The organism is Xanthomonas sp. WHRI 8932A (assembly GCF_035012785.1).
Classification (GTDB): domain Bacteria; phylum Pseudomonadota; class Gammaproteobacteria; order Xanthomonadales; family Xanthomonadaceae; genus Xanthomonas.
This window is the reverse complement of record NZ_JAYGQQ010000013.1, coordinates 1-115,343: the sequence shown is the minus strand read 5'-3', so window position 1 is coordinate 115,343 and position 115,343 is coordinate 1. Positions and strand designations below refer to the sequence as shown.

The 115,343-nt window shown below is 65.0% G+C and carries 85 protein-coding genes, 3 other RNA genes and 2 pseudogenes (1 of these 90 running past the window's edge); 51 read left to right on the top strand and 39 right to left on the bottom strand.

The window, feature by feature from the left end:
• From yidC to mnmE, 3 genes are all read left to right on the top strand, one after another.
• Positions 1-1,583, top strand: the 3' portion of a protein-coding gene (gene yidC / locus VC212_RS20230) for a membrane protein insertase YidC (protein ID WP_323526753.1). The gene continues 142 nt to the left of window position 1, outside the view; the window shows 1,583 of its 1,725 coding nt (coding positions 143-1,725); its start codon lies beyond the left edge, outside the window; its stop codon occupies positions 1,581-1,583.
• 91 nt (positions 1,584-1,674) lie between these two features.
• The gene (locus VC212_RS20225) at positions 1,675-4,380 is read left to right on the top strand and encodes a polysaccharide deacetylase family protein (protein WP_323526752.1); all 2,706 of its coding nucleotides are present in this window, start codon (positions 1,675-1,677) and stop codon (positions 4,378-4,380) included.
• 149 nt (positions 4,381-4,529) lie between these two features.
• On the top strand, positions 4,530-5,873 hold the full coding sequence (gene mnmE / locus VC212_RS20220; RefSeq protein WP_323526751.1) for a tRNA uridine-5-carboxymethylaminomethyl(34) synthesis GTPase MnmE: 1,344 nt from the start codon (positions 4,530-4,532) through the stop codon (positions 5,871-5,873).
• A gap of 100 nt (positions 5,874-5,973) precedes the next feature.
• Here the strand turns inward: mnmE and VC212_RS20215 are convergent, their stop codons facing one another.
• Positions 5,974-9,018, bottom strand: a complete 3,045-nt coding sequence (locus tag VC212_RS20215) for a TonB-dependent receptor (protein WP_323526750.1) — start codon at positions 9,016-9,018, stop codon at positions 5,974-5,976.
• A gap of 795 nt (positions 9,019-9,813) precedes the next feature.
• On the bottom strand, positions 9,814-10,653 hold the full coding sequence (locus VC212_RS20210; protein ID WP_323526748.1) for a phosphatase PAP2 family protein: 840 nt from the start codon (positions 10,651-10,653) through the stop codon (positions 9,814-9,816).
• Between the two features lie 198 nt (positions 10,654-10,851).
• Here VC212_RS20210 and VC212_RS20205 point away from each other — a divergent pair, with 198 nt between their 5' ends.
• A complete protein-coding gene (locus VC212_RS20205) occupies positions 10,852-13,158 on the top strand; it encodes a TonB-dependent receptor (RefSeq protein WP_115559378.1) in 2,307 nt (768 codons plus the stop codon).
• 97 nt (positions 13,159-13,255) lie between these two features.
• Here VC212_RS20205 and VC212_RS20200 read toward each other — a convergent pair.
• Positions 13,256-13,330, bottom strand: a non-coding RNA gene (locus VC212_RS20200) — sX9 sRNA.
• Between the two features lie 77 nt (positions 13,331-13,407).
• Here VC212_RS20200 and VC212_RS20195 point away from each other — a divergent pair.
• Entirely contained in the window at positions 13,408-14,508 is a 1,101-nt protein-coding gene (locus VC212_RS20195; RefSeq protein WP_323526747.1) for a glycerophosphodiester phosphodiesterase, read from the top strand.
• Between the two features lie 505 nt (positions 14,509-15,013).
• Here the strand turns inward: VC212_RS20195 and VC212_RS20190 are convergent.
• Complete coding sequence (locus tag VC212_RS20190) at positions 15,014-15,799, bottom strand: rhomboid family intramembrane serine protease (protein WP_323526746.1); 786 nt, start codon at positions 15,797-15,799, stop codon at positions 15,014-15,016.
• Positions 15,800-16,151: 352 nt separating this feature from the next.
• Positions 16,152-17,108, bottom strand: coding sequence for a TerC family protein (locus VC212_RS20185; protein ID WP_055852529.1), 957 nt, complete (start codon positions 17,106-17,108; stop codon positions 16,152-16,154).
• A 265-nt stretch (positions 17,109-17,373) separates the two neighbouring features.
• On the opposite strand from VC212_RS20185, the gene VC212_RS20180 reads away from it, so the two are divergent.
• Entirely contained in the window at positions 17,374-18,540 is a 1,167-nt protein-coding gene (locus tag VC212_RS20180; RefSeq protein WP_055852526.1) for a class I SAM-dependent rRNA methyltransferase, read from the top strand.
• A gap of 315 nt (positions 18,541-18,855) precedes the next feature.
• Entirely contained in the window at positions 18,856-19,176 is a 321-nt protein-coding gene (locus VC212_RS20175; RefSeq protein WP_115514768.1) for a hypothetical protein, read from the top strand.
• A gap of 338 nt (positions 19,177-19,514) precedes the next feature.
• On the opposite strand, the gene VC212_RS20170 is transcribed toward VC212_RS20175, so the two are convergent.
• Entirely contained in the window at positions 19,515-21,365 is a 1,851-nt protein-coding gene (locus VC212_RS20170) for an Svx/AvrXca family virulence/avirulence protein (RefSeq protein WP_115559377.1), read from the bottom strand.
• Positions 21,366-21,674: 309 nt separating this feature from the next.
• Here VC212_RS20170 and VC212_RS20165 point away from each other — a divergent pair, with 309 nt between their 5' ends.
• The 7 genes from VC212_RS20165 to VC212_RS20135 all read left to right on the top strand — a co-directional run bounded on the left by VC212_RS20165 (position 21,675) and on the right by VC212_RS20135 (position 32,089).
• Positions 21,675-22,913 (top strand): dipeptidase, encoded by a 1,239-nt coding sequence (locus tag VC212_RS20165; RefSeq protein ID WP_323526743.1) that lies wholly within the window; start codon positions 21,675-21,677, stop codon positions 22,911-22,913.
• A 96-nt stretch (positions 22,914-23,009) separates the two neighbouring features.
• The gene (locus tag VC212_RS20160; protein ID WP_323526742.1) at positions 23,010-24,179 is read left to right on the top strand and encodes a glycerate kinase; all 1,170 of its coding nucleotides are present in this window, start codon (positions 23,010-23,012) and stop codon (positions 24,177-24,179) included.
• Positions 24,180-24,327: 148 nt separating this feature from the next.
• Entirely contained in the window at positions 24,328-26,076 is a 1,749-nt protein-coding gene (locus VC212_RS20155) for a diguanylate cyclase (RefSeq protein ID WP_323526790.1), read from the top strand.
• Between the two features lie 152 nt (positions 26,077-26,228).
• Complete coding sequence (locus VC212_RS20150; protein ID WP_115526525.1) at positions 26,229-26,621, top strand: DUF2628 domain-containing protein; 393 nt, start codon at positions 26,229-26,231, stop codon at positions 26,619-26,621.
• Between the two features lie 409 nt (positions 26,622-27,030).
• Positions 27,031-27,723: a hypothetical protein gene (locus VC212_RS20145; RefSeq protein WP_323526741.1), complete on the top strand. Its 693-nt coding sequence runs from the start codon at positions 27,031-27,033 to the stop codon at positions 27,721-27,723.
• Positions 27,716-29,137 carry an XVIPCD domain-containing protein gene (locus tag VC212_RS20140; RefSeq protein WP_323526740.1) on the top strand — a complete coding sequence of 474 codons (1,422 nt, stop codon included), beginning with the start codon at positions 27,716-27,718 and terminating at the stop codon, positions 29,135-29,137. The genes VC212_RS20145 and VC212_RS20140 overlap by 8 nt, the downstream gene beginning before the upstream one ends.
• 477 nt (positions 29,138-29,614) lie before the next feature.
• Complete coding sequence (locus VC212_RS20135; protein WP_323526739.1) at positions 29,615-32,089, top strand: GH92 family glycosyl hydrolase; 2,475 nt, start codon at positions 29,615-29,617, stop codon at positions 32,087-32,089.
• Positions 32,090-32,547: 458 nt separating this feature from the next.
• Here the strand turns inward: VC212_RS20135 and VC212_RS20130 are convergent, their stop codons facing one another.
• Both VC212_RS20130 and VC212_RS20125 read right to left on the bottom strand, forming a co-directional pair.
• On the bottom strand, positions 32,548-33,963 hold the full coding sequence (locus VC212_RS20130) for an amino acid permease (RefSeq protein WP_115552372.1): 1,416 nt from the start codon (positions 33,961-33,963) through the stop codon (positions 32,548-32,550).
• Between the two features lie 152 nt (positions 33,964-34,115).
• The gene (locus tag VC212_RS20125; protein ID WP_323526738.1) at positions 34,116-34,739 is read right to left on the bottom strand and encodes a glutathione S-transferase; all 624 of its coding nucleotides are present in this window, start codon (positions 34,737-34,739) and stop codon (positions 34,116-34,118) included.
• Between the two features lie 277 nt (positions 34,740-35,016).
• Here VC212_RS20125 and rmuC point away from each other — a divergent pair, with 277 nt between their 5' ends.
• The 5 genes from rmuC to VC212_RS20100 all read left to right on the top strand — a co-directional run bounded on the left by rmuC (position 35,017) and on the right by VC212_RS20100 (position 39,254).
• Positions 35,017-36,549 (top strand): DNA recombination protein RmuC, encoded by a 1,533-nt coding sequence (rmuC, locus tag VC212_RS20120; protein ID WP_323526789.1) that lies wholly within the window; start codon positions 35,017-35,019, stop codon positions 36,547-36,549.
• 556 nt (positions 36,550-37,105) lie between these two features.
• Positions 37,106-37,486, top strand: a complete 381-nt coding sequence (locus VC212_RS20115) for a hypothetical protein (RefSeq protein ID WP_055852496.1) — start codon at positions 37,106-37,108, stop codon at positions 37,484-37,486.
• A gap of 84 nt (positions 37,487-37,570) precedes the next feature.
• A complete protein-coding gene (locus VC212_RS20110) occupies positions 37,571-38,122 on the top strand; it encodes a glutathione peroxidase (RefSeq protein WP_323526737.1) in 552 nt (183 codons plus the stop codon).
• A gap of 55 nt (positions 38,123-38,177) precedes the next feature.
• A complete protein-coding gene (locus VC212_RS20105; protein ID WP_104615525.1) occupies positions 38,178-38,420 on the top strand; it encodes a hypothetical protein in 243 nt (80 codons plus the stop codon).
• Between the two features lie 264 nt (positions 38,421-38,684).
• The gene (locus VC212_RS20100; protein WP_115560752.1) at positions 38,685-39,254 is read left to right on the top strand and encodes a hypothetical protein; all 570 of its coding nucleotides are present in this window, start codon (positions 38,685-38,687) and stop codon (positions 39,252-39,254) included.
• Between the two features lie 317 nt (positions 39,255-39,571).
• Here the strand turns inward: VC212_RS20100 and VC212_RS20095 are convergent, their stop codons facing one another.
• Genes VC212_RS20095 through VC212_RS20070 form a run of 6 tightly spaced genes read right to left on the bottom strand, consistent with a single transcriptional unit; the run spans position 39,572 to position 43,686 of the window.
• A complete protein-coding gene (locus tag VC212_RS20095) occupies positions 39,572-40,630 on the bottom strand; it encodes a VacJ family lipoprotein (RefSeq protein ID WP_323526736.1) in 1,059 nt (352 codons plus the stop codon).
• 10 nt (positions 40,631-40,640) lie between these two features.
• Positions 40,641-40,934 carry an STAS domain-containing protein gene (locus VC212_RS20090; RefSeq protein WP_055852476.1) on the bottom strand — a complete coding sequence of 98 codons (294 nt, stop codon included), beginning with the start codon at positions 40,932-40,934 and terminating at the stop codon, positions 40,641-40,643.
• A complete protein-coding gene (locus VC212_RS20085) occupies positions 40,924-41,586 on the bottom strand; it encodes an ABC transporter substrate-binding protein (RefSeq protein WP_323526735.1) in 663 nt (220 codons plus the stop codon). The genes VC212_RS20090 and VC212_RS20085 overlap by 11 nt, the downstream gene beginning before the upstream one ends.
• Complete coding sequence (gene mlaD, locus VC212_RS20080) at positions 41,583-42,134, bottom strand: outer membrane lipid asymmetry maintenance protein MlaD (protein WP_055852472.1); 552 nt, start codon at positions 42,132-42,134, stop codon at positions 41,583-41,585. The genes VC212_RS20085 and mlaD overlap by 4 nt, the downstream gene beginning before the upstream one ends.
• An 8-nt stretch (positions 42,135-42,142) precedes the next feature.
• Positions 42,143-42,892, bottom strand: a complete 750-nt coding sequence (locus VC212_RS20075) for an MlaE family lipid ABC transporter permease subunit (RefSeq protein WP_055852470.1) — start codon at positions 42,890-42,892, stop codon at positions 42,143-42,145.
• A complete protein-coding gene (locus tag VC212_RS20070; protein ID WP_055852468.1) occupies positions 42,892-43,686 on the bottom strand; it encodes an ATP-binding cassette domain-containing protein in 795 nt (264 codons plus the stop codon). Before VC212_RS20070 ends, VC212_RS20075 begins: the two co-directional genes overlap by 1 nt.
• 395 nt (positions 43,687-44,081) lie before the next feature.
• On the opposite strand from VC212_RS20070, the gene VC212_RS20065 reads away from it, so the two are divergent.
• On the top strand, positions 44,082-44,369 hold the full coding sequence (locus tag VC212_RS20065; protein WP_055852465.1) for a hypothetical protein: 288 nt from the start codon (positions 44,082-44,084) through the stop codon (positions 44,367-44,369).
• Positions 44,370-44,375: 6 nt separating this feature from the next.
• Here the strand turns inward: VC212_RS20065 and VC212_RS20060 are convergent, their stop codons facing one another.
• The 4 genes from VC212_RS20060 to VC212_RS20045 form a co-directional block, all read right to left on the bottom strand.
• Positions 44,376-44,933 carry a GNAT family N-acetyltransferase gene (locus VC212_RS20060; protein WP_323526734.1) on the bottom strand — a complete coding sequence of 186 codons (558 nt, stop codon included), beginning with the start codon at positions 44,931-44,933 and terminating at the stop codon, positions 44,376-44,378.
• 4 nt (positions 44,934-44,937) lie between these two features.
• On the bottom strand, positions 44,938-45,474 hold the full coding sequence (locus VC212_RS20055; RefSeq protein WP_323526733.1) for a tail fiber protein: 537 nt from the start codon (positions 45,472-45,474) through the stop codon (positions 44,938-44,940).
• A 62-nt stretch (positions 45,475-45,536) separates the two neighbouring features.
• Complete coding sequence (locus VC212_RS20050; RefSeq protein ID WP_323526732.1) at positions 45,537-46,064, bottom strand: tail fiber protein; 528 nt, start codon at positions 46,062-46,064, stop codon at positions 45,537-45,539.
• A gap of 67 nt (positions 46,065-46,131) precedes the next feature.
• Positions 46,132-46,677, bottom strand: coding sequence for a tail fiber protein (locus VC212_RS20045; protein WP_323526731.1), 546 nt, complete (start codon positions 46,675-46,677; stop codon positions 46,132-46,134).
• A gap of 260 nt (positions 46,678-46,937) precedes the next feature.
• Between VC212_RS20045 and VC212_RS20040 the strand changes: the two genes are divergently transcribed.
• The 5 genes from VC212_RS20040 (at position 46,938) to VC212_RS20020 (ending at position 63,749) form a co-directional block, all read left to right on the top strand.
• Complete coding sequence (locus VC212_RS20040) at positions 46,938-51,716, top strand: putative Ig domain-containing protein (RefSeq protein WP_323526730.1); 4,779 nt, start codon at positions 46,938-46,940, stop codon at positions 51,714-51,716.
• A gap of 583 nt (positions 51,717-52,299) precedes the next feature.
• Positions 52,300-55,704 carry an exodeoxyribonuclease V subunit gamma gene (recC, locus tag VC212_RS20035; RefSeq protein WP_323526729.1) on the top strand — a complete coding sequence of 1,135 codons (3,405 nt, stop codon included), beginning with the start codon at positions 52,300-52,302 and terminating at the stop codon, positions 55,702-55,704.
• Complete coding sequence (recB, locus tag VC212_RS20030; protein ID WP_323526728.1) at positions 55,701-59,582, top strand: exodeoxyribonuclease V subunit beta; 3,882 nt, start codon at positions 55,701-55,703, stop codon at positions 59,580-59,582. Before recC ends, recB begins: the two co-directional genes overlap by 4 nt.
• A gap of 222 nt (positions 59,583-59,804) precedes the next feature.
• A complete protein-coding gene (locus VC212_RS20025) occupies positions 59,805-62,489 on the top strand; it encodes an AAA family ATPase (RefSeq protein ID WP_323526727.1) in 2,685 nt (894 codons plus the stop codon).
• 198 nt (positions 62,490-62,687) lie between these two features.
• Positions 62,688-63,749, top strand: a complete 1,062-nt coding sequence (locus tag VC212_RS20020; protein ID WP_323526726.1) for a virulence RhuM family protein — start codon at positions 62,688-62,690, stop codon at positions 63,747-63,749.
• A 234-nt stretch (positions 63,750-63,983) separates the two neighbouring features.
• On the opposite strand, the gene VC212_RS20015 is transcribed toward VC212_RS20020, so the two are convergent.
• On the bottom strand, positions 63,984-64,238 hold the full coding sequence (locus tag VC212_RS20015) for an antitoxin (protein WP_323526725.1): 255 nt from the start codon (positions 64,236-64,238) through the stop codon (positions 63,984-63,986).
• A gap of 149 nt (positions 64,239-64,387) precedes the next feature.
• Between VC212_RS20015 and VC212_RS20010 the strand changes: the two genes are divergently transcribed.
• Both VC212_RS20010 and VC212_RS20005 read left to right on the top strand, forming a co-directional pair.
• Positions 64,388-64,864 (top strand): hypothetical protein, encoded by a 477-nt coding sequence (locus tag VC212_RS20010; RefSeq protein ID WP_323526724.1) that lies wholly within the window; start codon positions 64,388-64,390, stop codon positions 64,862-64,864.
• A gap of 194 nt (positions 64,865-65,058) precedes the next feature.
• Entirely contained in the window at positions 65,059-65,253 is a 195-nt protein-coding gene (locus VC212_RS20005; RefSeq protein ID WP_323526723.1) for a hypothetical protein, read from the top strand.
• 426 nt (positions 65,254-65,679) lie between these two features.
• Here VC212_RS20005 and VC212_RS20000 read toward each other — a convergent pair whose 3' ends face one another.
• Positions 65,680-66,012, bottom strand: a complete 333-nt coding sequence (locus VC212_RS20000; protein ID WP_115552356.1) for a hypothetical protein — start codon at positions 66,010-66,012, stop codon at positions 65,680-65,682.
• A gap of 279 nt (positions 66,013-66,291) precedes the next feature.
• On the opposite strand from VC212_RS20000, the gene VC212_RS19995 reads away from it, so the two are divergent.
• From VC212_RS19995 to VC212_RS19985, 3 genes are all read left to right on the top strand, one after another.
• Positions 66,292-67,446, top strand: a complete 1,155-nt coding sequence (locus VC212_RS19995) for an Imm63 family immunity protein (protein WP_323526722.1) — start codon at positions 66,292-66,294, stop codon at positions 67,444-67,446.
• Between the two features lie 424 nt (positions 67,447-67,870).
• Positions 67,871-67,947: non-coding RNA, sX9 sRNA (locus tag VC212_RS19990), on the top strand.
• Between the two features lie 111 nt (positions 67,948-68,058).
• The gene (locus VC212_RS19985) at positions 68,059-68,607 is read left to right on the top strand and encodes a hypothetical protein (RefSeq protein ID WP_323526721.1); all 549 of its coding nucleotides are present in this window, start codon (positions 68,059-68,061) and stop codon (positions 68,605-68,607) included.
• Between the two features lie 135 nt (positions 68,608-68,742).
• On the opposite strand, the pseudogene VC212_RS19980 reads toward VC212_RS19985, so the two are convergent.
• From VC212_RS19980 to VC212_RS19970, 3 genes and pseudogenes are all read right to left on the bottom strand, one after another.
• A pseudogene (locus VC212_RS19980) lies at positions 68,743-68,892 on the bottom strand (leucine zipper domain-containing protein); the annotation flags it as partial.
• An 82-nt stretch (positions 68,893-68,974) separates the two neighbouring features.
• Positions 68,975-69,553: an SMI1/KNR4 family protein gene (locus VC212_RS19975; protein ID WP_323526720.1), complete on the bottom strand. Its 579-nt coding sequence runs from the start codon at positions 69,551-69,553 to the stop codon at positions 68,975-68,977.
• Between the two features lie 145 nt (positions 69,554-69,698).
• Entirely contained in the window at positions 69,699-70,535 is an 837-nt protein-coding gene (locus VC212_RS19970) for a restriction endonuclease (RefSeq protein WP_323526719.1), read from the bottom strand.
• A gap of 836 nt (positions 70,536-71,371) precedes the next feature.
• On the opposite strand from VC212_RS19970, the gene VC212_RS19965 reads away from it, so the two are divergent.
• Positions 71,372-72,442, top strand: coding sequence for a pectate lyase (locus VC212_RS19965; protein ID WP_323526718.1), 1,071 nt, complete (start codon positions 71,372-71,374; stop codon positions 72,440-72,442).
• Positions 72,443-72,685: 243 nt separating this feature from the next.
• On the top strand, positions 72,686-73,582 hold the full coding sequence (locus tag VC212_RS19960) for a pseudouridine synthase (protein ID WP_323526716.1): 897 nt from the start codon (positions 72,686-72,688) through the stop codon (positions 73,580-73,582).
• A gap of 24 nt (positions 73,583-73,606) precedes the next feature.
• Here VC212_RS19960 and VC212_RS19955 read toward each other — a convergent pair whose 3' ends face one another.
• A complete protein-coding gene (locus VC212_RS19955; RefSeq protein ID WP_115552350.1) occupies positions 73,607-73,852 on the bottom strand; it encodes a helix-turn-helix transcriptional regulator in 246 nt (81 codons plus the stop codon).
• A gap of 111 nt (positions 73,853-73,963) precedes the next feature.
• Between VC212_RS19955 and VC212_RS19950 the strand changes: the two genes are divergently transcribed.
• Positions 73,964-74,245: a hypothetical protein gene (locus VC212_RS19950; RefSeq protein ID WP_323526715.1), complete on the top strand. Its 282-nt coding sequence runs from the start codon at positions 73,964-73,966 to the stop codon at positions 74,243-74,245.
• 53 nt (positions 74,246-74,298) lie between these two features.
• On the opposite strand, the gene VC212_RS19945 is transcribed toward VC212_RS19950, so the two are convergent.
• The 3 genes from VC212_RS19945 to VC212_RS19935 all read right to left on the bottom strand — a co-directional run bounded on the left by VC212_RS19945 (position 74,299) and on the right by VC212_RS19935 (position 77,039).
• Positions 74,299-75,615 (bottom strand): XVIPCD domain-containing protein, encoded by a 1,317-nt coding sequence (locus VC212_RS19945; RefSeq protein WP_323526714.1) that lies wholly within the window; start codon positions 75,613-75,615, stop codon positions 74,299-74,301.
• 28 nt (positions 75,616-75,643) lie between these two features.
• The gene (locus VC212_RS19940) at positions 75,644-76,402 is read right to left on the bottom strand and encodes a hypothetical protein (RefSeq protein ID WP_161964576.1); all 759 of its coding nucleotides are present in this window, start codon (positions 76,400-76,402) and stop codon (positions 75,644-75,646) included.
• A gap of 205 nt (positions 76,403-76,607) precedes the next feature.
• A complete protein-coding gene (locus VC212_RS19935; RefSeq protein WP_193552864.1) occupies positions 76,608-77,039 on the bottom strand; it encodes a hypothetical protein in 432 nt (143 codons plus the stop codon).
• A gap of 231 nt (positions 77,040-77,270) precedes the next feature.
• Between VC212_RS19935 and VC212_RS19930 the strand changes: the two genes are divergently transcribed.
• The gene (locus VC212_RS19930) at positions 77,271-77,672 is read left to right on the top strand and encodes an antitoxin Xre/MbcA/ParS toxin-binding domain-containing protein (RefSeq protein WP_055852415.1); all 402 of its coding nucleotides are present in this window, start codon (positions 77,271-77,273) and stop codon (positions 77,670-77,672) included.
• Between the two features lie 371 nt (positions 77,673-78,043).
• Here VC212_RS19930 and VC212_RS19925 read toward each other — a convergent pair whose 3' ends face one another.
• Complete coding sequence (locus VC212_RS19925; RefSeq protein ID WP_323526712.1) at positions 78,044-79,651, bottom strand: alpha/beta hydrolase-fold protein; 1,608 nt, start codon at positions 79,649-79,651, stop codon at positions 78,044-78,046.
• A 663-nt stretch (positions 79,652-80,314) separates the two neighbouring features.
• Here VC212_RS19925 and VC212_RS19920 point away from each other — a divergent pair.
• Complete coding sequence (locus tag VC212_RS19920; protein ID WP_323526788.1) at positions 80,315-80,821, top strand: hypothetical protein; 507 nt, start codon at positions 80,315-80,317, stop codon at positions 80,819-80,821.
• A gap of 101 nt (positions 80,822-80,922) precedes the next feature.
• Positions 80,923-80,999: non-coding RNA, sX9 sRNA (locus tag VC212_RS19915), on the top strand.
• 129 nt (positions 81,000-81,128) lie between these two features.
• On the opposite strand, the gene VC212_RS19910 is transcribed toward VC212_RS19915, so the two are convergent.
• Both VC212_RS19910 and VC212_RS19905 read right to left on the bottom strand, forming a co-directional pair.
• Positions 81,129-82,241, bottom strand: coding sequence for a type II toxin-antitoxin system RelE/ParE family toxin (locus VC212_RS19910; protein ID WP_323526711.1), 1,113 nt, complete (start codon positions 82,239-82,241; stop codon positions 81,129-81,131).
• Positions 82,228-82,434, bottom strand: a complete 207-nt coding sequence (locus tag VC212_RS19905) for a hypothetical protein (protein WP_055852407.1) — start codon at positions 82,432-82,434, stop codon at positions 82,228-82,230. Before VC212_RS19905 ends, VC212_RS19910 begins: the two co-directional genes overlap by 14 nt.
• 249 nt (positions 82,435-82,683) lie before the next feature.
• Between VC212_RS19905 and VC212_RS19900 the strand changes: the two genes are divergently transcribed.
• Entirely contained in the window at positions 82,684-83,208 is a 525-nt protein-coding gene (locus VC212_RS19900; protein ID WP_323526710.1) for a hypothetical protein, read from the top strand.
• A gap of 31 nt (positions 83,209-83,239) precedes the next feature.
• On the opposite strand, the gene VC212_RS19895 is transcribed toward VC212_RS19900, so the two are convergent.
• Both VC212_RS19895 and VC212_RS19890 read right to left on the bottom strand, forming a co-directional pair.
• The gene (locus VC212_RS19895) at positions 83,240-84,505 is read right to left on the bottom strand and encodes a phospholipase D-like domain-containing protein (RefSeq protein ID WP_161964561.1); all 1,266 of its coding nucleotides are present in this window, start codon (positions 84,503-84,505) and stop codon (positions 83,240-83,242) included.
• A gap of 168 nt (positions 84,506-84,673) precedes the next feature.
• Positions 84,674-85,222, bottom strand: a complete 549-nt coding sequence (locus VC212_RS19890) for an RNA 2'-phosphotransferase (RefSeq protein ID WP_323526709.1) — start codon at positions 85,220-85,222, stop codon at positions 84,674-84,676.
• Between the two features lie 141 nt (positions 85,223-85,363).
• Here VC212_RS19890 and VC212_RS19885 point away from each other — a divergent pair.
• Positions 85,364-85,571, top strand: a pseudogene (locus VC212_RS19885) (YdeI/OmpD-associated family protein); the annotation flags it as partial.
• Between the two features lie 194 nt (positions 85,572-85,765).
• Entirely contained in the window at positions 85,766-87,127 is a 1,362-nt protein-coding gene (locus VC212_RS19880; RefSeq protein ID WP_055852391.1) for an MFS transporter, read from the top strand.
• A 265-nt stretch (positions 87,128-87,392) separates the two neighbouring features.
• Here the strand turns inward: VC212_RS19880 and VC212_RS19875 are convergent, their stop codons facing one another.
• From VC212_RS19875 to VC212_RS19855, 5 genes are all read right to left on the bottom strand, one after another.
• Positions 87,393-89,582, bottom strand: a complete 2,190-nt coding sequence (locus VC212_RS19875) for an FUSC family protein (RefSeq protein ID WP_323526707.1) — start codon at positions 89,580-89,582, stop codon at positions 87,393-87,395.
• The gene (locus tag VC212_RS19870; protein WP_323526706.1) at positions 89,579-91,045 is read right to left on the bottom strand and encodes an efflux transporter outer membrane subunit; all 1,467 of its coding nucleotides are present in this window, start codon (positions 91,043-91,045) and stop codon (positions 89,579-89,581) included. Before VC212_RS19870 ends, VC212_RS19875 begins: the two co-directional genes overlap by 4 nt.
• The gene (locus tag VC212_RS19865) at positions 91,042-91,965 is read right to left on the bottom strand and encodes an efflux RND transporter periplasmic adaptor subunit (RefSeq protein ID WP_323526705.1); all 924 of its coding nucleotides are present in this window, start codon (positions 91,963-91,965) and stop codon (positions 91,042-91,044) included. Before VC212_RS19865 ends, VC212_RS19870 begins: the two co-directional genes overlap by 4 nt.
• Positions 91,962-92,180, bottom strand: a complete 219-nt coding sequence (locus VC212_RS19860) for a DUF1656 domain-containing protein (RefSeq protein WP_074052590.1) — start codon at positions 92,178-92,180, stop codon at positions 91,962-91,964. Before VC212_RS19860 ends, VC212_RS19865 begins: the two co-directional genes overlap by 4 nt.
• A gap of 101 nt (positions 92,181-92,281) precedes the next feature.
• Complete coding sequence (locus VC212_RS19855; protein WP_323526704.1) at positions 92,282-92,737, bottom strand: MarR family winged helix-turn-helix transcriptional regulator; 456 nt, start codon at positions 92,735-92,737, stop codon at positions 92,282-92,284.
• Between the two features lie 130 nt (positions 92,738-92,867).
• Here VC212_RS19855 and folE point away from each other — a divergent pair, with 130 nt between their 5' ends.
• The 6 genes from folE to VC212_RS19825 all read left to right on the top strand — a co-directional run bounded on the left by folE (position 92,868) and on the right by VC212_RS19825 (position 103,277).
• A complete protein-coding gene (folE, locus tag VC212_RS19850; RefSeq protein ID WP_055852376.1) occupies positions 92,868-93,470 on the top strand; it encodes a GTP cyclohydrolase I FolE in 603 nt (200 codons plus the stop codon).
• A gap of 19 nt (positions 93,471-93,489) precedes the next feature.
• Entirely contained in the window at positions 93,490-94,959 is a 1,470-nt protein-coding gene (locus VC212_RS19845) for a DUF3375 domain-containing protein (protein WP_115526479.1), read from the top strand.
• On the top strand, positions 94,946-95,650 hold the full coding sequence (locus VC212_RS19840; protein ID WP_115559364.1) for a DUF4194 domain-containing protein: 705 nt from the start codon (positions 94,946-94,948) through the stop codon (positions 95,648-95,650). The genes VC212_RS19845 and VC212_RS19840 overlap by 14 nt, the downstream gene beginning before the upstream one ends.
• A 480-nt stretch (positions 95,651-96,130) precedes the next feature.
• Positions 96,131-96,343: a hypothetical protein gene (locus VC212_RS19835; protein ID WP_323526787.1), complete on the top strand. Its 213-nt coding sequence runs from the start codon at positions 96,131-96,133 to the stop codon at positions 96,341-96,343.
• Between the two features lie 267 nt (positions 96,344-96,610).
• Positions 96,611-100,615, top strand: a complete 4,005-nt coding sequence (locus VC212_RS19830; RefSeq protein ID WP_323526703.1) for an SbcC/MukB-like Walker B domain-containing protein — start codon at positions 96,611-96,613, stop codon at positions 100,613-100,615.
• A 601-nt stretch (positions 100,616-101,216) separates the two neighbouring features.
• Complete coding sequence (locus tag VC212_RS19825) at positions 101,217-103,277, top strand: TonB-dependent siderophore receptor (RefSeq protein WP_323526702.1); 2,061 nt, start codon at positions 101,217-101,219, stop codon at positions 103,275-103,277.
• A gap of 25 nt (positions 103,278-103,302) precedes the next feature.
• On the opposite strand, the gene VC212_RS19820 is transcribed toward VC212_RS19825, so the two are convergent.
• Positions 103,303-104,076 carry a TSUP family transporter gene (locus VC212_RS19820; protein ID WP_193552549.1) on the bottom strand — a complete coding sequence of 258 codons (774 nt, stop codon included), beginning with the start codon at positions 104,074-104,076 and terminating at the stop codon, positions 103,303-103,305.
• A gap of 596 nt (positions 104,077-104,672) precedes the next feature.
• Between VC212_RS19820 and VC212_RS19815 the strand changes: the two genes are divergently transcribed.
• The 6 genes from VC212_RS19815 to bphP all read left to right on the top strand — a co-directional run bounded on the left by VC212_RS19815 (position 104,673) and on the right by bphP (position 113,470).
• The gene (locus tag VC212_RS19815; protein ID WP_323526701.1) at positions 104,673-105,062 is read left to right on the top strand and encodes a YchJ family protein; all 390 of its coding nucleotides are present in this window, start codon (positions 104,673-104,675) and stop codon (positions 105,060-105,062) included.
• 815 nt (positions 105,063-105,877) lie between these two features.
• Positions 105,878-106,084: a hypothetical protein gene (locus VC212_RS19810; RefSeq protein WP_115552330.1), complete on the top strand. Its 207-nt coding sequence runs from the start codon at positions 105,878-105,880 to the stop codon at positions 106,082-106,084.
• A gap of 333 nt (positions 106,085-106,417) precedes the next feature.
• Positions 106,418-108,580 (top strand): lytic murein transglycosylase, encoded by a 2,163-nt coding sequence (locus VC212_RS19805; RefSeq protein ID WP_323526700.1) that lies wholly within the window; start codon positions 106,418-106,420, stop codon positions 108,578-108,580.
• A 1,030-nt stretch (positions 108,581-109,610) separates the two neighbouring features.
• Complete coding sequence (locus VC212_RS19800; protein ID WP_055852348.1) at positions 109,611-110,876, top strand: TCR/Tet family MFS transporter; 1,266 nt, start codon at positions 109,611-109,613, stop codon at positions 110,874-110,876.
• Positions 110,877-110,975: 99 nt separating this feature from the next.
• Positions 110,976-111,569 carry a biliverdin-producing heme oxygenase gene (locus VC212_RS19795; RefSeq protein ID WP_323526699.1) on the top strand — a complete coding sequence of 198 codons (594 nt, stop codon included), beginning with the start codon at positions 110,976-110,978 and terminating at the stop codon, positions 111,567-111,569.
• Positions 111,566-113,470: a bacteriophytochrome BphP gene (gene bphP, locus VC212_RS19790; protein WP_055852340.1), complete on the top strand. Its 1,905-nt coding sequence runs from the start codon at positions 111,566-111,568 to the stop codon at positions 113,468-113,470. Before VC212_RS19795 ends, bphP begins: the two co-directional genes overlap by 4 nt.
• 237 nt (positions 113,471-113,707) lie before the next feature.
• On the opposite strand, the gene VC212_RS19785 is transcribed toward bphP, so the two are convergent.
• On the bottom strand, positions 113,708-114,883 hold the full coding sequence (locus VC212_RS19785; RefSeq protein WP_323526698.1) for a benzoate/H(+) symporter BenE family transporter: 1,176 nt from the start codon (positions 114,881-114,883) through the stop codon (positions 113,708-113,710).
• Positions 114,884-115,343: the final 460 nt, after the last annotated feature.

Below are 115,343 nucleotides of genomic sequence, written 5' to 3'. Positions count from 1 at the left end.
ATGCCAGCGCGCCGGCGGCCAATGTGCCCGCCGCCCAGGCTATCCCGCAGGCAGGCGTCCCGGGCGCCGCACCGGCGGCAACCAGCACCACCACGGCCACGCCGGAAGCTGCCGGCGCTGCGCCGGTCGTCACGCTGACCTCGGACGTGCTGCGCCTGAAGCTGGATGGCCGCAGCGTGCTGGATGCCGAACTGCTGCAGTTTCCGCAGACCAAGGACGGCACCGCGCCGGTCGATCTGCTGACCGAAGATGCTGTGCACCCTTACAACGCCACCAGCGGTTGGGCCAGCGAGCATTCGCCGGTGCCCGGCGTAGGCGGCTTCCGCGCCGAGCAGCCGGGTACTGCATTCGAGCTGGCCAAGGGTCAGAACACCCTGGTGGTGCCGTTCGTCTGGAACGGTCCCAATGGCGTGTCGATCCGCCGCACCTTCACCCTGGAGCGCGGCCGCTACGCGATCTCGATCAAGGATGAAGTGATCAACAAGAGCGGTGCGGCGTGGAACGGTTATGTGTTCCGCAAGCTGAGCCGGGTGCCGACCATCCTCAGCCGCGGCATGACCAACCCGGATTCCTTCAGCTTCAACGGGGCGACCTGGTACAGCCCGCAAGAGGGCTATGAGCGTCGTGCGTTCAAGGATTACATGGACGATGGCGGCCTGAATCGCCAGATCACCGGTGGCTGGGTCGCGCTGCTGCAGCACCACTTCTTCACCGCATGGATCCCGCAGAAGGATCAGGCCTCGCTGTATGTGCTGAATCAGGATGGCCCGCGCGACGTGGCCGAACTGCGTGGCCCGGCCTTCACCGTGGCGCCCGGTCAGACCGCCAGCACCGAGGCGCGCCTGTGGGTGGGCCCGAAACTGGTCAGCCTGATTGCCAAGGAAGACGTGAAGGGTCTGGACCGCGTGGTCGATTACAGCCGCTTCTCGATCATGGCCATCATCGGCCAGGGCCTGTTCTGGGTGCTGAGCCACCTGCACAGCTTCCTGCACAACTGGGGCTGGGCCATCATCGGCCTGGTGGTGCTGCTGCGTCTGGCGCTGTATCCGCTGTCGGCCGCGCAGTACAAGTCCGGTGCCAAGATGCGCCGCTTCCAGCCGCGCCTGGCGCAGTTGAAGGAGCGCTATGGCGACGATCGCGCCAAGTATCAGCAGGCGACGATGGAGTTGTTCAAGAAGGAAAAGATCAATCCGATGGGCGGTTGCCTGCCGCTACTGATCCAGATGCCGATCTTCTTCGCGCTGTACTGGGTGTTGGTGGAATCGGTGGAGTTGCGCCAGGCACCGTGGCTGGGCTGGATCCAGGATCTGACCGCGCGCGACCCGTACTTCATCCTGCCGGTGCTCAACATTTCCATCATGTGGGCCACGCAGAAGCTGACGCCGACCCCGGGCATGGACCCGATGCAGGCCAAGATGATGCAGTTCATGCCGTTGGTGTTCGGCGTCATGATGGCCTTCATGCCGGCCGGCCTGGTGTTGTACTGGGTGGTCAACGGCGGCCTGGGGTTGCTGATCCAGTGGTGGATGATCCGCCAGCACGGCGAGAAGCCGAGCAAGATCATCCAGGCCAACGCCAAGTAAGTCTTAAGAAAGGTTCAAGAAGGCCCGCCGCAAGGCGGGCTTTCTGCATGCAAGCCCCTCTCCGTTTGTCGCCATTGCCAAGGACGCCGTCGTGAAGCCATCGCCGTTGCATCGCCTGTTGCTATGCGCAAGTTGCGCGGGACTGCTGGCGCTGGCCGGCTGCGGCAAGCGCGATGCCGGTACCCAGGCATCTGCTTCGGCGCCGCCGGCCAGCGGCACTGCCACTGCCGCCGCACAAACGGGCGACGCCGCCAAGGCGCGTGCGCTGATTGCACAGCTGCGCGAACAGCTGGATCGGCACCGCCGCATCATCGTGTTGCTGGCCGATGAGGACAAACAAAGCCCGCGCGATCGCGCCACCTCCAGCAGCGTGGGGCAGCAGCTGTTCCATGAAAATCTGGAACAACGCGAACGCATTGCCGCCGCGTTTGAAACCGTGTTGAGCTCGCGCGACTCAAGCCGCTTCGCCGCGATCGCCACGGTACTGGACGAAGTGGAATCGGCGCCGGATCTGTTCGATGCCGACCGCCTGGCATTTCGCGAGGTGCTGCGCGAGCTGCATGCGCGTATCGGCAAGGATTCGGCGCTGCCGGCAGTCAAACTGCATCAACGCATCGGCGAGGATCTGGAAGCGCTGGACGAGATCGAGCGCAGTTACAACACCGAACTGACGCAGATTTTCAGTCGCTTCGATCGCACCCGGGCCATCGTGCCCAAGCGCGAAAAGTGGGACGACTACGTGGCGCATTTGCGCACCTTGTACACACGCGAAAAGATCCTGCGCGACCATGGTGTGGTGGAGCCGTATCCGTTCTCCGCGCGCGATAGCGACAGCGAAGTGTTCGGCCGCGATCTGCCGCCCAAGACGGTGGTGCTGACCTTCGACGACGGCCCGCACAAGGCCTACACCGAAGAAATTGTGGCGATCCTCAAGCGCTACGACGTGCCCGGCGTGTTCTTCGAAGTAGGGCGGAATCTCGGCAGCCTGGATGCCGATGGCAAGCCCAAGCTGGCGCCATTGTCCAAGATCAGCCATACGCTGATGGAGGAAGGCTATGCGGTGGGCAATCACAGCCTGACCCATGCGCAGTTGTCCAAGACCACTGGCGATGCATTGCGCAGCCAGGTGCTGGATACCGACACGCTGTTGCGTGCGGTGGATGACAAGCGTGCTCCGCTGTTTCGGTTTCCGTATGGCGCGCGCAATGCCGAAGGGCTGCAGCTGCTGGGCGAAGCCGGCTTGAAGTCGATCATGTGGAACATCGATTCACTGGACTGGGCCGACCCGGTGCCAGAGTCGATCGTGCAACGCGTGCTCGACCAGGTGAACAAGGAACAGCGCGGCATCGTGCTGTTCCATGACATCCACGACCGCGCAGTGAAAGCCTTGCCGCAGATTCTGGACCGGTTGATCGCCGACGGGTATCAGTTCGCCGGCTGGAACGGCCGCGAGTTTTCGGTGGCGCGTGCACCCAGCGCCGTGGCCGACGCAACGGTGACCACCGGCTATGCCAAGTCGTGGGCGATCGTGATCGGCATCGACGACTACGCGCACTGGCCCAAGCTCGAATATGCGGCCAACGATGCGCAAGCGATCGCCAGCACCTTGACCGGCCCGCTGGGATTTCCGTCGTCGCAAGTGATCGTGCTGAAAAACAGCGAAGCCACGCGCAACAATATCCTCGCCGCCTTCCATGACCGGCTTGGGGAAGGGCGGGCGCAGACCAACGACCGCGTGTTCGTGTTCTTCGCCGGCCACGGCGCTACGCGCCGGCTCGCCTCCGGGCGCGACCTGGGCTACATCATTCCGGTCGACTCGGACCCGGAGCATCTGGCCAGCGATGCGATTGCGATGAGCGACCTGCAGAACATCGCCGAAAGCCTGCAGGCCAAGCACGTGCTGTTCGTGATGGACGCCTGCTACAGCGGGTTGGGTCTGACGCGCGGCGGGCCGACCTCCAGCGCGTACTTGCGCGAGAACGCGCGCCGCATTGCGCGCCAGATGCTCACCGCCGGCGGCGCCGATCAACAAGTGGCCGATAGCGGGCCGAACGGGCATTCGGTGTTTACCTGGGTGCTGCTGCAGGCGCTGGCCGGCAAGGGCGATCTCAATGGCGATGGCTTGATCACCGGGACTGAGTTGGCTGCGTATGTCGCACCGGCAGTGTCGGCGGTATCGGCGCAGACGCCGGCATTCGGCAGCCTGCCGGGATCGCAAGGCGGCGAGTTCGTATTTCAGGTGCCCAGCGGCGAAGAATTCCTGACCGCCGATACTGCGCAGTTGTCGGCCGATGCGATCGCACTTAACGGACGCGTGGACGCCGCGCGTCCTGCTGCTGCGACTACCGGCGCTGCGGTGGCGGCTGCGCCGGTCACGGTCAAGACCTTGCAAGGTGGCGAAGCCAAGCTGGTTTTGCCGACCGCAGTGAAAAGCAGCGATCGCCAACGCGCGCAGTTGGCCAACGAGCGCGGTTTGCAGTTGTACAAGGAAAAACGTTACGCCGAAGCCGCCGAACAATTTGCCGAAGCCTTGAAGCTGCGCCCGGATTTTGCGCTGGCTGCGAACAATCTTGGGTTTGTGTACTACCGCCAGGAGCGCTTTGCCGAATCGGCGCGCTGGCTTGAAAACACGCTCAAGATCGATCCATCGCGCGCGGTGGCGTATCTCAATCTTGGCGATGCCTACGCCAAAGCCGGCGATCGCGACAAAGCGCGCAAGGCGTATTCCACCTATCTGGAACTGCAGCCGCAAGGCAGCGGTGCGGCGCAGGCGCGCGCGCAGTTGCAGACGCTTTGATGCACAGTGGCGGGCACACCATCCAGGACAGGCCTGCGCCCAGATGGACGCGTGCCAGCTAACGCCCGAGCATCGGCCACACGGCTGACGGCTGTGCAGGCGTTTTGATCGTCACCCATTCGGTTCCAATCCACGCAAGAGCAGTGCCCATGTCCTCTTCCACGTCCACCATCGTTGCCATCGCCAGTGCTGCCGGAACCGGCGGCGTGGGCATCGTGCGGCTGTCCGGGCCGCAAGCGGTGCAGATCGCAACGCAGCTGGGCATTGCGGGGTTGCAACCGCGGCATGCGCACTACGCGCGCTTTCGCGATGCGCAGGGCGAGGTCATCGACGACGGCATTGCGCTGTGGTTCAACGCGCCACGCAGCTTTACCGGCGAAGACGTGGTGGAGCTGCAGGGGCATGGCAGCCCGGTAGTGTTGCGCCAACTGGTTGCACGTTGCATTGCACTGGGCGCACGCCAGGCACGCGCCGGCGAGTTCAGCGAACGCGCGTTTCTCAACGGCAAACTCGATCTGACCCAGGCCGAAGCGATTGCCGATCTGATCGCTGCCGGCGATGTGCGTGCGGCGCGTGCCGCGCGGCGCTCGCTGGACGGTGTGTTCTCGCGCCGCATCGATGCAGTGAGCGACAGCCTGACGCGCTTGCGCGTGCATGTGGAAGCGGCGATCGACTTTGCCGACGAACCGCTCGATACATTGGGCGGTACGCAGGTGCGCGAAGGATTGCAGCAGGCGCGCACATTGCTGGCGCAGCTGCTGCGCGATGCAGAACGTGGGCGCAAGCTACGCGACGGTCTGCATGCGGTGTTGATCGGCCCACCCAACGCGGGCAAGAGTTCGTTGCTCAACGCGCTGGCCGGCAGCGATCGTGCCATCGTCACCGATGTGGCCGGCACCACGCGCGACACCTTGCATGAAGCGATCCAGCTCGATGGCTTCGAGTTGACGCTGGTCGATACCGCCGGCCTGCGCGATGGCGGCGATGCAATCGAACGCGAAGGCATGCGTCGCGCGCGCGCCGAATTGCAGCGTGCCGATCTGGCGCTGGTGGTGCTCGACGCACGCGACCCGCAAGCCGCACGCGAGGCGATTGGCGATGCCATCGACGCCGTTCCGCGCCAGCTGTGGATTCATAACAAATGCGATCTGCTGGACAACAGCGCACCGCTGCTCGATACCAATGCAGTGGCGGTTTCGGCAACCACCGGCCAGGGATTGGAACAGCTGCACACCCGCCTGCGCGAGCTCGCGTTAGGCGATGGCGTTGAAAGCGTGGACGGCGAATTCTCTGCACGCACCCGGCACGTGGATGCATTACGACGCGCCGAGCAACATGCGGATGCGGCCGATCTGGAACTGGGATTCGAACAACTCGAACTGGCCGCCGAAGAGTTGCGCCTGGCGCACGCAGCGCTGGGCGAGATCACCGGCAAGCTGAGCGCCGATGAGTTGCTGGGCAAGATATTTTCGAGTTTTTGTATCGGTAAGTGAAGCGCCTCTGCGCGATGCGCCGCCAAGAGCCTCGTGAGCCGACTAATAAAAATCCGGCCTTTTCAGGCCGGATTCGTAACGCACACAGTGATGCGACACTTTAAAAGTCGTAGCGGGCAGTCAACCGGAACGAGCGCGGCGTCTGATAGTTCTGATCGTTCAGATAGTTCGGGCTGATCACATCACGCGAGGCTTCACTGAACTCGTCGTACTCGGTGACTCGGTCGTTGTTGAACAGATTGAACACGTCGAGCTTGATGCGCAGCTTGTTATCGGCCCAGTTGGGCACATAAGCGGCGGCCAGATCGAAGGTCCAGGTCCACGGCGTGCGGCCTTCGTCGCCACGTTGGCGTAACACGCGGGTACCGTCTGCGTTCAAGCAATAGAAGCTCGAGCCGCTGTAGCCGCTCAGGGTGCCCTGGTCAGGCTGCGGGATGTCGTCCAGCGGGATATAGCCCTGGCAATTGATCGGGCGCCCGGACTGCAGGACCAGATTTCCGCCAAGCTGCCATTCCGGCGTGATCGTATAAGCACCGAACAGCTTGAGCGTGTGCTGACGATCGTTCGGGGTCGGCCCATAGGTGCCATCGGTGAACAGGCGGTGGTCGAAGTCCTGGGTGAGGCCGGCGTCCTCCTGTTCCAGCGTGGAATTGACGTAGCCTTCCACGTTGCCGCGTGTCCTGGCGAACGTATAGGAGCCCTGGAAGTTGAACTTCTCGCCAGTGCGCTCCCAGAAGAACTCCAGAGCGGTATGCAGGCGGCGATATTCCGGCAGGCCAAGATACGAGGCCGGCAAGGTCGCCAGTTCCAGTTCGCCATCGCCATTGAGATCGACGTTGATGGTCACATCGCTGCCCGGATTCAAGAAGTAGCAGCTGGGCACCGAGCCCGGATCGAAATCCGGAAAGCCATTATCCGCCGCCCAATCGATCCACGGATTGGTGGTGCAGGTGTCGTCCATCCCGGACTTCACTTCGCGGCGGATCATGCGTACACCGGCCATCCAGTTTTCCGTCAACTGCAGTTGGCCACCGAGGATGATCTCGTCCTGGTACATCGGCGACAGGTTGGTGGACGCGACAGAGGCCGGATTGGGCGCAGTGAGCGAGCCATTGGTCTGGGTCTGGCCGATTTGCGCGCCTTGGCCCACCGGCGTGCCATCGGCTTCGCTCCAGCCATTGACGAAGTACCAGTTGGACACAGTCGATTCGGCGCCGGTGGCACGGATACTGGAGTTGGTCGCCACCGGGATGTAATAGCGGCCTGCGGTACCGAACAGCTTCAAGCTGGAATCGCCCAGCACATCCCAGGAGAAGCCAAGGCGCGGGGCCATTTTGTAATCGGATTCGATCCAGGCAATACCATCGCCGTTCTTGTTTTCGAACTTCTCACCGCGCAAGCCGAGCACGGCGAGGAAGTTTTCGGTGACCTGCCAGTTGTCTTCCAGATAAAACGCGCTGTTGGTGTTTTCGTAGGTGGAGCTGCTGGTCTGATAGACACGCGAGCGTGCGTACAGCGCATTGCGCGGAACCAGCTGGCCGTTGACCGTGCGCCCAGGTCGGCCCGCAAACGCACCGGTGGCCACCGAAGTACCGGGCACCGTGTAATACGCCCAGTTGATGCCACCGGCGTAGGTCCGGCCACGGTGACTGGATTCGTACTTTTCCTGATCCACGCCGAAGCGCAGCCGGTGATCGCCCAGTACCCATTCGCCATCGACACGGAACGCCTTGCGGATGTCCTCGTCCGGCTCTGCGTCGGCGTCGGCGATGGTGGAGATCGTGCCCGGGTTGCAGCCGATGTAACGGTCGATCACGCTGGTGGTCAGGCCGAAGCTATAGGCCCACGGGCATTCGCTTCCGGCCGGGTCGGCCGGCAGGCGGGAGTCGATCAGATTGCTCAAGTAGCCGTATTGCGCCGACAGTGTGAAGTTGTCGGTGAAGTAGCCGGTGTACTTGAGGATGCCGATCTTGCCGCCGTTTTCCATCTCGTACTGCTCGATCGGCACCTCGTGCCGGCCAACGTTGTAACGGTTATCGCCGTTGGCGTCGGTGGCGTATTCGTACGTGCGGTATTTGGTCTTGGCCTGGTTGTAGATGCCGGTGAATTCGACCAGGTTACTGTCGTTGATATACCAATCGAGTTTGACCATGCCCTGCGGGGTCGTGTCACTGACGCGCCGGCTGGTCAGCGCGTAGAAGTTGTCTTGACTCTCCTGGCGGCCTTCCACCATTGCAAAGAAGAACAAGCGGTCCTTGATGATCGGGCCGCTCGCATAGGCAGAGTAAATGGTGCTGTCGAACTGATCGTCGCTGCGGTACTGGTACAACGGGTCTGCCGCATCAGGATCGCGCTCGCGGACGTTTTTACCTGCCGCAGCACCCCAGTCCGGCGCCCATTCCACGCTACCGCCGTAGTGCCATTCGTTGGAGCCTGCCTTGGTGACGATGCTGACGATGCCGCCCAGCGAGCGGCCGTACTCGGCGCCGTACCCACCTGTTTTGACCTGAAGCTGGCCGATGCTCTGGAACGGCAGATTGGCGAACGACAGGAACGTGCGCATGTTGGTGACGTCGAAGCCATTGATGTAGTAGCCGTTTTCGGCCACCGACGATCCGCCGAACGAGGCAAGGTTGCCCGCACCCAGCCCGCTATCGCCGCGGACCGCGCCCGGCGCGAGCAGCGCGACCGAAGAGACGTCGCTGGCCACCGGCAGCGAGACCATCTGCTCGGCAGTGAACACGGTGGTCGATTCCACCGAAGAAACGTCGATGGGGTTGAACGCCTGCGCGCCCACCACTTCGATCCGGTCAAGCGTTTTGGCCTGACTGCCGAGCATCACTTGCGAGCCGCTGCCAACCTTGACCTCGACCTCGCGGGTCACTCCATCGGAGGTGATGATGTACTTGCCCGGAGGCAGCTGGCTGAAGGTGAATCTGCCATCTGCGGCGGCGGTCGCCGAGCGGCTCACGCCCGTCTGCGGGCTCTGGATGGCGATGGTGCTGCCGGGCTGCCCACTACCGAAAATGGAGCCAACCGCGCTCTGCGCCTGCACCCCACCGATGACGCACATGCCCAGCGCCAGGCTCAACGCGCTGCGCTTGATGTTGCGCGATAACGAACTACGAACCCCTGGACGCGTCATTCCTCTCTCTCCTGATGAATTCGGTCACGGATACTGCAGACGTGGGACTCGACTGCGAGCGCAGTCGAGGGGGAGCTGGGTTTCAGGGCACGATGTCGACAACCTGAACGGATGTCACATTCCTGAAGCCTGTCTGAAGATTAATCGAAGATGTACGGAAATGTCATCATCCGGCAACGATTGCCAAATTCAGTGCTTTTGGGCCGAGATTCGGACGCGCAGATGCTGTATGGGAATGAAGTATTCAGCCGTGAGGTACCAGCGCTAGACAGGCGCAGCGCTGCAGGGGGCCGGGTCGTCGAAGCGGAGCGATGCCAGGACCCGTGGCATGCAGCGTCAGACGCCGTAAGACAGGCGTCGCGCTTGCCAAGGCGGTGTGTGGATCCCCGATCGCCACGGTTACTGCATGATCAAGAAGGCGTAGCGCGCCGATAAGGGCTGCAAGACCGCTTCAAGACTGCGTTGAGAACGCGCAGGTGCTGCTGCACCCCGGGTTATTGGGGCGCCTGCCGCAAGGTCCACGATGCTGCCCGGCCTGGCGCCGGTTCTGCGTGCTCGGGGTGGTAGGGGCCTGCTTGGGTCCGCGTACCAGTGGCGCATAGGCCCACGCTAAGGCGCAGTTTTCCGCGTTCCGCGTGCATGACGCGGCTCTTCGCTTCGTTGGTGTCGCACGTGCATCGGCCGCAGGTCGGTGGGCTGTCGCCGGCCGACGTTCGGTAAGACCGCTGCGCACAGGCCAGCGCACTTCAGGCCGGCATGGCCGTTCCAGTCAAACAGGGCAATGTGCGCTGTTGCCTACATCGCGCCCGGCAACACTGTCTGCAAAGCCGCCGTTTCCGCTGCGCATGTGGCCGAATCCGCAGGCTTGGCCTTTGCGATTTCGCGGCGTGCAGCGATCAGATCCTTTTCAAACCCCGGGTTGCCGTGCAGTGCGGCGACGGTGGCCGCGCCCATCATTCGGCCTTGCAGGACATCGCTTTGCCAGTGCACGTTGCAGACCAGGCGGCTGTCGCCGAAGGCGCGGCCGCGTGCCAGGAGCGCGTTGCGTTGGGCGGGAGCGATCTCGGACAGGATCAGGCCCCAGGTCCAGCCGATGGCGGTGTGGCCGGACGGGTAGGAGCCATTCTTGCGCAGGGCCGCATCGTCAGCCGGGGTGCACATCGGCTGCGCATTGCGCATGAACGGGCGCGGGCGCTGATAGCGCGCCTTGGCGGCGCTGGTACTGCTGCTGGCGTCGCGCATGCTGCGCTCGAGCAGGCGCAGCAGATGCGGCGTGCTGGCTTGGTCGATCTGCACGCCGAGCGCGCAGCTGAAATGGCTGGCGGCGTCGGGAAAGCTCAGGACCGCGTCGCGCGCAGCCAGGTCCCAGCGCGGTGTGCCGCGCAGCGCGAGCATGGACTTGGCGATGGCCTCGTCGTTGGCAAGCGCGGCGCTGCCGTCCTGCGGCGGGGGCGGAACCAGCTGCAGGCTATCGGGCAGCTGCTGTTTTTCCAGGTATCCACGCGCGTCGGTGGCGAGCACCGAATCCGCCGGCTTTGCCGGTTGCCGGGCACTGGCCACGCCGCTGCCGATCACCAAGGCAGCAATGGCGACGCTTGCCAGCGTGCGTTGCGAGTGGGTGATGCGGTGGGCCATGGACGATTCCTCGAAAGCAGTACGACGGGAAGAGTCGCGCAGATTACGACGTACAGATGACACGCGCATGCCAGCACAACCCAGCGACAGCGCGGCATGCGCAGCAGCTGTCTCGGCACTGTCATCTGAGCGTCGCATCGACGCAAGACAGCTGTCGCACGCTTGCCGTCATCTTTTGACTCGTCCCCCACGCCACTCATGCCCAAGACCCATCTCTTAAGTGCTGCCGTTCTCACCGCGCTTGTGTTGTCGCCGGCCGCGCATGCGGCCGATACGCCGGCCGACGTGTCCGCCGACACCGGCTCCACCGTGCAGCAGCTCGATGCGGTGTCGGTGATTGGCCAGGGCGAAACGCGTCAGGTGCAACGCATCACCCAGCAGGACATTCCGGTGCTGCCGCCGGGCACCAGCATCCAGAAGCTGCTCAACCGCATGCCGGGCGTCAACGTGCAATCCAACGATGCTTTCGGTGCCAATGAAGAATCGCAGACGATCAGCCTGCGTGGCTTCAACGGCACGCGTCTGGGCTATACGCTCGACGGTCTGCCGCTGGGCGATAACGCCTATGGCAACTACAACGGCCTCAACATCAGCCGCGCGTTGATCGCAGAAAACTTTGGTGGCGTGGAGCTGGCCTCGGGCATCGGTGCGTTGGGCACGGCGTCCACCAGCAACCTCGGCGGCACCATCCAGTACTACTCGGCCGACCCGTCCAGCGTGTTCGGCGGGCAGGTCTCGCAGACGCTGGGGTCCGATGCCAACCGTCGCACCTTCCTGCGCGTGGATACCGGCGATTACAACGGGTTTTCTGCGTATCTGTCGGGCATCGAAGCCACCGCGGACATGTGGGCGCGTCCGGAATCGCCGACCACCACGCGCCAGTTCAACGCCAAGGGCGTGTACCAGTTCGACGGCGGCAAGCTGACTGCGTTCGCCGATACCTCGCGCACCTCGCAGGCCGATTATTCCTATCTGTCCAAGAGCGGCATGGCACGTGGTCTGGGCTGGGACTGGAATCTGTACGCACCAGATTGGAACCGTGCACTGGCGGCCGCGTACTGCGCGCCGGCCACGCGCAATGCCGCACGCTGCGGCTTCAGCGGTGGCGTGGATAACGTCGACGATGCGTACTACCAGAGCCGTGCGCTGCGCGACGACGATCTGTTCTATGTCGCCGGCGACTTCCAGCCCAACGATGCGATCAGCCTGCACACGCAGGTGTATCACCATGAAAACAAGGGGCAGGGCCATTGGTGGTCGCCGGGCCAGGCCTCCAATCCGGGCACACCGCAGGCACTGCCGATCTCGATCCGCAGTACCAACTACTGGATCAACCGTACCGGCGGCATCGCCTCGCTGGGTTGGGATCTGGGCCCGCATCATCTGGAAGCCGGGCTGTGGTACGAGCGCAATCACCACGATGTGGAGCGCAATTTCTACTGGATCACCGGGCCGGTGGACGACGACAAGTTTCTGCAAAATCCCAACCGTCGGCTGTTCTCGCAGAACTACGTGATCACCACCCGGCAGTTCTACGTGCAGGGCAACTTCAAGTTTCTCGACGAACGCCTGAGTCTGGATCTGGGCATCAAGAGCCCGAGCACTGAAATGACCGCACGCGAGACGCCGGGCATCGCGGTGGAAGCGCCGGTGGCGACCGGCTCGATCAAGGCCAGCGAGTCGGTGCTGCCGCAGATCGGGCTGGGTTATCGCCTTGCCGAAGGCCAGGAAGTGTTTGCTTCTTACGCAGAAAACATCGCTGCGTTTCAGGGCGGCGGCGCCGGTGGTCCGTTGCTTGTGACCCAAGCTTCGTTCGATGCCAGCGTCGGTGCACTGGAGCCGGAAAAGTCGCGCACCATGGAAGCCGGTTACCGCTTCGTGCGCGATCGCTTCGAGGCCTCGCTGGTGGGCTATGACGTCACCTTCGACAACCGTCTGCTCTCGCTCAATCCCTGCGCCAGCATCCAGCAGGGCACCACGCCGGCCTGCACCACGCGCTTCTTCAATGTGGGCTCGGTGAGCAGCCGCGGTGGCGAACTGACGGTGATCTGGAAGCCCACCAGCTACCTGCAGTGGTACAACTCGGCCTCGATCAACCGCTCCACCTACGACGACAACTACGTGCAGAACGGGGTGACCATTGCCACCGCCGGCAAGACCACGGTGGATACGCCCAAGCGCATGTTCGCGAGCGAAATCGCCTTCAATTACGCCGGTTGGAACGTCAACCTGCGCGGCAAGTACACCGGTGAACGCTTCTACACCTACACCAACGATCAGGGCTTTGGCGGTTACACGTCATTCGATGCCGGTGCCGGCTATGAGTTCGGCCAGGTCAGCGTGTTGCAGTCGCTCAAGCTCTCGCTCAACGTCACCAACCTCACCGACAAGCGCTACGCCTCCAACCTCACTGCGTTCGCCAACAGCGATCCGAATGGGCGGCAGTTGGCGTTTCACGCCAGTGCGCCGCGGCAGGTGTTTCTGACGCTGGATGCCAAGTTCTGAGGAAGGGATTTGGGAGTCGGGAATCGGGAATCGTAACAGCGGGTCTGGTTGCTGCTGATTGATTTCTGATGTTGATCGATGTGGATAGACTTAGAGTGGCTGACATCACCTAGCGAGTGATTGTCGGGCGGGCGCGGACGATGCGGAGGCAGCGGGATGCACGGGCGTGCATCTCTGCTTGATCGTCGGCCGAGCTGTCCCGGCGATGACGCGTTGGTGTTGATGGCTGCTTTTTCGTAGGAGAGAGGCATGATGCAGTTCCACCGTGCGTTGGTGTTGGGAGCGATGATGGTCGGCATGAGCGGGCCCGTTTTGGCCGAGGCACCGTTGGCCAAGACGGTGCAGATCTTTGCGCACCGTGGCGCCAGTGCGTTGCGCCCGGAACACACCTTGGCCTCCTACGCCAAGGCGATCGTCGATGGCGCCGATTTTGTCGAACCAGATCTGGTGTCCACCAAAGATGGTGTGCTGGTGGCGCGCCACGAGAACGAGATCGGTGGCACCACCGATGTGGCCAGTCACCCGGAGTTTGCCGCGCGCAAGACGCGCAAGACCATCGATGGGCAATCGATGGAAGGCTGGTTCACCGAAGACTTCAGCTTGAACGAGTTGAAGACGCTGCGCGCGCGCGAGCGGTTGCCGCAACTGCGTGGCACGCGCTGGGACGGGCAGTTTCAGATCGTGACCTTCGACGAGATCATCGATTTCGTCGCGGCCGAATCTGCCGCAACCGGGCGCACGATCGGGCTGATTCCGGAGATCAAGCATCCGAGTTATTTCAGTGCGCTCGGTTTGCCGATGGAAGACAAGGTGCTGGCTACCTTGCACGCGCATGCGTATACGCGCACGGCGCCGGTGGTGATCCAGTCGTTCGAGACCGGCAATCTGCGTTACCTGCGCGGCAAGATCGGGCGGCAAAGCAACATCCGCCTGCTGCAGTTGCTGGGTGGGGCGCAGATGCCGTTGCCCGATGCGGGCACGGGCGACGCGCTCGGCACCTATGCGCAATTGATGACCCCGGCGGGGCTCAAGCAGGTGGCCAGCTACGCCGATGCGATCGGGCCGGACATCCGCGCCATCATTCCGCTGGACGCGCAGCAACGGCTGGGTACGCCGACCAGCCTGGTGCGCGATGCGCATGCGGCCGGATTGCAGGTGCAGCCGTATACGTTCCGTCCGGAAAATTACTTTCTGGCTGCCGATAACCGCAGTAGCGGCGCGGTGACCGAGCGTAACGACGCAGGTGCTTTGGCCGAGCTCAAGACCTATCTGGACACGGGCATCGATGCGTTCTTTGCCGATGATCCGGGTCTGGCACGGCGTGCGTTGCGCGGGCAAGCACCGCGATAGGTAGCGCGTTCATAGGAGCGCGCCTGCGCGCGACGGGCATCACCGGGATAGCTGCATCGCGTGCGGGCACACTCGCGCGGGATGAGATGACGACGCACTTCGCGTTGCAGCAACGCTCACGTTGCGTGATCCTCGGACACCTACCGTGCCGGGCATCGTCGGTAACGCCCCGTCGCGCGCAGGCACGCTCCTACGTAACGCGGTGTAGCGGCCCGATTGGTTGGATGCTGACCTTACGAGAGGCGCTACTTGCCTTCACGAGACGTGCAGCACCACGTTTGTAGGAGCGTGCCTGCGCGCGACGGGCATGACCGGGAAAGCAGCAGCGCGCTATAACCCGTTTGTACGCAATGCGATGACGATGCATTTCGTAATGCAATGCCGCTCTTGCGTTGCATGGCCTTCGAGTACGCACCTTACCGGGCATCGTCGGTAACGCCCGGTCGCGCGCAAGCACGCTCCTACGGGAGCTCAGGATTGTTTCGATCATCGTTTCATGCAGGTACTAAGTACCCGGCGGGCGCTCGCGCGTCGGGAAATGCAGCACCACGTTTTCCGAGCCGTCGTCCTGGCGTTGCCACAGCACCGGTACCTGACGCGGCGGCGGGGGTTCCAGCATCGCGTGCTCGGCGTTGCGCACTTCCCAGGCGGCGTCTTCGTCCTCGTCTTCCCAGCTGTAGCGCGGCTTGGCCTGCTGCGGGTCGCGCAGGCGTAGCAGCAGCGCGGCGATCAAGCCGGCCACCGCACCGCCCAGATGCGATTGCCAGGACACGCCGGCTTCGTGCGGCAGGATGGTCACCAACATGCCGCCATAGAACAGGAAGGCGATCATGCTGGTGGCGATCGCCGGGCGGTCGCGCCGTAGCAGGCCCAGCACGAACACCAGAAACATCAGGCCGTGGGTGACGCCGCTGGCGCCCAGGTGGCGGCTGCCAGGCTCGCCCAACAGCCACGCGCCCAGCCCCGAGCCCAGCCACAGCAGCGGTAGTGCCATGGCGGTGGCGCGCGGGTACACGCTGCCGGCCAAGGTGCCCAGGATCAGCAGCGCTGCCGCATTGGCGCCCAAATGCGCGAGCGAGCCGTGCAACAGCGGCGCAGTGAGAATGCCGATCAGGCCGTCCGCCTGCAGTGGCGCGACCGCCCAGGCGCGCCAGTCGAACATGCCTTGCGCGGTGAACACCGCCACCAGCAGCAACACGGCGGCCAGGCTGATGTTGAAGGCGCGCAGGACCCGCGAGCGGTCCAGGCGGCTCTGGGTGGTGGTATCGGAGGCAACAGAATGCGGTGTCATACATTCACGGATGGCGGCGTGGTTTTGCCTTTGCAAGCCCCGTGAGCGCGGGATAACCGGATCCGGCGACGGGACAATCCCGCCGCCTGCCGGGCTGATGCAACGCCCGGCAGGCAGGCAATTCACCGCAGATGATCGGGTGGCAACCAGGGCGCGGCGCCGATGTTCCGGTATCGCCTGTGGTGCGCTGCGGCCCAGCCGAGCAGTGGGCGGCGTAGCTACCGATCAAGGCCGAAGACCACGACCGGGCTCAGTGGCAAGAGACGAAGCGAAACCGCGGCGTCCCTTGCACCACCAACTGCAGCGAAGCACACCTCCGATTCCCGATTCCCGATTCCCGATTCCCGGCCGGTCAGTGCCCGGCCGGCTTGGCCGGGCGCAGCAGGCTCAGCATGATGGTGGCCACCAGGATCGTGACCACGACCGCCAGCGAGACCAGCACCGGGATCTTGTACAGATCGATGATCATCATCTTGGTGCCGATGAACACCAGGATCACCGCCAGGCCGTACGGCAGCAGGTGGAAGCGGTCGGCCATGCCGGCCAGCAGGAAGAACATCGCGCGCAAGCCCAACACCGCAAACACGTTGGAGGTCAGCACGATGAACGGGTCGGTGGTGATCGCAAAGATGGCCGGGATGCTGTCCACCGCAAAGATCACATCGATCACTGCAATCAGGATCAACACCACAAACAGCGGGGTGAACCAGCGCTTGCCATCCTTGATCACGCTGAGCAGGTTGCCGTGGTACTGCGGGCTCAGGCGCAGATGGCTGCGCATCCAGCGCAATACCGGGTTGGTTTCCAGATCCGGCTCCTTGCCGGCGGAGAACCACATCTTGATGCCGGTCAGCAGCAGAAACGCACCGAACACGTACAGCAGCCAATGGAACTTGGCCAGCAGCATCGAGCCGGCGAAGATCATGATCGCGCGCAGCACGATGGCGCCCAGTACCCCGATGATCAGCACGCGCTGGCGCTGTTCCTCGGGCACGCCGAAGTAGGTCATGACCATCAGGAACACGAAGATGTTGTCGACCGCCAGCGATTTTTCGACCAGGTAGCCGGTCAGAAACTGCAGCCCGATCTGATCGGCCCGCGCATCGCCCATGGTGCCCTGCAGGTACCACCACAGCCCGGCATTGAAGGCCAGTGCCAGCAGCACCCAGCCGATGCTCCACCAGGTGGCTTCCTTGAAGGTGACCTTGTGGGCGCCGCCATGGCGCATCAGCACCAGATCGATCAGCAGCGCGGCGATCACCACCGCCCCGAAACCGCCCCATAACCAGACATTGCCAATGGTTTGCATAAAAGAATCCCGAAAAGTGAAACGACCTGGACAGCCGGTTGGGCTGAGGCCTTGTGACACGGAAATCGTGGATTCCGGGTGACGGACCTTCGCCTGCGCGGCGAAGGTCTCGCTCGCAACCGGCCAGACCGGTTGCCGTTGCACCGGAGCGTCTGCCGGAGCAGGACTCGTAATGACGGCGACAACGTTGGGAGCTACTCCCCTTCTGGGGCCGATTCTGCGTGCCGGGGACGGGCACGTCAATCCAGCCGGATACAATAGGTGAATGAATACTCCTGTCCCCGTCGTCCGACTCAAGAATGCGTGGCGTTCCAGCCACCCGTGGATCTTCCAGAAGCTGGTCGAAAAGCCCATCGCCAAGCCCAAACCCGGCACCATCGTCGATGTGGTCGGCGTGGATGGGGAATGGATCGGCCGCGGCTTCTACAACGGCCACTCGCGCATCGCCGTGCGCATCCTGGAAACCGACCAGTCGGTGCCGGTGGATGCGGGCTGGTTTTCGCGCAAGATCGCCGCGGCGGTAAGCCTGCGCCGCGACTGGCTCAAGCTCGACGGTGTCTCCGATGCCTGGCGGGTGGTGCATAGCGAAGGCGACGGCCTGTCCGGCCTGGTGGTGGACCGCTACAGCGACCTGGTGGTGGTGGAGTTCTTCGCCGCCGGCATGTTCCGCCATCGTGAATGGATCTACGAGGCGCTGCGCGAGCAGTTCCCGGGTTGCCGCTTCCACAGCTTTGCCGACGAACACGTGCAAAAGCAGGAAAGCTTCGACTTCCACAGCAACACCACCACCGAAGCGTCCGTGATCACCGAGCACGGCATCAAGTTCCGTGCCGACCCGGCCGGCGCGCACAAGACCGGGTTCTTTGCCGATCAGCGCGACAACCGCCAGTGGCTGAGCGAGCAGGTGGAAGGCAAGACCGTGCTGGACCTGTGCTGCAACACCGGTGGCTTTGCGGTGTATGCGGCCGCGCGCGGTGCGGCCGAGGTGCTGGGCGTGGATATCGACGAAGACGTCATCGCCATTGCCAAGGGCAACGCCAAGCTCAACAACGTGCGCCCCAAGTTCGTGCAGGCCGATATCTTTCCGTGGCTGCGCGATGCGGCCAATCGCGGCGATCAGTTCGATGTGGTGATCCTGGACCCGGCCAAGATGACCCGCGACCGCGAGCAGGTGATCCCGGCGCTGAAGAAGTACCTGGACATGAATAAATTGGCGCTGGGCGTGGTCAAGCCCGGTGGCCTGTTCGCCACCTTCTCGTGCACCGGCCTGGTGGCCGAGCAGGAGTTTCTGGACATGCTGCGCCGCGCCTCGTATTTCTCCGGCCGCACCATCCAGATTCTGAAAGTAGCCGGCGCCGGCCCGGACCATCCGTTCATGGCGCACGTGCAGGAATCGCGCTATCTCAAGGCCGTGTTCTGCCGCGTGATGTGACAGCGGTAGTGATGAGGCAGCGGGCGATGCGTAGCGCCCGCTGCGTGGTTGGGCACCGGCGGTGGCATTGCAGTCGTGGTGGCCCGATGACGGCGCCGCTGTGTGGCTGCGTTGCACTGCAGGTAAGCGGTGCACAGTGGGTGCTCGCATCTGCCGCCGCAGCGCGTGGCGTGTGCTGTTCCATGTGGTGCAGGTGAGGCGGTACGGTCATCGTCATCGCGCAGCGGATGCAGGTCTGCGCGCGATGGCAATGGGTGATGGCAGCGCACTGCAGCCGGGACTTCAACGCAGACATTCACTAGGGAGCGGCAGCCGATGACGTCCAGCGACGAAGACGAACGCAAGGCCTTGCGCCGGTTGCTGCGCGAGATCGAGCGGCCCAATGCCAGCCTGCTGGCCAGCAACTGGCCGGTGTTTGGCGTGTGGTTGCTGTTTTCCGGGGCGTTCATGTATCTGTTCCAGACCGGCACCGGCTCGCCGCTGCACCCGTTGCTGCTGGCGCTGGGCTCCACCTGTCTGGGTGTGTTCGGCGCGTGGATCGTGTTCCGCTCGGTGTGGGCGCGTCAATGGCCGCATGTGCGCGAGCACATCGATGTGGAAAGCCTGCGCGCACGGCTGGCCGAACTCGACGATTGAGCCTGCGTTGGACGTGCAGCGTGCACGGCAGCGTCGATGTGCAGTGCTGGTGTGCATGCGGCCTTAGCACCGCATGCAAGCGCACGCCTGCATGCGATCGCTCTCAAACCCACTCGCCACACAGGACCACGCGCTGCTTTCAACACGTTGCAACTGTGGTGCGGTGACCTGGTCATAACAGCCAAATCAGACGCGAGGCGCAATGCCAAACAAACGGCACGTGCCACTGACGCGCGCAAGCGGCGTGAGCGTTGCGTGCGGCCACCGATGGCCGTCCCTGGCCTGTCTGTAGAGTCTTCTTGCGCTGATGCGCAGCTACTTGCTGCAGCTGCGCAAGATCACCAGCCGGCTGGCCGCGCGGTGATTTCCGGCACCGCCTGGCGCAGGTCTGCACCGAACTCCGGGTTGGTCATCGTGGCCGGATCGACAAACCCGTAGAACACGCCCTGGGTGGGCGAGGCGCCTTGTTCTTCGACATCGCCACGCAGCTGTGCGGTGCCGCCGACGTTGATGGCGCCGAATGCACCCGGGCCCATGAACACGGTATGCGCCTGCGCAGTGGCACCGATGGTGGCGCCCGGATGCCACACGGTGAGCCCGCCGAGCACCGCATTGCCCTGCACCGTGCCGCCCATTACCGTGGCGCGGCCATCGATGCGCGCATTGCCCAGCACATTGCCGGCCAGCACGCGTGCGCGTGGCCCCACGTAGGCGGTGGAGGCGACATTGGCGGTGTTGGCGACCCAGCCGCCACCGTTGGCGTGACGACGCCCCACCGGGGTGGGTGTGGGCGCATTGGGCTGGCTGCCGGCTGGCGCGGCATTGGTCAGCGTCACGCTCCACGGGTAGCGGTAGATCGCGTAGTACGACTGGTCCCACTTGATCTGCTGCATGGTGCTGGGCGCACCCATCACCATCAGATACACCGCGCGATCGCCGCTCTTCAGCGACATGCTGACGCTGGCCTTGGCGCCGCGCTGCAGCGTGCTGTAACGCGCCTTGCCGGCACTGTCGATGGCCACCACGCCCCAGCGCCAGTCCGAGTCCGGGGTGGGAATGCTGGACGGATCGTTGAGCAGGCCGGGCAGGCTGGTGACCGCTGCTGCGCTCTGCACCTGGCCCTCGAAGGCGACCTGGATCGTGGTGGCGCCGCTGGCGGGGATGAGCTGCACCAGGTTGTAGCCCCAGCGCTGCGGTGCCCATTCGAACGGCACGCGATAGCGGTTGGCCTGGCCGGCCACCGGGTCGAGCACGGTCATGCGCAAGGCGCGGTCGCGGTTGTCCCAGTCCTGGGTGCGCTGCGGGTCGAACGACAGATTGCTGCCGTAGCGCGCGCGATACAGCACGCCCTGGTCGCTGCCGTCGGGATTGGTGTAATCCCAGTTAACGTTGCGCATGGCCCAGTCGCCGAACACATCGTTCAGTTGTGCCTGCGTCCAGCCCATGTTGGTCTTGATGACTGAAAACGGATCGGCGGTGCGACGCGCCGGGTTATCGATGCGCGGTGCCTTGCTCCACATGTCGTTGATGATGGCGTAGCCGTAGCGGTTCTTCAGATACTCCATGAACTGCCAGTTGCAATAACGGTCGCGCGTGGAGCCCAGATACACGTGCGGGTAGTTCACCAGCATGCTGGAGCAATGCACGTCGCTGCCGTGGAATTCCGGCAGCTGATGGGTCATCCAGTTGGCGTGCGATTCCCAGATCCAGCCGGTGTATTCGGACTCCTGCAAACCGCCAGCCTGGTACTGCAGCGCATGCGTGAGTTCGTGCGCCAGACCCCAATGGTCGCGCAGGCCGCCCGGCGCCATCCACATGCCCATGCCGCCACTACTGGTGGCACCGCCGCTCAGGCCAAAACTCGGGTCCAGATGCAGGTTGGCCTTGTACTTGGTGGCGACATTGCAGAACGGCTCGGGAAACTGCAGGCGATTGATGAAGGTGTCCCAGACCATTTCCAGATGCGCGCCGGCCGCACGCACATCCGCATCGGAGACGCCGTTACCATTCCAGCGGAAGGCGAAATGCGCCGTTTCGTAGCGCACCGGCGGCATGCCGATTTCATTGACGCGCGCCGTCCAGGTGCCGGCGGTGCAGGCCGCACTCGCGGTGGAGGCCGCGCCAAGGCCGGTGGCGATCAAACCAAGGGTGAGCAAGCGCCGGGGCAGCGCACGCGATGCGATGGACATAGAGGGATCTCGCCAAGAAGGGAAGGTGTTGCGCACACCCGCACGTCGCGCGCTGAAAGCACGGCGATCTGCGGGTATCGGGAGTGGGGGATGCCGCCAGCGACGGCCGCGCAAGTGTGCGCAGCGCCGACCGCCGCGCAATTGCTTTGGCAGTGTATTTTTTAGAACTGCAACGCGTTCGGCGCTCGCGGTGTGGCGCTGGTTGAACTTGTGCGCGCCATGACCGGGCCATTTGCGTGCACAACGCGAAGCCAGCGCGCGGCCGCGCTGCGGCTATGATCGGATGACCCCACCTGCCTGCGAGCGCGCATGAATCTGCAACTGCGATGTGTGGCCGTGTTGCTGAGCCTGGCTGGCTCGGCGCATGCGCTGGAGTTTTCCAAGGCCGAGTTGGCGCGCGCCACTGCGCTGCAAAAGCGCCTGGTCACCCTGGATTCGCATCTGGATACGCCGGCCAATCTGGAGCGGCCCGACTTCGATATGTTGCAGGCGCATGCCGGCAATCGCCTGTCGCAAGTGGATTACCCGCGCATGGTCGACGGCGCGCTCGATGGCGGGTTCTGGGCGGTTTACACCGGCCAGGGCAATCGCAGCGCCGCCGCGCATCTCGATGACCGCGATGCCGGGCTGCAGCGGCTGATGAAGATCCATCAACTGCTGGCCGCACAGCCGCAGCGGTTTGCGTTTGCGAGCACGCCCGCCGATGCAGCGCGCATCAAGGCCGACGGCAAGCGGGTGGTGTACATCAGCATGGAAAATGCCAGCCCGCTGGTCGCCGACCCCACGCTGCTGCGCTTCTATTACGCGCAGGGGCTGCGCCTGATGAGCACGGTGCACTTTCTCAACAACGAGTTCGCCGACTCGGCTACCGACCCCAAGGGTCCGGAGTGGAAGGGCTTGAGTCCGGCCGGCAAGCAACTGGTGCAACAGGCGCAAGCGCTGGGCATCGTGATCGATCAATCGCACGCCTCCGACGCGGTGTTCGATCAGTTGATTGCGCTATCGCCGGTGCCGATCGTGCTCTCGCACAGCGGCGCGCGTGCGGTGTACGACCATCCGCGCAACATCGACGATGCACGCTTGAAGGTGCTGGCCGAACACGGCGGCGTGATTCAGGTGAACTCCTACGGTGGCTATCTGGTCGACAGCGGTGCCAGTGCCGAGCGCAAGGCCGCCGAAAAGGCGCTGACCGATCAGTACGGCGGCTGGGAACACGTCAAGATCGCCGACGGCACCGCCCTGAGCGCCGCACTCAAAGCGCTGGATGCGCGTTACCCAATCAAGCGCGCCACCGAAGAGGATTTCTTCGCCCATCTGGAACACGTGCTGGCCGTGGTCGGGCCCGACCACGTGGGTATCGGCATGGATTGGGATGGCGGCGGTGGTGTGGTCGGGCTGGAAGATGTTTCCAAGCTCCCGCGCATCACCGCATGGCTGCAGCGCAAGGGCTATACCGAAGCGCAGATCGCCGGCATCTGGGGCGGCAACCTGCTGCGGGTGATGCAACAGGCGCAGGACTACGCGGCCAAGCAGGCCAAGGCGACGTAGGGCGATGTACCGCACCTTGCAGGTGGCATTGCCGCAGCGCATCGCCGCGGCAGCGCCTTGTCCCTTATCGCAGGCGCGTCCGCAGGCGCGTCGCTGGTGAGAGTCGTCATCGCCCCGGATGCGTACAAGGAGAGCCTGTCTGCGCGCGCGGTGGCCGCGCAGATCGAAGCGGGGTTTGCCGAGGTATTCCCGCAGTGGCACTACACCGCCGTGCCCATGGCCGATGGTGGCGAAGGCACCGTGGATGCGCTGGTCGCTGCCACTGGCGGGCGGGTGATCGCATGCACGGTCAGCGGCCCGCTCGGCACGCCGGTGCAGGCCTTCTTCGGCCTGACCGGCGATGGCGCCACCGCGGTGATCGAAATGGCCGCCGCCAGCGGGCTGGCCCTGATACCGCCAGCACAGCGCGCGCCGTTGCATGCCAGCACCGCCGGAGTGGGTGCGTTGATCCTGGCCGCGCTGGATGCCGGCGCGCGGCGTTTCATCATCGGCATCGGCGGCAGCGCCAGCACCGATGGCGGCGCCGGCATGGCACAGGCGCTGGGCGCGCGGCTGCTGGACGCGCACGGTGCGCCGATCGGCTCCGGCGGTGGGGCACTGGCGGCGTTGGCGCGCATCGACACCGCTGGCCTGGACGCGCGGCTGCAGCAGTGCCACATCGAGGTGGCCTGCGATGTCGACAACCCGCTGATCGGGCCGACCGGTGCCTCGGCAGTGTTCGGCCCGCAAAAGGGCGCCACCTCGGCGATGGTGCGCCAACTCGACGCCAACCTGCGGCACTACGCCGATGTGGTGCAGCGCGAGCTGGGCGTGCGCCTGCACGCGCTGCCTGGCGGCGGCGCGGCCGGCGGGCTGGGCGCCGGGTTGGTGGCGTTCCTGGGCGCGCAGTTGCGTCCAGGCGTGGAGGTTGTCGCCCAGGCGCTGAGGCTGGAAGCGCTGATCGCACAGGCCGATCTGGTGATCACCGGCGAAGGCCGTGTCGACAGCCAGAGCCTGCGCGGCAAGACGCCCGTGGGCGTGGCACGCCTGGCGCAGCGGCACGGTATCCCGGTCATCGCCATTGCCGGATCGCTGGGCAACGGCGCTGAACAGCTGCACGCGGAGGGCATCGCTGCGATGTTTTCGGTGGTGCCTGGCGCCTGCACGATGGAGCAGGCATTGGCCGACGCTGCCCGCAATGTCCGCGTCACCGCACGCAACCTGGCGGCAGCGCTGCAGGTGGGCGGCGCGCTGATGCAGCGGTCTGCCGCCGATGACCGCGAATGAGGAAACACGTGGACCAGGCCAAGCGGGCGCCCACCCCCTGCACAGCGGCCGCAGCGCATCCCGTGTTCCGGTGCACGAAAGCGCTGATTGGCACTCATGCCCAGTCCGCTAGACTGGGCGGATTGCACGGGCACGAGCGAGCTTGCCGTTGAATCAGCGCGATACCGTTGTGTCATCCACCACCAGCGAAGCGCAGCGTCTGGCGCGGCTGGCGTTGTTGCAGGTGATCGATACCGAATCCGAACCGTTCTTCGATGCCCTGGCAGCCGCCGCACAGGCTATCGCCGGCACGCCCATCGCGCTGGTGTCGCTGGTGGACGAGCATCGGCAATGGTGGAAGGCCAACATCGGCTTGCCGGGCGTGTCCGAGACCCCGCGCGAGCTGGCGTTCTGCGCCCACGCCATCCAGGGCGATGCGGTGATGGAGGTGCCCAACGCCCCGGCCGACCCGCGCTTCTCCAGCAACGCCCTGGTCACCGATACACCCGGCATCCGCTATTACGCCGGCGCCCCCATCGTGCTGCCCGATGGCCTGCGCATGGGCACGGTGTGCGTGATCGACCAGCGCCCGCGTCAGCTGCAGCCGGCCCAGCTGGCAGCTCTGCAACAGCTGGCCAAGGTGGCCGCCGAAGGCCTGGAGCAGCGCCGGGTGATGCTCGAACGCGCCGACATCAACGCCCAACTGCAGCAGCGTCTGCGCGAGAGCGAAGCGTTTCTGGAGCGTACCGGGCGGGTGGCCGGCGTCGGCGGCTGGGAAGTGGACGTGAGCGCCAATACGCTGACCTGGTCGGATGAAACCTGCCGGCTGCACGACTTGCCGCCGGGCTATCAACCCACGCTGGCCGAAGCCATCACCTTCTACCCGCTGGAAGCGCGCGCGGTGATCACCGAGGCGGTGGAACTGTGCGTGCGCGACGGCACGCCCTGGGATCTGGAGCTGCCATTGATCAGCAGTACCGGCCGCCGCCTGTGGGTGCACAGCACCGGCGCGGTGGAACATGTCGACGGCCGCATGCGCCTGATCGGCGCAATCCAGGACGTCACTGACCGCCATCGCGCGGTGGACGCGCTGGCCGCCAGCGAGCGCAAGTTCCGCAAGATGTTCCAGTACAGCCTGGGGCTGATCTGCACCCACGACATGGATGGCCACCTGGTCAGCGTGAACCCGGCGGCAGCGCGCTCGCTGGGCCGCAGCGTGGAGGAGATGGAGGGCCGCTCGCTGTTCGAGCTGATCCGCCCGGAGCGGCATGACGGCGTGCGCGGCTACCTGTCGCGCATGGTGCTCGACGGCCAGGATTCCGGCGTGATCGAGCTGGTGGCCGGCGATGGCAGCCTGCGTCACTGGAAATACCACAACGTGCTCGACGTGGAGTCTGACGCCACCATCGTCCTGGCCCACGCCCAGGACGTCACCAACCAGCATCAGCAGGAAAAACAGCTGCTGGAATGGTCGTTCACCGACCCGTTGACCAACTGCTTCAATCGCCGCTTCCTGGACGACCTGGACAGGCGCGATGCCAGCGTGCGCTGGGGCTGCGTGGTAGTGGACCTGGACAAGTTCAAACTGGTCAACGACACCTACGGCCACCAGCGCGGCGATGAAGTGCTGGTGCAGATGGCCTGGTTTCTCAATGCCCCGTTGCGCCGGCAGGACCACCTGGTCCGGCTGGGCGGCGATGAATTTCTGGTGCTGATGCACCAGGCCAGCGAGCAGCAGCTGCAAGAGCTGGTGCGCACCTACACGGCGGCCAGCGACGATGCGCCGATCCTGTTCACGCTGGGCACGGCCTTGCGCCAGGAAGGCGAAGCGCTGACCGCGGTGGTCGACCGGGCCGACCATTCGCTTTACGCCATCCGGCGCGCGCGGCGCGGGTCCGGGATCGGCCAGCAGCGTTAGCGGCTGGCCGCGCGGGACGTTCCGGTGGCCGGGTGGCCCGGCAAGGCCGGTTGCGCGTGGCGCCCTGCAACGCTGCAGAATCTGCGCCGAAACACGTGCTCCTGAATACGCGATCGCCTATCATGTAACCGTTTTCAACTACATGGATTGGAATGGATACCTTCGATCGCACCCAACTCAGCCCCAAGTGGCAGTTTCGCTTCGACTTCTTCGACCGTCACGGCAGCCCCAAGGAGCCGACCTACAAGGAGGCGCTGAAGACGCTGAGCTTCGGTGACAAGGTCAAGATCGGCATGAATTTCTATGCCTTCTTCTTCGGCTGCATCTATTTCTTCATCATCGGCCTGTGGCGCAAGGCGTTGAGCCTGATTGGCATCAGCCTCGTGCTGGGCATCGTGGCCTCGTTCCTACCGGCCGCGTTCCAGAATGTGCTGTGGCTGCCGATGTCGTTGTTGACCGGCATGATCGCCAACTACGCCTATTACCTGGACAAGGCCAAAGGCAGCACCAGCTGGAACCCGTTCGAAGGCATGCGCTGGATCTGACGTTACCGCAACACCGCAGCGCCGGCCCCTCCCGCCGTCGCCAACGTGTCGCCAAGCCCGGTCCGATGACCGGGCTTTTTTGTGGACGCCGAAAAAGCAGGCGAGGCGTCGCTTGTCTGCGCGCCCCGCACTGATTCAAATCTACCGATTAGCCCTGACCTTCAGTTGTGGCACCTCCGCGCTTATCGCTAAATCCGCCCAATGCAAGGCCGCGATGAGGTCCTGGCTGAAACAACTTCGGACCGGCTCCTCGCGTCAGCGACGCCGAGAGCGGACATCAAGGAAAACACCAGGAAAACGAAGCTATTTGCAGGACTGCAACAAACATCCTGCTGAGGGTCAGGGCTAATCAGGCAAATCTATGGCTTGGCAGTAAGCTATCCAGACTTCAAGCACCGGAGTGTTGGCCATGGATTCTCTTCGCCAAGGGCACCGCATTGCCAAAGTTGTTTCGACCAGCGCTTTGCTGCTGGTATTGGCCGCCTGCGCGGAGCCGTCGAATGCCCATCAGGAGAAAGCCATGCAGGATGTCACCTCCGCCGACCTTAAGCGCGAGCAGGACCGCGTCGCCGCACTTGTCGATGCCGCCGCTCCTGAGCGTTCGGCGCCAATGATGACCTGGGACGGCTATCCCGCATTGCAACCAGGAGCTGAGCACATCCCAGAGCAGCTTTTGAAGCAGATCGAGGCACTCGCCAAGGCTCTCCATGCCCAAGCAGACTCCGACCCCGCCAATGTGGAGCGCGTGTTGGGAATCGCGCTTCCTCCCGACACCAAACATGAGCGCAGAGGGGTGACTGGCAGTGTGGGGCAGGGCACTTACGAATGGGCGGTGTGGAAGCCATCACCCAAGCACCCTGGGCACCGGGTGGAACTGACACTCACCCCCAACGCCTGCCTTGGCTACGAGGGGCTGAAGAAGCAGATGGAGGCTGATGGGTTCCAGGTGTATGTGCCCACGTTTGGCGATGATCAGCGAATCACGTTCCACAAGGTCGTCGGCCCGTCGCTTGGGCTCTACATTGCGGCTACCCCCGACAGAAGGGACGCACCGACCTGCGTGACGATCGTCCGCTTCGAGATGGAGCGCAGCGATGCCTGATACCCGCATCGAGCGCATGCTCCAAGAGACCGAACAGCAATCGTCTCTGTCCCCAAGTGCAGCCAAGGACCTCCGCGAGGCGGTGGAGTCATCGCCTTATCTGGTTGAGGTGATGACCAAAGCCATCGACAACGGCGACCTTGAGCACATCAAGTTCGCTCGCACGCCCAACGAAGGTGGGCACTACAACCACGGCGAAAAGACGATCAGCGTCAACGCCGATGTATTGCAGCGACCGACCCGGTCAGAGCGGATAGACCAGCTCACCGGAGTCCTAGGACACGAAACGGGGCACGCTTTGATGGCCCGTTCCAATGAGATCAGCACCTACAAGCTGTCCTATCGAATCGATGAGGCGCTCAAAGAGGGTGCGCGCTACGGCGAGGCAACGGTGGAAATCACTCCTTTGGCAAAGGAATACATCAACGCTTCCCGGGAAAATGAAGCGCTCGCCGAACTGGTATCGATGAATTCGGTGGCCAGTCGGGTCAAGCACCAAGACCCAGACGTCAGCCAAGCCGAACTGCTTCAGCGCCTCGACCCGACTACGCCCTGCGTCACGAACGGGCGGTTGGCTCCAGGCATTCAGATGGATGCCCAGGGCATCCAGCACACCGACAACCGCATCGACAGCCTTGCGGTAAAAGCCGTGGCGAGTTGTCAGTTCGATCAGTCCGGTAAAGGGCTGGGCGCGTTAGGGCAGTCTGACTACAACGCCCTTTACTTGTCTTACGTCGTGTCCGCCGGGGCTGCCGTATCCCGTGACTTGGACAGGGCTTCCAGCCAGTCGATTCCGAGCCTTGGCCTCAACCTGAAAGAGCTTGGCAGTTCGGTGGAAGAAGTCCAGGCGGCGGGGACTTCCTTGGGTGGACAGGGGAAAGCTTTTGGATTCACCGACACTTCCGACGGGCAGCTACGTCCCACCGAGGTGCGACAGATCGGAAAAGGCGGCGTCGGTCAGCCGGACACGGTGCCCCAGTCCGTCTCCCGCGACCAGGCCGTGCTGGCCGACAGCCCCGCTCATGCCGACCATCAGACCTATGCCCGCATTCACGACTGGGTCAAAGGCACGGGGAACTGGAGCGACGAGGAAAGCAAAAATGTTTCGGCTGCACTTTACAAGCAGCAGACCGAAGACCCGTTGCTGAAGCAAGTGGACCAGGTCACCGGGGGCCTAGGCCGGGATGGGGCCCACAACGTCTTTGCGGTCTACACCCCACATGGAATTGGGGTCGCGCCAATGTTCCACACACATGTCGATGGCCGCCAAGCCGTGCAAGAACCGGCACAACAGAACCTTCAGCAGGCCGAAACCATCAGGCAGGATCAGGTCCGCCAGCAGGCGTTGGAACAGACGCAGCAGCAAAATCAGCAGCAGGAGCAGGGGCCAAGGATCACCATGGGCGGTCCTTGAAAGTGCTCACCGACGTGGCTGCCTCTAATTGAGAGATCACCGCCAGTCACGCCCACCTGCAATCGCTTAACGCGCCAGGCGCCTGATCTGCCGCCCGAGCGTCGGCCTGCAATGGCTGTTGGTCGACAACCTGTTGTTGCGCGGTAGTTACGCCATCAGTTTCCGTGCCCCGGACATGCATTCCCGGCTCAGCCAACCCAGCTCGGCGCAGGTGTGCACCCTGGATCACTCCCGTTGCATCGCCAGACGGGCACAGCCGCTTTTCGGAATCGCGGTGTTCGGAATCGGCATGCACCACTTGTAGACTCGGACTCCGGTACGCCGTCAGCACGCAACTGGCGAGGATTCACCTTAGTTTTACCGGCTGTTCCTAGTCGTCGTTCGAGCACCGTCGTCATGCTGATCGCCGCGTCTTGCAGCGGTCGGTGCGCGTCATTCCACCTGCGGCCTCGGCCGCTCTCCCCCGAGGTGTCTTGCATGCTCTCTGCCGTTGCATCCGATCGCTCTTTGTTGCCTCTTCCATCAACCTCGCTGTGGCGCCGCGCCGCTGCCCTTTGCCTGCTCGGCATGGCGGTTGCACCGCCGCTGGCCGCGCAGGACCCGGCGCAGGTCAACACCTTCATCGGCAGCAAGGACGACGGCAATACGTATCCCGGCGCGTCCGCTCCGTTCGGCCTGATCCAGGTCAGCCCGATCGGCGCGCACTACGCCGGCTGGCGCTACGACGACCCCACTATTCGCGGCTTCGGGCATTCGTTTTTGTCCGGTGCGGGTTGCTGGGAGCAGGGCGGGCAGGTGTCGATCCTGCCGGTGACCGGCAGCATCGGCCCGGGTGGCGATTTCGACACCGCCGACGCCAAGACCTTCGACCAGAAGCGCTATGCAGCGCGCTACACGCATGCCGGCGAAGTGGGCCAGGCCGGTTATTACAAGGTGCGGCTCACCGACTACGGCGGCATCGACGCCGAAGCCACTGCACTCACCCGCGCCGCTGCCGAGCGCTACACCTTCGCGCCTGGCGCCGACACCGGCCACCTGCTGATCAACGTGGCCCAGGCCAACGACCGCCACGTGGTGATCGGCAGCCAGGTGCAGCTGGTCGGCGACCGTGTGGTGGAAGGCAAACTGGTCACGCAGAGTTTCTGTGGCGGCCACGAATACACCACCTGGTTCCGGCTGGAATTCGATCGCCCGTTCACCGCGCACGGGGTGTGGGGCGAAGACGGCGGCGTGCCTGGCGCGCGTCACGGCATGGGCGGCGAACTCAAACCCAATGGCGCCTGGCTCAGCTTTCCGCTGGGCAAGGGCAAGGACGCGCGCGCGGTGACCGTGATCAGCGCCATCTCGCATGTCGATGCCGACGGCGCACGCAGCAACCTGCGCGCCGATGGCATGCAGGGCGGCACGCTGCTGAGCCTGGAGCGGATGCGCCAGCGCGCGCAGCAGGTCTGGCGCACCGAACTGGCCAGCCTGCAGCTGGACGGCGCCAGCAAGGACGACCGCAGCGTGGCCTACACCGCGCTCTACCACGCCTTGTTGCAGCCGCTCACCGGCAGCGATGCCGATGGCCGCTACCGCGGCTATGACGATGCGATCCATCGTGCCGAGGGCTGGACCTACTACGAGTACTTTTCGCTGTGGGACACCTATCGCTCGCAGAACCAGTTGCTCGCCTTGCTGCGCCCGCAGCGCGCGCGCGACATCGGCCGCTCGCTGCTGGCGATCCATCAGCAAGGCGGCTGGCTGCCGCGTTGGGGCTACGCCAACTACGACACCAACATCATGACCGGCGATCCGGTGACGCCGTTCCTGGTCGACCTGTGGCGCTTCGGCGCACTACAGGGCAACGAGGCCGAGGCCTACGCCGCGCTACGGCAGAACGCCTTCGGCCAACCGCCGATCAACTCGCGGCATTCCGGGCGTTCGGGCAACGCGAGTTATCTCGCCAATGGCTTCGTGCAATACGACCGCGCGTTTCCGTCCAAGGGCATGGACGTGGACCCGCACCACGGCGGCTCGGCCACGCTGGAATACGCCCTGGCCGATTGCGCGCTGGCACAGATGGCCCAAGCCCTGGGCCATGCCGACGACAGCACCCAGCTGCGTGCGCGCGGCGGCAACTGGCATCACGTCTGGGACGCCACGGTGCGCGATGCGGACACTAGCTTTGCCGGCTTCCCGCGTCCACGCCTGGAAGATGGCAGCTGGTACGCGCCATCCAACGACCAGTACAGCCCACGCTCGCAACATGGCTTCCACGAAGGCACTGCCTGGCAATACCAATGGCTGGTGCAGCAGGACATCCCAGGCATGCTGCAGGCCATGCATGGCAGCGACCAGGCAGGCAAACGCCTGGACACCTTCTTCGCCTACGACGACCTGCTGAAAGACCCGCTCAACGGTGCGCGCACGCATTGGGTGGTCGGCCCGTACAGCTATTACAACCAGTACCGCTACAACCCCAACAACGAGCCCGACCTGCACGCGCCGTGGATGTACACGCTGATCGGCCAGCCGTGGAAGACCGCCACCGTGGTGCGCGCCGCGCAGCAGTTGTTCACCAATGCGCCCAATGGCGTCACCGGCAACGACGACCTCGGCACGATGTCGGCCTGGTATTTGTTCAGTGCCTTGGGGCTGTATCCGGCGGTGCCGGGTAGCGGCGAGTTCCTGTTGCACACGCCGCGTTTCAAGCGCGCCACGCTGGACCTGGGTAACGGCAAACGCCTGCGTATCGATGCCCCCGGCGCCGATGGCCGCGCGCTGCAATATGTGCAGGGCGTGCGCTTGAACGGCACGCCGCAGACCAAGGTCTTCCTGGATTGGGCGCAGTTGCAGCAAGGCGGCACGTTGTCGTTTGCGCTCACCAAGCAGGCGCCCACGCAAGGCTGGGGCACCCAAGCGGATGCACTCCCAACCTCGTTCTGCGCCACGCCTGCAGCAGCGCCTTGAGCCAAAGCTTCTCCCCTGGTTGCGGGGAGTGCGAGGGAAAGCCCTGACGTTGTCGGAGCATGTACTAAAGCCCCTCTCCTGCGGGGCGATAAGGCACAGCTTGCGCGCCACTGGCGCGCGTGCCTGGGAGCGCCCGCGTCGCTAGCGCGGGTTGGGGCGCGGAGCGGGGGTTGGGGTGAGGGTACGGAGCGAAGCCCCTGACCAAGTTGGATAACACCAGGCTTCGCCCGTCCCCTCATCCGGCCCTTCGGGCCACCTTCTCCCGATGGGAGAAGGGAGTGGTCAGCGCGCATCCGCAAGCAGTCGTGCAGCACAGGACTGCTACCGTCAAGACTTTCCCATCGACGATTCAACCTGGAAGGCGCGTGGCGACGCGTTCGTCATGCATGGCACTGAAAGATATCTGGGGCGCCCCTCATCCGGCCCTTCGGGCCACCTTCTCCCGATGGGAGATGGAACTACCCAACCTTCGCCAAGCGGCTATTCCGCCGCCCATACGCCAGGTAGACCACCACGCCCAACACATTCCACAGCAAGAACCACAGCTGCGTCTTGCTCGGCAGGCTCCAGAACAGATACAGGCAGCCCAGGATCGCTACCGGTCCCACCACCCAGGCCAGCGGCGTGCGGAACGCCCGCGCACGGGTGGGTTCGCGCACGCGCAACACCAGCAAACACGCCGCCACGGCAGTAAACGCGGCCAACGTGCCGGCATTGGCCAACGCGGCGATTTCGTCCAGCCGCGCTACACCCGCCAACGCCGCCACCAGCACCGCGGTGAACAAGGTGATCGCCACCGGCGTGCCGGTGCGGGCGTTGACCTTGGACAAGCCGCGCGGCAACAGTCCGTCGCGCGACATCACAAAGAAGATCCGGCTCTGCCCGTACAGGAACGCCAGCAGCACCGTCGGCAGCGCGATGATCGCCACCGCACCGATCACCAACGCTGCCTTGCCGTGGCCCAGCTCGCGCATGATCAACGCCAACGGCTCCGGGCTCTTACTGAACACGGTGAAGCTCAACGCGCCCACTGCCGACAGCGCCACCAGCACGTAAATCAACGTGCAGCCGATCATCGAACCGACGATACCGATCGACAGATCGCGCCCCGGGTTCTTGGTCTCTTCGGCGGCGGTGGAAATCGCATCGAACCCATAGAACGCAAAGAAGATGATCGCTGCTGCCGCCATCACCCCGCGCTCCACACCGTCCGGCCCCATCGCCTTGGAGAAGCCATACGGCATGAACGGCTGCAGGTTGGCGCTGTTGAAGGCCGGCAAGGCGATCGCCACGAACACAGCCAGCGCAATGATCTTTAGTACCACCAGCACCGCATTGAGCGTGGCGCTCTCCTTGGTGCCGGCCATCAACATGCCGGCCACCAAAAAGGTGATCACCACCGCCGGCAGGTTCACGATGCCGCCGGCGTGCGGCCCGGCAATCAATGCATGCGGCAGGTCGACGCCCACCCACTGCAGGAACCCGACGAAATAGCCCGACCAGCCCACCGCCACGGTGCTGACCACCAGCGAATATTCCAGCACCAGGCTCCAGCCCACCACCCAGGCGATGCTCTCGCCCAAGGCGGTGTAGCTGTAGGTGTATGCACTGCCGGCAGCCGGCATCATCGTGGCCATTTCCGCATACGCCAGTGCCGCGCAGGCGCACACGATGCCGGCGGCAACGAAGGACAGCAGCACGGCCGGGCCGGCCTTGTCCGCGCCCACGCCGATCAGCGTGTAGATGCCGGTGCCGACGATCGCCCCGATCCCCAGCGCGATCAGATGCGGCCAACTCAGGCTGCGCACCAGTTGCCGGCCGGCCTCGTGCACGGTGACCTGATCGATGGATTTGCGCCGGAGCCAAGACGACATGCGGACCTCGAAGGAACCAAAAGAATCGCCGAGTGTCGCCCAACGCGCTGCAGCAAAGCTATCGGTGGTGATGCGATTCGGGTTGAGGCGATGCGGCTGCGTGTCCGGAAGCTACGCAGACAGATGACCCATAGGCCGCCACAACGGCACCGCTAAGCCACCCCATTACACCCATGCCGCTGAAACCCGACACGCAGTCCGAGCTGCGCGTAATACGCCTCCACCGCAGGCAACTCCGGCCGATCGATCGGGCTGGCAAACCAGCGCTGCGTCGATAAGCCCAGCACGATATCGGCCAGGGTGAAGTTTGCCCCGAGTACGAACGGACCGCCGCGCTGCAACTGTGCGTCGAGGATGGTCATATGCCGATTCCACTCGCGCACGCTGGCTGCAATCGCCTGCACACCGGTATGCGCCGCACTGCCACGCACCGTGGCCATGAACGCGTAACGCCAGGCGTTGTTGAGCTCGGTGGCCTGCCAATCCATCCATTGCTCGACCAGTGCACGTGCAGCGGGCGCACTCGGCAGCAGATCGTCGCGGTGGCTGCGCGCGGCCAGATACCGGCAGATGGTGTTCGATTCCCACAGCACCACCGTGCCATCGCGCATCACCGGCACCAACGCATTGGGATTGAGCGCGCGAAACGCCGACGTGTCCACCGAGGCAAATCCGCTGCCATACGCATGCAGCGTGTAGTCCAGCGCCAACTCCTCGCACAGCCACAGCACCTTGCGCACATTGATGGAGGTCGGCTTTCCGTAGAGTTCGAGCATGGTCTGTCGCAGATTTGGCAGGCTGCTCACCTTAGCGTGTCATCACTTTTTCGCGCAGTGACCCAGGCAAACCCCTGCACGAGCTCGACGCCCGCGTCGCAGCTACCGCCGCGCGCCGAGTGCGAACCTGCGCCAACCCACCGGGCACCGCGCCATGCCCCCGCACCGATGCATCCAGTCGCCAAGCCGCTGGCGCAGCTGTTGCGACCGGCCCCGTTACACTGCGCGCATGTCATCCGAATCCCTGATCCTTCTCGGACTGCTCGTCGTAGTCCTCGTGTTGCAGCTGCTCGCCCTGCTGCGGCGTCCTTCCACCAGCGGTCTGGAGCTGGCGCTGCGCGCCGAACAACGCGACGGCCGCGGCGAACTGCGCGAGCAACTCGAAGGCCTGGCGCGGCAGCAGGATGCGCGTCTGGAAACCTTCGCGCGCAATCTCACCGAGTTGTCCACCCGCACCGATCAACGTCTGGACTTGCTGCGCGATGCCCTTGGCGAAGATGCCCGCAAGGCGCGCGAAGAAAGCGGCCTGGCCCAGCAACGCACCGGCGAATTGCTGACCCTGCGGCTCACCGAACTGCGCACCCAGCTCGAAGGCTTCGGCCAGCAGCAGGAAACCCGCATCCAGGTGTTCGGCCAGCAACTGACCGACCTGATCGCACGCACCGACACGCATATGGCCGCGTTGCGCGAAGCGCTGGCCGAGGATGCGCGCAAGGGCCGCGCCGAAGCCGGCGAGTCGCAGCAACGCTTCACCGAAGCGCTGAGCCAGCGCCTGAACGAACTCACCCAGCGCAACGAGCTGCGCATCGGCGAGATGCGCGCCACGCTGGAACAGCAACTGGCCAGCCTGCAAAGCGACAACGCCAGCAAGCTGGAACTGATGCGCGCCACCGTCGACGAAAAACTGCAGACCACGCTCAACACACGCCTGGATGCGTCCTTCAAACTCGTCTCCGAGCGCCTGGAACAGGTGCAACGCGGCCTGGGCGAAATGCAGCAACTGGCCACCGGCGTGGGCGATCTCAAGCGCGTGCTCAGCAACGTCAAGGACCGCGGCGGTTGGGGTGAAGTGCAGCTGGAGAACATCCTCGAGCAGACGCTGACGATGGAACAGTACGCGCGCGGCGTGCGGGTCAAACCCGAGAGCGCCGAAGCGGTGGATTTTGCGATCCGCCTGCCCGGGCGCGGCGACGACACGGTGGTGTGGCTGCCGGTCGACGCCAAGTTCCCGCGCGAGGACTACGAACGCCTGATCGACGCGCAGGAGAAGGGCGACCTGGACGCGATCAAGCAGTCGACCGCGCAGCTGGAGCGCGCCATCCGCGTGCAGGCCAAATCCATCAGCGACAAGTACGTCAGCCCGCCCCACACGACGGATTTCGCAGTGATGTTTCTGCCCACCGAGGGCCTGTACGCCGAAGTCATCCGCCGCGCCGGCCTGGTCGACCTGCTGCAGCGCGAACATCGCGTGGTACTGGCCGGCCCGACCACGTTCACCGCCCTGCTCAATAGCCTGCAAATGGGCTTCCGCACGCTGGCCATCGAAAAACGCTCCAGCGAGGTCTGGCAGGTGCTGGGCGCAGTGAAGAGTGAGTTCGGCAAGTTCGCCGGCATTCTGGAGAAGGCCGAGCGGCAGATCAGCACCGTCGGCAAGAGCCTCGGCGAAGCCAGCCGCAAGACCCGCACCATCGAACGCCGCCTGCGCGGTGTGGAAACCTTGTCCGGCGACCAATCCCAAGCGCTACTGGACGCTGCCGACAACGGCAACGACGACGGCAACGACGACGAAATCGGCGACGAGCAAGAGTGATCCACCCGCAGACGCCAGCCAACAGAAAGCAAACGTAGGAGCGCACCCGGGCGCGACAAGGCATTCCCGGTAACGCCTCATCGCGGCCAGGTCCGCTCCTACACCACCAGCCGCAGGACGCGCACGATCGAATGCGGCCCGCGCAGCGCAGAAGTAGTTCGATCGCAAACGGCGATGCAGCAGCGCCCCTGCCCAAGAGACAGCACACCATAGGTAGGAGCGCACCCGGGCGCGACAGGGCATTACCGGTAACGCCTCATCGCGGCCAGGTCCGCTCCTACACCGCCAGCCGCGCACCCTCAAATGCGGCCTGCGCAGCGCAGAAGTAGTTCGACCGCAAACGGCGATGCAGCAGCGCCCCTGCCCAAGAGACAGCACACCGTAGGTAGGAGCGCACCCGGGCGCGACAAGGCATTACCGGTAACGCCTCATCGCGTCCGGGTGCGCTCCTACAACAGCAGGGTCGAGGCATCATCTTTCTGCGTCCTGTGCCAAGCACACCACGCAGACATCGGCATCGCGATCCTGCGTACCTGACCTTTCAAAGAGAATTGGCATGTCGACCCGTTGGATCTACGCGGCACTGTCCGCGCTGCTGCTGGCTGCCTGCAGCAACTCACCTGCGTCTCGCGCAGAGGCCGCATCCGCGAGCACGCCCGCATCGCAAACCGCAAACGCCGACGCAGCCGCCTGCACCGCAAAAGGCGGGCAACTGCGCCCGGTGGGCCGCATGCAGATTCCGCGTTGCATCGTGCCGTATGCGGATGCCGGCAAGACCTGCACCGACAAGGCCGATTGCAGCGGCGATTGCCTGGCCACCAGCATCGTGCCGGCCGGTACCGCCACTACCGGCACCTGCCAGCGCGACAGCGATCGCTTCGGCTGCCGTCAGGCTGTAGTGGGTGGCAAAGGCCAGGCGGCGCTGTGTATCGATTGACCGGCTGATGCGCGCGCGGGCGACATCGCTCGCGCGCATCCGGCGGTTTATGCTCTGGTGCTTCCCGCCAATCAGGACGCACCCATGACTTCGAGCATCCACGCCATTGCGGTGACACGCATCGATGGCGCACCGGCCACCTTGGCCGACTACCGCGGCAAGGTACTGCTGGTGGTCAATGTTGCCTCCAAGTGCGGACTCACCCCGCAATACGAAGGCCTGGAAGCGCTGTACCGAGACAAGCATGCGGCGGGCCTGGAAGTGCTGGCGTTCCCGGCCAACGACTTCAACGGCCAGGAACCCGGCAGCGAGGCGGAGATCGCCCAGTTCTGCCAGCTCAGCTACGACGTCACCTTCCCGATGTTCTCCAAGATCGCCGTCACCGGTGCAGACACCCATCCGTTGTATCAGGCCCTGACCAGCGCGCGCCCGAGCGCCACCGGCGATGGCCCAATGCGCGAGAAACTCGCCGGCTATGGCATTGCCGCAAACCCCGCACCGGGCGTGCTGTGGAACTTCGAAAAATTCCTTATCGGCCGCGACGGCGCCGTTATCGAGCGTTTCGCTCCCGATGTGCCGGCAGACGATGCGCGCCTGCGCGCAGCCGTGGATGCCGCATTGGCTGAGGCTGCATAAAGCAGGCAGCCGTCCTTCAATGCCAGGCAAGACATGCGTTCGAGCCGGTGTTCTGATGCTGATCTTGATCAGCGTGCTTGCCTGCGTCACCGGTCTGGCGCTGTGGTACCACAGCCGCCTGGCCAATCCATGTCCTGATGGCGCGCTCATCAATGGCGAGCCGGCAACGTGCTTTTACCGTATCGAATGGATGGAAAAGTGGCCAATGATTGCGGTTGTGCTTGTGGTCGGCTTTGCGTTTTGCCTGTTGGCTTCCTGGCTATCGTTCAAAATCCCAAGCCTCCGCAAACGGATGTGACCACGTGCAGATGATGCGTCGATTTTCTTGCGATCAAAGATGACAGTAACCGCCTGCATCGAGCACGTCCTGCCAAACCAGGCACGCGAATCAAGCGCGGCTGCGGCGAGGCAGGCGAAATGATGGAGATCCGCGCGACGCCAACCAATCACCTACGCCTCGCAACGACAGCGCACCAGCAGTAGACGCGGCGTTGGGGGCGAGCACTTGCCGCGCCGGCTGATAACGAGCGACTGGCCTGGCGTCTTTTCGAAGGAACCCTGGATGACAGACGACCTCACCCAGCTTTTTGATCGTGCGACCATCACGCGCACGGCATCGGCCGACGAGATTTCAGACCTCCAAGCGCAGATCGGCCCGCTGCCGCCTTCCTACGCGCTGTTTGCGCGCACATTCGGCTACGGCACGACCAACGGCCTTTTCGTCATCGAGATGCCCTTCAGCATGTTCGGCAATGACGGTCTGCTCGTCCGAGGTGTCGAACTCCACGATCAGGTTCATTCGCTGGTCGACCAATACCTGGAAGACGGCATCGCGATCGGCGATCTCGATTGCCTTGAACCCTATGACGACGAAAGCCGTGACATCGCCCACTTCTTCGACGCGCTTCGTTTCTACGGCAGCAGCATCAACGGTGAGTATCTGTGCTGGCGCCGCGACCAGGACGATTTCAAGTTCTATGTCATCGACCGCGCCTGCTTCTCGATCCGTTGTGCCGGAACGAGCCTCATCCAGTTCATCCGCAAAGCGCAGACCAGCGAGATTAGAACAGTGCTTGGTTCCGGTTATCAGGCACTGCCGCGCACCTTCGAAGGCGCCACTGCCGAGGGCTGAGTACAACGTCATCCGGGTCTGCTGCGGACGCGCAATCTCAATGGGTTTCAGATCTAACGGCGGCCAGTCATCTTTTGCGCTCACCGCCGGTGCGCAGCCGCTGCCCGGCACCGGCATACACCACCTGTGCGCTCCGGTGCCGAGCGCACGACTGACGGCTACTTGCCGGGTGGTGTTGGCCGCGCTAAACACACGCAGCAATCAAGGTGGACGTGCTGGACACTGGCACACGTCATCATCTGCATGATCTTCACAAAGCAAAAAGCCCGGGATCGCTCCCGGGCTTTCGCGTGCAGGTCACACCACAGCGCAACCGATCAACGAATCCACTGCGGAATCGGCATCGCGTCCACCGGCACGGTACTGTCCTTGTCTTCGCGCAGATAGTCCGGCAGTTCGCCGTCTTCGGTACGTCGGCTGCGCAGGTCGCGCACGATCTGATAGTTGCGGCGCTGCATCCAGGCATCGCGGGTCAGCGCGTATTCGTCGGGAGCCTGGTCGCGCAGCGAATCCAGCGACATCAGCTGCGAACGCGTATCCACCAGCTGCAAGCCCTGCAGGGCAAAGCGCGCACCGCCGTCGTCGACCTGGCGCACCCACGACAGCGGAATATCGCCACCCAGGCCAACGGTGTCGCGCACGGTGCGTGGGCCAAACAGCGGCAGCTCGAAGTAACGCGAGTTACGCCAGCCCCAGGCACCCAGGGTCTGCCCGAAGTCTTCGCTGCGGCGCGGAATGCCGGCGGCGGAGGCCGGGTCGAACAGACCGGCCACGCCCAACGTGGAGTTCATCACAAAGCGCCCCAGCGACTGCACCGCAAAGACCGGGTGGCCCTGCAGCAACTGGTTGACCATGGTCAGCGGCGTGCCGAGGTTGTCGAAGAAGTTGGTCACGCCCAGCCGCGCCGGTTGTGGCACCACCTTGGTGTATGCCGTCGCCAGCGGACGCGCCACGCCACGGTCCACCGCCAGATTGAAGCGATGCATGCCGCGGTTGTAGCGCTCCCACGGGTCGTAGGCGGGGGCGCCTGGCTGCGCAGGCGCGCCATTGGCACCGGCCTGCGGGGTCGTCGCACCGTACAAGGCATCGAAGTCGTCTTCGGCCGAGGTGGGCGCACCTGCAGTTGCAGCACCGGCATCGCTGCCGGCAGCGGACTGCTCGGCAGGCGCGGTGGCCACGCCGGCAGGCAGTGCATCGGGTGCGGCGAAACCCGCAGCGGCCGGTTGCGCGGTCACCCCGGCATCGTCACGCACCGGTGTTGCTGTGCTGGGTGCGGTATCGGCACTGGCCGACGGCGGTGCCGACTTCGGCGCGTGGCTGGCGCAGGCGCCCAGCAACAGGCAGGCCAGCAAGGGGAGGGTGCGTAACTGGGTCATGGCGTGGCGCTCAGGCCTGAAAATCGAGAGTGGGGGACAAGCGATAGGCGGCGCGCAATTCGTCCAGACCGGACGTCTCACCCACCACCGCCGCAGTGCCGTTACCGCGCAACCGCGCGGCCAGTTCGGCCAGCATCGCAACGCCGGCACTGTCCAGGCGTTGTACACCTGTCAGGTCCAGCGTGCGCACGCCATCCAACTGGGCGATCGCCTGCGGCCAGGCCGCAGTGACCGCCGCACGGTCGAGCACGCCGGTCAACGCCAGCGTGTCGCCGTTGCGTTGCACGGTGCTGTTACTTGCCATTGGCCGGTGCCGCGCCAACCTGCAGGTTGCCGCTACGCAGTTCCGCGGCGACCTTGGCGATGCCCTTTTCGCGCAACGGGCCGTCGAACTGAGTCTTGAAGGTCTGCACGTAGGAAATGCCTTCGATCATCACGTCGAAGATCTTCCACTGGCCACCGCTGTTGCGCATCAGGTAGTCGACCGGGGTCGGGTCATTGCCGGCGCGCAGCAGGTCGGTGGAGACCTTGACGCCGCGGTTGCCCGGCAGCGCGCTCTCGGACTTGGCGCGGAAGGTCGGCTTGCCTTCGAAGTTCAGCAGCGCGGTGCCGTAACGCTGCATCAGGTTCTCGGCCAGCGCGTCGGCAAACAGCTTGATGTCCGCGTCCGACGCGCCACGGCCGTGCACGCCCAGCACCAGACGGGCCGAGTAGTCGCGGTCGAAGGCCTTGTTCAATTCGCCATTGATGTACTGGCGCAGGGCGGCCGGATTGCCGCGAAACTCGGCTCGGCGCTGGTCCAGCGTGGTCAGGATGCGGGTGCTGCTGTCGATGACGGTCTTGGTGGCCGCGCCTTGCGCAGGCGCGCTGGCGGCGGCGGGCTGGGCCAGCACGGTGGCCGGTGCGCACACCAGCAGGGTCGAGGCCAGGACGGCGGAGAGCAGGGTGGTTTTCATTGGTGGTGAGGTTCCGTAGAGGGAGAAGCGGGCTGGGCAGGCGCGGGCGTCTGACCATCGGTGGCGGCCGGGGCATTGCTGCCACCACTACCGCCACCACTGAACATGTACTTGCCGACCAGCTGCAGCAGATCCACTGCCGGCTGGGTGAAGCCGATCTCTTCGCCCGGCTTGAGCGTTTCCGGGTCGCCGCCCGGCTGCAGACCGATATAGCTCTCGCCCAGCAAGCCGCTGGTGAAGATGCCGGCCGAGGTGTCGGCGGGCAGATCCTTGTATTTGGTGTCCAGCGACAGCGTCACCACCGAATCGAACTTGGTCGGATCCAGGTTGATCTCGGACACCTTGCCGATGGTCACGCCGCCGATCTTCACCGGCGCCTGCGCGCGCAGCTGGCCGATCTGGCTGAAGCGCGCGATCAAGGTGTACTGGCTGGAACCGAAGCCCCAGCGCTGATTGGTCGAGGCCACCGCCAACACCAGCAGCGAGGCCAGGGTCAGCAGCAAAAAGGCGCCAACGGCGAATTCGAGTCGTGGTCCACGCATGGCCATGGGCTATCTCACCTAAACAACATTGCAGAAAGGACGAAGTTGAACATCAGCACCAACAGCGAGGCGTTGACCACCGCGCGGGTGGTGGCGATCGAGGTGCCTTCGATGGTCGGCTCGGCATGGAAGCCCACATAGGCGGCCACCAGCGCAGCAGTGCCGCCGAAGATCGCCGACTTGAGCATCGCCACGCCGAAGTCGTCCCAGAAATCGACGCTGTTGCTCAGCCCCGACCAGAATGTGCCGTTGTCGATGCCCAACACGTGTACGGCTTCGAAGTAGCCGCCGGTGATGGCCAGCGAGCAGAACACGCCGGTCAGCAGCGGCACCGTCAGCACGGCCGCCCAGAACCGCGGCGCCACTGCCTTGGCCACCGGGTCGATGGCCATCAGTTCGAGCGCCTTGATCTGGTCGGTGGCGCGCATCAGGCCGAGTTCGGCGGCGATCGAGCTGCCGGCGCGGCCGATGAACAGCAACGCGGTCAGCACCGGTGCCAGCTCGCGGTAGAGCGACAGCCCCAACAGCGTGGACAGCGCGTCCGACGCACCGTAGGTGGTCAGCGTGCGGTAGCCCTGCAGCGTCAGCACCAGGCCGACGAAGGCGCCGCCCACGGCGATGATCGGCAATGAGCGCGCGCCGACCTTGTAGATTTCGCGCACCAGCTCGGCGATGAAATCGCGCGTCGGCAGCGAGCCGCGCAGCACGGTCAGCGAAAACAAGCCGGCGCGGCCAAAGGCGCGGATCGATTCAACCATGGCCATCAGGCAGCACTCCGGTCGCGGCGCGGTGCGGCATCGAAGGCGATCGGGCCATCCGGCTGGCCGTGCAGGAACTGCTGCACCAACGGATCGGTACTGTCCTGCAATTGCGCCGGCGTGCCGGCGAACACGATGCCGCCATTGGCGATGACCACCGCCTGGTCGCAGATCGGCAGCGTCTCGTGCACGTGGTGGCTGACGATGATGCTGGTCAGACCCAGGCTGTCGTTGAGGCGCTGGATCAGGCTCATGATCACGCCCGAGGCGATCGGGTCCAGCCCGGTCAGCGGCTCGTCGTAGATCATCAATGGCGGGTCCAGCGCCAGCGCGCGCGCCAGCGCCACACGTCGCGCCATGCCGCCGGACAACTCACGTGGCCAGGCATCGGCGGCAGCAAGCAGGCCCACGGCGTGGAGCTTCATCTGTACCAGCCGCTGCAGCACCGGCGCCGGCAGGCGCGTATGCGTGCGCAGCGGCAGTGCGACGTTATCGGCCACGCTCAGGTCGGTGAGCAAGCCGTTGCCTTGCAGCAATACGCCGACATTGCGGCGCATCTCCAACAACGCTCGGCTGCCATGCGGGATCGGGCTACCGAACAAGGTCACCGTACCGGCGACCGGGCGCAGTTCGCCGGTCAACGCCGCCAGCATCGTGGACTTGCCGCTACCGGAAGGACCAAGCACGGCAGTGATGCTGCCGCGCGGCACATCGAGCGAAACGTCGCGCAAAATCGTCCGCCCGCCGCGATCGATGCGGACACCGGACAACTGCACGACAGGAGAGGCGGACGCCGTCATCGAAGCCTTTAACAGAATTCCAACGCAATAGAGTAGCCGTCACACGGCTGAACATAACCGAACCGCTGCGTGCAGTATTGTCGCATTCATGCGGCAAGCGATGTGGCTGAGCATGTCGCCATCTGCGTAACAGCGTGTCCCGTAACGCAGAGACTGAAGCACTGCGTGTCATTGCTGTTCAACGTACGCAGCAGTAGGGTAATTAGCGTGCGATCGCTCGGCACACTTGGCGATACCTGCACCGTCGTGACGTTTCTCGCGGTCAGGTGTTTCGTCTGAGGGTTCCTGCCGGTCCTTCTGATCTGTCGAGTGCGTCGCGTTGTTGGCATCGCCGTCTTGTGGTGCCAGCGCAAAAGACGCGAGGATCCATCTCCATCGTCGCCAAGGAATCATCCATGGAGTTGCTGACGCTTGAACACTTCGCCGGGAGTGTCAATGAAACCTTCGCTGCGTCATTGAACGAGGGCGAGGTGCCGTTTGTGTTGGTGGAAGCGCGGCCGCTGCAGGACGCACGCAACGCGCAACGCGCCCCGTTCTCGCTGTTGTTCCGCAATGGCTCGGCGTTTCTGTTTCCGCAGCAGACCTATCAGATGCGCCATGCGCGGCTAGGCGAGATCGGCATCTTTCTGGTGCCGGTGGCACGCGAGCGCGATGGGTTTCTGTATCAGGCCGTCTTTAATTGAGCGCCTTCAACTGACCAGGTGATCGTGCGGATGCCACTGCATCTGCAGATGTGTCTGGTTGCTGCTGCCTGCAACGAACCCATGGCGGACGTACAGGCGCTGCGCGGCGGGATTGGCGTGCAGCACGTGCAATGACAGCGCACATCCCGCCTCGCGGGCGCGTGCCTGCGCATGCGCAAGCAGGTGCGAGCCGATGCCGCGGCCACGCCAGTCCGGCAGCAGGCTGATGTCGATCAAGGTGTGCTGGGGCGCAGTGCAATGCAGATAGAGCCTGCCGACACGCGCGTCGTTGGCCTCAACGATCAGAAAGTCGGCATCGGCAAAATGCTGCCGGTAATGCGCGCGCTGCAGGTCGAATTGCTGGTCCAGAAACGCACGCTTGGTCGCTTGCGGCCATGACACGCGCGCAAGCTCGTCGCTGCGCGTGCTGGCGTACAGCTCCTGCAACCATGGCAGGTCGGTATCGCGTTCCGAACGCAAGACGACGGCCTGCGTACCAGACCCGACCGCGTGGTCGTGGCCGAACGCTGCCGTCGCCGCCGTGCTGGAGAGCCGCTGCGCCATGGCCTCAATCGAATACCGGGTAATCGCCCTGCAGTGCGATGCAGAAGTTCACTGCCAGATAGGGCTGCCGGTTCTCGTGGGCCAGGCCGTTGCCGGTGGGCAACAGCATGCTAGGGAAGAATTGCTTGTCCGGCGCGACTGCAAAGAACGGGCGCTCGGTGTTGACGCTCAGCGACGACAGGGCAACACCACTGGCCGGCGTGCCCGTCTTCTTGGTCAAGTCCGGCTGCGAAAACGCGTTGGCGCCGTGCTGGTGCATGGGGATCTGCGTGCTTAGCAGGCTTTCCGAGGCGGAGCCGAAGTTGCTGCCCAGCGTTCGCTGGGTCAGCCCCGGCCCAGCGCCCTGCTGGCAGCCAGCGCGTGAGGAAAAGTTCGGCAACTGGAAGGTGCTGCTGCCGTTGCCGCCATAGGCCACGCCGAGCAGCGAGTACAGCGTGGTGTTCTGCGTGATCGGCAGGGTGGCGCCATTGCAGAACGCCCAGCCAACAGGATTGAAATCGAAGCCGAACAGCTGGATTTCACCGATATAGGGTTCGGTCATGAACAGATTCCTCCGATGAAGCGGATGCGGGCTGCGGCCTGATCGGCGCGGCGCGAGGGATATCAAGCCTGCTGCGGAAAGATGCCGGTGGTGGCGATGCAGTACTGCACCGTCAGCGTCGGCATGAGGTTGTCGTGCGGCTGGCTGCCGCCAGAGAACGAGGTGCTCTGCGCGGACATCGCCAGCGTGGTCGCGCCGTTGACGTCGCTGACATAGAACGTGCTGCCGCTGACCGCCGCCGGCAACAGCCCCGCGGGTGCGGTAGCGGTCGCCGCGCTGGTGGTGGCCTGGGCGGTATGCGTGTGCGCCGGCATCTGCAGGTCGATCAACGTCACCGTCTCGGTGCCGGAGCGCTGGGCGAGCACATAGTTGCTCAGCCCGGGGCCTTGGCCCTGGTGGATCGGCACGCGGCCGCGCAGATCCGGCACCGCGAATGTGGTCGTGCCATTGCCGCCGTAGGCGGTACCGAGCAGCATGTACAACGTTTCGTAGTCGGAGATCTGCAGCAGCGAGCCGTCGCAGGCCTGCCAATTCTGGGGAGTGCGGCCAAAGCCGAACATGCGGATTTCGCCGATGAATGGAGTGCTCATGAGGTCCTTCCTGGTCGATGAGACGCCACGCGCGCACTGCGCGCCAAGCGCCCGGATATGCGTGCGCCTAGCTGCGCGAGGGGAAGATGCCGGACAGCGCGATGCAGAAATTGATCGCGGTGTACGGCTGCATATTCGGATGCGCCTGGTTGCCGCCGCTGTTGGCGACCGTGCCTTGGGACAGCGGCACCATCGCGCCAGGCGCGGCATACAACGCGTGTGCGGTTCCGGTGGTGATGTTGTTGTTGGCGAACAGGCGCCCCGTCGGCACGCGGTTGTCGCCGTTGGCGCTGCTGCAATCCATCAGGTGGCTGTGCGCGGGAAGGTTGTCCGCCACCAGCGTCACCGTCTCCGCACCGGCAGCCTGCGCCATCGGCATTGCAGGGGGCTGCCAACTCGGATCGGCCGACGGCCCGTAACCCATCGGCGTACGTCCGCGCATATCCGGCAACGCGAACGTGCTGCTGCCATTGCCGCCGAAGCGACTGCCAAGCAGGCTGAACAGCGCCTGGTTCTGATTGACCGGTAATAGCTGGCCGTTGCATTGCGCAAAATATTTGGGTGCGAAAACGAACCCGGTCATCATGATCTGACCGACAAAAAACTCGCTCATGCAGATCTCCCCGCGTAGGTACGCCGCCGAACGGATGTCGGGACTGCGGTACAGATACCTGTCGAGGTTGCGCACCACAAGCCATCAGCCTTCAAAACTGGAATGAAGTATTAATTTTTCATTCTTTAACTGGCAGTCAGTTCCTGTTTAAATAGCGCCGCAGTCCAACTGTATGCCCTGAAAGGCATCGCGTTGCGCTGATCTGAGGCACCAGGACCGATGCCGACGCCGGGGTGGCGTGCTTTTTTTGGGGAAAACTTATGTCCACGACTTTCGCCGCCTTGGGTGGCGTGCGCCCGCTATTGCGTTGGATGTTGGCGCTGTTGTTGTTGGCGACGTCTCACGTTGCCATGGCTGCCTACTGCCCGAGTCCGAAAAGCGCCACCATCAACTCCGGCGGCTCGGTGTCCTTTGAAGTTGGCGACTGCGACGGCCCTTCCAACATCGGCATGTTAGATCCCGGTATATCTCCTGCGCATGGCAGTTACAGCGCTCCCGGTCAGAATCCCGACAGCACCGAACAGGTGACCTATTTCAACAACGGGGACGGCGCCACGTCGGACTCGTTTTACCTGCTTGACGAAGACAACAACCAGGTCGTCTTCAACATCACCATCAATCCGTCGCGCACCGCCAGCATCGCGGTGAGCCCGGCCAGTCGCAACGAAGACAGCGGTTTATCGTTCACCTATACGGTGACGCTGAGCCAGACCAGCGGTACGGCCACCACGGTGAACCTCAACCGTAGCGGCACCGCCACCAACGGCGTCGATTACACCGGCTCGGTGAGCAGCGTCGTGGTGCCCGCCAACACCGCCTCGGCCAGCTTCGCCGTCACTCCGGTCTCCGATACCTCGGTGGAGGCAGACGAGACGGTCGTGGTCAGCGTAGTCAGCGGCACCGGCTATGGCGTCGGCAGCCCGTCCAGCGCCACCGCAACCATCCTCAACGACGATCTGCCCACCGCGTCGATCACCTTGTCGCCGGTCAGTGTGGCCGAGGACGGTGCCACCAATCTGGTCTACACCGTCACGCTCGACCAAGTGCCGGCGAGCGCAGTGTCAGTCGCTTACAGCGTTGGCGGCAGCGCGACCTCGGGCACCGACTACGCGGCCGTGAGTTCGCCGCTGGTGATCGCTGCCGGCCAGACCACGGGCACCATCACCATCAACCCGACCGCCGACAGCACCGTCGAACCCGACGAGACCGTCGACATCAGCCTGAGCGCAGGCAGCGGCTACAGCGTGGGCTCGCCCAACAGCGTCTCCGGCACCATCCTCAATGACGACCAGCCGTTGCTGTCGATCAACGACGTCTCCGTGAACGAGGGCAATGCCGGCACCACCAATGCCACCTTCACCGTGTCGCTGAGCCAGCCGGCCGGCGCCGGCGGGGTCAGCTTCGACATCGCCACCGCCGACGGCACCGCTACCGCAGGCGTGGACTACTCCGCTTCCAGCCTGACCGGGCAGACGATTCCCGCCGGCAGCAGCAGCTATACCTTCACCGTGCTGGTCAACGGCGACACGCTCAGCGAGCCCAACGAAACCTTCTTCGTCAACGTCAGCAACGTCGCTGGCGCCGCCGTCAGCGACGCGCAGGGTCAGGGCAGCATCGTCAACGACGATACGCTGCCTGCGCTGTCGATCAACGATGTCAGCGTGAACGAAGGCAATAGCGGGTCCACCCTGCTCACCTTTACCGTGAGCCTGAGCGCGGCAAGCGGCCAGACCGTGTCGGTCAACTACTCCACCGCCGACGGCACCGCCATTGCCGGCAACGACTATGTCTCCCGCTCGGGCACGCTGACCTTCGCGCCGGGCGTCACGGCGCAGAGCGTGATCGTCACCGTCAGCGGCGACAACACTGTCGAACCCAATGAAACCTTCACCATGGGCCTGTCCAGCGCCAGCAACGCGTCCATCGCGCGCGCCACCGGCACCGGCACCATCGTCAACGACGATGCGGTGGTCACCGTCGCACCGGCGTCGCTGCCGGCAGCGACGGCAGGCAGCGCCTACAGCCAGACGGTGTCGGCCAGCGGCGGTACCGCGCCTTATACCTTCGTGATCACTGCCGGTGCGTTGCCACCCGGGCTGACCCTGAGCGCTGCGGGCGTTCTGTCCGGCACTCCCACCGCCTCCGGCAGCTTCAACTTCACGGTAAGGGCGACCGACAGCGGTGCCCCGACGACCGGAAGCCGCGCTTACACCCTGGTTGTTGCGGGCGCCACCGTCACGCTTCCGGCGACCTCGCTGGCCGCCGGCACCGCCGGTCAGGCCTACACGGCGGCCATCACGCCGGCGAGCGGCGGCATCGCGCCGTATACCTACACGCTCAGTGCCGGTGCGCTGCCGGCGGGTATCACGCTCAACAGCGGCACCGCTGCGCTCAGCGGCACGCCCACGGCACCTGGTACCTACAACTTCTCCCTGACCGCCACCGACAGCACGACCGGTACGCCGTCCACTGCCACTCAGAGCTACACGCTGACCATCGCCGCGCCCACCATCGTGCTGGCGCCCACCACGCTGCCCGCTGCAACCCGCGGTACGGCATACAGCCAGGCGTTGAGCGCCAGCGGCGGCACTGCGCCTTACAGCTACACGATCGCCGCTGGCGTGTTGCCGGGTGGCCTGACCCTGGCCGGCAATGGCACGCTGTCGGGCACGCCGACCGTGGAAGGCACGTTCAACTTCACGGTTGAGGCGAGCGATGCCAACAGCTTCACCGGGACGCGGGCGTATGCGTTGACAGTGGCCGGCCCGACCCTGGTGCTGCCCGCATCCACCTTGCCGGCAGGCACGGCTGGGCAGGCGTATACGGCAGCGATCAGCCCGGCCACCGGCGGCACTGCGCCGTACAGCTATGCGCTGAGCGCTGGCACGTTGCCGGCGGGCATCGTGCTGGATACCGCGACCGGCGGGCTGAGCGGCACGCCGACGGTGTCGGGCAACTTCAACTTCACGCTCACCGCCTCCGACAGCACGCCCAGTCCTGCGGCGCAGGCCTCGCGCAGTTATGTGTTGACCATCGGCGCAGCCACGCTGGTGATCGGGCAGAACACGCTGCCACCGGCAGTCACCGGCACCGCGTATAGCCAGACCTTGACCGTGTCCGGTGGCGTGGCGCCTTACAGCTTCGCGGTGACCAGCGGCACTTTGCCAGCTGGTTTGACCCTGGCCGCCAATGGCACGCTGTCGGGCACGCCCAGCGGCGAAGGCGTCAGCAACTTCACCATCACCGTGACCGATGCCAGTGCCGCCAGCGCTGCGCAGGCCTATAGCTTCAGCGTGGGTAGCGCCGCGCCGGTGGCGGTTGCAGACACCGCCGCGACCATGGATGGCACGGCAGTGACGGTGGCGGTGACCGGCAACGACACCGGCACCATCACCGCGATCGCCATCACCACCGCACCCACCAACGGCACTGCCGTGGTCGATGGCTTGCAGCTGGTCTATACCCCGACCGCCGGCTTCATCGGCACCGACGTGGTGAGCTACACCGCCACCGGCAGTGGCGGTACCTCGGCGGCGACCACGCTGACCATCACGGTCAACGCGCGGCCGGTTGCGGTGTCGGTGACCGCAGAGGCGGTGCCCGGCGAAGCGCAGCAGGTGGATATCACCCGCAACGCCACCGGCGGGCCGTTCGTGGCCGCCGCGGTGGTTTCGGTGCTGCCGGCCTCGGCCGGTACCGCCACCATCACCCGTGTCGGTGGTGCCGCCACCGCATCGGCGGCACGCGCTTCCGGTCTGTCGCCGGCCGCGACCGCGATGGCCGAAGTGCCTACCTTTACGCTGACCTTTACGCCCAACCCGGCATTTGTCGGCCAGGCGACGGTGCAGTTCACCTTGTCCAACGCGTTCGCCACCTCGGCGCCGGCCAGCGTGGTGTTCAACATCGCACCGCGCCGCGACCCGAGCCAGGATGCGGAAGTGCGTGGGTTGATCGATGCGCAGTCCGAGTCCACACGGCGGTTTGCGCGCGCGCAGATCGACAACTTCCAGCGCCGTCTGGAGGCCACCCATCGCGGCGGCGGCAGCTTCAGCAATGCGGTGAGCTTCCAGCCCACCTCGCATTGCCGCCAGGCCGAGCGCGGTGTCAGTGCGCAGCCATGCAGCCCGGACACGCAGGATGCCGATAACGACTTCCGCGATGCGCCGGCAGTGGCGTCCAGCGGCACCGCGCAGGCGCAGGGACAGGGCGATCTGGGTCTGTGGATCGGTGGTGCGATCCGCTCGGGCAGCTTGAACCGGCAGGCCAGCAGCAACGGTGTGGACTTCCAGACCGACGGCTTGAGCGTGGGTGCGGATTACCGGGTGGCGCAGTCGCTGGCGATCGGTGCAGGCCTGGGTTGGGGCCGCGATGACAGCGACGTGGGCAACAACGGCAGCCATAGCAAGGGCAACGCGTACACCATGGCCGTGTATGCAAGCTTCCATCCGGGCAAGGCGTTCTTCTTCGACACCCTGGTCGGTTACCAGTTGTTGTCGTACGACCTGCGCCGCTATGTGACCGACGATGGCTCGCTGGCCGAAGGCAACCGCGACGGCAAGCAGTGGATCGCCTCGCTGTCGACCGGTGCGGACCTGCAGCGCGACAGCCTGCAGATCACCCCGTATGCGCGGCTGGATGTCTCGCGCGCCACCCTGGACGGCTATAGCGAAGACGGCGTGGCACCGTTCGCGTTGCGCTATGCCGACATGGATGTGGCCACCACCACCGGTAACCTGGGCCTGCGTCTGGAATGGCGTCGCGAAGTGAGCTGGGGCCGCCTGACCCCGCAGCTGCGGGTGGAATATCAGCGCGACTTCCAGGGCCGTGGCGATGCCACTCTGAGCTATGCCGATCTGTCTGGCGGGCCGTTCTATCGCACCGGCCAGAGCGCGTTCGATCGCAACCGCTTGATGGTGGGCATCGGCGCGGCATTGCTGACCGAACAAGGCCTGTCCACGCGGCTGGAATACCGCGGCATCACCGATGGCGACAGCGGCAACGACCAGACCTGGATGATCAATCTGGAAAAGAAATACTGATCGCGCCGCACGCGCCGCAGTAAAGGCAATGCGATGGGCCGGGCACTGCTCGGCCCATCGCGTTTGTGGCGCGTGCAGGAGTGGCAGGTAGGGCGCACCGAGGTGCGTGTCGCTTGCTGTTGGCTAAGTACACAGGGCAGGCGACAGGTCGCGCGCAGCATTGCTCGCATGCCGCTGCGTAGGCTGCGCGGCAGCAAGCGATGGCGACACCGATCCCTGCCACTGGCCGTGCTCGCCTGAGCGCAGTTGCCATGTTGCGGATGCCGCGTGTCGGCGCAGCACGTGCAGGCGCATCGGCCTGCGCCGGCACAGGCATCGAGCGAGGTACTTGTCGCTTGCGGTTGGCTTACACATGCAGAGGGCAGTCGACACGTTGCGCGCAGCATGGCTCGCATGACGCTGCGTAGGCTGCGCGGCCGCAACCGATGGCGACACCGATCCCTGTCACTGGCCGTGCTCGCCTGAGCGCAGTTGCCATGTTGCGGACACCACGCCTCTGCGCAGCATGTGCAAGCACATCGACTGGCGCGCATCGGGCAGGTCGACAGCGCATTCCCTCGCCATCCGGCACAATGCCGCACGCATGCACGCCACCTCCGCGCCCGATTTTCGTCTCTATCCTTCCAATGCGCTGGATACCCTGGCTGCCTTACTCGCGCAGGAGCTGCGTCGGTCAGTGCCCGGGCAGCCGGTGTTGCAGCCGGAGGTGGTGCTGATCCCGCAGGTGGCGATGCGGCGTTGGCTGCAGTCCACGCTGGCCGCCGAGCATGGCGTGGCGGCCAATCTGGAATTTCTCACCCCGGGCGAATTCGTGGCGCGCGCGCTGGAGCGCAACCTCGGCCCGGCCGACGATGACCTGGACATGGCGACCACGCAGTGGCGCCTGTACGCGACGTTGCAATCGGATCTGGGCAGCGACGCCGCGCTGGCACCGCTGGCCGGCTATCTGGCCGATGGCGATGCGCTCAAGCCATGGGCGTTGGCCGGCGAGTTGGGCAACGTATTCGAAAAGTATCAGGCATGGCGACGCGACTGGCTGCTGCGTTGGGAAGGTGGCGCCGATCCGGACGACCCGCAGGCACGGCTGTGGCGCAGCATCGCCAGCGGGCGGCAATACCGTGCGCGCCGCATCGGCCAGTATCTGGACCGTTACGCGCGCGCCGATGGGCCGTTGCCGCAGGGCTTGCCAACGCGCCTGTTCGCCTTCGCCATCCTCAATATCTCGCCCGACGTGCTGCGCGTGCTGGCCACGCAAGCGCGCGTGGGCACGCTGCATTTCTATCTGCCCACGCCCACGCAAGGCTATTGGGGCGATCTGCAGACGCTGTGGCAGCGCCGCCGCGAAGACGGCGCAGTGCAGCTATTCGTCGATCAAGTGCAGGAAAACCCGTTGCTGCAGGCCTGGGGCGCGGCCGGGCGCGATTTCATGGCGCTGGTGGGCGATTACGAGGTGGTGCATCCACTGGCCGAGATCGCCGCCTACGCCGACCCGCTCGACACCGGCCGTCGCGCACTTGCCGATGGCGGCGTGGGCGACAGCCTGCTGCGGCGTATGCAGAGCGATCTGTTTCATCGTCGCGCACCCGCCGTGCCTGCGGCATTGCCGGCGGTGAATCTGCATGACCCCAGCCTGCAGGTGCATGCCTGCCACACGCGCTTGCGCGAGCTGCAGGTGTTGCACGACCAGTTACGCGCCTTACTCGACGACCCGCGCTTCGACCCGCCCTTGCAGCCGCGCGAGATTGCGGTGCTGTCGCCCAACATCGACCCGTATGTGCCGTATCTGGAGGCGGTGTTCGGCAGCCATGGCAGCGACGATGCATTGCCGTACGCCTTGGCCGACGCCAGTCCGTTGGCGAGCGAGCCGTTGGCCGAGGTGTTTTTGACCTTGCTCAAGTTGCCGATCGCACGCTTTGGGCTGCATGAAATCCTCGATTTGCTGGCCAGCGCGCCGATCGCCGAGGCCGCCGGGCTGGACGACGCCGGGCTGGAACGCTTGCGCACCTGGCTGCACGCGGCCGGCGCGCGCTGGGGGCTGGATGCGTTGCATCGGCGTCAGCATCAGGCGCCGGGCGATGACGCTTACACCTGGCGTTTTGCGCTGGACCGGCTGCTACTCGGCCATGCCAGCGGCGCCGACGACGACATCGATGGCGTGGCGCCATGGCCGCAGCTGGAAGGCAGCGCACTGACCGCACTCGACACGCTGATGCGGTTGCTGCGCGTGCTCGAACGCCATCAGTCCGTGCTGGCCGAGCCGATGCCGCCTGTCGACTGGCGCGAGCGTTTGCTCGAGCTGCTGGATGCGTTGATTCCCACCGCGCCATCGGCCCCGCGCGCGCAGCGCGCGCTGGATCGGTTGCGCAGCCTGATCGATCAATTCGCCCGCGATGCGCAGCGCGCGCACTACGCCGGCAAGGTGCCGGCCGAGGTGGTGCGTGCGCATTTTGAAGCGATACTGGGCGAGTCGGACACGCGTGCGCCGCTGCTGACCGGCGGCATCAGTTTCGGCCGCATGGTGCCGATGCGCTTGCTGCCGTTCCGCGCGATCTGTTTGCTCGGCATGAACGATGGCGATTTCCCGCGCCGCGACCCGGCCGCCGGGCTCAATCGGCTCACCGCAGAATTGGGCACCGAGCGTCGCCGGCATGGCGACCGTTCCACCCGCGAGGACGACCGCTTTTTATTTTTGCAATTGTTCGCTTCTGCGCAGGACGTGTTCTATCTCAGTTATCTCGGCGCCGATGCGCGCGATGGCAGCGTGCGCGAGCCGTCTGTGCTGGTCAGCGAACTGCTGGCGAGCGCGGCGCAGTACCACGCCAACCCAACGGCGATCGACACGCTGGTGGTGCATCACCCGTTGCAGCCGTTTGCCGCCGCCGCATTCGGTGCGCTGGGCGATGACGGCGCAGACCCACGGCGGTTCAGTTATCGCCGGCAATGGCGCCCGGCCGTGGATAGCCTCACCGGCCAGCGCCAGCCGCTGGCGCCGTGGGTGGCCGGTGCGCTGCCGGCCGATCACATCGCCTTGCCCGCCAGCGTGTCCATCGACGATCTACGCCGCTTGTTCGGCGACCCGGCCGGGCAGTTTTTGCGCCATCGCTTGGGCATCCGCTTGCCCGACCCGGCCAGCGAAGACAGCGATCTGGAACCGCTGCTCGCGCCCACGCGCGGGCTGGATCAATACGGGTTGCAGCAGCAGGTGTTCGAGGCGGCGTTGGCGGGTGAAGTGGATGGGTTGTACGAGCGGCTGCGCGCACGCGCCTTGCTGCCATCGGGCCCGCTCGGCCGCCGTCAACTCGACGAGCGTGTGGCGCAGCTGCGCCCGTATGCCGACGCCTTTCGGCAATGGCGTGGCGATGCGCCGGCGCAGTCGCGCCGCTTGCAGGTGCAGATCGGCGATATCGACGTCCACGGCCGCGTGCCCGGCTGGTATGCCGATGGCGTGGGGCGCGTGCAGGTTGGCGCGCTCAGTGGCCGCAGTGCGATCCGTCATGGCCTGGAATGGTTGCTGCTGCGCGCCGCCGGCGAGCGCGTGCCGTATGTGCGTTTCTTCGAGCAGGACGACGGCCTGGGCCCGTATCCCATCGATGCCGAACCGCTCTCGCAGACGCAAGCGCAACATGCCTTGGGCGAGCTATTGCAGCTGTATCGCCACGGCCTGCAAATGCCGCTGGCGTTTGCGCCGTACAGCAGCTGGAAATATCACCAGGCCGCACGCAGCGATGATCTGGACAAAGCCATCAAGGACGCCGCCGGGCAATGGCAGGCCAGCTTCGGTTGGAGCGAGTCGCACAGCCCGGAATTACGCTTGGTCAATCGCGGCCGCGACCCGTTTGCCGATGCGCAGCGCTTTACCGACTTCGCCACCACCAGCCATCGCGTGTACGACCTGCTCGAACGCGGCAACACCGACACCACGCTCGACCCGGAGCGTCTGATCGACAGTTGGCGGCACTGGCACGGCGCCCAGGACGACGCCGAATGAGCGCGCCTGTGAGCGACCCGTATCTGCAGTTGCCGCTGCACGGCGTGCGCCTGATCGAAGCCAGCGCCGGTACCGGCAAGACCTTCACCCTGGCCACGTTGTTCACCCGCTTGGTAGTCGAGCGTGGCTTGCGCATCGGCCAGATCCTGGCGGTGACCTTTACCGAAGCGGCCACGCAGGAATTGCGCCGCCGCATCCGCGAACGCCTGGTGCTGGCCGCCTCCCTGGTACCCGACACCGTCGTAGGAGCGGACCTGGCCGCGACCAAACCACCTGCAACGCAGGCATCCAACGCTCCATCAGCTTCTGTAGGAGCGGCATCGGCCGCGACCGACCTCGCCGACGTCCTGTCGCGGCCAAGGCCGCTCCTACAGGAAGCGCCCGACGTCCTGCTCACCCGCGCCATCCTCACCGCGCATCTGGCCACCGGCGATGAAACCCCGGCCGCGTTGCGTCGCCGCTTGCAGCAGGCGGTGGAAGAAATCGATCTGGCCGCCGTGTTCACCATCCACGGCTTCTGCGCGCGCGTGCTGCGCGAACATGCGCTGGAAAGCGGCCAGGCCTTCGCCGCGCCGCAACTGCTCGCCAACGACCGCGAACTGCTGAGCGAAGTGGCCGCCGATCTGTGGCGCCAACGTGCGGCCGATGCGGTGATGGCCGAAGACCTGATCGCGCTGTGGTCGGGTGGCCCGCCTGCGCTGGCCACCGATCTGCGCGCATTGGTGCGGCACGCGGCGATCCTGCCGGCAGCGTCCGATGCCAGCAGCGACGATGCCGCCGCTTTGCTGCAGGCGGTGCACGATGCCCGCCACGCGCTGGCAAGCGCATTCCACGCGCATGGCACGGCCTTTTTCGAATCCATCATGTCCGCCATCGATGGCGGCATCTTGAGCAAGGTCAGTTACAAACCGGAGTGGCTCACCGCGCTGTGGCACTGGTTCGACAGCTTCGCCGCCGCGCCAACGCACGAGCACGCGCCGCATCCCAAGCTGCTCAAGTTGACCGCTGCCGAATTGGCATCGGGCACCAACAAGAAGTTTGTCGATCGCACGCCGGCCTCGCCGATGAGCCACGAAATCGACGGCTATCTCACGGCGCTGGCACGTGTCGAAGAATGGCGCACACGCCGCCGCATCCGTCTGCTGCATGCCCTGCGCGACGATGCCATCGCACGGCTCGCGCTACTCAAGCGCCAGCGCCGTGTGCAGACCTACGACGACCTGGTCGATGGCGTGGCGCACGCACTGCAAGGTCCGCAAGCCGATGCCCTGGTGCAACGCCTGCGCGCGCAATACGCCATCGCGCTGGTGGACGAATTCCAGGACACCGACGACCGTCAGTGGTCGATCTTTTCCACCGTGTTCGGCGAAGGCCCGCTTGCACGTGCGGCCGGTCTGGAGCCGGCGCTGTTTTTGATCGGCGACCCCAAGCAGGCCATCTACGGCTTTCGCGGCGGCGATGTGCGCACCTATCTGGCCGCCGCAATCACCGCCGAACTGGCGCCACCGCTGAGCCATAATTTCCGCTCGCGCCCCGGCGTGCTGGCGGCGATCGATGCGCTGTACGCGCAGGCCGGCTACACCGACGCCTTTCTCACCGACGGCATCGCCTTCCATCCGGTGCAGGCCGGCACCAAGCGCAGCGATGCCGACCTGCAACGCGATGGCGCCACCGCCCCGGCGCTGACGCTGTGGCGCGCGCCCGAACCGCCGCCTAGCAAGGGAAAGCCCAAACCCTGGAGCGCCGGCCGCGCGCGCGAGCTGGCCACCGTCGCCTGCGTGGCCGCCATCCGCAGCTGGCTGGCTGGTGGTCGCGACGGCACCGCCACCATCAATGGCAACCCGGTGCAGGCCGGCGATATCGCCGTGCTGGTGCGTAGCCACGGCGAGGCCACACGCATCCAGCAAGCGCTGGGCGCGATGGGCATTCCGGCGGTTGCCGCCGGCAAGCAGAGCCTGTTCGCCACTGACGAAGCATTGGAACTGCTGGCCCTGCTGCAGGCCTTGCTCGACCCCGGCGACGACAGCCGCCTGCGCGCCGCGCTGGCCACGGTGTTGATCGGCGAAGACGCCATCGCCATTGCCGCGCTGGAACGCGATGGCGAACGCCATCGCCGCTGGCAGCAGCACGCACTGGACTGGCGCGAGCGCTGGCAGCGCGGCGGCCCGCTGGCCTTGATCGGCGAGTTGGGCGCCACGCACGGGCAACGCCTGCTCGCGCTGGTCGATGGCGAGCGTCGCCTCACCAATTACCTGCAACTGGCCGAACTGCTGCAGGAAGCCGACGTGCGCGCACTCGGCCCGCATGGTTTGGTCGACTGGCTGGCACGCCGCATGGCCAATGCCGACGACAATGACGAAGCCCAGCAACTGCGGCTGGAATCGGACGCGCGCCGCGTGCAGATCGTCACCCTGCACAAGAGCAAAGGCCTGGAATATCCGCTGGTGTTTTTGCCGTACATCGGCATCGGCCGCAGCGACAAGGGCGCTGGCCGCCATTGCGTGGTGCATGCGCCGGATAGCGGCCGTCAGCTGCATTGGAACGTGTCCAAATGGAGCCGTGAGAAAGACGACCCGACCTGGAGCGCCGCCGAAGCCGCCTGGAAGCAGGAACAACGTGCCGAAGACGCACGCCTGCTCTACGTCGGCCTGACCCGCGCCGAGCATGCGCTGTGGATCGCCAGCGGCAGCTTCCATCAGCACGAACGCACCGCTTTGTCGGGCATGCTGCGCGCGCTCGATGCGTTGCAAGACGCGGCAGGCGAGGGTGGGGTGGTGGTGGACACCAGCACCCCGCCAGCCAACCTGCCGCGCCTGCCGCCGCCACTCGAAGCGCAGGTGCCGCCGGCGCGCAGTCCGCAGCGGCACATCGCGCCGGAATGGTGGGTCTACAGCTTCACCCAGCTGGCCAACGCCGACGCCGACGCCGGCGCCGCCATCGACCCGATGGCCAGCGCCACCGTGGTCGGCAGTGGCGGCAGCGACGAACCGTCCGGCAGCGAGGCGGTGGCAGTTGCCGCAGCCACCGAGGCCGAACCGTTCGATGCGCGTTTTGCAGGCAACCGCTTCGGCGTGGTGATGCACGACGTGTTCGAGCGCTGCGACTTTGCCGCCTGGCACGCGTGGCAGCCCGGCCAACCCGCGCCCGAGGGTCAGGCCGCGCCGATCCTCGAGGCCCTGCAGCGCGGCGGCTATGCCCAGGACGACCTCGACGACGGCCTGCGCGTGCTCACCGCCCTGATCGGCCACACCCTCACCGTGGTATTGCCCGAAGGCACCGCCCTGGCCGGCGTGCCCGAGCCGCAGCGCCGCAACGAAATGGAATTCCACTTCGCCATGCGGCCCACCCGCGTCGATGCGCTGCTGGCGTTGCTGCATCGGTTTGGTGTGGTCGGCGACCGCCAGGCGTTCGGCGCGCGCCACCGCCTGGAAGGCCTGATGACCGGCCTGATCGATCTCACCTACACCGTCGACGGCCGCTGGTACGTGCTCGACTACAAATCCAACCGCTTGCCCAGCTATGACGCCGACGCCCTGGCCCGCGCCATGGCGCACAGCGAGTACGAGCTGCAGGCGCTGATCTACACCGTGGCCTTGCACCGCTGGCTGCGCTTCCGCCTGGGCGACGCCGCCGATGGTGGCGGCTACGACTACACCCGCGACTTCGGCGGCGTGCGGTACCTGTTCTGTCGCGGCCTGGATGCCACCCGCAACGCAGCCGACGCAGGCTCCGCCAGCGCTGCCGTGCCCGGCCCGCCCGCCCCCGGCATCCACGCCTGGCGCTTCGACCCGGCCCTGGTCGACGCCCTGGACGCGCTGTTCGCCGGCAGCGCCCTGGAGCCGACCTCCAGCAACCCAGGCACGCCCAATGCCCACTAGCGCGCAGCCTCTCGCTGCCGACACACCAAAGCCCCTGTCCCTCCGGGAGAGCGCGCAGCCCGTCAGCGTCGACGTACCAAACCCCCTCTCCCCCCGGGGCGATAAGGCACTGGTTGCGCGCCACTGGCGCGCGTGCCCTGGAGCGACCGCGCCGCTGGCGTGGGATGGGGCGCGGAGCGGGGGTTGGAGTGACGCTACGTCCGCGAGTCAGGTATCGACCTTATGAGCCACCCAACCCTGCTGACCGCCCTCCACCAGAGCGGCGCCCTGCGCACGCTGGACCTCGCCTTCGCCCAAAGCCTGCAACGCCTGGCCCCAGACACCGACCCACAGGTCCTGGCCGGCGCCGCGCTCGCATCGCTGGCAGTCACCAGCGGCCATGCCGGGCTGGACCCGGCGCGCGCCGCCATGCTGCTGGACCAACGCGACGGCCCATCTCCCGCATTCCCGGACCCCACCGACTGGCAACGCACCCTGGCCGCCTCGCGCTGGGTCGACCAACCGAACCCCGACGACCCGGCCGCCGCCGACTGTCCGCTGGTCCTCGAACACGGCCTGCTCTACCTGCGCCGCTACCGCGAGTACGAACGCCGGCTGGCCCTGGGCCTGCAGCGCATCGCCGCCCAGCCCATGCCGGCGTTCGACGCCAACGCGCTGGCGCCGTTGTTCGCACAGCTGTTCCCAAACGCGACCCCAACCGCTCAGCCCGAGGACCCAACCCCTCTCCCCCCGGGAGAGGGTGCCCGAAGCGCGGGTGAGGGGTCGGGCCTGCCCGCGCCATCCCACCACCAAAACGGCACGAAGCCACCGGCCCCGTCCCACTCCCCCGACCGCCAGGCCCAAGCCGCCGCGCTGGCGCTGCGTCGCGCGCTGTTGCTGATCACCGGCGGCCCCGGCACCGGCAAGACCACTACCATCGCCCGCTTGCTGCTGTTGCGCATCGCCCAGGCCCATGCCGCCGGCCACGCGCCGCCACGCATCGCCCTGGCCGCGCCCACCGGCCGCGCCGCCGAGCGCATGGCCGAAAGCCTGCGCGCCGCCGTCGCCCGCGCCATCGCCGCCGGCATCCAGCTGCCGCCCCATCCCAACGCAGCCCCGCCCAGGCCAACGACACAATCGCCGAACCCCGCCACGTCTCCTCTGCGTCCAGCGACAGAGGCAACAAACCTCGGTGCTTCCCCTCTCGCGCAAGCGACAGAGACAGCAGGCCCGCACGTTTCCCCTCGCCCGCAAGCGGAAGCAGCAAGCCCTGATGTTTCCCCTCACCTGCAAGCGAAAGCAGCAAGCCCTTATGTTTACCCTCTCCCGCAAGCGGAGGCAGCAAGCCCTGATGTTTCCCCTCACCCGCAAGCGGAAGCAGCAAGCCCTGATGTTTCCCCTCACCCGCAAGCGGAAGCAGCAAGCCCTGATGTTTCCCCTCTCCCGCTTGCGGGAGAGGGTGCCCGAAGGGCGGGTGAGGGCCCGCCACTGCCCTGGGAATCCCTCCTCCCCACCGGCGCCAGCACCCTGCATCGCCTGCTCGGCGTCATCCCGGATTCGCCAAACTTCCGCCATAACGCAGACAACCCGCTGCCGTTCGACCTGATCGTCATCGACGAAGCTTCCATGGTCGACCTACCGCTGATGTGCAAGCTGGTCGAAGCCGTGGCCGATGGCACCCAGCTGATCCTGCTCGGCGACGCCGACCAGCTGCCTTCGGTGGAAGCCGGCGACGTGCTCGCCGCCATCCTGCAGGCCGCCGGCCCCGGCGATGCCCTGCAACCGCACGACGCCGACGCGCTGCAACCGCTGCTCGGCAGCGCGCCCACTGGCAGCACGCCTGCCAGCATCCAGACCGTTAGCCACACCATCAGCCACACCCACAGCAGCGGCCTGTCCGGCCACCGCGTGCACCTGCTACGCGGCTATCGGCAAGCGGAAAACTTCGCACTCGCCCCACTGGCCGACGCCATCCGCGCCGGCGACGCCGACACCGCGCTGGCCCTGCTGCGCAGCGGTGAGCTGGCCGGCGTGCACTTCCACGAAGACGGCGACGACCCGCTCACCCTCGGCCGCGACGCACTGCTTGCCCACTGGCGCGCCCTGGCCGATGCGCAAGACCCCGCCGCCGCCCTGCGCGCGGCCAGCTGCCTGCGCCTGCTCACCGCCGTGCGCGCCGGCCCGCAAGGCGCGCGCGGCCTCAACGCCCGCATCGAACAACTGCTCACCGACACCGGCTCCGGCGCCCGCAGACTCGGCGGCGCCTCGCCCTGGTTCCAGGGCCGCCTGCTGCTGATCACCGAAAACAGCTACCGCCACGGCCTGTTCAACGGCGACGTCGGCATCTGTTTGCAAGGCGAAGCGAGTCCCTCTTCGGGGCAAAGCGTCGCGAATCCCTTCTCGGGGCGCGACGACACAAGCGCCAGCTCAGAGCGCAGCGATGCAAGCACCGTGACAACGCGCGCCGACGCAGCCCCGTCTTCCGGCCCAAGCCACACCAGCGGCACCGCAACCCGCGACGACCCCGCCGCCGACCGCCGCGCCCAAGGCCCCTTGGTTGCCTGGTTCGAAGGCGACGGCGATGGCCAGGTGCGCGGCTTCCACCCCGCCGCCTTGCCCGCCCACGAAAGCGCCTTCGCCATGACCGTGCACAAGGCCCAGGGCAGCGAATTCGACGACGTCTGGCTGCAACTCCCCACCCGCGACGCCCGCGTGCTCAGCCGCGAACTGCTCTACACCGGCATCACCCGCGCTCGCCGCGCCCTGCACCTGGCCGGCAGCGAAGCAGTCATCCGCGCCGCGCTCGCCCGGCACGCCGCGCGCATCTCGGGATTGGCGTGGCGGTTGGGTGCGCAGCAGCAGGCGGCACCCGCCAAGCCAGCAACAGAACCATCCACTGCGTCGCCCGTGCAGGGGTCGTTGTTCTGATGGACGCAAGCCGGCGCGATGACAGGATGACCTACGGCAAAGCGGCACGTTCGCCTATCACTATCACCGGGCATGCCCGGATAGCATCGTGGACGAAGAAAACCTGGTTGTGCGGTATCGCCAGCATGGGAGGCATCAATGGCGAAAAAGCATGAAATCTCGCTCGTCCGCTCGTCGGCGGCCGAATACCTGACCTTCGTGGCCGCCGCCGGCGAGGACGGCGTGCAGGCGGCGTACGCCGACGAAAACGTCTGGCTGACGCAGAAGATGCTGGCGCAGCTCTACGATGTCGAAACCCACACAATCAACTACCACCTAAAAAAGGTGTTCGCTGACAACGAGTTGCAGCCAGATGCAGTTATTCGAAATTTTCGAATAACTGCGACCGACGGCAAGAATTACGACACCAAGCACTACAACCTCGCGGCCATCATTGCCGTGGGCTACAAGGTCAATTCCGAGCGCGCGGTGCAGTTCCGCAAGTGGGCCACCACCATCATCGAGTCCTTTACGATCAAGGGCTTCGCGATGGACGACGAGCGCCTGAAGAATGACGGCACGGTGCTCGGCAAGCGCTACTTCGAAGAGCAGCTGCAGCGCATCCGCGAGATCCGTCTCTCCGAGCGCAAGTTCTACCAGAAGATCACCGACATCTACGCCACCGCCCTCGACTACGACGCGGCGGCGCAGGCAACCCAACGGTTCTTCGCCACAGTGCAGAACAAGCTGCACTGGGCCATCCATGGGCAAACCGCGGCGGAAGTCGTCTACCACCGTGCCGATGCCGGCAAGCAACACATGGGTCTGACCACCTGGACCGACGCACCGCGAGGGAAGATCCAGAAGTTCGATGTGGCTGTCGCCAAGAACTACCTGACCACCGGCGAGATGGTGCAGTTGCAACGCCTCGTATCGGCCTATCTGGACCTGGCCGAGGACATGGCATTGCGGCAGATTCCGATGACTATGCAGGATTGGGAAACACGCCTGAATCGTTTCATCGAAGCGACCGACCGGCAGGTGTTGCAGGACGCAGGACGCGTCACCGCCGAGATCGCCAAAGCGCATGCGGAAAGCGAGTTCGAAAAGTACCGCATCGTGCAGGACCAGCTATTCGTAAGCGATTTCGATCGCGTGTTGCAGCAGCTTGATGCAGGAGACCGGGTGGACGGTACCAACGAGGACTTGCACGAAACGGAGGCGGTGCAGGAAGTGCGGAAGCGTCAGGTCCCCAATAGAAAACGCGAGCCAAAGCCATAAATCGGTTGCGGTCCATCCGTTTGTGCCTTGTCGGGAGCAATCGGAATCAAAAAGCAAAAGCATCCCAGCCGATATGACGTCTCTGAAGACTGCTACACCCAACATCATCGAGATCACACCTCGATAGGTCTGCGATGTACCGGCGAACCTGCGCCTGGCCCCAGCGTGTCGAGGTGTAGTGGATGATCCCGCGCAGATCGGCTTCGGCTGCGTCGGTGAGGACGTAGCCGTGCATCAACCGCGATCGCCCTCGGTCAATTCTTCGTCCAGGATCGTGCTGATGCTCTTGCTGGATACCTTGCCCGCAAGGCCTTCCTCGACACGTCCCCCAAGAAGGGTTTTCAATCCTTGCCATGCTTGGTTGGTGTCTATGTCACCAGGAAAGAGACGTTCAAGCGCGTATTGCTTGATGGTCTTGCCCTGCAAAGCGGCCAACGCCTTGAGACTTTGGTGCTGCTGGGCGCTCAGATCGATGCTCAAACGGCTCATGACGAACTCTCAAATCCCATACACCCACATTAGGGTATCTGCTGCAGCCAGTTGCCTGGTTGGCCGGTTGCAGAGCTTGGAGATGCCAGCGCGGGTTACACCGTACGTTGTTTTGACGGAAACTGCGCTCCCGAAACAGGACCACACCGATGGACCGACGTCGTCGCAAACGGATGGAGCGCTACTGGGCGCGGGCAGAAGCCAAAGCACGTGCTGCGGTCGACCGCTTGGATCCGGAAAGCTGGTTCGATCTGTGGCATACGCATGTGGACTGGAATGGCCGCGGCCACTCATCTACTGAGCATCGGCAGATGGTCAACGCGGTTGCAGTGCGTGTGCTGTGCTACCTGGAGACACGTCTGGCGCATCGTGGTGCAGCGGTGCAACTGTGGGCGGACCTCAGTCCGGACACGATGGATACCGGCATCTACGCGCACTCTGCCAACCCGAACGGCACGACCTTCCCCGCCACCTTTCCCAACCTGGATTGGCAGCAGGCTCTGCCTAGGGAGGTCGCAGCGATACTGCCCGCCACACATCGGGCCGGCACCGCGTCATGCGACGGCAGTACCTGGTACGTCGTGCAGCGTCAGCCCGATGCGGCCGGCACGGGGGGCCGCCAATGAATTCCACCGACAAAGCCCATCGCACCGCAACGCTTTATGCAGTCGGTGCCCGTCAGCCGCGGAGAGCGAAGCCGCCTGTCACCGGCGCCACCTAACGCCTGGCGCACGCCTGCTTCGGGTGCCGCAGAAGTCTCAAGATTGCGCCGCGCGACCAGGTGGCCCCGTGCCCTGGCTGCGGCAAAGCGCTGTGCGTGATGGGGCGCTCTTTCAAAGCGCCGCCGGCCCGCAACCATGCGCAGTGGATCAAGGTCGAGCGGCTGTACCGCGCGGGCTTTCGGTTCTTCAGTTACGGCAGCCACCTGTGTGCTCCGCTGCCTGCCAAGCTGTCGGAGGTGGATCGCTTCATCCGTGAGCATGCTACGCACCCGTTACGCCTGGGCGGTGCTTGAAGCCCCTTGTACAGCGCTTCTCTCAAAACGCGAGGTCAGGCGATCCACCTGACCCCGTTTTGCCGTCTGGCAGGACGGGCGGCTTACTTGCCCTTCTTTTCCTGCTTGGCCGCGCGCTTTTCTTTCAGCGTCTTGGCCGGCTCTTTCTTCTGGCTCTTCTTCTGGTCCATCCCCTTGCTCATGACACCCTCGTAGTTGCTGGATTGATCGGTCGGGCAGCGCCAGGACCCTGGCGTGCCTGCGCACTTTACGGCTTGTGCGCCCTGGAATGGGAGGGGGGAGCGAGGCCGGGGGACAAGCCGCGTGTCAGGCGCAGCATTTTCAAGGAGCCGCGCCGGCAACTCCCGCAGCGGCCGGCAGCCCCAGAACGCAAAACGCCCGCGTGCGACGGTCACCGTCTGCACGCGGGCGCTGGCGGCAACGGCCTTACTTGGCCGGCACGCGCTGGTACTGCTCGCCGCCGGTGTTGAGGTGGCCATTGGTCTCATCGATGGCGAAGTTCACCGTCTCACCATCGTTGGTGACCTGCAGCGCCCCGTCCTTGTAAACGGCCGGGTAGCTCTCGGTCTTGGGCTTGCGGCTGAAGAACTTCGGCGTGGTGCTGCGGACCATGAAGGTCTCGCCATTGCGCTCGATGTCCATCGTCTCTTCCTGCGTCTGCACGTTGACCCAGTGCCCGACGAACTTCTCGCCCTCCACCTTGGCGCACCCGGTCACCAGCAACGCCGCGGCCAGCGCGGTACCCATCCACTTCATCATCGTGCGTTCTCCAGTTGAGGCTGGGCCGAGGATGGCCGGTGGGGGATGTACGGGAGGTCAAGAGTCAGGTGTGCTCTCTAGGCCATAGGCCTGGCCGTACTCAGCGCACAACTGAACTATGCTTTCGCCGAATCTGAGCGCGTCTCAAAGCGGTTCTAACCTCACAACCCTGAAAGGTCGACCGGTAAATTTTTTTGTCCTGCCACCAGCCCTAGTGAACTACGCTGAATCGTCGAAAACGTAGGCCGTTCCGATCAAAGACCATACGAAAAGCACCAAGTGACCCCTCAGTTGCCGCCACATGAGTCGGAGCCATTAGCAGCACTGCGTGCGCGATTCAAAGCGATTTGCCTTGTCCTCGGTAGTAACAGGAACCTCTTCACCATTGCACAGCCTGATGGCGCAGCCCATGTGGAATTTCATGATGGCGTCTATCACTACGTTATTGTCGAACGTGGCACGAAATTTCAGCATCGAACCACCTCAGACCCGGACGAAGTACTTTATTGGTTGACATCCAACGTGGTCGGCGAAGTAGCAAGCACTTATGAAGTTCAAAACCGCAACCCGCTGCAAGACAGCCGTCGCATCATGTTTGCAAAACATGAGGAGCTGATGTCGGCGTTACATGCGCACTGGGGCGAACGAAGCAGGTACGAGCACGAAAAGATCCTAGAGCAATATCCCTTCGATGACCGTGGATCAGGAAGCAGAGTTTCACAAGACGGTAGTCAGCCAAGGCGAGTGAATTGGGAGCGCATCGCACGCATAAGCCTGCTGCTGTCGCTACTAGTTGTACTCACATTAGCCGAAAAACCAGTGGTTTCCTGTCTCATGGGATTGGCCGGACAGCCTGCGCTACAGCAGCAAGCTGCAAGTCTGTCGCCGCAGGACCTGATCCGTATCTGGACAGCGATCGCTGATCAGCCGTATCCCGGTGGTCCGTCTTTGCCAAAGTACGGAGGAGCTGATGCGGTTACAAAACGTAAACCCGTGATGCTGCTTGATCGATCTACCCAGACTTGCCCCGGCGGTAGAGAGGAGCAGATGTGCGCTTCGAATCTGGATCAAGCATTGCTTTCATCTCCTGCTGTACGTGCATTCGTATCAGCACAGGCGCGACAGGCGCTATTGCTGGCAAATGCAGCTCAGGTGCAGGTACGGTTGCCAGAAAGTACCTACATCCACGAGGCATCCACCGATCACGTCAACGCGGTGCTGACGGATATCAACTGGCCCGCGTTCTATAAGGCCTATCCGAGAACGGCCGGATATCTACAACTCAGTGTGCCAGTCCTTGTCGATGGATCCCATTCGCTCGTATATGCCGAACAGCGTTGTCATGGACGGTGTGGCACGGGAATGCTCTATCTCCTTGCACGCACAGAGAAAGGATGGAAGATCGCCAAACAGCTTGAGCTATGGGTAAGCTGAGACGATATTGAAGCTGCCGCCAAGATGGGTCTCTCAGGTGCCACCGCCATGATTAAAGGAATAATGATGCCGATGGTCGAAACACGCGTCCCCACTTTGGGGTCGATTCCGGCCAGGAGCGTCGTCGTTCTGCAGTGAATGGTGAGACGGATCTTCACGTGTCGAGTTCGCGGGCAGATGATGACGAACGGATCCATCGCAGTCGTCGAGCCGACCAGGGTGCTCATCTCACCCATTGCCCAACAGCTCGGAAGAGGCCGGCTTGGTGTTCTGGATGAGGTTGGTTAGGTTTGACTGGGAACAGTGTGCTTGAAGGCCATCAACCGTACTCGCGTGGACGTCACTCCGGCATTCGTCTCGGTGGACGCAGCCATGCGCAGGATGTCCAGCGCCGCAACGTCCGGCTGGAGCGAGACTGACACTCATGTACCACGCGTACACTACAGGTCTGAGTAAGCCCTCCACATCCACCTGACGAATGCTCGCGACGTTTTCTTAGCCGCTCTAAAGACGCGGGCTTCATGGATCAGCCAGGTTGCGCAACAGCGTTGAGGAAGTGACATGAACATATATCGGCTTGCGTGCGCTGTTTCTCTCTCTGTGCTCTTGCTCATGGCCACCAGCGGCTGTGCAAAGCAGCCGAAGTTGTCATCCCGGTTGATTGTGACGGTCGACGCGCCGATGCTGGAAAAAGGAGGCGCCGTTATCGTTTTGGCGCGTCCGATGGCAGAGCAAGAGTGGCGCCTGCTTGAGGGGGTGAAGTCAAATAACGCTGGGTATGAAAAAGAATTTCAAATCAACGTGACGTCACCGGCATCCATCGTCGAGTTGCGTTACCCGGAAACCGGGACCTATAGTTTCAAACTGCAGTCTGCAGAAGAGAAGAAAACCGGCCCTCTGCAATCACGGCCTGTTTTGATTGGCCAGGCCGACGTGATAGATCCTGAGACCAAAAAACAAGTGCATTGGCCTTCGATCAATGTTGTCCATATCAGTGGCACGACGTACCCGGAAGGATGGGCGCGCATTTTGGCGTCGACCTTTGATGAGGCGTTCAAAAGCGATGCTCCAAACACTTATGTCGTTACCAGATTTCCTGCGGGGCGCTTGATTTCTCTCACTCCCAATGCAATCGGTACTTATGTCAGGGATACCCACTAAGCAAGGTCTGAACACTCTGCCAGACGTCTCCAACGCCGGAAGAACGTGGTCAGGTGCAATTTTCAAGTCAACCTGAATCCGTTCCTGGTGCTGAGAGCGAGAGGAGCGGCCATGCATGCCGGTCTCTCACAGGAGGCGGTAGCGCGCCAGCCACTGACAGGCTGTGCGCACGCTCACGCCGCTTGCCCGGGCCGCATCTTCGGGACGCAGACCCTCCACGAGAATACGCTTGGCCAACAGGGCTCGATCTCGCGGCGTCAAGCGGGCATGTTTATGTAGGTTCATCCGGATTCTTGAGACTGAGTTGGTAGGGTAACTCCCATCTTCCTGATCGGCCCCGGATGAACTACCTACTGAGAGATGACAGCTAGCGCACCGTAACCTTTGGATATCTCGCTTTCAGTTCCTCTAGTGTTCCAACGCCAGCCATAAATTCTGTAAAATTTTCGCCGACTAGGGCGACATTATTCCAGTCATAATCCGCGCTCCCAAATGTCTTTTTCTTCAGATCCGAAATATAATAAATCCTGCCGAAGCTTTCTGGTCTCAAATCTATTAGAAATGTACAATAATTATCGTAATTTGTCGCAATCATATGTGCGGGGATGCGCGGCCCGACATTGTTAAGTGTTTGATGCGGTTTCGATAAAACTTTCGTTGCCCCTATAGTGTGTCTTGCGCTAGAAATCATGCCAAAATCGGCATCAATGATCTCCTTTCCGGGATACTGGCAGTGAAAGTATCGGACGCCAGTCTTGACCGATCCAGAGACATCTCCATATTCTAAAAGAAAGCTTTTATAATCTAGAGGTAGAGTTCCGCCAGCCAGAGCTTCGAGCTCTTGAACCGCAGCAGGGTCCGGTGATAGATGAAACTCAGGGTTTGCATCTTTGATGAGCAACCAATTCTGATATAGCCCGGGATTAACAGTCTTCAAATCAAACATGGTATCTCAAAAAATATGTCTTCGATGGATCGAAACCCGTATTGGGCGACGTTATTGTGTATTGATCTGTCTAAAGTAAAACGGAATCAGATTCTGAGGTATCCCTAGGTTTAGACCACCAGCGGTAAAACGGTGTCAGGGTCACTCAAGCAGTTCCTCTGCACGTCGGAAACTGGCTGCATCCGAGAAAGTTCTCGCTGGTGCGCCGGTTCCTTCTCTGCACAAGCGCGCTGCCACAGCGCGGGCAGCTTGGTGTGGCGATAGTTGTAGAGGCAGTGGACTCAGTGGAAGCGAAGATAGGTTCGACGCGCGCTGCTTGTGGTGTCGGTTGCGCTGCAGCGTGTAGTTGCACCGCTCGTATCATCCCCAACAGTTGCTCTCCGCCAATCAATTCAATCGGCTTGCCTTGGGCGAAGTGCTCTGCATCGTTGGTGTAGCTGCCGATACAGACGATCTTGACCGCGTCAGCCTGGTGATGGGCGAGCAGGCCGAACATTTCGCGTACGACGCTGACGCCGACCTGTTGGCGCTTCCACTGTTTGCATTGCACCAGCGTATGGCGTCCGTCCTTGCGCAGGATCAGGTCGATGCCGCCGTCGGGGCCGCCCAGGCCGGTTTCTTCGACGCTATAGCCTTGTCGGCGAAAGGCCTCGCCCACCAGCTGTTCGAACTGGCGCCACCCGCCGGCCGCCAAGCTCTCCAGCGTTGTGCGTGTTTCCAGAAAGCGTCGCCGGCTGCGTGTGCCGAGGTAGGAGAACAACGCGGCGAGCCAGCAGATGCCGAGCAGCATCCACGCCAAGGGCGCGAACATGCCATTCGATTGCTGGGCAATGCCTTGCGACAGCATCCCGCCGTGCTGAGAGAACCACCAGGCGATGCCGTAGCGCACTGCGAGATACGCGGCGATTCCCGCAACGAAGGCGGCTGGCCACGGCAATGCGGCCAACGCTTCAAACCCGCTCTGTTTCTTTCTGCGTCCCATGCAAGAACCCCCGTTCCAAGTTCGACCATAGCTGCTGAGACGTGTTTTGTCAGCAGAGCGCTGCTGCCAATGCGAACAATGGTCCATCAACGATCTGCGCGATGCAGGCGGTCGAAGAAACACTAAATTTGTCAACAAAAGCTTGAGCTCGCTTATGCGTCTGACTGCGCTCTTGCGCATGTAGGTATGGGATGCGACCAATCCGGTGCAGTCGATCTTGGTGTGAGCGTTGTCTGCCAACGCATCGTATGGGTATGGCTCGAACCTCTTCCTCCGCGATCGGAGAGAGAGACATCCTGCAGAGAGAATCGGCACGGCAACGCGCGATCCCATTGCATGAAGCGGCTGTCGACGCCACGCCCAAAGCCAGCGTCGGCAAGTTGTAAGCAGACAGTCTTCGACGTGTCTTTTTTTTGACGCCGTACACGTCCCAACAGCGCGCGTTGCGATGCACTTGCTGTGCGTTTTGCGCAATGTCTTCAACGTTGTCCCAATGGCTCGCGTGACATGCGTCGGCGCATTGTGGATTTGTGTGCATGCCATCACCCGCGATGGGTTCGCTGCGCAGCAAAACGCAACACACGCGCAATTTATAAGTGAATAGTCGTTTGCGGTTGAGTCTGTTTTGCTAGATTTCGCCCGCCATCGCGGCACCCTGCAATAACAGCGGTGTTGCCGATGGCCAGCATGCCTGCCGCCTTCGTCTTGCGACGTGCGTGCGGCAGGCAATCTCTTGCATGCGTCATGGGGACAACATGAAGATCGAATCGAGCAAGACTCTTGCGCGAAGTGGGATGCTGCGCGCCGTTTGTGGTGCGTGCCTGTGTGTGGCGAGCATGGCGGCGTCGGCCGATCCTGCACGTGAGGTGGCCAGCACCGGGTGGGCAACGCAAAATGGTGGGACACGTGGCGGCAGCGCGGCGGCGCTGGCAGATACGTTCGTGGTCGCCGATGCCGATGCGCTCAGGACGGCGTTGCGCGCACCGGTCGGTGCGGGCGGACGCCTGATCTATGTGCAAGGCGTCATCGACGTCAGTGGCGGTGTGGCCTATGCCACCAAGGCCGAAATGAAGCAGCGCGCGCGCCTGGAGATTCCCGCCAAAACTACGCTGATCGGGGTGGGAGCCGATGCCTGGATCATCGAAGGCTATCTGCTGGTCAAGAGCAATGACGTGATCCTGCGCAACCTCAACATCGAAAACCCTTGGGATCCGGAGCCGCTGTGGGATCCGACCGACGGCAAGCTGGGTAACTGGAATTCAGAGTTCGATGGCCTGACCATCGACGGTGCCAGCAATGTATGGATCGACCATATGGTGTTCACCGATGGACGCCGGCTGGATGATCGCAACGAAGTCGCCAATGGCCGCCATGTGCAGCATCACGATGGCGCGCTGGACGTCAAGAATGGTGCCAACTACGTGACCATCTCGCACACGTTCTTCGATCACCACGAGAAGAACACGCTGATTGGCTCCACCGACAAGACCGACCGTGGCGATGTGGGCAAGTTGAAGGTCACCATCCACGATTCGCTGTTCAACGCGGTGGCATCACGCGGCCCGCGTGGGCGTTATGGCCAGATCCACCTGTTCAACAATCTGCACCTGGGCGACAAGGCCGATCCGGACTATCCGTTCAACTATGCGCATGGTGTGGCGATCCAGTCGGCGATTCTGTCGGAGAACAACACCTTCCTGGTGGGCGGCGCCAGTGGCTGCAAGGATGTGGTGCAGGACATCGGTGGCGGCAGGTATGTCGATCGTGGTTCGCAGGTCAACGGCGTGCCCATGGTCTGCACGCTCAACACGGCGATCGGCTGGAAGCCGCCGTATGCGTACGCGCTGCTGCCGACGTCGGAGGTGCCAGCCGCAGTGCTGGCAGACGTAGGAACCGGGCTGCTGTAGCGGCATGCGGCGCAGGCACGGGCCTGCGCCGCATGCATGGTGTCGATGCATGCGTCGGGATGAGCGCGCGCCACATGCAGGCCAGCAAGCCAGGCGGCAGGGGATGCGTTGTCCACCAACGCGCCGCTTGAAGATCGCTTGGGAATCGCATTCCCTGATCAGTGAGGCAGGCACGTTGCAGTGATAGTCGGTGCGGCAAGGTACGATCCCATTCAATTGTTTGAATGCGCTGCTGCCGTCGCCATGTCCGCTTCCCGCCCGACCCTTGATGGCATTCCTGCCAGCCAGTTTCAACTGCCGTCCGGCCCGTGGCACACGGTGCTGCAGGCGCTATGTGCGTGCTTTCCTGGCGTGGCGGCTGAGACGTGGCGCGACCGCTTCGCGCGTGGACGCGTGTTGGATGACCAGCAGCGGGCATTGGATATCGCCACGCCGTATCGGCTTGGCGCGGAGATCTACTATTTTCGCGAAGTCGCGGACGAGCCGATCATCAGGGCAACGGAAACGGTGGTGCACGCCGACGCACACGTGGTCGTTGCCTGCAAGCCGCACTTCCTGCCCGTGGTGCCGGCCGGTGCGTACGTGCGTCAGACGCTGTTGACCCGGTTGGTGCAGCGCCTGGATAACCCGGCGCTTGTACCGTTGCACCGCATCGACCGCGATACCGCCGGGCTGGTGTTGTTCTCAGCCAACCCGGCCACGCGCGGGATCTATCAGGCGCTATTCCGCGAGCGACGCATTCGCAAGCACTATCTGGCGGTGGCACCGCCGCTGCCGGGACTGACGTTTCCGTATGTGCATCGCAGCCGACTCGAACCGGGCGAGCCGTTCTTTCGCATGCGCGAGTGCGTGGGCGAACCGAATAGCGAGACGGTGATCGATGTGGTTGCGCGCGGCGCAGACGCGTGGACATACCGACTGGAGCCGGTCACCGGGCGCAAGCATCAGTTACGCGTGCATATGGCCGCGCTGGGCGCACCGATCCTGCATGACCGCTTCTATCCCGATCTGGAAGACCAGCGGCCAGATGAACCAGAACGGCCGTTGCAGCTGTTCGCGCAGACGCTGGCATTCGATGACCCGATTACGGGGGAGCCGAGACACTTCACCGCGACGGTCGCGCCGAACAGTCATGAGTGACCCAACAAGCGCTGGTTCGACGCGTTATTTCAGTTCCTTCTCGAAATCGCTAACGAACTTCGTCAGTGAGGTTCCGCAGGCGTTGCAGAAGTCGCGTAACTGGAGAAGATCCATCCGGCGACTGCCTCGCTCGACGTCACTCACATACGACTGTGGACGCTCAAGTGCTGTGCTCAAGGCAACCTGCGTCAACCCAGCGGAGAGGCGAAGCTCGCGCAGTTGCTGTAGCAGAATGTCGTAATGGTCTTTGTGGATCGACTTGATTGGCATGGCGGCAACGTTGATAGGCCGCACTGAAGCTATATCCCCTTTTCAAATATCTGAAAAAGGGATAAATTTGGCATGCGGACATCTTGTCCGCTCACGTCGAGGACGGATGCCATGACGACTTCGAAAACCCGCAAAACCGCCATGCTACGGACGCAGCAAGAGCCCTTTACGTTCGGCGTCACCGTCGCGCAGATCGATCAGTTCCACACGCTGCTGCGCACGATCACTGCGCAGAGCGACATGGTGGCGGTGTGCAGCGGTAGGTCATTGGATGCCACCAGTCTGTCGGTGCTGGGCGAGAACATTTTCAATGCCGCACGCGCGGTGCGCGTGGTCGTCGACCAGATCCACGCGCAGCGGCTGGACGATTGCAGGGCCGATCCACTCGGCTGACGGGGGACTGCAGGACGTCGGTGCGCTGCGGGTATCGGCGCCGATCACCAGCATTAACCGGCCAGCGTGCGTGCGCCGTGGCTCGGGGCGTCCTGCTGCTGCGCCAACGTCTGTGCGGTCTGCAACTGCTGCTGACGCTGGTCGACTTGCGCCAGCTCGCGGAACGAGGTTTCCACCGGTGTCGCAACTGCTTGTTCGGTCGGCATGTGCGCGCGCAGGTGGGCGGGGTCCTTTGGATCGCCTTGGACGACGAACACGTTTTGACCGGCTTGTGTGTTGCCGTTGGTCGTGCTCAGCAGCACGTGGTCCACGCGTTGTAGCCCATTGGCTGCCGCAAGCGTGGTCAGGCTAGCTTTCATACAGGCGCTGCTTTGGTCCGGCTGCCGCCCGAGGTGTTGGTCCAGCGCGTCCACCCCTGCACTGCATTGTTGGTGCAAGGCAAACCGAGGGTGGCCCGGTTGGTCGGGTGTCGCCGCCGCCAGTGCAACCGGTTCGGTCGTGTTGGCAGGTACATGTTCGGAGAGCAGATACGGGCTGCGTACGATCGGTAGGTGGCGGTACGGGTCATCGGGATGAAAATTGCCGCGTAGTTCCTGACGCTCCAGGCGAAGTTGCCGTGTTTCGTTGAGGTCACGAAGTTGTTTTGCATCGTGAATCGGCTGGTAAGACGGCTGATCACCGACGGAGGTGATGTTGGTCCATTCGCCGGAGCGCCTGTCATAGACCGCATGGAAATTCTCGGCCCCAATGCGGTCTGGATCGGTGTTGGGCAGTGCCTGCGTTGCCAGCGTTCTTGCCATGCCCATACGCGACATGTACGACGCCGCATCTAGCGCTTCGTCGTTATAGGTGTGCGCAGTGTCCCAGCTGGTTGCGCGCATACGCGACAGGCCAAGCGCACTGTTGTCCAACATCATTGTCCAGGCTTTCTCCGCCTCGCCCTCGCCGCCGTGGCGCCGCGCTGCTTGCAGAAACTCGCGCGGTGTCCAGCCGTTGGGGTCGATCTGGTGCGACTGGAATGTACGGTCATGTACATCTTGTACATCTCGAACGGGAAGGTTGAGTGCAAGATCCGGATGCCCGGCATCCAGCTGACTCCGACGTTCGCCCAGATCGCGCCGCATGAGCTCGACGCCAAACTGGTTCCACTGCCGCTCGCTCATACGCACGTCTCCGTCGCGTGCGCGGTTGTCGGCAAAAATGTTTGCGGTCGCTCCAGGCGCGTTGTCGTTGCGCACCACACCTAACGCAAGCAGGCCGTAGCCGTCGTTGCCCTCTTTGTGGGCGAGGTAGTTCCAATACAGCTCCCGATTCTCTTCGCGCGCATAGGCAGAAAGAATCCGAAGATCGTCTTGCGTCAGTCCTGGCATGCATCAACTCCTTGTTGCCAGCCGGCGCTCAAGTGCCGGCTGGGGCGGCCATAAATTCTTGCAGTGCGTTTCGTGCGCGGTCCTGGATCTTCTTCCAGTCCTTCAAGGCAACACGCACGTAGTCGATCTCTACGGCGACCTTCAGTTCTGGAATGACAAAGATGTGCTCGCAGCCGGGAAGTTCACGCTCGGCGCTACGGACAAGCTTGCCTGCGCGGTGCTCCACGCCCGACTGCTCGACCTCGCGGGACGTGCACTTGATGATGGTGTCGATGTTCCCTTGTGCATCGCGGCTCACATACCAATCCTTGTAGTAGCTTGCGTCCATGATGGAATTGGACGGTTTCAGCCCTTGCGCTAGATAGTGCTCGCGGTACGCAGCGACGTTGGCGTAGTAAGGCGTGAGCCCATCTTTTTCCTCGCCCCTGATGCGGGTGTTGATATCCGCTTCGGGCGTGTCCTGTTCTGTGCCGTCCGGGGTGTACTGCCGCTGCAGGAAAGTGTCGGGGGTAACCCGGTCGAGATAGCGGTAGCCAATGTTGACGGTGCGGGTGGCCACATCCAGTTTCAGATGTGCGCGCTCGCCGGGAGCAAACGCGTCGAGATCCGGATACTCCAAATACAGCCCAAAGCTGCCATCGAAGTTCGGCCCCATCTGGTCATCGAAGTAATTGGCGGGAATATGCAGCTTGTATGGGCCCAGGCATGCTTCCATCACCGGCGGCGGCTGGGTGCCGGGGTCTTGCGGGCCGCCACGTTGCCTCACGCACCCTTGTTCGTTGGTCATGGTGCTGGCGCCTTTTTGTGGTGCGCTGCAGCCCGGGATGGAAAAGCCCAATGCCATGAGCGCAAGGCCGGCCAGGGCCAATGGGTGTCTCATGCATCCTCCTGTGCAGCGTGCTGGAGTCGAGTCCAGGCAGAGCCCGGACTGCAAGCGACGGCGTTGCGTTGCGTGCAGCCGGACGAATCGGTACCGCGACCGCGCGTCAGCCTCAACGCACCTTGTACAACACCGCCGCACCCGGCCGTGGCTCGAACATCGGCACGGTCTGCTGCTTGAGCGCGGTGCCCTTGGCGTCCCACACCAGCGTTTCGACCGGGTAGTCGTCCTTGCGGGTCATCGTGTCGATCTGCTTGACGATCACGGTCTTGCCGGCGGGCACTTCCGGGTTCCAGGCGAACACGCCCAGGCGGCCATAGAACACGGCCGGGGCGGTGGCATCCAGGCGACGGTCGGGGCACATCACCAGGCCACGCTCCAGCATCACGCGCAGCGCGCCGACGGGCACGGCCTTGACGGTGGGGCTGGTGCGCTCGGTGCTGTGGCCGGGGCAGACATTGGCCGAGCGGGTGATCATGTCTTCGGCGACTTGCCGGTCGGATTGGGCCAGCGCCGGCACGGCGGTGGCGGACAGGGCAAGCAGGGCAACGGCGGACTTCCAGTTCATCGGCGACTCCTCATGAGATGACACTCCAGAAACGGCGGCCCGGGTCACCCGGCGCCACCAGCAACGCGCCCAGATGCTAGCAAGGCGGTTGTTAAAGACTGCCGATGGCAATGCCGGCTGACTGACGCAGCGGATGTCGGGAGACTCCTGATTGAGCGCGGTCAGCCGCACCGTTAGCGTGCGCGCTAGACACTGCCGGACTGCACCGTGGAACGCGCCGACCTGATTGACTCACTGCTCATTGGCATGCGCCGGGCCGAAGCCCTGCGCGCGCAGCCGTCCAGCTACAGCACGGCGCACAGCGCGCAGATGGCGGTCGATCACGGCAAGGCCGCCGACGCCGAGCTGGTGCTGTCGCTGTTCAAATTCAGCCCGGAGCATCTCAAGTTGCTGGGCGGTGCCGGAATCGAGGCGCTGGGCGAGATCGTGTGCCACGCCTGGGCACTGCACGGCGGCAATAACGAGGCGCTGATCCGCTGGTTTCGCGAGCCGATGAATGCGCTGGATGGCCAGACCCCCGCCGCATTGGTCCGCTCCGGCAGTCTCAAGGTGCTGCTGCTGGTATTGCGCCAGCAGATGGAGTGGGAGCTGCCCAAGCGCTCGGCGTGAGCAGCTGAGAAACCGACTGTACTCACCGCATGGCGGGTTGGCCGGTGCTCGGTGCGCGCGTGCACACCGGTGATGGGCGCGTCACCTGACGACTGCTCGCGACGTGTTGTTAGCTGCTCTCAGTGGCGAGAGCGAAGATGCGCGCGGTGTGGTCAATGCCACGCATCGTGCGTGTCTTGCACAACACGTTGGCGCAGTGCATCGCGATGCGCAGGTGCGTTGCTGCACGTAGCAGCCCTGCATGCAGTTGCACGAGCGCGCTGCTGCGCCGTGCGGTGTTGCACCGCAGGCGCAGATATCGCGTTAATCAGCCGCGTGAAACCCTCGCGCACACCGCCGGGAAGCCACGCGGCGGCGGTGCAGTGGCGCACTTACTGCTTCGGTCGCGCCACTGCGTACATTTCCGACGCGATCTTCTTCATCAGGGCGTTGCCGTCGTCGCCTTCCTTGTACAGGTCGAAGTGGCTGCGGCCTTCCAGATAGCGGAAGTCGCTCTTGGCGCCCAGGCCGTCCAGCACCGACTGGAATTTATGCGCCGCGCCGTCCAGGTAGAACGTGTCGGCGGTGCCGACAATCAGGTGAATCTTGCCGTCCAGGTCCGGCTTGAGCGTGGGCCACTGCGCGGCCACGCGGGCGGCAATGTCGTAATGCGTGCGCCAGTAGGCCGCCACGGCCGGGTCGACCTTGCCGGTGTCGCGGTCGAACATCGGCACCGGGCGGCCGTCGGCGCCGCGCGGGGAGAATACCCATTCGAATGAGGTGAGCTGGCCGCCGTACGGGCCGAGCACGCGTTCGAGCTTGGCGAAGGTTTCCAGCTCGGCCACCACCTTGCCCCCATCGCGGACCAGGGGGAACTGGCTGCCGTCGGGGCGCCGGTAGACGTTGGCATTGGGCGCGTACAGATCCGGGCCGGTGAAGTCGCGGAAGTCGCTGGAATCGGGCGAGGTGGACCAGGTGCCGCCGAACAGTTTGGGGTAGCGCGTCTGCAGCCACAGCGTGGCCCAGCCGCCGGAGGAGTGCCCGGTCAAGAATCGGCCGCTGGCCTTGCCGTCCATCTTGTACTGGCGCTCCAGTGCCGGGATCAGCTCTTCGGTCAGTGCGGTGCCCCAGGGGCCGTTGTTGACCGAGTCGGCGAACTCGTGGGTGCCGGTGGGCGTGGCCTGATCCAGGAACACCCAGATCATCGGCGGCATCTGCTTGGCCGCCATCGCGCTCCAGGTGGTGGCGATGCTGCCGGCAAAGCGGTTGTAGTTGCCGCCGAAGCCGTGGGTGACATACACGGTGGGGTAGCGCGTGCGGGCCTTGGCGTCATAGCCGGGTGGGGTGAGCACGCGTGCGCGCAGCGAGACCGGCCGGCCCCAGAACGCACTCAGCGACGGGCTGACCATCGAGGCATCGGTGGTGTGCAGCTTGGCCTCGGGCACGGCATCGCGCACAGCCTGCGGTGCGCGTGGCGAGACCTGCCACGGGTCGTCCGAGACGGGCACTTTTGTGCTCAGCGTCAGTGCCGGCAGCGCTGCGCCTTTGCCCAGGGTGACCGCCGTCACCGCGCTCAGCAGGTCGCCGCCATCGCGGCCGCTGTAGCCATAGCTGTGGTCCGGGTCCAGCACGGCCTGGAACAGATAGGCACCGGCCGGCAGCGCAGAAAACCCGTTCGGGTAGGCGATGTTGTCCAGATCGATCTGCACGCTGGCCCCCGGCGCAAGCCCGGCAACCTCCTGTGCGGCCACCGTGGTGGCACTGGGACGGAACGGGTTGGTATCCACCGCCTCCACCTTGCCGTCCTTGGCCTGCGCCTGCGCGTCCTTGGCCAGGGTGGCAAACACCAGCAGCCGCCCGGAGACGGGCTGGTCGGCGGCGCCGCCCAGGGTGACGCGCAGCAGGCGATGCGCGGCTACCGGCTCGGCGGCGTGCGCGGCGCAGGCGCACAGCAGGCCAACGGCCAGCCCAAGGCGAGGTGCAAGACGATGCATGGACATGCGGATCCTTTGAGACGCTGATGGACGGAGTAGGCGTGGTGGCCCTGGGCGGACTGTAGCCAGTTTGCAGCGGGCTGCGGGCTCTGAGTGCGATGTCAGGTCAACGGATCCGATCTGCCTGCCCTGTGACCCTGTCCGGCCGCGCTGGTCAGCGTCGGCAACCGGGTGGCCTGACTGGAGTGCACGCAGGTTGCGGCGTGCAGTGATTCCATCGCTACGGTCGTGGGTTTTCGGTATCGGTGGATCACTGAGATTGGAAACAGATCCGACCTTCTGTCGGGTTGAAAATAGGCGATGCATCACGCATCGAAGTTAATGAGACGATTTGTCGGGTTGTGAAACGACCGCTCTCCAAGATCGCTATATCAAGCGTTTCTCATCGTGCCGAGTGACATATTCGCTAGAGCATGCGTTGGCGAGAATCGTGAGATCGAGATTGGAATCAAACGAGAACGTAAACCGACGGTTTTTGTTTGGATGGCTGAGTGAGACATGTCACCTGTGCGGGATGCGCAGGGAACGTCGGGATGAACATGTTCGTCATGCCAGGTAACGCCGCCAATGCGCGTCCAGTGCCATTAACCCGCTTCAGACTCAGGAGTTTTCGATATGCATCAAACACTCAGCCTTTCTCGCCAACTCGCCGCATGCAGCGCGTTACTGCTGACGACAGCCGTGTGCATGGAAGCGGCTATGGCGGCGCCGGTCAGCAACACCGAGCGGGTCACTTTGACCCATGTCTTCGCCACGCTGCAGAGCGGGCAGGAAGACAAGAAGCCGGAAGACATTGCCGCATGTCGCAAGCAGGTTGCGGCGCCGAGTTCCAAGTATCTGGGAATGGTGGTCACCACCACGTATTCCATCGATGCGCAGTCCCTGATCATGACCGCCTCGTCGTCGCTTCCCTCGCCCGTCGTGACACAGCCGCTGATGCTGACGGTGCCGCTGTCCCCGTTGGGGTTGTCTGGCGAGTATGCCTTCGGCGCGTTTCGCCCGAGCGCGTTGCCCAATACCTACGTGCTGTTTTCGACCGGGCTGAATTTCAAAGGCCCCAAGTCATCGGTACTCGTCCTCAACAGCGACAAGCCCTATAACTGCCTAGTCACCAGCGATCCGGCGCCGTTCACTGGAAAACTGGGCACCCAGCTGGGCAAAGACCAGGGGCGCTGATCTGCGCGACGTGCGAATTGCCGCCGAACGCGCTGACTAAGGGCAGCTAACAACCCTACGGTGCTCACCGCCAGGCGGGCGCGGCCGGTGCTCGGTGCGGCATGTACCACGCGTACATTCCGGTTCTGAGCGCGCCGTCCACACTCACCTGACGATTGCCCGCTACGTTGTGTTAGCCGCTCTAAATGGTCGGCGCGTTCGGTTGCGGTGTGCTGGCGATGGGCAACGCTGCCGCGGTTTTCGGTGAGCGTTTCTGGAGCACAGCGGGATTGCATGCCGACATGTGCGGCAGACACAGATCCAGGCATCACCGATACGGCCCCGGCCCGCGCCAGACCGGCTCGCCCTGGCGGTAGACCTCCATCATGTTGATGACCTCGCGGGCGTCGCCGATGTTTTTCAATTCCGGCGAATCCGGCGGCAGCAGGCGGCATTTGCTGGAGCCGCGTTTGAGCGCGACATCCAGCGGGCAGACCATGCGTTGCTGGGTGCCGGGCAGAATGATGGCGATCTCCTGCATGCCCTGTTCCTTCCACGCGCGCAGCTGGGTTTCGCTGCGCACGTCGTAATAAACCTGGAAGCCGCCGATATCCATGCTGGGCTGGGCATTGCTGCGGTCGCGGCGGCGGCCTTCGCTGATGGTGGGCGTGTTGGCGCTGCCGTCTTCGGCGGCATCGGCCGGTTCGTCGAGCATGCCCGGTGGGCGGCCGGTCCAGGTTTCGGGGCGGCGCTGCGGCGGCGATGACGGTTCGGCCGGCGGTTGCGGCGGGGTGGGGCGCTGCACCGGTTGTGCACGGCGCTGCTCGGCCAGGCTGCCGCGGCGGGTGTTGCCTTGCGGCGGCACCGGGTTCTTGGCGTTCTGGACCAGCGTGGATTGCAGCGGCGAGGCGGCCGGCGGCGGCTGCACCGGCGCAGGGGTCTGCGAGGGCGGTGTGGGCGTCGGGGAGGGCGTGGGTTGCTGCGGCTGATCGGTGTCGCCGACAAAATCCACCTTGGTGCGGCCACCGCTGGCCGAGCCTTGCGGCGGGGTCATGCTGGGGGTGGAGGCGGACAGCAGGATCAGCAGCATCAGCACATGCAGCAGCGCGCTGATCAGCGCGGCGATCCACGGCTCGATACGTTCGATCAGCGGTTCGCTGCGAGGCAGCCAGTCGCTGGGGTCCAGATGGACGTGCAGCAGTTGCAGCGCGTCGTCGCGCACGCGGTAAACCAGCACGTAGGGCGTGTGCTTGACCACCCACTCGCGGGTACCGGGCACGCGGCCGGCGTGGCCACGCCCGGGCTGCTCGGCCAGGGTGCGGGTGGCGTCCAGCACATGCCGCGCCATCGCCGCGGCAATGGTCGGGTTGAGCGCGTGGTAGTGATCCTGGGCGTGGGCGAGCTGCTTGGCGGCCGGGACGGTCCAGTCACGCCGCAACATCAACGCCCCATCTGGCGAACAGTGCGGTGACCTGGGCCGGTGCGGTGATGGCGCCCTGGTCGGCTGCGGCAATCCCGTCCAGCACCGCGGCCTGGAAGCTGGCCGCCCCCACGACGCGCACCACGTCCTGCCAGTCTGCCGTGTCGGGCAGCGTATCGATCAACGTCTGGGCGTGGTGCTTGATGGCGGACATGGCACTGCGGTGGGGGAGTACTGCCGGCAAGTCTACCGCCGCGGCCTTGATCCGCGTGTGGCAATGGCTGGCGTGCGCGTGTGCGGCGTTCACCGGAGGCAATGGCACCGGCGATCGGGAGCGCGACGCACCCAGGAGCCGGCCGCCGTGAGGTACGCCGCCGGCCGCAGAAAGTGACACTTGGCACCTTGTTCGCGGTACCGGCGGGTTTCATCCTGCAGCCGTCACTGCACCCACACAGGATTGGTCATGCCCGCTGCTGCCATCGCACCGTTTACCCCATACCTGTCGATGGCGGCCATCGCCTTTATTTACTACCGGCGCATCCGCCGCAGCTTCGGTCGCCAGCAGTGGAAGCCGGTGGGCACTGCGGTGCGCGCGGCCGTGCTGGTCATCGCCGCCGCCGCACTGGCGTTTGCGGTCTACGGATTACCGCAGGTGCGGCTGGGCGTTGCGCTGGGAACGGCGGCCGGCATCGGGCTGGGCGCAGTGTCGCTGCGTTACACGCATGCCGAATGGGTGGACGGCCGCGGCTGGTACACGCCCAATCCATGGATCGGCGGCGCGTTGATGCTGGTGCTGCTGGGCCGGCTGGCCTGGCGCTGGGGCGCCGGTGCTTTCAGCGAGGGTGCGGCCGCTGCCGGGTCGCAGGCCAGCCCGCTGACCTTGGGGATTGCCGCCGCACTGGTGCTGTATTCGCTGGTGCACGTGGGCGGGGTGTGGTGGCGCCTGCGCCAGCTGCGGTTGCAGGCCGCGGCTTCCGCAGTTGGGTGAGCGGGTGCGGTGCAGCATCGGTGACGCCGCATCACACCTGCGAACGGAACGGGAACACCAGCTTTTCGCCCAGCTTCTGCCGCAGCGGCCGCGCCCGCCAGCGTTCCAGCGTGTACTGCTCGGCGCGTTGCAGGTCGCGATCGAAGACCTCGGTCATGCGCGCGGCCAGCGTGGCGTCGTAGACATTCAGGCTGGCCTCGTCGTTGAGGCGGAACGAGCGGATGTCGAAGTTGGTCGAGCCCACCGACACCAGCAAGGTGTCGATGATCAGCAGTTTGGTGTGCAGCATGGTGGGCCGGTACTCGTGGATCTCGATGCCGGCCTGCAGTAGCGGCTCCCAGCTGGCCTTGGACGCCAGCCGCACCGACACCGCATCGATATGTTTGCCCGGCAGCAGCACGCGGATCTTGACGCCACGGCTGCGCGCCTCCAGCAGCGAGCGGGTGATCAGCGCATCCGGCACGAAGTACGCCGCGGCCAGATCGATGGACGTGCGTGCCGCGGCAATGGCGATCAGATACATCAGGTGCATGCTCTCGCTGCCGCCGGCCGGCGAGGCCACGAACAGCTGCGCATCGCTGTCGCCGGCTGGCGCCAGCTGCGGGTAGTACTCGGCGCCGTTGAGCACGCGGCCGGTGGTCTTGATCCAGTTGTCGTTGAAGGCGGCCTGCACCTGCGCCACCACCGGGCCTTCGATGCGGTAATGCGAGTCGCGCCAATGCTCCGGATCCTGCGCATCGCCCATCCATTGATCGGCCACGCCCACACCGCCGGTAAAGCCGATGCGGCCATCGATCACCAGCAACTTGCGATGGGTGCGGTTGTTGACGCGGTGCAGGTTGTACCAGGTGAGGGGACGGTAACGGTGCACTTCCACGCCGGCATCGGTCATCTCTTCGACCAGCGACGGATCCATCTTCAGACTGCCGCCCCAATCGATGGTGACGCGCACCTTGACGCCGGCCCGCGCGCGCTCGGACAGCGCCTCGCTGAACTCGCGGCCGATCTCGCCCGACCAGTAGATGTAGGTTTCGAAGGTGATGGTGTGCTGCGCACCGCGAATGGCGGCCAGCATCGCCGGAAAGATCTCGTGGCCGTTCTGCAGCACCTGGATCTTGTTGCCGGGCAGGATCGCTGGCCCCAGCAACACCGACATCTCACGTTTGAACTGCGGGTCCGAAACGTCGTAGCAATGGCTCGGAATATGCTCAAGCTTCTTCTCAGGTGTGGCGAAGTTGAGCAGCAGCAGCCCCACCAGCAAGGTGATGACGACGGTGGCCACGATGATCCATGTCATGCATCCAACTCCGATTCCCCTACCACTGCGGCCACAAGCGGCCGGCATTCTGCCAAGGCGCGCGGCATGGGGGTTGTGAAGGCAGGCGCGTGCGCTGCGCTGCGAGGCACTGCCGTGGTGCCGTGCCACATACCGCTGCGCGTGGCGGCAGTTGCCGGCCTGCGTGCGTCAGCTGGCCTGGGTCAGAAACGCTACCGGTACTGCGTCGATGAGCCACACGCCATTGTCGGCCTCAAAAAACCGCAGGCCCTGGTCATGCATCTGTCCGGCCTGGACGATCAGCAAGACCGGCGTGCCATAGCGGGCGCCCACGTGCATGGCGGTCTGCGGATCGGCGGACAGATGCACATGGTGGCGTTGGCCCGGGCGCAGGCCTTCGCGCAGGATCGCGTCGAGAAACCGCGTGGCGGTGCCGTGGTATAGCAGCGTCGGCGGTGTCTTTCCCACGTGCGCAAGCGCCACGCTCGCCGTCGAATGACCCTGCACTGCACGGATGCGCAGGCCGTCGGCAGACAGCGCAAAGCGCTGCTTGTCGCTGCTGGAGACCACCGCGCCGATCAACTCCGCATCCAGCGCCTTGCCGTGGGCATTGGCTGCCGCAATCAACGCGTCGATGTCTGCCCAGCCGTCGCGACCCAGCGTCAGCCCGATGGATTCCGGTGCATGCCGCAAGACGTAGCTGAGGAATTTACTGGTCTCGGTGTGATGCTTGCTCATGGTGATTGCGCTGGACGATCCGTGTGCCCCGGACGCTGGAGTTTACAGGTGGGGATGGAGGTGGCTGCCTGAGCGCCTGGCAGGCGCGTTTGCTGCTGCGGTTCGGCGGTGCGTCCGTTTCTGGTACAGCGTCCGTGCTTCCCAAACGCACGGGCCACCTGGGACGCCATCACCGCAGTGGAGCGACCGGATCTTTTGGATCACCTCGGGCAAGAAGGCCGACACGCGGATCAAGCGCATTGCCACTGCCTGCGACATGCTCGCCTCCGGCAAGCGGCGTGCGTGCTGTTTCGACGGGTCGGGGATGTACAGCAAATCGCTTGCGGCGCCAACGCCGAAAGCGGACTGAAGCGCTAAGACGACATCCAGTGCACGTCGGTGTGGAAGGACACAAGTGCACGCTCCGCGTTGGCTCCCGCCCGCTCGCAAACCGGACGGACTAGCCGCTTCCACGGCGGCTGCCTATGCGCCGAAATGCTTACATGCGTCACACAAGTGCGCACCTATACTCCCAGGCTGCCCCACCGAAGAGGTTCTGACCGCATGAGCGCACCCCCATCGTCTCCGATCGCCGCCGGTTCTGGCGCAGCACCCGGTAGCCTTCGCCGCTCGGTGTCCAATACGCTCAAGGGATCGGCCGGCAACCTGGTCGAGTGGTACGACGTCTACGTCTACTCGGTATTTGCCACCTATTTCGAATCGCAGTTCTTTTCCAAGGAAGACAAGAACGCCACGATGTTCGTGTGGGCGATCTTTGCGATGACGTTTTTGATGCGGCCGATCGGTGCGTGGTACTTCGGTCGCTTTGCCGACCGCTACGGCCGGCGGTTGGCGTTGACGATCTCGGTGTCGATGATGGCGCTGTGCTCGTTCGTGATCGCGGTGACGCCGACGGTGGCCACCATTGGTATTGCCGCGCCGATCATCCTGTTGTTGGCGCGCCTGGTGCAGGGCTTTGCGACCGGTGGCGAATACGGCACCAGCGCGACCTACATGTCCGAGGCGGCGATTCCGGGCCGACGCGGGTTCTTGTCGTCGTTCCATTACGTGACCCTGGTGGGCGGGCACGTGCTGGCGCAGACCACCTTGCTGGTGATGCTGCACTTCTTCGATGCCTCGCAAGTGTCCGAATGGGGCTGGCGTGTGGCGTTCGGCCTGGGCGGTATCGGTGCGCTGGTGGTGTTCTGGTTGCGTCAGACCATGGACGAATCGCTGAGCTCTGAATCCATCGCCGATTCGCGCACCGGCAAGGCCAAGGCGTCCGGCTCGATGCGCGAGCTGTTCGTCAATCAGTGGCGTCCGCTGTTGCTGTGCTTCTTGATCACTGCCGGCGGCACCATCGCGTTCTACACCTATTCGGTGACCGGCCCGAAGATGATCCAGACCGCGTTCGCCGGTGGCGACGTGATGGCCGGCACCATCATCAACCTGGTTGCGCTGACGGTGCTGATGCTGATGCAGCCGGTGGGCGGTTGGCTGTCGGATATCGTGGGGCGCAAGACCTTGCTGGTGTTCTTCGGCATCGGCGGCGTGCTGTACACCTGGTTCCTGGTGACCGAGCTACCCAAGCAGACCGACTGGTTGACCGCATTTGCGATCCTCACCGTGGGCTTTGTGATCCTGACCGGCTACACCTCGATCAATGCGGTGGTGAAGGCGGAATTGTTCCCCACCCATGTGCGCGCGCTGGGCGTTGGCCTCGGCTATGCGCTGGCGAACTCCGCGTTTGGTGGCACCGCGCCGTTGCTGTATCAGGCCTCGTTGAAGACCGGGCACGTGAGCGAGTTTGTGATCTACGCAACCGCGGTGATTGCGGTGTCGTTGGTGGTGTACATGTTCTTCCTGACCAACAAGGGCAGCAACTGGCTGGATGACGAAGCGGCGATGCGTCAGCGCAAGCGGTGATGTGTTGATGCAACCGCAAGCTTGATAGCTAGCTCCCTTCTCCCTTCGGGAGAAGGTGCCCGAAGGGCGGATGAGGGGCGCCTCAGGCGACTAGCATGCCAGCCATGGTGAACGCGTCGCCACGCGTCGCCAAGGTGAAGCATCGATATTGCGGTCGTGCATTGGGACACCCCAACCCCAGCCCGGGCTCCGGCCCCGCGCCCCGGCCTGCGCCAGCAGCGCGGGCGCTCCAAGGCACGCGCGCCAGCGGCGCGCAGGCAGTGCCTTATCGCCCCGCAGGGAGAGGGGCTAAATCAGGCTTCTGGTGTCTGGCATTTGCGTCCTTCTGAGCCATCTCGGCAAACACGCTGTAACGCAGCCCGATCAACCCCAGCAACGCGTCATCGCGATGCGTTCCCGCCGGCACCTTGCCCACGCGCGCCAGCGAAGCATCCAGACGCGTACGTAGAGCATCCGGTGCAGGCAACGGACGCTTGTGCGCGATCTGTTGCCGGTAGTGCGCGGCAACATCAGCCAGGATGGTGTCCACCGCGTCCACGCTCGGTGGCGGCAAGCCGTGCCGTGCGCTGCGCAGCTGCAGGATGTTCAAACCCACGCGTACTTCGCTGAGCATATCCATCGATGCCAGGTCGCTGCCTTCCGGCGCCAAGGCCAACCTGGGTGCTAGCAAGCCGAGCAGATCCAGCATGCGCGCGGCGAACTGGTGGCGGTCCTGCGCGCCATGGCCATCGGCGGCGTCGGCCAGCGTGCGCCACGCCTGGCGGACCAGGCGACGCGCGCTCCATTCGGCGCCGACCGAGCGGAACACCTTTGTGAGCACCACCGCGAATCCAATCCCCAGCACCATCGCCACGGCGGCGTTGACGAAGCTCTGGATGTTGGCGTTGTAGGTGTTCTGCAGGCTGAGCAGGGCGGTGAGATTCACCACCAGCGGCAGCGCGATCAACATGCTCTTGGGCCGATGCAGCAAGGCGCCGATGGGCAGAAACACCGCCGCCAACAGCAGCACCAACATCGGGAAGTCGTGGATCGCGGGGAAGATGCCGAACAGGTAAATGCCTGCGACTACGCTGGCGACCACCGCCCAGGTCAGAAACGACACCATGCTGGGTGCCGGGTCGTCCTGCGCGGCAAAGAACGCGGCTGTGACCGCAGCCATCATCGCGCCGTTGCCGCCGCCCTCCCAACCGATGCCGATCCACAACACGCAGTACGCCAGCAGCGCAAAGCCAGCGCTGAGCGCGGAAAACGCCGCCATGCCGAAGTCGATGTGGCGCGCGCTGCTGGCAGGTACGCCTGCATCGGCGGTCTGGGGCCGCGAGATGCCGAGGCGCTGCAGCAGTGAGGGGCGAATGCGCGAACGCGCACCGGCATCGCCTTGCGCAGCGCCCATCGATTCGGCTGTTGCAGGCTCTCTCGCTGCCGGCAGCGCACGCGGCGGCGGCAGCGCGGTGCCCCGCAGCAACGTCTGTTCCAGTGCGCGGCAGTCTTGCCAGAGGTCGAGCAATTCTTCCAGGCGCAGCAGCAAGCTCGCCAATAGCAGATGCTCGATGTCCTGATCGACTACCGGGCGCAGCGCGGCGATGCGTGCGCGCAACGCGTCGACATCGGCATCGCTGCCTGCGTCCTTGCGCTGATCCACCCAACCGGCGACGTCGTCCAGCAGCGCCTTGAGTGCGGGCGGCTGTGCAGACCCATCGCGCTGCAATGCATCCAGCCGATCGGCGATCGACGACAGCACCGGCAGCAGCATCAGCATGCGCGCGCGCAGTTGCTCCATCGCCGGTGCCGCACTGGCATGCCGCGGGTCGTCGTGACGGACGAAGGCGATCAAGGCCTCGAACTGCACCAGGTCTGCCGCCAGCCGGTTACGCGGCGTGTGCGAGTCGCCACGCTGCAGCACCTGCCGGCACCATTGTGCAGCGTCCTGCATCCAGCCGCCGATGCGTGCGGTCACCATCGGCCGCACCGAAGCGGGGAACACCAGCGAGGCAAACAGCACCGCCATCACCGTGCCCAATACGATCTCTTCGCTGCGCGCCACCACGGTGTCGAAAATGCCTTCCGGCGCGGTCACCGCAGGAAAGCCGATAAACGCGGTGGTGTAGCCGGCCAGCAAAAACGCATAGCCGCGCGGGCCGCGATTGAGCAGCGCCAAAAACAGGCAGGCCGACAACCACAACGCCATCGCCGCGCTCAGCAGTAGCGGGGTTTCGACCAGATTCGGCAGCATCACCAAGGTGGCCGCGCCGGCCAGCACGGTGCCGAGCACGCGGTACACGCCCTTGGCGCGGGTGGGGCCGAGCAGCGGTTGCGAGACGATATAGACGGTGGCCATCGCCCAGTACGGCCGCGACAGATTGCCGGCTAGCGCCACGTACAACGCTGCGATCGAGGCGGCAAAGGTCTTGACCGAAAACAGCCAGGCCTGGCGATCGCGCAGCAGTGCGTTCATGGCGTGGCAGTGGCAGTGGCAGCGGTGGCGTCGCTACGGGCGTCGGTATTCCAACCGCCGCCCAGCGCCAGAAACAGCTGGAGTTGATCCTGCGACACCTGCGCCTGCGCAGTGGCCAGGGTCATGTCGGCAGTTGCCAGGGTGCGCTCGGCATCCAGGCTGGACAGATACGGGGTGCGCCCGCCTTGATACAGCCGGCGGTTTTGCGCCGACGCCAGCTCGGCCTGTTGCTGCGCCTGTTCCAGCAGATGCAGGCGGTCCAGATCCTGCGCGTAGCGCGAGAGTGTGGTCTGCACCTCGCGCAGCGCCTGCAGCACGGTGTTGTCGAACTGCGCCAGCGCGGCATCGGCGCCGGCTTCGGTGGCGCGCACGCGGGCACGCGCACCGCTGGACGGCAGCGTCCAGGAAATCAGCGGGCCAAACGACCAGGCATGCGTTGCCGGCTCACCGAAGTCCGCCAGCAGGCCGGTGGCGCCGATCGAACCGCCCAGGCGGATATCCGGATACAGCTCGGCGGTGGCCACGCCGATGCGTGCAGTGGCCGCGGCCAGCCGCCGCTCGGCCTGGCGCACGTCCGGGCGACGGGCGAGCAAGCTGCGGCCATCGCCAATCGGAATGGGTTGCTGCAAGGCCGGCGCTTGCGCGCAGTGGTCGACACCGGCAGGCACTTCGCCAGGCGTCTTGCCGAGCAATGCCGCCAGTTGATAGCCGGCTGCCTGGCGACGCGCGCGCAGCGGTGGCAGGGCGGCTTGCAGCATCGCCACCTGCGCGGTGGCGCGGGCCAGATCCGGTGGGGTGCCGCGTCCGGCGGCGATCAGGCGTTGGGTGATCTCGCGGCTGCGCTGCTGCAATTGCAGCGAATGCTCGGCCACATGCAGCTCGTGGTTGGCATGGCAGATCTCCACATAGCTGCCGGCGACCTGCGCAGCCACGTTGACACGGGCGAGATCGATCGCGGCCTGCGCCACCTGCGTATCGGCGTGCGCAGCCTCGGCGCCGCGTTGCAGCTTGCCGAACAGGTCGAACTGGTACGACACGCCAAACTTGCCATCGGCCAGGTTGAACACCGGCAGCTTTTCTTCCTGCAAGAAGGCTTCGGCCGACACCTGCGCGCGGCTGACGCCGGCTTCCACCTCGTAATCGAAGCCGCCGGCGTCCATGGCCTGTTCGTACACCGCTGCGGCGCGGCGCAGGTTGGCGCTGGCCACCTTCAACGCGACGTTGTCGTGCAGCGCCTGTTCGACCAAGCCATCGAGCATCGGGTCCTGATACAGCGCCCACCAGCGTGCCGGCAGCGGCGCGCCGGGCTGCACCTGGTCGTTGCCGGTGTCCAGAAACGCGGCGTTGGCGGCCGGCCGCTGGTAGGCGGACTGGTCGGGCAGTGCGTAATTGGGGCCGACCGTGCTGCACGCCGCCAGCAACGTGACGGCCGCGCTCAGAGCGAGCAGACGCAGGCGCTTCATGGCGCGGCCTTTGCCTGCACATGCGCAGGCGAGCCAGCAGACGGCGCCGGTGCGGCATCGGGCAGGATCGTCACCGTGGCGGTGCGCCCGGCAATCAGCTGCACGTGCGTAGGCACCTGATCCAGCGCAATGCGCACCGGGATGCGCTGCGCCAGCCGCACCCAATCGAACGCCGGGGTGACATTGGGCAGCGCGCCGGCGCTACCGCTGCGGTAGCGGTCTTCGATGCCGGCAGCGATGCTTTGCACATGCCCGTGCAAGGTCACCGGCTCGCCCATCAGGCGCACGTCCACGCGCTGGCCGGCATGCACGCCATGCAGGCGGGTTTCTTCGAAATAGCCATCGACGCGGAACGAGCCGGTATCCAGCACCGCCACCACCGGGCGCCCGGCGCTGACGTAATCGCCCACGCGCACGGTGCGGTCGCTGACATGGCCATCGGCCGGGCTGCGCACTTGCGTGCGGTCCAGATTGAGCTGGGCCAGATCCACCGCCGACTGCGCGGTGGCCACCGCAGCCTGCGCCTTTTGCACGTTCGAGCGGCGCACCTCGGCATCTTCAGCCGCCACCAGGTCCTGCAGGCTGCGGTCGCGCGCGATCTCGCGGCGCAGCTGGGTCAGCGTGGCCTGGCGCTCGGCCAGCGCGGCTTGCGCCTGTTCCAGCGCAATCGCATAGCGCGCGCGGTCCACCACAAACAGCAGCTGGCCGCGCGTGACCGCCTGGTTGTCGTCCACCGCCACCGATTCCACCAGCCCGGACACGTCCGGCGCCACCTGCACCACATCGGCGCCCACGTGCGCATCGCGCGTCCATGGCGCGTCCATGTAGTACCGCCACAACTGCTGCAGCACCAGCGCGGCCACCACCACCATTGCCAGGGTCAGCAGCGCCGGCCCCGCGGTCTTGATCAACTTTTTCACGATTGCATCCAACGGGTAAGGAAAAACAGGCCGCCCAACAGCGCGATGTACAGCGCCAGGTTGAACAGCGCCGGGTGCCAGACATGGCGATACGCACCGGCGCGGGTCAGCAGCGCGCCGATGGCGCTGTTGAGCAGGTAGGCCAGCGTCATCAACGCCAGCAAGGTGGGAACGAACACACCGTAGAGACTGAATTCGCCGTACATCGGGCACATCCTGGGAAAGGGAAACAACCACGCCCGGCGCAGCGCAGCACGCGCGCCAGGGCCTGCGGAACGTCACAACCGGCGTCGCAGGACGACGCCTGACAGCTGACTCAGTCGGGCTGACTCAGCCGCGCATGCGCCTGCGCGATCTGCTCCCACAGCGTCAGCACCGTCTGCACCTGCGCTTCGCTGAGCGCGCCGAAGACCTCGGCGCGCAGCGCATCCAGGCGGATCTCGATGCGCCCGACCAGCGCATGGCCAGCGTCGGTGAGCCACAGCTGGTTGGCGCGGCGGTCGCTGCTGTCTGCCTCGCGGCGCACCAGCGTCTGTGTGCAGAGCTTGTCGAGCAGGCGCACCAGCGAGGGGCCTTCCATGCCCAGTTGCTGTGCCAGCGCCACCTGCCGGATACCACCGCCAGAGCGTCCGATCATCAGCAGCGGGCCGGTGCAGGCGCTGGACAGGCCGAATTCGGCAAAGGCCTGGTCGGCCAGCCGCTGCCACTGGCGGGCGGCGACCAACAGGCCGGAGCTGAGCTGGGCGCGGGGAGAGAGTGTGCTAAGCGTCATAATAGTTAGGATGCTATCAATTCAACAATGAATCAATAGTCACTGAACCCGGCCCAGCGGCCACAACCGCCACTGGGGCCGCCGGCCCGTCCTCGGGTACCATGCTCGCCCCCTTTGGGTGCACCTGCGCATGAGCCAGTCCGACCAGCCCGATTCCTCCGTTACCCAGGCCCAAGCCGAAGATGCCGTACGCACCCTGCTGCGCTGGGCCGGCGAAGATCCGGCCCGCGAAGGCCTGTTGGATACCCCGCGCCGTGTCGCCGAAGCCTATGGCGACTGGTTCAGCGGCTACCGCGAAGAACCGCGCGAATACCTGGAGCGCACCTTCGAGGAAGTCGCCGGCTACGACGAACTGATCGTGCTGCGCGACATTTCCTACGAAAGCCATTGCGAGCACCACATGGCGCCGATCATCGGCAAGGTGCACGTCGGCTACCTGCCCAGCGGCAAGGTGGTGGGCATCAGCAAGCTGGCCCGCGTGGTGGAAAGCTACGCGCGCCGCTTCCAGGTGCAGGAAAAAATGACCGCGCAGATCGCCCAGTGCATCCAGGACGTGCTGCAACCGCGCGGCGTCGGCGTGGTGGTCGAAGGCTCGCACGAGTGCATGACCACCCGCGGCATCCACAAGCGCGGCGTCAGCATGGTGACCTCCAAGATGCTGGGCAGCTTCCGCGAAGACGCGCGCACCCGCGCCGAATTCCTGCAGTTCCTCGAAGTAGGCGGCAAGCGTTGAGGCAGCCCCTGCAGTCGCCATGAAGCACCAGGCACGGATTGCCGGCTACCGCCAGTTGCGCGACCAGCCGGCGTGGAAATTGCTCGCCGCCGATCACGCCCCGGAGCTGATCGGCCTGCTGCAGACCCTGTTGCTGGACGGCGAGCGCCGGCTGCCGTCGGCGGTGCTGCATGCGCGCCTGCAGCGTCAGCTGGATGCGCTGCGCGGCGATGAACTCTCGCGCGAGTTGCCGCGCACCGCGCAGGCGTATCTGGCGCATTGGCTCTCGCAGGGTTGGCTGGAACGGCGCCTGCCCGAAGGCGCGGCCGAAGAGGACTACGAACTCTCGCGTGCGGCCACCCAGGCCATCCGCTTCATCGCGAGCCTGCGCGAGAGCGGCAGCAGCGCCACCGAAAGCCGGTTGTCGCTGGTGATCGAGCAACTGGTGCAACTGGCCGGCCAGACCGAGGCCGACCCGGCCACGCGCCTGGCTGCGCTGCGCGAAGAACGCGACCGTATCGATGCCGAGATCGAGCGCGTAGCGGCCGGCCGGGTTGCGGCACTGGACGGTAAGCGCGCGCTGGAGCGCACCCGCGACCTGATCCATCTGGCCGACGAACTGGCCGAAGACTTCCACCGCGTGCGCGATGACTTCGAGCAGCTCAACCGCCAGTTCCGCGAGCGCATCATCGATGACGAAGGCGCGCGCGGCGATGTGCTGGAGCAGTTGTTCAGCGGCGTGGACGTGATTGCCGACAGCGAGGCCGGGCGCACCTTCGAGGCGTTCTGGAGCCTGCTCAACGACACCCAGCAGAGCAGCCAGCTGGACAACGCGCTGGACGCGCTGCTCGCACGCGGCTTCGCACGCAAACTGGACCGCCGCGAACGCGCTTTCCTGCGTGGGCTCACCGGCACGCTGCTGGAGCGCGGCGGCGAGGTGCACACGGTAATGCAGCACTTCGCGCGTAGCCTGCGCGGGTTCGTGCAGAGCCGCGGCTATCTGGAACAGCGCCGCCTCAATCAATTGCTCAAGCAGGCGCAGGGCGAAGCCCTGCAGCTGCGCGACAGCCTGCACGCCACCGCCGCCACCGGCTACACGCAGGCGCTGAGCGCCAGCCGCCTGCGCTCGCTGTCGCAGTGGCGGCTGCACGATCCACGGCTCACCCAGGTCGATGGCCGCGTGTATGCCGCAGACGCGGCAGAGATCTCGCTGGACAGCGTGGGCGACCTGGTCGCGCAATCGGAAATCGATCTGCGCACCCTGCGCAACGATCTGTACGTGCTGCTTGGGCAACAGCCGCGGCTCACCATCGGCGATGCCTTGCAGCAACGCCCGGCCGCGCAGGGGCTTGGCAGCGTGATTGGCTATCTGTCGCTGGGCACGCGCCATGGCGTGGTGATCGACGGCCACATGGAAATGGTGCAATGGGAAGGCGGCGACGGCATCTTGCGGCGCGCGCGCATTCCCTTGGTGTGGTTTACCCGGGAGAAACGCAATGAACTGGTCTGAGCAGGCCCCGCTGGATGCGGACGACGACAACGACGACGCCCGCGATGCCGCATTGACGCTGCCGGCGAGCGATGCCGCCAACGCCGCGCCCGGTGGCGCACTGTTCCTGGGCGACACCGGCACGCTGCCGTTCGATGCACGCCGTGCGCTGTGTCAGCTGTTGGCTGGTCCCAGCATCGACGCGCAACGGCACGGCAGCTTGTGGCCGGCGCTGCTGCGCAACGAAGCGGCAGTGCGCCAGGTGTTGTGCGAGCTCTTTCTGCAGCTGGTGCTGGACCGCGAAGGCGGGGTGGCGTTCACCCGTCAGGCCGACACCGCCGAACTGGAATCGCCCAGCTTGCTGCGCAGCGCGCCGCTGACCTTCATCGAGTCGGTGCTGCTGCTGTTCCTGCGCCAGCAACTGGCCGAGGCCGATACGCGCGGCGAACGCGCGGTGGTGGACGAGACGCAGCTGGTGGAGGCGTTGTCGGTGTACGAAAAGAACGTGTCCACCGACAAGGCCGGGTTCACGCGGCGGGTGATGACGGCAATCGGCAAGATGCGCGACAACCAGTTGCTGTCGCGGTTGCGCGGCAGCGAGGAGCGTTACGAGGTGTCGCCGGTGTTGAAGCTGTTGTTCTCGGCGGAGGATGTGCAGGCGTTGGTGGTGGCGTATCGGGAGTTGCGAGAGGGGGAGGTTGCGTTGGAGTGATGCCGTTTGCGCCTGGGACGGTATCTCCCTTCTCCCTTTGGGAGAAGGTGCCCGAAGGGCGGATGAGGGTGCGGTGTCAGGCGGTGTGTGGTGTTGTGCGGGTTGTTTCTGCACCTGGGATGGCATCTCCCTTCTCCCATCGGGAGAAGGTGCCCGAAGGGCGGATGAGGGTGCGGTGTCAGGTGGTGTGTGGTGTTGTGCGGATTGATTGATGTTTGGCTGTGAGCGGTAGGGCAAGAGCTTTCACGCCCTTGCGGGCGCGAGTCACTTTTCTTTGCTTGTGCAAAGAAAAGTAACCAAAAGAAAGCACACCCCGTCCTCGCGCCCTCCGCGTCAAGGCGCTGCGGGTGCGCAAGGCCGGCAGAAATTTTTGTAAGGGACATCCATGTCCCTTACAAAAACGCCGCGCATCCATGCGCGCCGCCCTGCGGGTTGTATCTGCCGGCCTTGCCGCTGCGGTATGGGGCCCCGAAATGCAAACTGCGCAAGCAACGGCAACGGCAACGGCAACACAACAACAGCAACAACAACAGCAACAGCAACAACAGCAACAAGCGGGGCCTGTATCTGCAACACACTGCTGAAAGCAGCAAAGCAGCAAAGCAGCAAAGCAGCAAAGCAGCAAAGCAGCAAAGCAGCAAAGCAGCAAAGCAGTCACGAAGAAACGAAGAAGGAGCGATGGGCGCGCGATAGGACGATGTTGAAAAGGTGAGCGGTGAGTAATGCAGGTGTTCGACAATCCGCAACGGTTGTCGCGCTCGTCCGGCTTTCACCGCAATTGGTTCAAGCACCACGCTGTTGTAGGAGCGACCTTGGTCGCGAAGCCGTCCCCTTGCCCCATCCGTATTCCTGCCTAACTCCTACCCACCCGCATCCCGCACCACCGCCCCACAAAAATGCGTCACCGTTCGTAATGGTCTGTCCTTGGTGTCCCTGTCGTTCTGTTTTGGTGAGTGAGCAATGAATTCCCAGTCCAACCTGTCGCCGGCGTCGCCGGGTGCTTCCTTGTTTGCCGAGACGCTGGCCGAGCAGCGTGCGCAGCAGTTCCGCATGCGGCGCTTGCAGGTGCATAACTGGGGTACGTTCAACGGGTTGACCGAGGTGCCGATTGCCGAGAAGGGTTTTCTGTTCGTCGGGCGCTCGGGTTCGGGCAAGTCCACCTTGCTGGATGCGATGTCGGCATTGCTGACGCCACCGAGCATCGTGGATTTCAACGCGGCCGCGCGCGAGGCCGAGCGCAGTGGGCGCGACCGCAGCCTGGTGTCGTATGTGCGCGGTGCGTGGGCCGATCAGCAGGACAGCGCCTCCGGCGAGATCGCCACCCAGTACCTGCGCAAGGGCGCGACCTGGACGGCGCTGGTGCTGGAATACCGCAACGCGCAGGGCGAGGCGGTGAGCCTGATTCGGCTGTTCTGGATCGCCGGTAGCGGCAATGCCGCGGCCGATGTGCGCCGCCACTACATGGTGGCCCCGCGCAGCTTCGATGTGGCCAGCGAACTGGATGGCTTCGACCTTGACCTGCGCAAGCTCAAGGCGCGTCTGGGCGAGGACGTGGCGCATTTCGACGGCTTTGCCGGCTATGCCGAACGCTTCCGGCACGCGCTGGGCATCAGCAACGAGATGGCGCTGCGTCTGCTGCACAAGACCCAGTCGGCCAAGAATCTGGGCGATCTCAATGCCTTCCTGCGCGGGTTCATGCTGGATGAGCCGCGCACCTTCGAGGCCGCCGACCGGCTGGTGGAGGACTTCGCCGAGCTCGATGGCGCGCACCACGCCGTGGTCACCGCGCGGCGCCAGGTGGAAACGCTCAGCCCGGCACGCGCGCACCATGCCGCGCTGATGGACCTGCGCCGCAGCGTCGGTGAGCTGCGTGAGCTGCAGCTGGGCGTGGACAGTTACCGCGAGCAGCAACGCGTCGCCTTGCTGCAGGCGCGCCTGCTGGAGCTAGACAGCCAGGACCGCGGCCTGGCCGGCGAAGAAGGCCAGCGCCGCGAATCGCTGGACAACCACGAGCAGAAACTGGCCGGGCTGGAACGCGAGCAACGCGCCGCCGGTGGCGAGCAGATCGAAGAACTCGAACGCGAGCGTGTGCGGGTGGAGCGCGAGCGCGACGAGCGCCTGCGCCGCCGCGCGCAGATCGAACAGGCCTGCCGCCAGCTCGGCACTGCGCTGGCAGCCGGTGCCAGCGGCTTTGCCGCGCAGGTGGCGCATGCCCAGAGCGTGCTCGATGGCGGCAAACAGCACGCCAGCGCACTGGACGAGGCCATTGCCGAGCGCATGGGCGAGCGCCGCGACGACGAGCGCCGCTTTGCGGACATCCGTAGCGAACTCGATGCGCTGAAGAAGGCGCCGTCCAGCCTGCCCGCACCGATGCAGGCACTGCGCGCGCGCTTATGCGAAGACACCGGCATCGCCGAATCCGCGCTGCCCTTCGTCGGCGAGCTGTTGCAGGTGCGCGCGGACCAGATGGCCTGGCGCGGCGCGATCGAACGCGTGCTGCACGGCTTTGCGCAGTCGTTGCTGGTGGACGAGCGGCATTACGCGCAGGTCAGCGAATGGGTCAACCGCACCCATATCGGCACGCGCTTGGTGTACTTCCGCGTGCGTCGCAACGACGAACTGCATTCGCGGCGGGTCGATCCCGATGCGCTGCCTGGCAAGCTGCAACTGCGCGAGCACGCTTTCACCGACTGGCTGCGCAACGAGCTGACTCGCCGCTTCGATTACGCCTGTGTGGACAACGCCGCCGCGCTGCGCAATGCCGACCGCGCCATCACCCGCGAAGGGCAGGTCAAGCATCCCGGCGATCGTTATGAAAAGGACGACCGCCACGCCGTCAACGACCGCAAGCGCTGGCTGCTGGGGCACGACAACCGCGACAAGCTCAAGGTGTTCGAACGCGAAGCGCAGGCGCTCGCGCAGCGCATCGCCAGCTGCGAAGCCGACGTGGCCGCGCTGCGCAAGCAACGCGAGCAGGACCAGGAAAAACAGCTGGCCGCGCACACGCTGGTGGAGCGCGACTGGGACGAGATCGACGTCGGCCCCAAGCTGCAACGCCTGACCGATATCGACGAACAACTGCAGCAACTGCGCGAAGGCGACAGCGGCCTGCGTGCCTTGGGCCAGGCCATCGAGACTGCGCGTACCCTGCGCGATCAGGCCAAGCGCACCTTCGAGGACGTGCGCCTGGAACGCGCACAGCTGGCGCGCGAGCGCGTCCGCCTGGAGCAGCAGCAGGCCGGCGGCGCAGGCCGTGCCGGCACCGCCGCGCTCACTCCCACTCAGTTGCAGGGCCTGCACGAACGCCTGGCCGCGCTGGCACCGCTGTCGCTGGACAATCTGGAAGCGCACTTCCGCGTGGTCGAACGCGGCTTGGCCGAGCAGCTGGCCGAAAGCCAGGGCCGCGACAGCCGGCTCAGCGCGCAATTGCTCGAATGCTTCCGTCGCTACTGCCAGCAGTGGCCCGAAGACAGCGGCGACTTCACCGTGAGCCTGTCCAGCGCCGACGATTTCCTCGCGCGCCTGGACCGGTTGGAAAGCGACGGCCTGCCGCGTCACGAGCACCGCTTCTTCGATTTGCTGCAGACCCAGAGCAAGAACAACCTGCTCGCCCTGCAGCGCCACACTGCCGAAGCCCACAAGGGCATCAAGCAGCGCATGGACGAAGTCAACGCCAGCCTGGAGCAGGTGCCGTTCAATCGCGACACCATCCTGACCATCGAGGTCAGCGACCGTCGCCTGGCCGAGGTGCAGGAATTTCAGCAGCAGCTGCGCGCCGTGCTGTCGCACCAGCAGACCGAAGACCGTGCGCTGGCCGAGGCGCAGTTCGCCACCTTGCGCACCTTGGTGGCGCGTCTGGGCGCGCAGGAGCCGGAGGCGCGACGCTGGCGCGAACAGGTGCTGGATGTGCGCCTGCATGTGGAATTCATCGGCGTGGAGCTGGATGCACAGAGCCGTGCGCAGGTGGAGATCTACCGCAGCGGCGCGGGCAAGTCCGGCGGTCAGCGGCAGAAACTGGCGACCACCTGCCTGGCGGCAGCGTTGCGCTATCAGCTCGGTGGCGAAGATGGCGAACTGCCGCGCTATTGCGCGGTGGTGCTGGACGAAGCCTTCGATAAGGCCGACAACGAATTCACCGCGCTGGCGATGAACATCTTCGAAAACTTCGGCTTCCAGATGGTGGTGGCCACGCCGTTGAAATCGGTGATGACGTTGGAGCCGTTCATCGGTGGCGCATGCTTTGTGGAAATCAGTGGCCGCCATAACTCCGGCGTGTTGCTGATCGAATACGACGAGCAGGCGCAGCGGCTGAAATTGCCCGAGCGCTCGCGTGGCGAGGAACCCGCGGCCTCGCAGGCCGAGCCGCCAGCCACGGCGGCGCAGCAACGCCACGCAGCGGCGGTGAGCGATGCACCGTCAGACCGCGAGGCAGACGAGCAGGCGACAGCGGGCGCGGCGATCGCTGCACCAACCGAGGCAGTAGCCGCGGCACCGACGCGTCGTGGCAAGGGCAAGCCCGCGGCTGCAGCGACTTCTTCCGCGCCGGTGTCTGCACGCAGCAGCACGCGTGCGGCAGCCCCAACGCACACGGCAGCCAAGGCAGACGGCGCTGCATCAGCCAAGCGCACATCGGCGGTGTCGGGCGCACCCCGCACCCAGGCTGCAATGCCGGGCAAGTCGCCCAAGGCCGCTGCAAAACCCGCTGCCAAGCCGGCGCTCAAGCGCCCAGCTGCCGCTGCCAAGCCTGCCGCCAAGTCGACATCTGCTGCTGCAGCTACAGCTCGCACCGTCAAACCGACGTCCAGCCCCACGCGTGCGGCCAAGGCGCCAGCAAGCGTAGTCAAGGTCGCCTCATTGGGACGCACGTCAGGCAAGCAGGCCGCAACGCCAGCGTCAGCGGCATCCACCAAGCCGCGGCCCGCACCGGCGCGTGGTGCGGCATCGAAGGCACGCAGCAAACGCTGAGTGCCCGGTGCGGCTATGCCGTGGGAGCCGCCGTCCGACGCGGCGTCACGGCTCGCTACCGCCGCCGCAGGCATGCAGACACGGCGCTGGCGGCGACGAGCGACACGCTGCGCGGCGTAGGGCTGCTCAGGTTGCCTTCGTCGGTAGACGGCAGCCGACGCGTCGACTGCGTCGTTCTCTCAGCGATGACGTCGCCACGAGCGCTGCGACACATGCGCAAGGCTCCGCCTGCACACACGTCATTGAAAAAGAGGCACCGTTGCGAACGTAGATGTTGGCGCTTTTGTCCGGCGTGCAAACACCGAAGGTGCACCTCGCTCAAATGACGGTAACCGGCAAGGCAAACCGCACAGCGCGATGTACCTGCCGCCAGCTGGACCAAAAAATCCGTGTCTGCCCAGGCCAACGCGCAGCCTTCTGCGTCGCAACGCCCGAGTGCGCGGCCCAGCTGCGCGCCAGCATGCAGCCGTTTGCATGGTCAAACGAGCGGCGGACAACCGACCACCCAGCGCAGGCACACCACATTTGCAGATAAGAATCGTTATCATCTCGGATCCTGGTGTGTTCGCAACCGCGCGCATCGCTCCCGCTGAAGATGTCGATGACCCCACGCCCCCTGCCGCGCCCGTTGTTGTTGGTGTCCCTGTTTGCCGCATTGCCGGCCGCCGCGCAGGAGGCCAGCCTGCTCGATGCCATCGTGGTGAGCGAGCGACGCGCTTTGTACCGGCCGGAAAAAGCCGCCGGCGCCACCCGTACGCAAACGTCGGTGGAGCGCATCCCGCAGGCGATCCAGGTGGTGCCGCGTTCGGTGATCGACGAGCAGCAACTCACCCGGTTGGTCGATGTGGTGGCCAATGTGTCCAACGTGCAGCCCGGCGGTACCCAGGGCAATCGCTCGGAAACCTTCGTCATTCGCGGCTTCGAAGCGTCGTCGTATGCGGTCGACGGCATCCTGCTCAACCCGGCGCAGAACTTCACCGAGACCGTGCGCGACCTGGCCAATGTCGCCCAGGTGGAAGTGCTCAAAGGGCCTGCGGCGGTGTTGTACGGGCGCGGTGAGCCCGGCGGGGTGATCAATCTGGTCACGTTGCGGCCGGACGACACGTTCGGCGGCAACGCGTCGCTGCAGGTGGCCGAACATGGCTTGCGCCGCGTGCAGTCCAGCGTCACCGGCCCGCTGAGTCCCACGCTGTCTGCCCGCGTCAGCGCCGCCGCGCAGCAGACCGGCAGCTTTCGCGCTGCGCAGGCCGATGGCGACCGCGTCTTCGTCTCGCCCTCGCTGGCATGGCGGCCCACTGCGCAGCTGCGTGCCGATCTGGATCTGGACTACACCCGCCAGACCAGCCCGGGCGATCGCGGTCTGGTCGTCATCGACGGTGTGGTGCGTGGCCCGGCAGAGCGCAGTTTCGGTGAGCCGTGGTCGCGCAATCGCGGCACCTCGCGCACTGCACGCGGCCGTATCGAATATGACGCGAATGAGTGGCTGACGCTGCGCCAGATCCTCAATCACCAGGACGGCGACAGCGGTCGCGACGTGGCCGACTTCACCGGCTTCAGCGCCGACCGTGCGTTTGTGCAACGTCGCGCCGTGCGTCAGGAGCAGCAGGTGCGCGCCACCACCTCGCAGACCGAAGTGTTGGCCCGTTTCAATACTGGCCCGCTACGCCATCAGGTGCTGGCCGGCGCCGAATACGTCGATGCGCATCGCCAGACCGATGAAGCCCGCGCGCCGTTGGCGCGCATCAGCGTGAGCAACCCGGTGCAGGGCGCATTGCCGGGCACCTATGTGCCTGCGCGGCAGATCGAGGTCGATGCGCGCTACGCCGCGTTGTACGTGCAGGATCAGATCAGCATCGGGCAGCGCTGGGACGTGCTGGCCGGCGTGCGTTGGGACGACGTGCAGCAGACCACCGTGGACAACGGCGCGCGTACCCGCGAAGACGGCCGCCGCGCCTCGCCGCGTGTGGGTGTGGTGTGGAAGGCCGCGCCGCAGCTGTCGCTGTATGCGAATACGTCGACGTCGTTTCGCCCGCGTAGCGCCACGCTGTTTGCCGGCGGCAGCGCACCGCCGGAGACCGGTCGCCAGTACGAGATCGGCCTGAAAAGCGCGCTGCTGGACAACCGCGTGCTCGCCACTGCTGCGGCATTCCAGATCACCAAGGACAACGTCGCCACCAGCGACCCGGACAACAGCGGCTTTGTGCTGGTCACCGGCCAGCAGCGCGTGCGCGGCGTCGAACTGGACATCACCGGCGAGCTCACCCAACACTGGCGGATGATTCTCGGCGCCGGCTATCTGGATGCGCAGGTCACCCGCGACAGCGTCATCCCGGTCGGTAATCGCCTGCGTGGCGTGCCGCGCGTCAGCGCCAGTCTGTGGAGCACTTACCACGTGGCCACCGGTCCGTTGTACGGCCTGACCCTGGGCGCCGGTGCGGTGCATGTCGGCGAGCGCGAGGGCGACTTGAACAACAGCTACCGCATTGCCGGCTACACGCGGTTCGATGCCTCGGCGGCGTACCGTTTCGGCGGCCGTTATCAACTGGCGTTGATGCTGCGCAATGTCGCCAATCGTTTTTACATCGAGCAACCGGTGACGCAGACAACCAACTATCCGGGTGCACCGCGCACGCTGTCGGCGACGTTGAGCATGGAGTTTTAGAAGGGCGAGGACATCTGCAGCGTGATCAGTGCAGCAGATCCCAGCCCATCTTGCCGATCAGCACCACCACCAGCACCAGGAACAACTTGCGGATCAACGGCGTGCCACCGCGCAATGCCATCCGCGTGCCGGCCACCGCGCCGGCCACGTTCGCCACCGCCATCGGAATGCCCAGCGCCAGCATTACCTGGCCGCTGGGCAGAAAGAACGACAGCGCTGCCAGGTTGGTGGCCAGGTTCACTACCTTGGCCGCCGCCGAAGCGCGCAGAAAATCCAGCCCGAAGAAGCGAATGAACAGGAAGATCAAAAAGCTCCCCGTGCCCGGACCGAAGAACCCGTCGTAAAACCCGATCGCCGCGCCCATCGCCAAGGCGGTGATCAACTCGCGTCGACCGATCTCGCGCGGCCGATGCAGCGCGCCGAAATCCTTCTTGATCAGCGTGTAGATCAACATCGCGATCAGCAACAGCAAAATCAGCGGCCGCACTGCCTGCTTGGGCAACAGGCTGACCGCCGTCGCGCCCAGAAACGAAAACGTAAACGCCGCCGCAGTGGCGTACAGCACCGGCCGCCACGGAAAGCGCACCGTGCGCGCATACCGCCACGCCGACGCCCCGGTACCGAACATCGCGCTGAACTTGTTGGTGCCCAGGATCAGCGACGGCGCCTGCTGCGGCAAGGTCGCAAACAATCCCGGCAACTGGATCAACCCGCCGCCACCCACCGCGGCATCCACCAACCCGGCAACGAATGCAATGCACAGCAGCCACGGCAACTCGGTGGGAATCAGTTCCAGCACAACGGCGCTCCGCACGACGGGGGCGACAGCATAGCGAGTGCGCTGACGGCATGCGCCGCAGTGACAGCTAACGGAACGGCGGCAGGCGTAGCAGCGGCGGGAGTAGCAGGATCAGGCGTAGTAGCGATAGCAGCAGGTCGCGTGAGCCGATGCCTGACCCCACGTCATCCACGTACACACCCAATCGATAACGCGCAGCATCCAGAGCACGGAATCCAAAGCCCCTCTCCCCCGCGGGGCGAAAGGGCGCGGCTTGCGCAGCATGAACACGCGCTTCTTGGAGTGCCCTCGCAGCAAGCGCTGGCCGCGGAGCGGGGGAGGGGACGGAAGCAAGTCCTGCTGCAGTCCAATGGCAGCATCGCGATCCATCACGTCCACCTCCCAGCCACACCCGCGAATTGCGACGCAACGTGCGGCACGAAAACGCAGGAAGTAAGCAGGAATCTTCAATGCAGACCACCCAACATCGCAGAACATCCACCTAGCAGTTGTCCACCAACCCCACAGACTGCTCATGACATATGGACGCTCGCTGCCTGCTGATCACCGAATCCCCAATCCCGAATCCCGAATCCCGAATCAAGCACAATCCCCCCATGGCGAACTCTGCATCCACCGATCCCTGTCCCTGCGGCCGCCCCGCCGACTACGCGCGCTGCTGCGGGCTCTACCACGCCGGTGCCGCCGCGCCGGATGCCGAAACCCTGATGCGCTCGCGCTACAGCGCTTATGTGCGCCGCGATGTCGACTACTTGTTGACCAGCTGGCACTCGTCCACGCGCCCGGCCGAGCTGTCGCTGGACGAAGGCGGCCGCACCACCTGGCTCGGCCTGACCATCCAGCGCACCAGCGTCACCGGCGAGGACACCGCCGAGGTGGTGTTCTTGGCCCGCTACCGCATCGGCGGCGCCAGCGCGGTGCGCATGACCGAACACAGCCGCTTCGTCCGCGAAGACGGCCGCTGGTATTACCTCGACGCCCGCTGAGTGCCGCCAGCGGTGCTGCAGTCCGCACAACGCGCTGGCCGTTTCCGTTGCCAGTAGTGGCTGATCGTCCAACTGTGCGGAACACCGCGCGTACATCCGTGTTTCGACGCCTGCCCTCGCCAAGTGCAGCCAGCGGCGCTGCACTTAACGCAACGTGCTGCCCGGTCCGTCGGGCAACTGTGGTTGATCAAGTCACCGTGCGAATGACCACGCACGCATCCGTGCTCCGACATTTGTCGCAATGACAGAGCAAAGGGCGACGTAAGAAACGTGCAGCCGCTTCAATCGACCACCGCAAGCGCAACCGCGCGCAACCAGGTCTCATACAGAGACAATTCAAACCCTTCTTACATCGGGAGAAGGGGCCCAACGGGCGGATGAGGGTGCGTCCTCTGGCGCAATCGCTCCTCGACCCAGGCCGATCCCCCAAATCCCTCATAGGGGAAGGACCACCCTCAACGCTCCCCTGCCGCCCTTCGTGTTTGATGTCTTCCAACCAGCCAGCCGCAGCCTCCAACCAGCACCATCGGGAATGCAGCGCGGTAGATAACCCGCACCGAGCCATCGTTCCGTAAGGTGACCGCGCGCTCAGAACCGAAGCGGACGCCTGATCCAGGCTAGTACCGAGCACCATCCGCGCCCGCCTGGTAGCTGCGCAGCCGTGATTGGCATGCGCCACGCCATGCAGCACCTACACCGTCGCCGCCTCACCCGACCAACGGCGCCCATCGCGCCACTTTGTCGACACAGCGTTCGCAGCCGATCCGGGAAGCTTGCCGCGCGGCGAAGCTCGCCGCGGGGGGCGGACAGCGATCATGGCAACCTTCAACTTCTGGCAATGGGCGCTGACGGCCTTGGTGGTCTTTGCAATCGTGTTGCCGGCGTTGCTGGCCACGTGCATGGTCCGTTTCGGGCCTCGCCACGATGCGCCGCGCCGCGCACGCCTGCGCCGCGTTGTCGAGGCCGGCGCCTCCACGCCAGCGCTGTCGCTGCTGAGCGGCATCACCGGCGACGGCAGCTGACGCGTCAACGCTGACGCCCGCGTTACCCCAGCTGCAATCGCAAGCCGGCCAGCGCCGGCACACTCCGGATTCAAGCGGTTGACTGGCGAACAACTCGATACCGAGTGTGTGCCGTTCAAGGGCGGCAGCAGACACCGGGCGCCAGCCCGCAGCCGCTGAGCCAACGCACCGCCCACTCATCCATCGCACCCGCACCGCCGCGCGCGGCAACCACCGCGTCACGCCGCCGCCGCTTGCACGCCTCGATCCAGCCAGGTTGGCTATCCTTCCGGATCGATTCGCGACTGGAGCGCTCTACCGCATGACGTCCGTCCACCCGCCGGCCACCGCGCCATGACGCCGACCCGGCGCGCCTTGCCGCTGTTGATGGCCTTGCTGCCGCTGGTCGCCTGGGCCGACCCGGCCTTCGACCGTTGCCTGGCCGGGTTGCAGACCCAGGCCGCCGCCAAGGGCGTGGACGCGGCCAGTTTCCAGCGTTTTACCGCCGGGTTGGCGCCCGATCCCAGCGTGTTGCCGCTGTTGGACGCGCAACCGGAGTTCACTACGCCCATCTGGGACTACCTCGCCAGTCTGGTCGACAGCCAGCGCGTCACCGACGGCCAGGCCATGCTGGTCACCCACCACGACTTGCTCACCCGCCTGTCCGAGCAGACCGGCGTCGACCCGGCCACCATCGTGGCGGTCTGGGGTGTGGAGAGCGACTACGGCCGCGTCACCGGCAAGCGCCCGCTGTTGGTTTCGCTGGCCACGCTGTCGTGCGCAGGCCGCCGCCAGCCGTTCTTTCGCGGCGAATTCCTCGCGTTGCTCAGCCTGTTGCAGCAGGGCGATCTGTTGCCGGATGGCTTGACCGGCTCGTGGGCCGGCGCGTTCGGGCAGACCCAGTTCATGCCCTCGACCTATGCGCGGATTGCGGTGGACGGCGACGGCGATGGCCGCCGCAATCTGGTCGCCAGCATTCCCGATGCGCTGGCCTCCACCGCCAACTATCTGGTCAAGGCCGGCTGGGAACGCGCCCGCCCCTGGGGGATGGAAGTCACCCTGCCGCGCGGCTTCGATGCCAGCAAGGTCGGCCGCACCCGCCGCCAACCCTTGCAGACCTGGCAGGCTGCCGGCCTGCTCGGCACCGACGGCAAGCCGCTGGTTCCGACCGGCCTACCCGGCGAGACGCCGGCCGCCTTGCTGCTACCGGCTGGTGCCACCGGCCCGGCCTTCCTGGTGTTCCGCAACTACGACGCGATCTACGCCTACAACGCTGCCGAAAGCTACGCGCTGTCGATCGCGCTGCTGGCCGATCGCCTGCGCGGCGGCCCCGGGCTGGTTGCCGCCTGGCCCACCGACGACCCCGGCCTGGGCCGTCCGGAACGCCGTGACCTGCAACAGTTGCTGCTCGCCCGCGGCTACCAGATCGGCGAAGCCGACGGCATGGTCGGCAGCGCCACCCGCCGCGCCATCCAGGTCGAGCAGACCCGGCTGGGCCTGCAGCCCGCCGACGGCCGCCCCGGCCAGCGCATCCTCACCGCTTTGCGTGCCGCGCCGCCGCTCACCGGCATGGCCACCGTGCGCGGCACCGCTTTCAAACTGCCGGCCGCGTACCCCGCATTCGCCCAATCTCCCATCGTCCACAAGGCATCCCCCATGTCCGACACCACCGGCCTGACCACAGGCGACTTCCACGGCTTCCCCTCGCTGCTGATCGACACCCCGTTCTCCACTGCCGCCATCAGCCTGTTCGGCGGCCAGTTGCTGTCGTTCGTGCCCAAGGGCGGCCAGGACGTGATGTGGCTGTCGCCGATCGCCAAGCAGCCGCCCACCCCGATCCGCGGCGGCGCGCCGGTGTGCTGGCCGTACTTCGGCCGCCAGGACCAGACCGGCGACGTGCCCGCGCACGGGTTCGTGCGCACCGTGCCGTGGCAACTCACCGAGAGCCATCGCGAAGACGACGGCACCGTGGTGCTCACGCTCACCCCGCCGGCCTTCGACGACCTGGCGCTGCGCCTGCGCATGACCCTGCGCATCGGCCGCACCCTCGAACAACGCCTGATCACCGAAAACACCAGCGGCGCCCCGGTGCGCTTCACCCAGGCGCTGCACAACTACTTCCGCGTCGGCGACGCGCTCAAGGTCAGCGTGCAGGGCCTGGATGGCCTGGACTATCTCGATAAATACGAGAACTACGCCACTGCGCATCGCCAGCAAGGCGACTGGAGCCTGCGCGACCCGCGCGATCCCGGCCGCAGCGACCGCATCTACACCAACGCCGGCGGCCGCTACACCCTCACCGACCCGGTGCTCGGCCGCCGCATCGTCATCGCCACACAGGGCAGCCGCTCGCTGGTGGCCTGGAACCCGGGCGAGGAGGCCGGCAAGAAAATGGCCGACGTGGGCGAAGGTTGGCGCGACTACGTCTGCCTGGAAGCGGCCAACGCCGGCCCGGACGTGATCGAACTGGCCCCCGGCGCCAGCCACACCCTGACCCAGACCATCAGCGTCGAATAACCTGGTGGCAGACGCCGCGGCCGGTGCGGCGCGGGCCCACCCAGCCGGCCGCGCACATCGTCTGTGGGTGGCCGTGGGCGAGGGCTGGCGCAGTTGCTCGTCAACGGATGCTGAGCGTTGATGTGGCCTCCATTCGATCCGGCTTGAGCGTTGCGACGGCGCGCGCTGTCTGATCGCCGGGCAGCTCCTTTGATTGCAACCTGCATGGAGGATGCAGCGGCCGAAGGGCCGAAGGGCCGAAGGGCAGGAGAGCCGGAGAGCCGGAGAGCAAGGTGGAACGGGTTGGAGACGCACTGCAGCCGCGCCATACGCAGCCGCCGCACCCTCACCCCAACCCCTCTCCCGGCGGGAGAGGGGCTTGAGCATGGCGGCATGCGTCCGAGAGACCTCCAAGCCGCATCGCACGACCCGCTCCCTTCTCCCACCGGGAGAAGGTGCCCGCAGGGCGGATGAGGGTACGGTGTCAGCAAGAACTCCAGCCGGGACCCACCCGCACCTCAACTTCTCCAAGCGCAGGCAGACGGGAGACCTCCAAGCCGCATCGCACGACCCGCTCCCTTCTCCCACCGGGAGAAGGTGCCCGCAGGGCGGATGAGGGTACGGTGTCAGCAAGAACTCCAGCCGGGACCCACCCCGCACCTCTATTTCTCCAAGCGCAGGCAGACGGGAGACCTCCAAGCCGCATCGCACGACCCATCCCTTCTCCCACCGGGAGAAGGTGCCCGCAGGGCGGATGAGGGTACGGTGTCAGCAAGAACTCCCAGCCGAACACACCCGCACGTCCAGTGCTGCTCCTAGCTAAAAAATCAGCTGACATCGCCCTTGGGGCACCAAGTCGCTCAGCGCGATTCGCACAAGCCCCACCAAACCCAAGCGATCTCCACAGAGCGATTGCACCAATCTCCTGCGGTCCAGCCCAATCCAGCCGCTCGCACCGCTTAAGCCTCGTGCCGACGCCTGGTCACGCCCCCAGAGCCGATCCGAGCCAATCCGCAGCTACACTTCCCGCCTCGCCATCCTGGGCCGCGCGATGTCTCTCTCCGCCGATTCCGCTCCAGCCCCGGGGCGCCGCCGCGCCGCGTTGATCTTCATCTTCATCACCGTGCTGATCGACGTGCTGTCCTTCGGCGTGATCATTCCGGTGCTGCCGGATCTGGTGCGCCATTTCACCGGTGGCGATTACGTGGTGGCCGCCGGCTGGATCGGTTGGTTCGGCTTCCTGTTCGCCTCCATCCAGTTCGTCTGCTCGCCGCTGCAAGGCGCCCTGTCCGACCGCTTCGGCCGTCGCCCGGTCATCCTGCTGTCGTGCCTGGGCCTGGGGCTGGATTTCATCCTGATGGCCATCGCCCACAGCTTGCCGATGCTGCTGCTGGCACGGGTGATCTCGGGCATCTGCTCGGCCAGTTTTTCCACGGCCAATGCCTACATCGCCGACGTCACACCCGCCGACAAACGTGCCGGCGCGTTCGGCATGCTCGGCGCCGCGTTCGGCATTGGCTTTGTCGCCGGCCCGTTGATCGGCGGTTGGCTGGGTGGCATCGGCTTGCGCTGGCCGTTCTGGTTTGCCGCAGGCTTGGCCCTGTTGAACGTGTTGTACGGCTGGTTCGTGCTGCCCGAATCGCTGCCGCCCGAGCGCCGCACCGCGCGCCTGGAGTGGTCGCATGCCAATCCGCTGGGCGCACTCAAGTTGCTACGCCGCTACCCGCAGGTGTTCGGCCTGGCCTCGGTGGTGTTTCTGGCCAACCTGGCGCATTACGTCTATCCCAGCATCTTCGTGCTGTTCGCCGGTTACCAGTACCACTGGGGCCCGCGCGAAGTGAGCTGGGTGCTGGCTGGGGTCGGGGTGTGCAGCATCATCGTCAACGCGCTGCTGGTCGGCCGGATCGTACGCTGGCTGGGCGAACGTCGCGCCTTGTTGCTGGGCCTGGGCTGCGGGGTGGTGGGCTTCGTCATCTACGGGTTGGCCGACAGTGGTGCGGCCTTCCTGATCGGCGTGCCGATCAGCGCCTTCTGGGCGATCGCTGCGCCAGCCGCGCAAGCCTTGATCACCCGCGAAGTCGGCGCCGATGCGCAGGGTCGCGTGCAGGGCGCCTTGACAGGATTGATCAGCCTGGCCGGTATCGCCGGGCCGTTGTTGTTCGCCAACGTGTTTGCCTGGTTCATCGGCAGTGGCGCGCCACTGCATCTGCCCGGCGCGCCGTGGTTGCTGGCCGGTGTGCTACTCGCCGCCGGGTGGGTGATGGCATGGAAGCGCGCCGGGCGGGGCGGTGGCATCGCTCCGGCAGCCCAGGGCTGATGCCAACGTATTCATCCAGCACTCGCGTCCGCTTTATCTGATTTACGCAGGCGCTGCTAGGCTGGTGCACTCCGTGCCGCGGCACCGCCTCGATTGCTCATGTGTCCTGACACCCTGGCTGTTCCGCCATCGGCCGCGCACGTGCTGCGGCACGCCACCCAGGACACCCATCGCCTGGTCGAAGCGGTGCCGCTGATGCAGGCCCTGGGGCAGGGACAGGTCGATCGCGCCAGCTATGCGCAGATCCTGCGTCGCCACCACGCCTTGCTGGCCGGCTTCGAAGCGCATCTGGGCGATTGGCTCAGCACGCTGGTCGGCAACGGCTGGCACTATCGCCGCCGCGTGCCGGCCTTGCGTGCCGACCTGCGGGCGCTGGATCAACCACTGGATCTGCCGATCGCACTGCCCGCTGCGCGCACCGACGCCGCGCGCTGGGGCATGTTGTATGTGGTCGAAGGCTCGCAGCTTGGCGGCCGCGTCATCGCGCGCGGTCTACGCAAGCACCAGCCCGGCCTGGCCGATGCGCTGCAGTATTTCGAACTGGCCGACGAAGACCCCGCCGGTTGGCGCCGCTTCCAGGCGGTCCTCGATCAGCGCCTGGATTCCCCCCACACGCAGGCTGCCGCCATCGCTGGTGCGCAGGCCATGTTTGCCCACTTCCACACTTGCCTCGCAGCGGAGCCGTGCCCGTGAATCAGCCCACCGAACCCCTGGATATGGATGTCTGCGCGCGCGAGCCGATCCACATTCCCGGCTTGATCCAGCCTTATGGCGTGTTGCTGGTGATCGAACCGGCCGACGGCCGCATCGTGCAGGCCAGCACCACCGCAGCCGACCTGCTCGGCGTGCCGATGGACGCCTTGCTCGGCATGCCTTACGCCCAGGTGCTGGAGCTGCCCGACGCGCAGCCCTTCGCAGTGGACGATCAACCGCAACACCTGTTGCATGCCGAGGTGCGCTTCCCCAGGCGCGCTGCGCCCACCGACCACCCCTGGGTGGCCGCCTGGCATCTGTATCCCGAGCAGTGGCTGATCGAAATCGAGCCGCGCGACGCGCGCCTGATCGACGTCACCCTGCGCGAAGCGCTGCCGCTGTTGCGCAGCATCGAGCGCGATCCCGGCATCGCCGAAGCCGCGGTGCGGGCGGCCAAGGGCCTGCGCAGCATGATCGGCTTCGACCGGGTGATGATTTACCGCTTCGACGAAGAGTGGAACGGCGACGTGATCGCCGAGGCACGCCAACCCGACCTGGAGGCCTACCTCGGCCTGCATTACCCGGCCACCGATATCCCCGCCCAAGCGCGCGCGCTGTACCTGCGCAACCGTGTCCGCCAGATCGCCGATGTCGGCTACCGGCCATCGCCGATCGAGCCCACCCTGCATCCGCGCCTGGGCACCCCGGTGGATCTGAGCGACGTCAGCCTGCGTAGCGTCTCGCCGGTGCATCTGGAATATCTGGCCAACATGGGCGTGACCGCCACCCTGGTCTCCTCGATCGTGGTCAACGACGTGCTGTGGGGGCTGATCGCGTGCCATCACTACAGCCCGCATTTCACCAGTCACGCCATGCGCGATGCCACCGATGCGGTCACCCGCGCGCTAGCCGGACGCATCGGCGCCTTGCAGGCGGTGTCGCGCGCGCATCTGGAATCGGTACTGCTCACCGTGCGCGAAAAGTTGATCACCGACTTCAACGCCGCCGACCACATGACCGTGGAGCTGCTCGCCGACATGGCGCCGGATCTGATGGACGTGGTGGATGCCGACGGAGTGGCGATCTTCCACGGCAACGAGATCAGCCGCCACGGCAGCACGCCCGATGCCGCCGCGCTCCGGCGTATCCGCAACCACATCGAATCCGAGCACCACGAGGCGTTGCGCGAGGACGCCGTCGGCGCCCTACATGTGGATGCCATCGGCGAGGTGTTCCCGGAGCTGGCCGATCTCGCGCCACTGGCGGCCGGTTTCATCTTTGTGCCGCTGATGCCGCAATCGCGCAGCGCGCTGCTATGGACACGCCGCGAACAGGTGCAGCAGGTCAAATGGGCCGGCAACCCGCAGTTGGCCAAGTTGCCGGATATCCCCAACTCACGGCTGTCGCCCCGCAAGAGCTTCGATCTCTGGCAGGAAACCGTGAGCGGTCGCGCGCGCCGCTGGTCGCCGCTGCACCTGGAGTCGGCACGCAGCCTGCGCGTGTTGATCGAACTGATGGAGCGCAAGCGCTTCCAGCAGGATTTCACTTTGCTGGAAGCCTCGCTGTCGCGTCTGCGCGACGGCGTGGCCATTATCGAGCGGGGCGCCGCCGCCGCCGCGCACCGGCTGATCTTCGCCAACCCCGCATTCGCCGACCTCAGCCAGGCCGAGGTTGCCGAGCTGATCGGTTGCGACATTCTGACCCTGGTGGCCGACGATGCCGCCAGGTCCAAGGTCGAACTGCTCGAGGACGCCCTGCGGCTGGGCCGTGCCGCCTACGTCACCCTGCCGCTACGCGCCCACGATGGCTCGCCCATCTATCGCCAATTCCATCTCGAACCGCTGCCCAGCCCCAGCGGCGTCATCGCCCACTGGCTGTTGCAGCTGCGCGATCCGGAATAAGTGCCGCCCGACGCATCGACGTCGAGTGGCGGTTGCAGGCGGCCGCTGCTGTCGCATCCATCGCGTCGGGCAATATCACTAGCGGCCCGGGCAACGATGCGCCCCTAACGATGCGCCCCTTCAGCGTCTTGAGTCACTGCGTATCGATCAGTGGTGGTGCCGCTCAAAGCCTGAGGGAACACACTAAAGGACATCGAGCCCCAGCAGCGCTGCCAGCGCTGAGCTGCAATCGCCGCGTCAAGCGCGCGGCCGCAACAGCAACAGGGTGACGGTCCCGGCCACCAGCCCCCAGAACGACGCACCGATCCCGCCCAAGCTCAGCCCGGAGGCCGTCACCAGGAAGGTGACCAATGCCGCCTCGCGTTCGCTGTCTTCGCGCAAGGCTGCCGCCAGGCTGTTGCCGATGGTGCCCAGCAGCGCGATTCCGGCAATCGCCATCACCAGCTCGCGCGGGAACGCCGCAAAGACCGCCGCCACGGTCGCCCCGAACAAGCCGATCACCACATACAACACGCCCGCGCTCACCGCGGCGGTATAGCGCCGGGCAGGGTCTTCATGCGCCTCGCGGCCCATGCAGATCGCCGCGGTGATCGCGGCCAGGTTCAAGGCGTAGCCGCCGAACGGCGCCAGCAACGTATTGACCACACCGATCCAGCCGATCGTCGGCGAGATCGGCACCGTGTAGCCGGACGCGCGGATCACCGCCACGCCGGGCACGTTCTGCGAGGCCATCGTCACTACGAACAATGGAATCGCCAGCCCGACCACCGCCGCCCACGACAGCGACGGCACCACCAGCACCGGATAGGCCAGCTCCAGCTGCACGCTATTCCAGTGCATCAGCCCACCGCCCGCCGCAATCGCAATGCCCACCAGCAAGGTCGCAATCACCGCATAGCGCGCAAACCAGCGCCGGCCAACCAGATAGGTGGCCAGCATCGCGATTGCCAGGACCCGCTGGCTCTGCATCGCCACGAACAGATCCAGTCCAAAGCGCAGCAGTACCCCGGCCAACATGCCGGACGCCAGGGACACCGGCATGCGCTTGATCGCCCGCTCGAACAACCCGGAGAACCCGGCCACCAGCCCAAGCACCGCCGCAACCACAAATGCACCGACCGCCTCACGCAAGGGAACCCCTGCGGCGCTGCCGATCAGCATCGCCGCACCCGGCGTCGACCAGGCCGTCACCACCGGCACGCGGTAGCGCAGCGACAACCCGATGCACGTCACGCCCATGCCAATGCCCAGCGCCCACATCCACGATGCGATCTGCGCCTGGTCCGCGCCCAGATGTCGCGCCGCCTCGAAGACGATCACCGCAGAACTGGCAAATCCCACCAGCACGGTGACAAAGCCTGCGGCAATCGCTGACAGGGATAGATCGCGGAACAGGTTGCGGGCTGGCGGCATGGTATGGCTCCTCCGGGCCCTGCATTCTTACCGAGCCGACCAGTCAGCGGTACCGAAGCGTGGAGCGCACGTCTCTATATAGAGGTGACCATGGAGCGCGCTGATGTCCTTGCCGTGTTGGAGCCTGCCCAAGAAATTCGGCGCATTGTCATCCCCGTGTCAAAAAGTGCTTGCACTTCTGCACAGGCTCGATAAACTGCGCGGCCTCGCTCAGGACGGCGGCGCTTCTTCAAGCACCGCAACAACGAACGGGGCGAATCGGAAACACCGAAAGGTGTTGACGAAACGGAAAAGCCGGCTATGATGGGCGGCTCGCTACACGGAAAGACGCTACGGCGGATTGAAGTGCAGCGGCGGCAACTTCCTCTTCACGAGGGGTTGATGGAGATGAAAAGCCTGCTAATATGGCCGGCTCGCTTCGCAGAAACCCTTCGGGTTAAAACGAAGCAGCGTCAACCAC

Excerpts from the sequence above, each read along its gene's own strand:
- mnmE (WP_323526751.1), top strand. The coding sequence starts at position 4,530 with ATGTCCTCTTCCACGTCCACCATCGTTGCCATCGCCAGTGCTGCCGGA.
- VC212_RS20215 (WP_323526750.1), bottom strand. The coding sequence starts at position 9,018 with ATGACGCGTCCAGGGGTTCGTAGTTCGTTATCGCGCAACATCAAGCGC.
- VC212_RS20210 (WP_323526748.1), bottom strand. The coding sequence starts at position 10,653 with ATGGCCCACCGCATCACCCACTCGCAACGCACGCTGGCAAGCGTCGCC.
- VC212_RS20205 (WP_115559378.1), top strand. The coding sequence starts at position 10,852 with ATGCCCAAGACCCATCTCTTAAGTGCTGCCGTTCTCACCGCGCTTGTG.
- VC212_RS20195 (WP_323526747.1), top strand. The coding sequence starts at position 13,408 with ATGATGCAGTTCCACCGTGCGTTGGTGTTGGGAGCGATGATGGTCGGC.
- VC212_RS20190 (WP_323526746.1), bottom strand. The coding sequence starts at position 15,799 with ATGACACCGCATTCTGTTGCCTCCGATACCACCACCCAGAGCCGCCTG.
- VC212_RS20185 (WP_055852529.1), bottom strand. The coding sequence starts at position 17,108 with ATGCAAACCATTGGCAATGTCTGGTTATGGGGCGGTTTCGGGGCGGTG.
- VC212_RS20180 (WP_055852526.1), top strand. The coding sequence starts at position 17,374 with ATGAATACTCCTGTCCCCGTCGTCCGACTCAAGAATGCGTGGCGTTCC.
- VC212_RS20175 (WP_115514768.1), top strand. The coding sequence starts at position 18,856 with ATGACGTCCAGCGACGAAGACGAACGCAAGGCCTTGCGCCGGTTGCTG.
- VC212_RS20170 (WP_115559377.1), bottom strand. The coding sequence starts at position 21,365 with ATGTCCATCGCATCGCGTGCGCTGCCCCGGCGCTTGCTCACCCTTGGT.
- VC212_RS20165 (WP_323526743.1), top strand. The coding sequence starts at position 21,675 with ATGAATCTGCAACTGCGATGTGTGGCCGTGTTGCTGAGCCTGGCTGGC.
- VC212_RS20150 (WP_115526525.1), top strand. The coding sequence starts at position 26,229 with ATGGATACCTTCGATCGCACCCAACTCAGCCCCAAGTGGCAGTTTCGC.
- VC212_RS20145 (WP_323526741.1), top strand. The coding sequence starts at position 27,031 with ATGGATTCTCTTCGCCAAGGGCACCGCATTGCCAAAGTTGTTTCGACC.
- VC212_RS20140 (WP_323526740.1), top strand. The coding sequence starts at position 27,716 with ATGCCTGATACCCGCATCGAGCGCATGCTCCAAGAGACCGAACAGCAA.
- VC212_RS20135 (WP_323526739.1), top strand. The coding sequence starts at position 29,615 with ATGCTCTCTGCCGTTGCATCCGATCGCTCTTTGTTGCCTCTTCCATCA.
- VC212_RS20130 (WP_115552372.1), bottom strand. The coding sequence starts at position 33,963 with ATGTCGTCTTGGCTCCGGCGCAAATCCATCGATCAGGTCACCGTGCAC.
- VC212_RS20125 (WP_323526738.1), bottom strand. The coding sequence starts at position 34,739 with ATGCTCGAACTCTACGGAAAGCCGACCTCCATCAATGTGCGCAAGGTG.
- VC212_RS20115 (WP_055852496.1), top strand. The coding sequence starts at position 37,106 with ATGTCGACCCGTTGGATCTACGCGGCACTGTCCGCGCTGCTGCTGGCT.
- VC212_RS20110 (WP_323526737.1), top strand. The coding sequence starts at position 37,571 with ATGACTTCGAGCATCCACGCCATTGCGGTGACACGCATCGATGGCGCA.
- VC212_RS20105 (WP_104615525.1), top strand. The coding sequence starts at position 38,178 with ATGCTGATCTTGATCAGCGTGCTTGCCTGCGTCACCGGTCTGGCGCTG.
- VC212_RS20100 (WP_115560752.1), top strand. The coding sequence starts at position 38,685 with ATGACAGACGACCTCACCCAGCTTTTTGATCGTGCGACCATCACGCGC.
- VC212_RS20095 (WP_323526736.1), bottom strand. The coding sequence starts at position 40,630 with ATGACCCAGTTACGCACCCTCCCCTTGCTGGCCTGCCTGTTGCTGGGC.
- VC212_RS20090 (WP_055852476.1), bottom strand. The coding sequence starts at position 40,934 with ATGGCAAGTAACAGCACCGTGCAACGCAACGGCGACACGCTGGCGTTG.
- VC212_RS20085 (WP_323526735.1), bottom strand. The coding sequence starts at position 41,586 with ATGAAAACCACCCTGCTCTCCGCCGTCCTGGCCTCGACCCTGCTGGTG.
- mlaD (WP_055852472.1), bottom strand. The coding sequence starts at position 42,134 with ATGGCCATGCGTGGACCACGACTCGAATTCGCCGTTGGCGCCTTTTTG.
- VC212_RS20075 (WP_055852470.1), bottom strand. The coding sequence starts at position 42,892 with ATGGCCATGGTTGAATCGATCCGCGCCTTTGGCCGCGCCGGCTTGTTT.
- VC212_RS20070 (WP_055852468.1), bottom strand. The coding sequence starts at position 43,686 with ATGACGGCGTCCGCCTCTCCTGTCGTGCAGTTGTCCGGTGTCCGCATC.
- VC212_RS20065 (WP_055852465.1), top strand. The coding sequence starts at position 44,082 with ATGGAGTTGCTGACGCTTGAACACTTCGCCGGGAGTGTCAATGAAACC.
- VC212_RS20060 (WP_323526734.1), bottom strand. The coding sequence starts at position 44,933 with ATGGCGCAGCGGCTCTCCAGCACGGCGGCGACGGCAGCGTTCGGCCAC.
- VC212_RS20055 (WP_323526733.1), bottom strand. The coding sequence starts at position 45,474 with ATGACCGAACCCTATATCGGTGAAATCCAGCTGTTCGGCTTCGATTTC.
- VC212_RS20050 (WP_323526732.1), bottom strand. The coding sequence starts at position 46,064 with ATGAGCACTCCATTCATCGGCGAAATCCGCATGTTCGGCTTTGGCCGC.
- VC212_RS20045 (WP_323526731.1), bottom strand. The coding sequence starts at position 46,677 with ATGAGCGAGTTTTTTGTCGGTCAGATCATGATGACCGGGTTCGTTTTC.
- VC212_RS20040 (WP_323526730.1), top strand. The coding sequence starts at position 46,938 with ATGTCCACGACTTTCGCCGCCTTGGGTGGCGTGCGCCCGCTATTGCGT.
- recC (WP_323526729.1), top strand. The coding sequence starts at position 52,300 with ATGCACGCCACCTCCGCGCCCGATTTTCGTCTCTATCCTTCCAATGCG.
- recB (WP_323526728.1), top strand. The coding sequence starts at position 55,701 with ATGAGCGCGCCTGTGAGCGACCCGTATCTGCAGTTGCCGCTGCACGGC.
- VC212_RS20025 (WP_323526727.1), top strand. The coding sequence starts at position 59,805 with ATGAGCCACCCAACCCTGCTGACCGCCCTCCACCAGAGCGGCGCCCTG.
- VC212_RS20015 (WP_323526725.1), bottom strand. The coding sequence starts at position 64,238 with ATGAGCCGTTTGAGCATCGATCTGAGCGCCCAGCAGCACCAAAGTCTC.
- VC212_RS20010 (WP_323526724.1), top strand. The coding sequence starts at position 64,388 with ATGGACCGACGTCGTCGCAAACGGATGGAGCGCTACTGGGCGCGGGCA.
- VC212_RS20005 (WP_323526723.1), top strand. The coding sequence starts at position 65,059 with ATGGGGCGCTCTTTCAAAGCGCCGCCGGCCCGCAACCATGCGCAGTGG.
- VC212_RS20000 (WP_115552356.1), bottom strand. The coding sequence starts at position 66,012 with ATGATGAAGTGGATGGGTACCGCGCTGGCCGCGGCGTTGCTGGTGACC.
- VC212_RS19985 (WP_323526721.1), top strand. The coding sequence starts at position 68,059 with ATGGCCACCAGCGGCTGTGCAAAGCAGCCGAAGTTGTCATCCCGGTTG.
- VC212_RS19975 (WP_323526720.1), bottom strand. The coding sequence starts at position 69,553 with ATGTTTGATTTGAAGACTGTTAATCCCGGGCTATATCAGAATTGGTTG.
- VC212_RS19970 (WP_323526719.1), bottom strand. The coding sequence starts at position 70,535 with ATGGGACGCAGAAAGAAACAGAGCGGGTTTGAAGCGTTGGCCGCATTG.
- VC212_RS19965 (WP_323526718.1), top strand. The coding sequence starts at position 71,372 with ATGGCGGCGTCGGCCGATCCTGCACGTGAGGTGGCCAGCACCGGGTGG.
- VC212_RS19960 (WP_323526716.1), top strand. The coding sequence starts at position 72,686 with ATGTCCGCTTCCCGCCCGACCCTTGATGGCATTCCTGCCAGCCAGTTT.
- VC212_RS19955 (WP_115552350.1), bottom strand. The coding sequence starts at position 73,852 with ATGCCAATCAAGTCGATCCACAAAGACCATTACGACATTCTGCTACAG.
- VC212_RS19950 (WP_323526715.1), top strand. The coding sequence starts at position 73,964 with ATGACGACTTCGAAAACCCGCAAAACCGCCATGCTACGGACGCAGCAA.
- VC212_RS19945 (WP_323526714.1), bottom strand. The coding sequence starts at position 75,615 with ATGCCAGGACTGACGCAAGACGATCTTCGGATTCTTTCTGCCTATGCG.
- VC212_RS19940 (WP_161964576.1), bottom strand. The coding sequence starts at position 76,402 with ATGACCAACGAACAAGGGTGCGTGAGGCAACGTGGCGGCCCGCAAGAC.
- VC212_RS19925 (WP_323526712.1), bottom strand. The coding sequence starts at position 79,651 with ATGTCCATGCATCGTCTTGCACCTCGCCTTGGGCTGGCCGTTGGCCTG.
- VC212_RS19910 (WP_323526711.1), bottom strand. The coding sequence starts at position 82,241 with ATGTTGCGGCGTGACTGGACCGTCCCGGCCGCCAAGCAGCTCGCCCAC.
- VC212_RS19905 (WP_055852407.1), bottom strand. The coding sequence starts at position 82,434 with ATGTCCGCCATCAAGCACCACGCCCAGACGTTGATCGATACGCTGCCC.
- VC212_RS19900 (WP_323526710.1), top strand. The coding sequence starts at position 82,684 with ATGCCCGCTGCTGCCATCGCACCGTTTACCCCATACCTGTCGATGGCG.
- VC212_RS19895 (WP_161964561.1), bottom strand. The coding sequence starts at position 84,505 with ATGACATGGATCATCGTGGCCACCGTCGTCATCACCTTGCTGGTGGGG.
- VC212_RS19890 (WP_323526709.1), bottom strand. The coding sequence starts at position 85,222 with ATGAGCAAGCATCACACCGAGACCAGTAAATTCCTCAGCTACGTCTTG.
- VC212_RS19880 (WP_055852391.1), top strand. The coding sequence starts at position 85,766 with ATGAGCGCACCCCCATCGTCTCCGATCGCCGCCGGTTCTGGCGCAGCA.
- VC212_RS19875 (WP_323526707.1), bottom strand. The coding sequence starts at position 89,582 with ATGAACGCACTGCTGCGCGATCGCCAGGCCTGGCTGTTTTCGGTCAAG.
- VC212_RS19870 (WP_323526706.1), bottom strand. The coding sequence starts at position 91,045 with ATGAAGCGCCTGCGTCTGCTCGCTCTGAGCGCGGCCGTCACGTTGCTG.
- VC212_RS19860 (WP_074052590.1), bottom strand. The coding sequence starts at position 92,180 with ATGTGCCCGATGTACGGCGAATTCAGTCTCTACGGTGTGTTCGTTCCC.
- VC212_RS19855 (WP_323526704.1), bottom strand. The coding sequence starts at position 92,737 with ATGACGCTTAGCACACTCTCTCCCCGCGCCCAGCTCAGCTCCGGCCTG.
- folE (WP_055852376.1), top strand. The coding sequence starts at position 92,868 with ATGAGCCAGTCCGACCAGCCCGATTCCTCCGTTACCCAGGCCCAAGCC.
- VC212_RS19845 (WP_115526479.1), top strand. The coding sequence starts at position 93,490 with ATGAAGCACCAGGCACGGATTGCCGGCTACCGCCAGTTGCGCGACCAG.
- VC212_RS19840 (WP_115559364.1), top strand. The coding sequence starts at position 94,946 with ATGAACTGGTCTGAGCAGGCCCCGCTGGATGCGGACGACGACAACGAC.
- VC212_RS19830 (WP_323526703.1), top strand. The coding sequence starts at position 96,611 with ATGAATTCCCAGTCCAACCTGTCGCCGGCGTCGCCGGGTGCTTCCTTG.
- VC212_RS19825 (WP_323526702.1), top strand. The coding sequence starts at position 101,217 with ATGACCCCACGCCCCCTGCCGCGCCCGTTGTTGTTGGTGTCCCTGTTT.
- VC212_RS19815 (WP_323526701.1), top strand. The coding sequence starts at position 104,673 with ATGGCGAACTCTGCATCCACCGATCCCTGTCCCTGCGGCCGCCCCGCC.
- VC212_RS19810 (WP_115552330.1), top strand. The coding sequence starts at position 105,878 with ATGGCAACCTTCAACTTCTGGCAATGGGCGCTGACGGCCTTGGTGGTC.
- VC212_RS19805 (WP_323526700.1), top strand. The coding sequence starts at position 106,418 with ATGACGCCGACCCGGCGCGCCTTGCCGCTGTTGATGGCCTTGCTGCCG.
- VC212_RS19800 (WP_055852348.1), top strand. The coding sequence starts at position 109,611 with ATGTCTCTCTCCGCCGATTCCGCTCCAGCCCCGGGGCGCCGCCGCGCC.
- VC212_RS19795 (WP_323526699.1), top strand. The coding sequence starts at position 110,976 with ATGTGTCCTGACACCCTGGCTGTTCCGCCATCGGCCGCGCACGTGCTG.
- VC212_RS19785 (WP_323526698.1), bottom strand. The coding sequence starts at position 114,883 with ATGCCGCCAGCCCGCAACCTGTTCCGCGATCTATCCCTGTCAGCGATT.